101 protein-coding genes and 2 pseudogenes (2 of these 103 running past the window's edge) are annotated in these 114,590 nt (G+C 67.0%); 47 read left to right on the top strand and 56 right to left on the bottom strand.

The annotated features are described in order from the left end of the window. The 4 genes from efeU to AACL56_RS10370 all read right to left on the bottom strand — a co-directional run. A protein-coding gene (gene efeU, locus AACL56_RS10385) for an iron uptake transporter permease EfeU (protein ID WP_339089758.1) crosses the window boundary here: on the bottom strand, window positions 1-221 show its beginning. It extends 616 nt beyond the left edge of the window; 221 of the gene's 837 nt are visible here — the first part of the coding sequence; the start codon lies at window positions 219-221; the stop codon falls past the left edge of the window. Between the two features lie 190 nt (window positions 222-411). After that, the gene (locus tag AACL56_RS10380) at window positions 412-873 is read right to left on the bottom strand and encodes a metallophosphoesterase family protein (protein ID WP_339089757.1); all 462 of its coding nucleotides are present in this window, start codon (window positions 871-873) and stop codon (window positions 412-414) included. A gap of 4 nt (window positions 874-877) precedes the next feature. Further along, window positions 878-3,754 carry an aconitate hydratase gene (locus AACL56_RS10375; protein WP_339089756.1) on the bottom strand — a complete coding sequence of 959 codons (2,877 nt, stop codon included), beginning with the start codon at window positions 3,752-3,754 and terminating at the stop codon, window positions 878-880. 193 nt (window positions 3,755-3,947) lie between these two features. Beyond that, window positions 3,948-4,361, bottom strand: a complete 414-nt coding sequence (locus tag AACL56_RS10370) for a hypothetical protein (protein WP_339089755.1) — start codon at window positions 4,359-4,361, stop codon at window positions 3,948-3,950. A gap of 132 nt (window positions 4,362-4,493) precedes the next feature. On the opposite strand from AACL56_RS10370, the gene AACL56_RS10365 reads away from it, so the two are divergent. Beyond that, the gene (locus AACL56_RS10365; protein WP_339089754.1) at window positions 4,494-5,351 is read left to right on the top strand and encodes a helix-turn-helix domain-containing protein; all 858 of its coding nucleotides are present in this window, start codon (window positions 4,494-4,496) and stop codon (window positions 5,349-5,351) included. Here AACL56_RS10365 and AACL56_RS10360 read toward each other — a convergent pair. From AACL56_RS10360 to AACL56_RS10335, 6 genes and pseudogenes are all read right to left on the bottom strand, one after another. Then, window positions 5,245-7,515, bottom strand: a complete 2,271-nt coding sequence (locus AACL56_RS10360; protein ID WP_339089753.1) for an acyl-CoA dehydrogenase — start codon at window positions 7,513-7,515, stop codon at window positions 5,245-5,247. The two genes, AACL56_RS10365 and AACL56_RS10360, sit on opposite strands and share 107 nt — an antisense overlap. 127 nt (window positions 7,516-7,642) lie before the next feature. Continuing rightward, window positions 7,643-8,269 (bottom strand): hypothetical protein, encoded by a 627-nt coding sequence (locus tag AACL56_RS10355; protein WP_339089752.1) that lies wholly within the window; start codon window positions 8,267-8,269, stop codon window positions 7,643-7,645. Window positions 8,270-8,289: 20 nt separating this feature from the next. Further along, complete coding sequence (locus AACL56_RS10350; RefSeq protein WP_339089751.1) at window positions 8,290-9,420, bottom strand: DUF2827 domain-containing protein; 1,131 nt, start codon at window positions 9,418-9,420, stop codon at window positions 8,290-8,292. Continuing rightward, a complete protein-coding gene (locus AACL56_RS10345; RefSeq protein ID WP_339089750.1) occupies window positions 9,417-10,568 on the bottom strand; it encodes a DUF2827 domain-containing protein in 1,152 nt (383 codons plus the stop codon). The genes AACL56_RS10350 and AACL56_RS10345 overlap by 4 nt, the downstream gene beginning before the upstream one ends. 106 nt (window positions 10,569-10,674) lie before the next feature. After that, on the bottom strand, window positions 10,675-12,021 hold the full coding sequence (locus tag AACL56_RS10340) for a YadA-like family protein (RefSeq protein WP_339092842.1): 1,347 nt from the start codon (window positions 12,019-12,021) through the stop codon (window positions 10,675-10,677). A gap of 1,023 nt (window positions 12,022-13,044) precedes the next feature. Next, a pseudogene (locus AACL56_RS10335) lies at window positions 13,045-16,869 on the bottom strand (beta strand repeat-containing protein); the annotation flags it as partial. Between the two features lie 73 nt (window positions 16,870-16,942). Here AACL56_RS10335 and AACL56_RS10325 point away from each other — a divergent pair. After that, window positions 16,943-17,092 carry a hypothetical protein gene (locus AACL56_RS10325; protein ID WP_339092956.1) on the top strand — a complete coding sequence of 50 codons (150 nt, stop codon included), beginning with the start codon at window positions 16,943-16,945 and terminating at the stop codon, window positions 17,090-17,092. Between the two features lie 152 nt (window positions 17,093-17,244). On the opposite strand, the pseudogene AACL56_RS34320 reads toward AACL56_RS10325, so the two are convergent. Then, window positions 17,245-17,325, bottom strand: a pseudogene (locus AACL56_RS34320) (ESPR domain-containing protein); the annotation flags it as partial. A 488-nt stretch (window positions 17,326-17,813) separates the two neighbouring features. Here AACL56_RS34320 and AACL56_RS10315 point away from each other — a divergent pair. The 3 genes from AACL56_RS10315 to AACL56_RS10305 all read left to right on the top strand — a co-directional run bounded on the left by AACL56_RS10315 (window position 17,814) and on the right by AACL56_RS10305 (window position 21,254). Next, the gene (locus tag AACL56_RS10315; protein ID WP_339089749.1) at window positions 17,814-18,950 is read left to right on the top strand and encodes a DUF2827 domain-containing protein; all 1,137 of its coding nucleotides are present in this window, start codon (window positions 17,814-17,816) and stop codon (window positions 18,948-18,950) included. 53 nt (window positions 18,951-19,003) lie between these two features. Next, window positions 19,004-19,864 (top strand): hypothetical protein, encoded by an 861-nt coding sequence (locus AACL56_RS10310; protein WP_339089748.1) that lies wholly within the window; start codon window positions 19,004-19,006, stop codon window positions 19,862-19,864. A 119-nt stretch (window positions 19,865-19,983) separates the two neighbouring features. Then, a protein-coding gene (locus AACL56_RS10305; RefSeq protein ID WP_339088234.1) for an IS3 family transposase occupies window positions 19,984-21,254 on the top strand; the annotation gives its coding sequence in 2 pieces (ribosomal slippage) (window positions 19,984-20,343 and window positions 20,346-21,254; 1,269 coding nt in all). Between the two features lie 40 nt (window positions 21,255-21,294). Here the strand turns inward: AACL56_RS10305 and AACL56_RS10300 are convergent. From AACL56_RS10300 to AACL56_RS10280, 5 genes are all read right to left on the bottom strand, one after another. Then, window positions 21,295-23,880, bottom strand: coding sequence for a bifunctional aconitate hydratase 2/2-methylisocitrate dehydratase (locus AACL56_RS10300; RefSeq protein ID WP_339089747.1), 2,586 nt, complete (start codon window positions 23,878-23,880; stop codon window positions 21,295-21,297). 79 nt (window positions 23,881-23,959) lie between these two features. Beyond that, entirely contained in the window at window positions 23,960-24,532 is a 573-nt protein-coding gene (locus AACL56_RS10295) for a hypothetical protein (RefSeq protein ID WP_339089746.1), read from the bottom strand. Window positions 24,533-24,566: 34 nt separating this feature from the next. Continuing rightward, entirely contained in the window at window positions 24,567-25,565 is a 999-nt protein-coding gene (locus AACL56_RS10290; protein ID WP_339089745.1) for an HpcH/HpaI aldolase/citrate lyase family protein, read from the bottom strand. Continuing rightward, on the bottom strand, window positions 25,562-26,341 hold the full coding sequence (gene tam, locus AACL56_RS10285) for a trans-aconitate 2-methyltransferase (RefSeq protein WP_339089744.1): 780 nt from the start codon (window positions 26,339-26,341) through the stop codon (window positions 25,562-25,564). The genes AACL56_RS10290 and tam overlap by 4 nt, the downstream gene beginning before the upstream one ends. Before the next feature lie 14 nt (window positions 26,342-26,355). Further along, entirely contained in the window at window positions 26,356-27,342 is a 987-nt protein-coding gene (locus tag AACL56_RS10280) for a malate dehydrogenase (protein WP_042578072.1), read from the bottom strand. A 179-nt stretch (window positions 27,343-27,521) separates the two neighbouring features. On the opposite strand from AACL56_RS10280, the gene AACL56_RS10275 reads away from it, so the two are divergent. The 18 genes from AACL56_RS10275 (at window position 27,522) to accD (ending at window position 46,906) form a co-directional block, all read left to right on the top strand. Continuing rightward, window positions 27,522-28,280 carry a GntR family transcriptional regulator gene (locus tag AACL56_RS10275; RefSeq protein ID WP_339089743.1) on the top strand — a complete coding sequence of 253 codons (759 nt, stop codon included), beginning with the start codon at window positions 27,522-27,524 and terminating at the stop codon, window positions 28,278-28,280. 233 nt (window positions 28,281-28,513) lie between these two features. Next, window positions 28,514-28,957, top strand: a complete 444-nt coding sequence (gene sdhC / locus AACL56_RS10270) for a succinate dehydrogenase, cytochrome b556 subunit (protein WP_339089742.1) — start codon at window positions 28,514-28,516, stop codon at window positions 28,955-28,957. Between the two features lie 14 nt (window positions 28,958-28,971). Next, a complete protein-coding gene (gene sdhD, locus AACL56_RS10265; RefSeq protein ID WP_081270660.1) occupies window positions 28,972-29,337 on the top strand; it encodes a succinate dehydrogenase, hydrophobic membrane anchor protein in 366 nt (121 codons plus the stop codon). A gap of 15 nt (window positions 29,338-29,352) precedes the next feature. Continuing rightward, a complete protein-coding gene (sdhA, locus tag AACL56_RS10260) occupies window positions 29,353-31,161 on the top strand; it encodes a succinate dehydrogenase flavoprotein subunit (RefSeq protein ID WP_339089741.1) in 1,809 nt (602 codons plus the stop codon). A gap of 48 nt (window positions 31,162-31,209) precedes the next feature. Then, window positions 31,210-31,911 carry a succinate dehydrogenase iron-sulfur subunit gene (locus tag AACL56_RS10255; protein WP_237679245.1) on the top strand — a complete coding sequence of 234 codons (702 nt, stop codon included), beginning with the start codon at window positions 31,210-31,212 and terminating at the stop codon, window positions 31,909-31,911. Between the two features lie 28 nt (window positions 31,912-31,939). Then, on the top strand, window positions 31,940-32,254 hold the full coding sequence (locus AACL56_RS10250) for a succinate dehydrogenase assembly factor 2 (RefSeq protein WP_339089740.1): 315 nt from the start codon (window positions 31,940-31,942) through the stop codon (window positions 32,252-32,254). Window positions 32,255-32,278: 24 nt separating this feature from the next. Beyond that, window positions 32,279-33,589, top strand: coding sequence for a citrate synthase (gene gltA, locus AACL56_RS10245; RefSeq protein WP_339089739.1), 1,311 nt, complete (start codon window positions 32,279-32,281; stop codon window positions 33,587-33,589). A 176-nt stretch (window positions 33,590-33,765) separates the two neighbouring features. Then, entirely contained in the window at window positions 33,766-34,710 is a 945-nt protein-coding gene (locus tag AACL56_RS10240; RefSeq protein WP_339089738.1) for a LysR substrate-binding domain-containing protein, read from the top strand. A gap of 58 nt (window positions 34,711-34,768) precedes the next feature. Beyond that, complete coding sequence (gene leuC / locus AACL56_RS10235) at window positions 34,769-36,190, top strand: 3-isopropylmalate dehydratase large subunit (protein ID WP_339089737.1); 1,422 nt, start codon at window positions 34,769-34,771, stop codon at window positions 36,188-36,190. A 17-nt stretch (window positions 36,191-36,207) separates the two neighbouring features. Further along, entirely contained in the window at window positions 36,208-36,864 is a 657-nt protein-coding gene (gene leuD, locus AACL56_RS10230; RefSeq protein ID WP_339089736.1) for a 3-isopropylmalate dehydratase small subunit, read from the top strand. A 35-nt stretch (window positions 36,865-36,899) separates the two neighbouring features. Further along, the gene (gene leuB, locus AACL56_RS10225; protein WP_339089735.1) at window positions 36,900-37,988 is read left to right on the top strand and encodes a 3-isopropylmalate dehydrogenase; all 1,089 of its coding nucleotides are present in this window, start codon (window positions 36,900-36,902) and stop codon (window positions 37,986-37,988) included. An 88-nt stretch (window positions 37,989-38,076) separates the two neighbouring features. Further along, a complete protein-coding gene (asd, locus tag AACL56_RS10220) occupies window positions 38,077-39,246 on the top strand; it encodes an aspartate-semialdehyde dehydrogenase (protein WP_339089734.1) in 1,170 nt (389 codons plus the stop codon). Between the two features lie 168 nt (window positions 39,247-39,414). Further along, window positions 39,415-42,249 carry a FimV/HubP family polar landmark protein gene (locus tag AACL56_RS10215; protein ID WP_339089733.1) on the top strand — a complete coding sequence of 945 codons (2,835 nt, stop codon included), beginning with the start codon at window positions 39,415-39,417 and terminating at the stop codon, window positions 42,247-42,249. A 41-nt stretch (window positions 42,250-42,290) separates the two neighbouring features. Further along, window positions 42,291-43,103, top strand: a complete 813-nt coding sequence (gene truA, locus AACL56_RS10210) for a tRNA pseudouridine(38-40) synthase TruA (protein ID WP_339089732.1) — start codon at window positions 42,291-42,293, stop codon at window positions 43,101-43,103. Continuing rightward, the gene (locus AACL56_RS10205; protein WP_339089731.1) at window positions 43,100-43,801 is read left to right on the top strand and encodes a phosphoribosylanthranilate isomerase; all 702 of its coding nucleotides are present in this window, start codon (window positions 43,100-43,102) and stop codon (window positions 43,799-43,801) included. The genes truA and AACL56_RS10205 overlap by 4 nt, the downstream gene beginning before the upstream one ends. A gap of 47 nt (window positions 43,802-43,848) precedes the next feature. After that, entirely contained in the window at window positions 43,849-45,126 is a 1,278-nt protein-coding gene (gene trpB, locus AACL56_RS10200) for a tryptophan synthase subunit beta (RefSeq protein WP_339089730.1), read from the top strand. Beyond that, window positions 45,126-45,971 (top strand): tryptophan synthase subunit alpha, encoded by an 846-nt coding sequence (trpA, locus tag AACL56_RS10195; RefSeq protein WP_339089729.1) that lies wholly within the window; start codon window positions 45,126-45,128, stop codon window positions 45,969-45,971. The genes trpB and trpA overlap by 1 nt, the downstream gene beginning before the upstream one ends. A 62-nt stretch (window positions 45,972-46,033) precedes the next feature. Next, window positions 46,034-46,906, top strand: a complete 873-nt coding sequence (accD, locus tag AACL56_RS10190; protein WP_339089728.1) for an acetyl-CoA carboxylase, carboxyltransferase subunit beta — start codon at window positions 46,034-46,036, stop codon at window positions 46,904-46,906. Window positions 46,907-46,987: 81 nt separating this feature from the next. On the opposite strand, the gene AACL56_RS10185 is transcribed toward accD, so the two are convergent. Further along, window positions 46,988-47,548, bottom strand: a complete 561-nt coding sequence (locus AACL56_RS10185; RefSeq protein ID WP_339089727.1) for a YggT family protein — start codon at window positions 47,546-47,548, stop codon at window positions 46,988-46,990. Between the two features lie 89 nt (window positions 47,549-47,637). Between AACL56_RS10185 and AACL56_RS10180 the strand changes: the two genes are divergently transcribed. The 5 genes from AACL56_RS10180 to AACL56_RS10160 all read left to right on the top strand — a co-directional run bounded on the left by AACL56_RS10180 (window position 47,638) and on the right by AACL56_RS10160 (window position 51,918). Beyond that, window positions 47,638-47,769, top strand: a complete 132-nt coding sequence (locus AACL56_RS10180) for a hypothetical protein (protein WP_339089726.1) — start codon at window positions 47,638-47,640, stop codon at window positions 47,767-47,769. A 28-nt stretch (window positions 47,770-47,797) separates the two neighbouring features. Further along, on the top strand, window positions 47,798-48,421 hold the full coding sequence (locus AACL56_RS10175) for an LON peptidase substrate-binding domain-containing protein (RefSeq protein ID WP_339089725.1): 624 nt from the start codon (window positions 47,798-47,800) through the stop codon (window positions 48,419-48,421). A gap of 124 nt (window positions 48,422-48,545) precedes the next feature. Then, on the top strand, window positions 48,546-50,111 hold the full coding sequence (lysS, locus tag AACL56_RS10170; protein ID WP_339089724.1) for a lysine--tRNA ligase: 1,566 nt from the start codon (window positions 48,546-48,548) through the stop codon (window positions 50,109-50,111). Beyond that, a complete protein-coding gene (locus tag AACL56_RS10165; RefSeq protein ID WP_425337004.1) occupies window positions 50,108-51,385 on the top strand; it encodes an Hsp70 family protein in 1,278 nt (425 codons plus the stop codon). Before lysS ends, AACL56_RS10165 begins: the two co-directional genes overlap by 4 nt. Beyond that, window positions 51,382-51,918 (top strand): M48 family metallopeptidase, encoded by a 537-nt coding sequence (locus AACL56_RS10160; protein ID WP_339089722.1) that lies wholly within the window; start codon window positions 51,382-51,384, stop codon window positions 51,916-51,918. Before AACL56_RS10165 ends, AACL56_RS10160 begins: the two co-directional genes overlap by 4 nt. Before the next feature lie 147 nt (window positions 51,919-52,065). Here AACL56_RS10160 and nagZ read toward each other — a convergent pair whose 3' ends face one another. The 22 genes from nagZ to AACL56_RS10050 form a co-directional block, all read right to left on the bottom strand. After that, entirely contained in the window at window positions 52,066-53,163 is a 1,098-nt protein-coding gene (gene nagZ, locus AACL56_RS10155) for a beta-N-acetylhexosaminidase (protein WP_339089721.1), read from the bottom strand. Further along, window positions 53,160-53,552 carry a holo-ACP synthase gene (gene acpS, locus AACL56_RS10150; RefSeq protein ID WP_339089720.1) on the bottom strand — a complete coding sequence of 131 codons (393 nt, stop codon included), beginning with the start codon at window positions 53,550-53,552 and terminating at the stop codon, window positions 53,160-53,162. The genes nagZ and acpS overlap by 4 nt, the downstream gene beginning before the upstream one ends. 13 nt (window positions 53,553-53,565) lie before the next feature. After that, window positions 53,566-54,309, bottom strand: a complete 744-nt coding sequence (locus AACL56_RS10145; protein WP_339089719.1) for a pyridoxine 5'-phosphate synthase — start codon at window positions 54,307-54,309, stop codon at window positions 53,566-53,568. Continuing rightward, window positions 54,306-55,076: a DNA repair protein RecO gene (gene recO / locus AACL56_RS10140; RefSeq protein ID WP_339089718.1), complete on the bottom strand. Its 771-nt coding sequence runs from the start codon at window positions 55,074-55,076 to the stop codon at window positions 54,306-54,308. Before recO ends, AACL56_RS10145 begins: the two co-directional genes overlap by 4 nt. Before the next feature lie 132 nt (window positions 55,077-55,208). Continuing rightward, window positions 55,209-56,189, bottom strand: coding sequence for a GTPase Era (gene era, locus AACL56_RS10135; protein ID WP_339089717.1), 981 nt, complete (start codon window positions 56,187-56,189; stop codon window positions 55,209-55,211). Window positions 56,190-56,196: 7 nt separating this feature from the next. Then, the gene (rnc, locus tag AACL56_RS10130; protein WP_339089716.1) at window positions 56,197-56,883 is read right to left on the bottom strand and encodes a ribonuclease III; all 687 of its coding nucleotides are present in this window, start codon (window positions 56,881-56,883) and stop codon (window positions 56,197-56,199) included. A 17-nt stretch (window positions 56,884-56,900) separates the two neighbouring features. After that, complete coding sequence (locus AACL56_RS10125; protein WP_339089715.1) at window positions 56,901-57,269, bottom strand: DUF4845 domain-containing protein; 369 nt, start codon at window positions 57,267-57,269, stop codon at window positions 56,901-56,903. Window positions 57,270-57,303: 34 nt separating this feature from the next. Next, the gene (gene lepB / locus AACL56_RS10120) at window positions 57,304-58,269 is read right to left on the bottom strand and encodes a signal peptidase I (protein WP_339089714.1); all 966 of its coding nucleotides are present in this window, start codon (window positions 58,267-58,269) and stop codon (window positions 57,304-57,306) included. A 7-nt stretch (window positions 58,270-58,276) separates the two neighbouring features. After that, complete coding sequence (lepA, locus tag AACL56_RS10115; protein ID WP_339089713.1) at window positions 58,277-60,088, bottom strand: translation elongation factor 4; 1,812 nt, start codon at window positions 60,086-60,088, stop codon at window positions 58,277-58,279. A 522-nt stretch (window positions 60,089-60,610) separates the two neighbouring features. After that, entirely contained in the window at window positions 60,611-62,092 is a 1,482-nt protein-coding gene (locus tag AACL56_RS10110; protein ID WP_339089712.1) for a DegQ family serine endoprotease, read from the bottom strand. Window positions 62,093-62,192: 100 nt separating this feature from the next. After that, window positions 62,193-63,275 carry a MucB/RseB C-terminal domain-containing protein gene (locus AACL56_RS10105; RefSeq protein ID WP_425337003.1) on the bottom strand — a complete coding sequence of 361 codons (1,083 nt, stop codon included), beginning with the start codon at window positions 63,273-63,275 and terminating at the stop codon, window positions 62,193-62,195. Between the two features lie 24 nt (window positions 63,276-63,299). Next, window positions 63,300-63,977: a sigma-E factor negative regulatory protein gene (locus tag AACL56_RS10100; RefSeq protein ID WP_339089710.1), complete on the bottom strand. Its 678-nt coding sequence runs from the start codon at window positions 63,975-63,977 to the stop codon at window positions 63,300-63,302. A gap of 17 nt (window positions 63,978-63,994) precedes the next feature. Beyond that, window positions 63,995-64,669 (bottom strand): RNA polymerase sigma factor RpoE, encoded by a 675-nt coding sequence (gene rpoE / locus AACL56_RS10095; protein WP_339089709.1) that lies wholly within the window; start codon window positions 64,667-64,669, stop codon window positions 63,995-63,997. Window positions 64,670-64,678: 9 nt separating this feature from the next. After that, a complete protein-coding gene (locus tag AACL56_RS10090; protein ID WP_339089708.1) occupies window positions 64,679-65,161 on the bottom strand; it encodes a hypothetical protein in 483 nt (160 codons plus the stop codon). A 13-nt stretch (window positions 65,162-65,174) separates the two neighbouring features. Next, window positions 65,175-66,419, bottom strand: a complete 1,245-nt coding sequence (fabF, locus tag AACL56_RS10085; protein ID WP_339089707.1) for a beta-ketoacyl-ACP synthase II — start codon at window positions 66,417-66,419, stop codon at window positions 65,175-65,177. Window positions 66,420-66,518: 99 nt separating this feature from the next. Beyond that, complete coding sequence (acpP, locus tag AACL56_RS10080; protein ID WP_007830471.1) at window positions 66,519-66,758, bottom strand: acyl carrier protein; 240 nt, start codon at window positions 66,756-66,758, stop codon at window positions 66,519-66,521. 98 nt (window positions 66,759-66,856) lie between these two features. Continuing rightward, a complete protein-coding gene (fabG, locus tag AACL56_RS10075; RefSeq protein ID WP_339089706.1) occupies window positions 66,857-67,600 on the bottom strand; it encodes a 3-oxoacyl-ACP reductase FabG in 744 nt (247 codons plus the stop codon). A 24-nt stretch (window positions 67,601-67,624) separates the two neighbouring features. After that, entirely contained in the window at window positions 67,625-68,578 is a 954-nt protein-coding gene (gene fabD, locus AACL56_RS10070; protein WP_339089705.1) for an ACP S-malonyltransferase, read from the bottom strand. A 53-nt stretch (window positions 68,579-68,631) separates the two neighbouring features. Next, entirely contained in the window at window positions 68,632-69,609 is a 978-nt protein-coding gene (locus AACL56_RS10065; RefSeq protein ID WP_339089704.1) for a beta-ketoacyl-ACP synthase III, read from the bottom strand. Next, entirely contained in the window at window positions 69,609-70,706 is a 1,098-nt protein-coding gene (gene plsX, locus AACL56_RS10060) for a phosphate acyltransferase PlsX (RefSeq protein WP_339089703.1), read from the bottom strand. The genes AACL56_RS10065 and plsX overlap by 1 nt, the downstream gene beginning before the upstream one ends. Window positions 70,707-70,767: 61 nt before the next feature. Next, a complete protein-coding gene (gene rpmF / locus AACL56_RS10055) occupies window positions 70,768-70,950 on the bottom strand; it encodes a 50S ribosomal protein L32 (RefSeq protein ID WP_007830466.1) in 183 nt (60 codons plus the stop codon). Between the two features lie 146 nt (window positions 70,951-71,096). Further along, window positions 71,097-71,666, bottom strand: coding sequence for a YceD family protein (locus tag AACL56_RS10050; RefSeq protein WP_339089702.1), 570 nt, complete (start codon window positions 71,664-71,666; stop codon window positions 71,097-71,099). Between the two features lie 80 nt (window positions 71,667-71,746). Between AACL56_RS10050 and AACL56_RS10045 the strand changes: the two genes are divergently transcribed. The 3 genes from AACL56_RS10045 to AACL56_RS10035 are packed head-to-tail and all read left to right on the top strand — an operon-like array spanning window position 71,747 to window position 74,249. Then, window positions 71,747-72,328 carry a Maf family protein gene (locus AACL56_RS10045; RefSeq protein ID WP_339089701.1) on the top strand — a complete coding sequence of 194 codons (582 nt, stop codon included), beginning with the start codon at window positions 71,747-71,749 and terminating at the stop codon, window positions 72,326-72,328. Then, window positions 72,325-73,095: an SAM-dependent methyltransferase gene (locus tag AACL56_RS10040; protein ID WP_339089700.1), complete on the top strand. Its 771-nt coding sequence runs from the start codon at window positions 72,325-72,327 to the stop codon at window positions 73,093-73,095. Before AACL56_RS10045 ends, AACL56_RS10040 begins: the two co-directional genes overlap by 4 nt. A 2-nt stretch (window positions 73,096-73,097) precedes the next feature. After that, the gene (locus AACL56_RS10035; protein ID WP_339089699.1) at window positions 73,098-74,249 is read left to right on the top strand and encodes an MFS transporter; all 1,152 of its coding nucleotides are present in this window, start codon (window positions 73,098-73,100) and stop codon (window positions 74,247-74,249) included. A gap of 10 nt (window positions 74,250-74,259) precedes the next feature. On the opposite strand, the gene AACL56_RS10030 is transcribed toward AACL56_RS10035, so the two are convergent. Genes AACL56_RS10030 through AACL56_RS10015 form a run of 4 tightly spaced genes read right to left on the bottom strand, consistent with a single transcriptional unit; the run spans window position 74,260 to window position 77,429 of the window. Continuing rightward, the gene (locus AACL56_RS10030; RefSeq protein ID WP_339089698.1) at window positions 74,260-75,276 is read right to left on the bottom strand and encodes a S49 family peptidase; all 1,017 of its coding nucleotides are present in this window, start codon (window positions 75,274-75,276) and stop codon (window positions 74,260-74,262) included. Window position 75,277: 1 nt separating this feature from the next. Continuing rightward, window positions 75,278-75,646, bottom strand: coding sequence for a Rieske (2Fe-2S) protein (locus tag AACL56_RS10025; RefSeq protein ID WP_339089697.1), 369 nt, complete (start codon window positions 75,644-75,646; stop codon window positions 75,278-75,280). 18 nt (window positions 75,647-75,664) lie between these two features. Continuing rightward, window positions 75,665-76,336 carry an HAD family hydrolase gene (locus AACL56_RS10020; protein WP_339089696.1) on the bottom strand — a complete coding sequence of 224 codons (672 nt, stop codon included), beginning with the start codon at window positions 76,334-76,336 and terminating at the stop codon, window positions 75,665-75,667. Further along, complete coding sequence (locus AACL56_RS10015) at window positions 76,329-77,429, bottom strand: RluA family pseudouridine synthase (protein ID WP_339089695.1); 1,101 nt, start codon at window positions 77,427-77,429, stop codon at window positions 76,329-76,331. Before AACL56_RS10015 ends, AACL56_RS10020 begins: the two co-directional genes overlap by 8 nt. 562 nt (window positions 77,430-77,991) lie before the next feature. On the opposite strand from AACL56_RS10015, the gene AACL56_RS10010 reads away from it, so the two are divergent. Continuing rightward, entirely contained in the window at window positions 77,992-81,213 is a 3,222-nt protein-coding gene (locus tag AACL56_RS10010; RefSeq protein WP_339089694.1) for an Rne/Rng family ribonuclease, read from the top strand. A 397-nt stretch (window positions 81,214-81,610) separates the two neighbouring features. Here AACL56_RS10010 and AACL56_RS10005 read toward each other — a convergent pair whose 3' ends face one another. The 4 genes from AACL56_RS10005 to hemC are packed head-to-tail and all read right to left on the bottom strand — an operon-like array spanning window position 81,611 to window position 85,777. Then, entirely contained in the window at window positions 81,611-82,894 is a 1,284-nt protein-coding gene (locus AACL56_RS10005) for a heme biosynthesis protein HemY (protein WP_339089693.1), read from the bottom strand. Between the two features lie 6 nt (window positions 82,895-82,900). Beyond that, a complete protein-coding gene (locus tag AACL56_RS10000; RefSeq protein ID WP_339089692.1) occupies window positions 82,901-83,995 on the bottom strand; it encodes a uroporphyrinogen-III C-methyltransferase in 1,095 nt (364 codons plus the stop codon). Further along, the gene (locus AACL56_RS09995) at window positions 83,992-84,765 is read right to left on the bottom strand and encodes a uroporphyrinogen-III synthase (RefSeq protein ID WP_339089691.1); all 774 of its coding nucleotides are present in this window, start codon (window positions 84,763-84,765) and stop codon (window positions 83,992-83,994) included. Before AACL56_RS09995 ends, AACL56_RS10000 begins: the two co-directional genes overlap by 4 nt. Before the next feature lie 16 nt (window positions 84,766-84,781). Next, window positions 84,782-85,777, bottom strand: coding sequence for a hydroxymethylbilane synthase (gene hemC / locus AACL56_RS09990; protein ID WP_339089690.1), 996 nt, complete (start codon window positions 85,775-85,777; stop codon window positions 84,782-84,784). An 82-nt stretch (window positions 85,778-85,859) separates the two neighbouring features. On the opposite strand from hemC, the gene ppc reads away from it, so the two are divergent. From ppc to AACL56_RS09970, 4 genes are all read left to right on the top strand, one after another. Then, window positions 85,860-88,703, top strand: a complete 2,844-nt coding sequence (gene ppc / locus AACL56_RS09985; protein ID WP_339089689.1) for a phosphoenolpyruvate carboxylase — start codon at window positions 85,860-85,862, stop codon at window positions 88,701-88,703. A 96-nt stretch (window positions 88,704-88,799) separates the two neighbouring features. Continuing rightward, entirely contained in the window at window positions 88,800-89,201 is a 402-nt protein-coding gene (locus AACL56_RS09980) for a GFA family protein (RefSeq protein ID WP_339089688.1), read from the top strand. Next, entirely contained in the window at window positions 89,198-89,728 is a 531-nt protein-coding gene (locus tag AACL56_RS09975) for a hypothetical protein (RefSeq protein WP_339089687.1), read from the top strand. The genes AACL56_RS09980 and AACL56_RS09975 overlap by 4 nt, the downstream gene beginning before the upstream one ends. A 198-nt stretch (window positions 89,729-89,926) precedes the next feature. Then, window positions 89,927-91,174: an MFS transporter gene (locus AACL56_RS09970; RefSeq protein WP_339089686.1), complete on the top strand. Its 1,248-nt coding sequence runs from the start codon at window positions 89,927-89,929 to the stop codon at window positions 91,172-91,174. A gap of 21 nt (window positions 91,175-91,195) precedes the next feature. Here the strand turns inward: AACL56_RS09970 and AACL56_RS09965 are convergent, their stop codons facing one another. Further along, window positions 91,196-92,128 (bottom strand): LysR family transcriptional regulator, encoded by a 933-nt coding sequence (locus AACL56_RS09965; protein ID WP_339089685.1) that lies wholly within the window; start codon window positions 92,126-92,128, stop codon window positions 91,196-91,198. Window positions 92,129-92,177: 49 nt separating this feature from the next. Between AACL56_RS09965 and AACL56_RS09960 the strand changes: the two genes are divergently transcribed. Next, complete coding sequence (locus AACL56_RS09960) at window positions 92,178-92,711, top strand: GNAT family N-acetyltransferase (RefSeq protein WP_339089684.1); 534 nt, start codon at window positions 92,178-92,180, stop codon at window positions 92,709-92,711. 91 nt (window positions 92,712-92,802) lie between these two features. Here the strand turns inward: AACL56_RS09960 and AACL56_RS09955 are convergent, their stop codons facing one another. Further along, window positions 92,803-93,195 (bottom strand): tautomerase family protein, encoded by a 393-nt coding sequence (locus AACL56_RS09955; RefSeq protein WP_339089683.1) that lies wholly within the window; start codon window positions 93,193-93,195, stop codon window positions 92,803-92,805. Between the two features lie 21 nt (window positions 93,196-93,216). After that, complete coding sequence (locus AACL56_RS09950) at window positions 93,217-94,158, bottom strand: nitrilase family protein (protein WP_339089682.1); 942 nt, start codon at window positions 94,156-94,158, stop codon at window positions 93,217-93,219. A 113-nt stretch (window positions 94,159-94,271) separates the two neighbouring features. On the opposite strand from AACL56_RS09950, the gene AACL56_RS09945 reads away from it, so the two are divergent. Beyond that, a complete protein-coding gene (locus AACL56_RS09945) occupies window positions 94,272-94,736 on the top strand; it encodes a winged helix-turn-helix transcriptional regulator (RefSeq protein WP_339089681.1) in 465 nt (154 codons plus the stop codon). A 45-nt stretch (window positions 94,737-94,781) separates the two neighbouring features. On the opposite strand, the gene AACL56_RS09940 is transcribed toward AACL56_RS09945, so the two are convergent. From AACL56_RS09940 to AACL56_RS09930, 3 genes are read right to left on the bottom strand one after another with little or no spacing between them, the layout of a single operon-like run. Then, window positions 94,782-96,077, bottom strand: coding sequence for an AI-2E family transporter (locus AACL56_RS09940; protein ID WP_339089680.1), 1,296 nt, complete (start codon window positions 96,075-96,077; stop codon window positions 94,782-94,784). Then, window positions 96,074-96,841: a LytR/AlgR family response regulator transcription factor gene (locus AACL56_RS09935; protein ID WP_339089679.1), complete on the bottom strand. Its 768-nt coding sequence runs from the start codon at window positions 96,839-96,841 to the stop codon at window positions 96,074-96,076. The genes AACL56_RS09940 and AACL56_RS09935 overlap by 4 nt, the downstream gene beginning before the upstream one ends. After that, window positions 96,838-97,929, bottom strand: coding sequence for a sensor histidine kinase (locus tag AACL56_RS09930; RefSeq protein WP_425337056.1), 1,092 nt, complete (start codon window positions 97,927-97,929; stop codon window positions 96,838-96,840). Before AACL56_RS09930 ends, AACL56_RS09935 begins: the two co-directional genes overlap by 4 nt. Before the next feature lie 56 nt (window positions 97,930-97,985). Between AACL56_RS09930 and argH the strand changes: the two genes are divergently transcribed. The 5 genes from argH to AACL56_RS09905 all read left to right on the top strand — a co-directional run bounded on the left by argH (window position 97,986) and on the right by AACL56_RS09905 (window position 107,073). Then, a complete protein-coding gene (gene argH / locus AACL56_RS09925; RefSeq protein ID WP_339089678.1) occupies window positions 97,986-99,383 on the top strand; it encodes an argininosuccinate lyase in 1,398 nt (465 codons plus the stop codon). Between the two features lie 134 nt (window positions 99,384-99,517). Beyond that, window positions 99,518-100,987 (top strand): rhomboid family protein, encoded by a 1,470-nt coding sequence (locus AACL56_RS09920; protein WP_339089677.1) that lies wholly within the window; start codon window positions 99,518-99,520, stop codon window positions 100,985-100,987. Window positions 100,988-101,210: 223 nt separating this feature from the next. Beyond that, a complete protein-coding gene (locus tag AACL56_RS09915) occupies window positions 101,211-102,455 on the top strand; it encodes an efflux RND transporter periplasmic adaptor subunit (RefSeq protein WP_339089676.1) in 1,245 nt (414 codons plus the stop codon). 9 nt (window positions 102,456-102,464) lie between these two features. After that, complete coding sequence (locus AACL56_RS09910; protein ID WP_339089675.1) at window positions 102,465-105,638, top strand: efflux RND transporter permease subunit; 3,174 nt, start codon at window positions 102,465-102,467, stop codon at window positions 105,636-105,638. 1 nt (window position 105,639) lies between these two features. Then, a complete protein-coding gene (locus AACL56_RS09905; protein WP_339089674.1) occupies window positions 105,640-107,073 on the top strand; it encodes an efflux transporter outer membrane subunit in 1,434 nt (477 codons plus the stop codon). A 16-nt stretch (window positions 107,074-107,089) separates the two neighbouring features. Here the strand turns inward: AACL56_RS09905 and AACL56_RS09900 are convergent, their stop codons facing one another. Together AACL56_RS09900 and AACL56_RS09895 are read right to left on the bottom strand one after the other, a co-directional pair. Further along, the gene (locus AACL56_RS09900) at window positions 107,090-108,433 is read right to left on the bottom strand and encodes a hypothetical protein (protein ID WP_339089673.1); all 1,344 of its coding nucleotides are present in this window, start codon (window positions 108,431-108,433) and stop codon (window positions 107,090-107,092) included. Between the two features lie 48 nt (window positions 108,434-108,481). Beyond that, window positions 108,482-109,021 carry a hypothetical protein gene (locus AACL56_RS09895; protein WP_339089672.1) on the bottom strand — a complete coding sequence of 180 codons (540 nt, stop codon included), beginning with the start codon at window positions 109,019-109,021 and terminating at the stop codon, window positions 108,482-108,484. Window positions 109,022-109,191: 170 nt separating this feature from the next. Between AACL56_RS09895 and AACL56_RS09890 the strand changes: the two genes are divergently transcribed. The 3 genes from AACL56_RS09890 (at window position 109,192) to AACL56_RS09880 (ending at window position 111,453) form a co-directional block, all read left to right on the top strand. After that, the gene (locus AACL56_RS09890) at window positions 109,192-109,767 is read left to right on the top strand and encodes an RNA polymerase sigma factor (protein WP_339089671.1); all 576 of its coding nucleotides are present in this window, start codon (window positions 109,192-109,194) and stop codon (window positions 109,765-109,767) included. Window positions 109,768-109,801: 34 nt separating this feature from the next. Then, window positions 109,802-110,563, top strand: a complete 762-nt coding sequence (locus AACL56_RS09885) for an anti-sigma factor (RefSeq protein ID WP_339089670.1) — start codon at window positions 109,802-109,804, stop codon at window positions 110,561-110,563. Between the two features lie 113 nt (window positions 110,564-110,676). Then, window positions 110,677-111,453 carry an SGNH/GDSL hydrolase family protein gene (locus tag AACL56_RS09880; RefSeq protein ID WP_339092840.1) on the top strand — a complete coding sequence of 259 codons (777 nt, stop codon included), beginning with the start codon at window positions 110,677-110,679 and terminating at the stop codon, window positions 111,451-111,453. 15 nt (window positions 111,454-111,468) lie between these two features. Here AACL56_RS09880 and opgC read toward each other — a convergent pair whose 3' ends face one another. Further along, window positions 111,469-112,620, bottom strand: coding sequence for an OpgC domain-containing protein (gene opgC, locus AACL56_RS09875; protein ID WP_339089669.1), 1,152 nt, complete (start codon window positions 112,618-112,620; stop codon window positions 111,469-111,471). Window positions 112,621-112,816: 196 nt separating this feature from the next. Here opgC and AACL56_RS09870 point away from each other — a divergent pair, with 196 nt between their 5' ends. Continuing rightward, window positions 112,817-114,590, top strand: partial view of an alpha-2-macroglobulin family protein gene (locus AACL56_RS09870; protein ID WP_425337055.1) — the 5' end (the start) only. 4,208 nt of this gene lie beyond the right edge of the window; only the first 1,774 of its 5,982 coding nucleotides appear in the window; it begins with the start codon at window positions 112,817-112,819; its stop codon lies off the right edge, out of view.

The following is a 114,590-nucleotide window of genomic DNA, read 5'->3' as shown; positions in this document are numbered from 1 at the left end:
ACGCCTTCGAACAGCTCCTGCTGCTTCTGCGGGAACTCGGCCGCCAGCAGTTGGAGGCCCGCGCCGGCGAACAGCGACAGTGCGGTGGCCAGCAGCACGCCGACCCACACCGCAGGCATCAATGCGCCACGGCCGCTTTGCTTGAGGTAACTGGCAACGATGCCGACGATCAGCGCGGCTTCGATGCCTTCGCGCAGCATGATGAGAAAGGGAATGAGCATCGGCTTCGGAATCTGGGCAAGAAAAGCCCCCCGCGAGCCGGTGCGCCGGCGGAACCGGGCGCCCGACGTGGCCTGCGGAGGAGCGGACGAGGATACCCCATCAAATAAGAGACATTCTCATTTGGGGGCTTTGGATTGCCGAATGGTAATGATGGGCTGCCCCGGCCGTTCGCCGGGGGCGCGGCACCGTTCAGACAGGGAGTTCGACGATGCGCGCGCCGACCGCGTCGCCGTCGATCAGCAGTTCGGCCACGGCGATCGGCAGGCTGAAGCGGCGTGGCCCCGCACTGCCGGGGTTGATGTAAAGCACGCCGCCGCGCTCCTCGATCTTCGGCTTGTGCGAATGCCCCGACACCACCACGCGCACGCCCGCGCGCTGCGGGTCGATGTCGAGCTGCGACAGGTCATGGATGGCATAGAGACGCACGCCGCCGAAGGCGACGAGTTCGGTCTCGGCGATGCCGTCGGCCCATGCCTCGCGGTCGTTGTTGCCGCGCACCACGGTCAGCGGCGCCATTTCGCGCAGCGCGTCGAGGATGCCGGCATTGCCGATGTCCCCGCCGTGCACGATGAAGTCGCAGCCCCGAAGGGCCGAGACGGCCTGCGGTCGCAGCAGGCCGTGCGTGTCGGAGATGAGTCCGACCCGTGTCACGGCGTCAGGCCGCGAGGAGCTGCCGCAACACGAAGGGCAGGATGCCGCCGTGCTTGTAGTAGTCGACCTCGATCGGCGTGTCGATGCGAAGGCGGACCGTGACTTCCTGGTGCGTGCCGTCAGGGCGGTGCACGACCAGCTTCACGTCCATCTGCGGCTTCAGCTCGCTGCCGATGACCACGTCGATCTTCTCGTCGCCGGTGAGCCCCAGCGTCTGCCACGAGTCGGCGCCGCGGAACTGCAGCGGCAGCACGCCCATGCCGACCAGGTTCGCGCGGTGGATGCGCTCGAAGCTGCGTGCCACCACGGCCTTGATGCCCAGCAGCTGCGTGCCCTTCGCGGCCCAGTCGCGCGATGAGCCGGTGCCGTACTCCTCGCCGCCGAACACCACGGTCGGGACGCCCTGCGCCATGTATTTCATGGCGGCGTCGTAGATGAACATCTTCTCGTTGCCCGGCTGGAAGCGCGTGACGCCGCCCTCTTCCTGCGTGCCGTTGGCGTCCGGCGGAATCATGAGGTTCTTGATGCGCACGTTGGCGAAGGTGCCGCGCATCATCACGTCATGGTTGCCGCGGCGCGAGCCGTAGCTGTTGAAGTCGGCCTTGGCCACGCCGTGCGCCTTCAGCCAGATGCCCGCGGGCGAGCTTTCCTTGATCGAGCCGGCCGGCGAGATGTGATCGGTGGTGATCGAGTCGCCGAACAGCGCCATGATTCTTGCGCCCTTGAAGCCTGCGTCCGACGCATGCGGCTTCATCTTGAAGCCTTCGAAGAACGGCGGCTCGGCGATATAGGTGGAAGTGGGCCAGTCGTACACCTGGCCGTCAGTGCCCTTGATGCTGCTCCAGAACTTGCCCGGATCGGTCTTGACCTTGTCGTAGTTCGCGCGGAACGACTTGGCGTTCATCGCGTAGCGCAGGTTCTCGTCGATTTCCTTCGGCGTTGGCCAGATGTCGCCCAGGTACACGTCCTTGCCGTTCTTGCCCTTGCCCACCGGCTCGGTCATGAGGTCGGTCATGACGTTGCCTGCAATGGCGAAGGCCACCACCAGCGGCGGCGAGGCCAGGAAGTTGGCCTTCAGGTTCGGGTGGATGCGCGCCTCGAAGTTGCGGTTGCCCGAGAGCACGGCCGCGCCGATCAGGTCGTTCCTGGTGATCGCCTCGTTGATCTCGGGCGTCAGGTCGCCGGCATTGCCGATGCAGGTGGTGCAGCCGTAGCCGGCCAGGTAGAAGCCCAGCTTCTCGAGATAAGGCAGCAGCCCCGCCTTCTCGAGGTATTCGGTGACGATGCGCGAGCCCGGGGCCAGCGAGGTCTTGACGTGCGGCTTGACCGTGAGGCCGGCTTCCACCGCCTTCTTGGCCAGCAGGCCGGCGGCCAGCATCACGCTGGGATTGGAGGTGTTGGTGCACGAGGTGATGGCCGCGATCAGCACGTCGCCGTTGCCGATGGTGACCTCGCCCGTCTTGCCCTTCGGCGCCGTGGGTGCGGTGGCGCTCACGTGCGCAGCGGCCTTGGTCGAGCGGTTGGCCACCATCTCCTCGAGGTCGCGGGGCGACCCGGCCGGCGGCGCCGCGGCTTCTTCGTCGCTGCCCTGGCCGGCCACGGCCAGCGGATAGCGCAGCTTGAGCTTGTCGGCCGGCTGGTTGAAGCCGTTGGCATCGTTGGGCTTGCTGTAGAGCTCCGAGAATTTGGTCGACAGGTGGCCCAGGTCGATGCGGTCCTGCGGGCGCTTCGGGCCGGCGAGGCTGGGCGACACGGTGCCCAGGTCGAGGCGCACGATCTTGGTGTAGTCGATGTCGCCGGGGTTCGGCATGCCGAACAGGCCCTGCGCCTTGTAGTACGCGGCGAAGCGCTCGACCTCTTCCTTGGTGCGGCCGGTGCCTTCGAAGTAGGCCACGGTCATGTCGTCGACCGGGAAGAAGCCCATGGTCGCACCGTACTCGGGCGCCATGTTGCCGATGGTCGCGCGGTCGGGCACGGCGATGGACGCGGCGCCCGGGCCGAAGAACTCGACGAACTTGCCCACCACCTTCTCGGCGCGCAGGATGGCGGTGACGTACAGCACCAGGTCGGTGGCGGTGACGCCCTCGCGCAACTTGCCGGTGAGCTCGAAGCCCACCACGTCGGGCGTCAGCATGTACACGGGCTGGCCCAGCATGGCCGCCTCGGCCTCGATGCCGCCCACGCCCCAGCCGACCACGCCCACGCCGTTGATCATGGTGGTGTGGCTGTCGGTGCCCACCAGCGAGTCGGGGTAGTAGACGGGCACGTCGGCCTTGTCGTTCGGGCTGGTGTAGACGCCGCGCGCGAAGTACTCGAGGTTCACCTGGTGCACGATGCCGAAGCCCGGGGGCACGACGCGGAAGGTGTCGAAGGCCTGCATGCCCCACTTCATGAACTGGTAGCGCTCGTTGTTGCGCTGGAACTCCAGCTTCATGTTCAGGTCGAGCGCCTTGGGCGTGCCGTAGTAGTCGACCATCACCGAGTGGTCGACCACCAGGTCGACGGGCACCAGCGGCTCGATGGTCTTGGGCGACTTGCCCAGCTTCTGGGCCACGCTGCGCATGGCGGCCAGGTCGGCCAGCAGCGGCACGCCGGTGAAGTCCTGCAGCACCACGCGGGTGACGACGAAGGGGATCTCGTCGACGCGCTCGGCATTCGGCGCCCAGTGGGCCAGTTCCTCGACGTGCTTGGCCGTGACCTTCTGGCCATCGCAATTGCGCAGCACCGACTCGAGCACGATGCGGATGGAAACCGGCAGCCGGTCGATGGACGGGTATTGCTTGGCCAGCTCCTTCAGCGACCAGTATTTGCCGGACTTGCCCGATGCGGTCTTGAAGGTCTTGAGGGTGGGCGCAAAGGCGTGAGCCGGTGCTTTGGCCATAGGGAGACTCCTGTATGTTCGTGGAAGCCTCTCAAGGATAGCGGGGAACAATGTCAGCCGTTGTAGTCGGGGAACTGGCTCGCCCCCAGGCTGCGCGCACTCCGTGTCGCTTCTCCCTCCCCCTGCCGGGGGCAACACCGGTGGCCCGGCGGAGCCGGTTCCACGGTGTTTCCCGAATGAGCCGCAGGGTCTTTCAGGCGAGGGCCATCCGGACGGCGGCGCGGGTGCGGCGCAGGCCGGTCCATTGCAGCTCGGCCAGCACGATCACGCACACCGCCTGTGCCAGCACCCAGGCCACGCCGATCGCGGTGACCGGGAACAGGCCGCTCACCAGCAGCGCGATGCAGGCCGCAGCCCAGCCGAAATTTCCGGACACCACCAGGCCGATCAGCGTGCGCGGCGGAGTCCGGCGGCTGGCCATGAGCGCGGCGACGGCCGCATACGCCAGCAGGAACACGCCTGTGCCTGCAAGCAGCGGCGCAGGCAGTCCGGTGAGCGCGGCCAGCGCACCGGTGAAGGCCAACTGCAGCGCGCCGGTCGCGGCGCAGGAGGCGGCGTCGGCCCACATGACGTTGGGCAGGAAGCGGGGGGATGCGAAGACGGACATGCGAATCTCCTTGGGTGGTACGCCGCAAGCCTGTCCTGCCGCGTTGGAGCCCATGATTCCGCCCGACGGGCATGGCGTCGATGACCTCGGAGGTCATGGCGGCACGACGCCGCCGCGCCAGAATGCGGCTCCATGAACACCCCTCGCCCCCACACGTCCAAGGCCGGCCAGCCCGGCGCGCGCGACCCGTTCGGCGCCCACCTGCGGCACTGGCGCACCCATCGACGCCTGAGCCAGCTCGACCTGGCGCAGGAGGCCGAGGTCTCGACCCGGCACCTGAGCTATGTGGAAACCGGACGGGCCGCGCCCAGCCGCGAGATGGTGCTGCGGCTGGCCGAGCGGCTGGAGGTACCGCTGCGAGAGCGCAACGCGCTTCTGGTGGCCGCGGGCTTCGCGCCCATGTACCGCCAGCGATCGCTCGACGATCCGGCGATGGCATCGGCGCGCCGCGCCATCGACCTCGTGCTCAAGGGACACGAACCCTTTCCCGCGCTGGCCGTGGACCGCCACTGGAACCTGGTGGCGCACAACGCGCTGGTGCCGCTGCTGATGGAAGGCGCCGCGCCCGAACTGCTCAAGCCGCCGATCAACGTGCTGCGCCTGAGCCTGCACCCCGACGGCGTGGCCCCGCGCATCGCGAACCTCGCGCAATGGCGCACCCACCTGCTCGAACGGCTGCAGCAGCAGATCGCCGCCACCGGCGACGCAACGCTGCAGTCGCTGCACGACGAACTGGCGGCCTACCCCGCGCCGGCCGTGAGCCACGACGCGCCGCCGCTCGACACCGCGCTGTCGGCGGTGGCCGTGCCGTTCCAGGTGGTGATGCCGGGCGGCGTGCTGAGCTTCATCAGCACCATCACGATCTTCGGCACGCCGGTGGATGTCACATTGCAGGAACTCGCGGTGGAGTCGTTCTTTCCGGCCGATGAGCAGACGGCGGCTGCGCTGACGGCGCTGGCGCAGTCCGTGCAGCCGTCTCGCGCGGATTGAGGTCGGCCCTGCCGTCCGCGCCGCGCGGCGGACCTTCGAAGTCGTCCACCTGGATCACCTTGTCGGCGGCCTTCAGATAAGCCAGCGCCAGCGCGGGGTCGGGCGCCGAGCGCGCGGCCTCCTCGAGGGAATTCGTGCGGCGCAGTACCTTGTTGAGTTCGGCGGTCGTGCCGCCGAGCCGGGCGCCGAGTTCCATCGCATGCATCAGGTCGCGCAGCCCGCCGGCCGCGGGCTCGCTGAGGTCGGGCGCCAGGCGTTCGACGATGCGCGGGTTGCTGCGCAGCAGTTCCGACAGCTCGAGCAACTGCACGTCGCGCAACGGCGCCAGGTGCGAGGTGCGGCGCAGCACCAGCGCGCCGACCAGGCGCCGGCCCGGCGCCGGCAGGTTGGCATAGAGGTCGCGCAGGATCTTGCCGGCCTCGTCGAGCTGCACCCGGATCGCCGCGCGCGCGAACGGCAGCAGTTCGGGCGCCGCATCGACGCCGTAGCGCCAGATGCACGAGCTGGCCAGGTACAGGTGCGCGAGCACGTCGCCCAGCCGCGCCGACAGCAGCTCCATGCGCTTGAGCTTGCCGCCGAGCATGCCCATCGCAAGATCGGCGGTCAGGGCGTACTTGGCGCTCATGCGCGCGAGCAGCCGAGCCTCGTGCTCCAGCTCCTTGGGCGGCTCGCCGAGCACCGGCGCGCCGAACACGCTGTGCCACAGGTTGGCCGCCACGTGCTTGCCGTGCGCGATGAGGGCGCGACCCAGCGCAGTCTCGTCCTTCGCCTGCACGGCGGCCATCTCGTCGAGCACATGCGGATGGCAGCGCACCGCACCCTGGCCGAACACGATCAGCGCGCGCGTCAGGATGTTCGCGCCCTCCACGGTGATGGCGATCGGCGCCTGCCGGTACGACACGCCCAGCAGGTTCGACGGGCCGTAGATGATGCCCTTGCCGCCGAGGATGTCCATGGCGTGGTTGACCGCGCGGCGCCCCGCCTCGGTGAGCTGCACTTTGAGGATGGCGCTGGCCACGCTGGGCCGCTCTCCCTTGTCGAGGGCGGCCGCGGTGAAGCGGCGGGCCGCATCGCTGGCGTAGAGCTCGGCCGACATCTGCGCGACCAGCCCCGCCACCGCATGGAACTTGCCCACCGGCATGCCGAACTGCTCACGGATCTGTCCATAGCCGTTGCTCACGTACAGCGCGGTCTGCTGCATGGCCGAGCCCAGCGCCGGCAGCGAAATCGCGCGGCCCGCGGCCAGGCATTCCATCAGCATGCGCCAGCCTTGGCCCACCTGCTTCTCTCCACCGATGATCCAGTCCATCGGCACGAACACCTGCCGGCCGTGGATCGGGCCGTTCATGAAGGCACTGTCCATCGGCCGGTGGCGGCGGCCGATGTCCATGCCCTCGTGCGGTACGGGGATCAGCGCGCAGGTGATGCCGAGGTCGCGCTGGCCTTCGGGCCGGCTCTCGTCGACGGCATGGAAGGCCAGGCCGACCACCGTGGCCACGGGCGCGAGCGTGATGTAGCGCTTGTCGAAATCGACCAGGAATCCGCGCGTCATGCGGCCATCGAACTCGCGCTCGACCAGCACGCCGCGGTCGGGAATCGACGCCGCATCCGAGCCCGCATACGGCGATGTGAGGCCGAAACAGGGCAGCTCGCGGCCGTCGGCCAGGCGCGGCAGGTAGTGCGCCTTCTGCGCGTCGGTGCCGTAGCGCAGCAGCAGTTCGGCCGGACCGAGGGAGTTGGGCACCATCACGGTGACGGCGGTGGCGGTGTTGACCGTTGCGATGCGCGCCACGACCGTGGCGTGCGCGTGATGGCCGAAGCCCAGCCCGCCGAACTCCTCGGGAATGATCATCCCGAAGAAGCGCTTCTCCCGCAGGTAGCGCCACACCTCGGGCGGCAGGTCGCGCGCCTCGTCGATGGCGTGGTCGTCGAGCATGCGGCACAGTTCGCGCACTTCGCGATCGAGGAAGGCCAGTTCGCGTGCGTCGAGCCGGTTCGGCCCCATGCCGGAGAGAACGTCGAAATCAGGATTGCCCGAGAACAGGCGCCCCTCGAAGCCGACCGTGCCGGCCTCCAGCGCGGCGCGCTCGGTATCGCCGAGCGGCGGCAGCGCCTTCGAAAATGGCTGCATGGCCCATCGGCCGATGAGGGTCGCCAGCGGCATGGTGCGTCTCCTTTCAGGCTTCCGCGACGACGGGGCGCGGATCGACACCATTCTTGGACATTGCGACCCACCAGGCGGGCCGGCCAACGGCGTCCGTGCCTGTCGGAGACGAACCCGCCGACCTGCGTTACCTGGTCGCCCTGCCCTTTGGGACCGGTGGCACCGGCACCTGCGCCGGCAATGCCGCGCCGGCGGCAACCGGATCGCGCCAGCCGTATTCCACGTAGCGGCGGATGACCAGGCAGCCCGGCGGCGAATCGATCAGAGAGACCGACGATGTCGGCTCCCTGGCGTCGGTGTACACGGCATAGTTGGGAAGCAGCCGCGTCATCTGGTAGCCGGCGAGTTCCTGCTGCGCGACGCTCTCGCAGGTGAAAGGCGCGACCGAAATGCGTTCGGCCGACACGGTGCAGTTGCCGCCCTCGTCAGGAATGGCAGTGATCGAGGCGGCGACCCCGGCGTTCGGGTACTGCATGCCGATGAGGGAAAACATCGGGCCGGTGTCGGGGCGCTTGCGGTCCCAGTCGAGAAGCACATCGTGGCTGCGGCTGCCTTGCACCGTCAGCGAAGACAGCCGCGAAATGGCCGGCAGGCATCGCCTGATGCCCACGCTGGTAGCGGCGCGGGTCAGCGTGTCCTGCGGTGCCAGGGGCACTGTCGAGGGCACCAGAACACCTTGCGCCAACGCCGCCCCGCTGGCAGTCCATGCAACGACGGCGGGCAGCCAGCGAAGGAATGCAAGGGCGTGGTTCATGGCGTGTCGGTCCTCGTGTGTCAGGCCTGGGCATACAGCTGCTCGATGGCCGCCGTGTAGGCGCGCACGTTGTCCTCGCCTTCGGGATCGAGCGTGGCGATGAAGCGGCGCGCTCGCTCGCGGTAGGCGGGCAGGTCGGCGTCGTGCCCGGCGAAGGCGCGCCGAAGCGCGAGGCCGCCCTCCTCGCAGTCGAAGCCGTGATAGCGGTAGCCGCAATCGCCGATGAGGTGCGAGTTGTGGATCAGCGGATAGCCGCCGTACAACGCCTCGTAGTACACGTAGTTCTGCGCGTTCTCCCAGTGGTGCGCGAACACGGCGTCGATCTTGCCGGGCATCACCTGGTAGACGGGAAAGCGCCCTTCGAAGGTGGCCAGGCCGTGCTGCACGATGTCCAGGCTCTGCGCGAAGCCGACGAACAACGGCTTGTCCTTCAGGTGGAAGCTGTTGAAGACCCACATCTTCTCGATGAGTCTCGGCTGCGCGCGGTGCGCCGCCTCGCAGCCCAGCATGGGGATGAAGCATGTCTTCACCATGCAGATGTTGGGCTCGAAGATGGCCACGCGCCACTGCTTGCGGCCGGGCTCGTAGGCAAAACGCGGGCTGTCGGGAGCACGTGCCATGGCGCGCTCCAGCACCATCGGACTCCACAGATGCGGCATGAGCCGCACCGGCGCGCGGAAGGTGCTCTCGAAATAGGGTTTGCACGACACCTCGTACTCGGGAATCGTCCATACCTCGTCGTAGGGCGCGCCCGATATCAGCAGACCGTGCGGCTTGTCGAAGATCATGCGCTCGATGTCGATCACGTAGTCGTTGCCCACGCGCATCGAGACGATCCGGCCGCCGCGTTCGCGAAAGGCCACCGACCAAGGCATGGCGAGCTGGGCACTCATCTCGATCATGAGGTCTAGCTGCTGCCCTGCGGTGACCATGTCGATGATCGGCACCGGCGAATCTGCAAGGAAGCTGGCGGCGTCCGCCGGGCCGCCGTCGCCGCCGCCGGCCACGAGCACCGCGCTTTCCACGCGCGGCGAGCGCAGCAACAGCATCACGAGGAACAGGCAGTTCTGGTAGACACCGTTCTCCCAAAGGCTCTGCTCGCCCTTGCGGATGAATATGGAGACGCCGACCTTGAGCTTCGCCGGCATCATGCGGCGGACCTCGCTGCATCGGCGCGGAACGCGGGGTCGCCGCCCACCAGGTGCAGCAGGCGCTGCGCATAGTCCTCGACGTTCGCCGGGTTGAATGGATCGAGCGACTCGAAGACGCGCATGGAGCACGCGCGGTAGTCATCGAGCTGCCGGTCGTGGTCGCGCACAGCCTGCAGCAGTTGCGCCGCGCCGGCGGGGATGTCGAAGTCGGGGTAGTAGTAGCCCGCGTCGCGCAGCCAGGGAGAGTTGTGCACCAGCGGGTAGTTGCCGTGAAGCGCGTCGAGGTAGCTGTAGTTCTGGTCGTTCTGCCACTGGTGCGAGACCACGGCGTCGGCAAACTGCGCCATGAAGCCTGCGAAGTCGTGCCGGCCGAGGAAGATCGCCTTGTGCTGGCGCACGATGTCGAGCGAGTTCGCCAGGTAGAGCATGGTCGGGTGGTCCTTCAGGTGCAGCGTGTTGAGCACCTGCATCGAAGTCACGGCCGAAGGGTCCGCGCGATACGCCCCGTCGCAGATCAGCATGGGCACGCTGCTGGACTTCACCACCGAGATGTTGGGCTCGAAGATCGCGACGCGAAACCCCGGTTGCTCGGCCGTGCGCGGCACATAGCCGAAGCGGTGGCCCGCGGCCTCGACCTCGGCGACGCGCTGGGCCAGGAACTGCGGCGACCACAGGTAAGGCACCTCGAACACCGGGCAGCGGTGCATGGTGTGCATCATCGGCGCGAAGGTCGCATCCTTCGGCAGCAGCCAAACCTCGTCGCAGCGGTCGGGCCTGCTGAAGTGCCCCTTGTCGGTGAAGACGATCGGCTCGGCCAGGGCCGCGAAAGGCTGACCTGCACAATGAAACACCACGCGGCCTCCGCATGCGCGGAAGTGCAAGAGCCATTGCATGTCGAGCGCACCGGCCATCTCGATGACCACGTCCAGCGAGTCGGTGAGCTCGCGCGCGCGTCCAAAGGCCAGGCCCATGGCCGTGGTGTCGACCTGCGGCGGCATCGCTTCCTGGTCGCCCGCGTCGATCAGCGCGACGGATTCGACGAACCCGATGCGTTGCAGCAAGCGGGCAAGGAACAGGACGTTCTGCCCCATCCCGTTCTCCCAGATGTTCTGACCGGCGTGGGTGAGGACTGAAATACCGATGCGCATGAGGCGGAGTGTGTACCAAAAGAAACGGCCCCCGCGCCATCGCCACGGGGGCCGCCTGTTCGAGGGCCGGGTGAGCGGCCTTTCAGTGATTGACGTCCTTGTTTCTTTACTTCCACTTCCAGCCGATACCGGCGTTGATGCCCCATTCCTTGCCCGTGGTCGTCACCCCCGCGCCCCACGACATCTTGCCGTCGTCGGACAGCGTCTTGAAGTTCAGCGCCAGCGCGGTGTAGCCCTTGTAGCTGCCCAGCCCCACGCCCACGGTCTTCTCTCCGGGGTACAGCGTGGGCAGGTAGGTGCCCGACATCGCGAAGGCCATGGCCGTGCCCGAGTACGCGATGCGCGCCACGTCGCCCACCTGCCCCTGCACCTGGTTGAGCTGCTGCACGTTGACCGCGTCGCCGGGCAGGATGCCCGGCGCCACGTTGCTCACGCGCGTGCCGAGGGGCGCCTGCCCGTTGCCCAGCGCGAGCAGGCCGTAGTTGACCGAGCCGTCGGGGTTGGTCGCGTACTGCGCGCTGCTGGCCTTCGCCGCCGCGGATGCGGCCTTCAGCTGCGCCACGTTGGTCGCGTCGCTGTCGGCCGTACCCGCCGCCACGCCGGTGATCTGGCGGAACTGGCCGCTGGCAGCGTCGCCCACCGACACCGCCGCCTGCGTGCTGGTGGTCGCCCTGATGGCCGCCTGGTCCTTCGCCGTCGCGCTGCCCGGCACGTAGCCGGCCACGCCGGCCACGGTGGAAGCCACCGAGCCGGAGCCCAGCGCCACGCCGCCGCTTTGCTGCACCACCGCGCCGAAGCCGATGGCCGTGCCCTCGGAGACGTTCTGCGCCTGGCTCAGCGGCGTGCCGCCGGCATCCGCGTTGTCGCCCAGGGCCACGCCGCCGCCGCCCGCGCGGGCATTGGCGCCAATGGCCTGCGAGCCCGTGGCCAATGCTCCCGTGCCGATGGCGATGGCGTCGGTGCCCGTCGCCTGCGCGCCGAACCCCATCGCCATAGCACCCTCGGCCGTGGCCTTCGCACCGTTGCCGGCGGCAAAGGAGTTGGCGCTGCTGGCCACCGACTGCGGACCGATCGCCACGGCTTCCTGCCCGCTGGCCACCGAGTCGCCCGACGTCGAGTTGGCGTGGAAGTATTTGGTGCCGGTGTTGTAGATGTTGTTGACCGAGGTGCTGAGGCTGTTGAGGTTGACGTTGGTCGTGCTCAGGCCGGTCGACGCGGAGGTCGACAGGCTCGCGACATTGCCGTTGGTCGTGCTGAGGCCGGTCGACAGGCTGTCGATGCTGCTCGTGGCTGTACTGAGACCCGTCGAGGTCGAGGTCGACAGGCTACCGATACCAGTCGACGTGGAAGTCGACAGGCTCGCAACGCTGCTGTTTGTGGTGCTGACACTCGTCGACAGGCTGTTGATACCGCTGGTCGCAGTGCTCAGGCCCGTCGAGGTCGACGTGGACAAGCTCCCGATGCTGCTTTCGGCAGTGCTCAGACCCGTGGAGGTCGAAGTCGACAGGCTGGCCACGCTGCTGTTTGTGGTGCTGAGACCCGTCGACAGGCTGTTGATGCCACTGGTCGCAGTGCTCAGGCCCGTCGAGGTCGACGTGGACAAGCTGTCGATGCTGCTTGCGGCAGTGCTCAGACCCGTGGAGGTCGAGGTCGACAGGCTCGCAACGCTGCTATCGGTAGTGCTGAGACCCGTGGACAGGCTGTTGATGCCGCTGGTCGCAGTGCTCAGGCCCGTCGAGGTCGACGTGGACAAGCTATCGATGCTGCTTGCGGCAGTGCTCAGACCGGTGGAGGTCGAGGTCGACAGACTGGTGACGCTGCTGTTGGTGGTGCTGAGACCCGTCGACAGGCTGTTGATGCCGCTGGTCGCAGTGCTCAAGCCCGTCGAGGTCGACGTGGACAGGCTGTCGATGCTGCTCGCGGCCGTGCTCAGCCCTGTGGAGGTCGAGGTGGACAGGCTGTCGACGTTGCGCGTTGCCGTACTGAGACCCGTCGACAGACTGCTGATGCCGGTCGAGGTGGAGGTCGACAAGCTGTTGATGCCGCTGGTCGCAGTGCTCAGGCCCGTCGAGGTCGAGGTAGAGAGGCTATCGATACTGCTAGTGGCCGTGCTCAAGCCTGTGGAGGTCGAGGTCGACAGGCTACTGATCCCGGTCGACGCGGAAGTCGACAGGCTGGCCACTGAGCTGTTCGTCGTGCTCAGGCCCGACGAGGTCGACGTGGACAGGCTGTCGATGCTGCTCGAAGCCGTACTCAGACCCGTGGAGGTCGAAGCCGACAAGCTGCTGATGCCGGTCGACGTGGAAGTCGACAGACTCGCAACGCCGCTGTTGGTTGTGCTCAGACCCGTGGACAGGCTGTTGATGGCACTCGTCGAGGAACTGATGTTCGTCGACAGGCTGGCGACCGTGCTGCTGGTCGTGCTCAAGCCGGTCGACAGGCTGCCGATGCTGCTCGCCGTGGTGCTCATGCCGGTGCTCAGCTGGGCCACAGTCACGACGTCCTGCGGGGCAGAACCATCGGCCACGTTCGTGATCCGTCGCAGGGCCGAAGCCGAGCCCACAGAAACCTCGGATGCGGGTGCCGCAGTGCCGGTGAGGAAGCCGGCGCCGGTCGGAGAGGCCGCGCTGGTCACGCTGCCTGCGCCGAGTGCGATGCTGTTCTCGCCGTTGGCGATGGCGTCCTGGCCGATGGCCACGCTGTTGGCGCCGATGGCCTGGCTGTCCGCGCCGGTGCTGTTGGCGTGGAAGTACTTCGTGCCCGTGTTGTAGATCGAGCTGACCGACGAGCTCAGGGTGCCCAGGTTGCTGTTGGTCGTGTTCAGTCCGGTCGAAAGGCTGCCGATGCCGCTGGTTGCCGTGCTCAGGCCGGTAGACAGGCTGCTGATGCCGGTCGAAGTTGAAGTCGACAGGCTGGCCACTGAGCTGTTCGTCGTGCTCAGGCCGGAGGAAGTCGACGTGGACAGGCTGTCGATGCTGCTCGAAGCCGTGCTCAGCCCTGTGGAAGTCGAAGCCGACAAGCTGCTGATACCGGTCGACGTGGAAGTCGACAGGCTCGCGACGCTGCTGTTAGTGGTGCTGAGACCCGTCGACAGACTGCTGATGCCGGTCGAGGTGGAGGTCGACAAGCTAGCAACGCTGCTGTCGGTGGTGCTGAGACCCGTGGACAGGCTGCCGATGCCGCTGGTCGCAGTGCTCAGCCCCGTGGAGGTCGAGGTGGACAGGCTGTCGACGCTGCTCGTTGCCGTGCTTAGACCCGTCGACAGGCTGTTGATGCCGGTCGAGGCAGAGGTCGACAAGCTATTAATGCCGCTGGTCGCAGTGCTCAAGCCCGACGAAGTCGAGGTCGACACACTCGCGACGCTGCTGTTGGTTGTGCTCAGGCCCGTAGACAGGCTAATGATGCCCGTCGATGTGGAAGTCGACAGGCTGTCGATGCCGCTGGTCGCAGTGCTTAGACCCGTGGAGGTCGAGGTCGACAGACTGGCGATGCCCGTAGAGGTCGAGGTGGACAGGCTCGCGACGCTGCTGTTGGTGGTGCTGAGACCCGTGGACAGGCTGTTGATGCCGCTGGTCGCCGTACTCAAGCCCGTTGAGGTCGAGGTCGACAGGCTCGCAAAGCTGCTGTTCGTCGTACTGAGACCCGTCGACAGGCTGCCGATGCCGCTGTTCGCGGTGCTCAAGCCCGTCGAGGTCGACATGGACAGGCTTTCGATGCTGTTCGTGGCCGTGCTCAAGCCTGTGGAGGTCGAGGTCGAAAGGCTGCTGATGCCACTGGTCGCGGTGCTCAAGCCCGACGAAGTCGAGGTCGAGAGACTCGCGACGCTGCTGCTGGTCGTGCTCAAGCCCGTGGACAGGCTATTGATGCCAGTCGATGTGGAAGTCGACAGGCTGCTGATGCCACTGGTCGCAGTGCTCAGGCCCGATGAAGTCGACGTGGACAGGCTGTCGAGGCTGCTCGTGGCCGTGCTCAGCCCCGTGGAGGTCGACGTCGACAGGCTCGCTACGCCGCTGTTGGTTGTGCTCAGGCCCGTGGACAAACTGTTGATGGCAATCGTCGAGGAGCTGAGGTTCGTCGAAAGGCTGGCAACTGCGCTGTTGGTCGTGCTCAGGCCTGTGGACAGGCTGCCGATGCTGCTGGTGGCCGTGCTCAGGCCGGTCGAACTCGACGTGGACAGGCTGGAAATACTGCTGACCGTGGTGCTCATGCCGGTGCTCAACTGGGCCACGGTCGCGGCGTCCTGGGGAGCGGCGCCGTCGGCCACATTCGTGACTCGCCGCAGGGCGGAAGCCGAGCCCACCGAAACCTCGGATGCGGGTGCGGCGGTGCCGGTGAGGAAGCCGGCGCCAGTCGGAGAGGCCGCGCCGGTCACGCTGCCCGCACCAATCGCGATGCTGTTGGCATACGTTGCAGTGGCCAGCGTGCCGATGGCCACCGTGTTCGACGCGGTGCCAGTTGCATTGGCGCCCAATGCGATCGCGGCATCGACCACTGTCGCCCCCGGCGGCTTGACCGTCGCGCCATTGCCGATCGCGATGCTTCGGGTCGTCCGGTCGTCGGTGGCAGCATTCCCGCCGATCGCGATAGAAGCGTCCTGCGCCGCAGTGCCGATCTGGTCGGCGGATGCGCCGGTGCCCAGCGCGATGCTTCCGCCCCAACTGTTCGCATTGGGCCCGATAGCGATGGTATTGACATCGGTTTTCGAACCGATGGTGGCGTTCTTGCCGATGGCGATGGCGCCATCCGCGATCGAGCGTGCGCCGGAACCCAGCGCGATGCCGGCGTTGCCCGAGGCCAGGGCGCTTTGTCCGATGGCGACGGCTGTCGCGGCAGCGGCATTCGCGCCGGCGCCGAAACCGATGGCGTTGGTGGCCGATGCGCTGGCCGTGTCGCCGAAGGCGAGCGTGCCGGCCGCGGTGGCGCTGGAATTGTTGCCCATCGCAACCGCGCCCTGCCCGGTCGCATTGTTGGAATTGCCGATGGCCACCGCGCCGGTGCCCTCCGAGACGTTGGGATCGCCAATGGCGACCGCGCCATCGCCAATGGCCTTCTGGCCACGGCCGATGGCCACCGCCCCACCCGCGGCGGTGCTGGAGTTCGCGCTCGTGCCCGACGAACCGATGGCGACGTTCTGTCCCGTGGCGCCACTGACGACGCCGTCGCCCTGGGAAATGCCGAAGGCGCCGTTGACGATCGCACCGCGACCGAGCGCGATGCCGGAGGTTGCCGCGGCCACGACGCTGGACTGGCCGCCGATGGCGATCGAATCGGCCGCGGCGGCGGATGCGCCGCCCACGGAATTCGTTCCGAGTGCCAGCGCGCCGACAGCGGCAGCGTTCGCCGTGCGGCCCAGGGCCGAGGAGAAATCGCCTGTGGCCGAGGCTCCGGCACCGACGGCGGTGCTGCGATTGCCGAAGGCCTTCGCCAACGTGCCGACTGCCAGGGCATTCTCGGCAGCGGCGTTCGAGGAATAGCCGAATGCCGTGGACGTCCTGCCCAAGGCTTGTGCGAACACGCCGAAGGCCGTGGAACTGCTGCCCCAGGCGTTGGCGTTGTTCCCGAAGGCCGTTGAAGGCGCGGTCGAACTCGCGTCGCCGCGGGCCATCGCGTTCGTTCCGAAGGCCACGTCGTTGCCAAAGGCGGCATTGGCGCCGGCGCCGATGGCGGTCGCGCCGCCGCCATTCGCCTTTGCGCCGACACCGATCGCCAAGTTGTTCGTCTTGTTGGTCGCAATCGCATTCGTGCCGATGGCGATGCCCGAATCCGCGCCGCTTCCGACACTGGCACCGCTTCCCAGGGCGATGGTGGCGAGCGACTGCGCATTGGCATTGAGGCCGATGGCGATACCCGAATCGGCCGCGCTGCCGACGACGGCCTGGCCACCGATCGCGACCGAGTTGGCGCCCAGGGCACGGGCCGCCGCGGTGCCGCTGGCACCGATGGCCGTCGCGCCGGTGCCGCTCGCGGTCGCGCCGGCGCCCACCGCCGTCGCATAGTTGGCGGTTGCGTTGGCGCCCACGCCGATGGCCGACGCATTGGTGCCGGTGGCGCCACCTTCGTTTCCGCCGATGGCCAGGGCGTTGGTGCCGCTCGCGTTGGCCTGGCCGCCGATCGCCACCGCGTCCTGCGCCGTGGCCTTGGCACCGGTGCCGAAAGCCAGCGAATCGCCGCTCGTGGTGTTGGACGAGGCGATGGAGTTCGCACCGATCGCGATGGCGGTGCCCGCGCTGACCGCCGCCGCGTTCGCGCCCGCGCCGATGGCGATGTTGTTGTTGCTCGCAGCGAGGGCGTTCTGGCCCATCGCGATGCTGGCGATGCCGAAGGCATTGGCCTGGAGGCCGTAGGCCGAGGCGTACTGCCCGGCGGTCGACCCCATGCCGAACATGCTTGAGCCCTTGCCGCGCGCCGTCGTGAACGACCCGAACAGCGTCGCGCCCAGCATGTTGGCGGCGTTGGCAGAGCAACCGCCGATCACCGTCGAGTACGAGCCCGATCCTTCGACCGGATCGGCCGTCGCCGGGTAGGCCTTGCCATCAGGACCGGTGTTGGCGCCGGTGCTGCAGGCGCCGTTCGGCGGTCCGACGATGAAGGCGTTCGCGCTCTCCATCAAGCCGATGGACGCCAGTGCGACGCTCAGCACGGCACCAGAGACGACCGCCGCCGAACTACTCTTCTTGCCACGGGCGGAAGTGATTTCTGAAGCGGCCACCCAGGCGCCAAGGGCTTCATTCCAGATGCTTCTGTAGGACTTGTTCATTTGCTGTTCGGCGGCTCGCGGGAGTGGGCGAGCGCGGTTCGTATTGACTGAAATGCGATGCTCACCGTGTTCGGCTTCATCGCTAGAGCGCCAGTCTTGGCATCGCTCATTTGCAGGAATGCTGGAATGTACGGAGTTGCTTCTCTCTTTGGCGCACCGCAACAATATTCAAAATTACCTTTGATGATTTAGTTCACAAAATATCTAAAAGCGTGTGTTCTTGAATTTTTAAAAGAGGCCATCAATGCTGCGCAACAGGCATTCAATCGGAACCATCAAGGCACCAAATGCAATCAACTGTTGTCAATTTTTATCTTCAAGACAATTTTTGGAAGCTTTCTGGTAGATCGCACACAACTTTGGAACCACGTCAAAATTGCGCGAGCCTATATGGAGCGGCGAAATTAATCACGCCCCAGCGATGCCGGCTTTATGCTCCTTTCACTCCGCTCACCTCCACCGGCAATTAACATTTGCGAAACAATTCAATGCCTGACACGTCCATGCTCCGTATTGGAATTACGCTCGGACTCCATCACGAGGCCGAAACGCTTTGGAACAATGGCATCAAGCAAAACGCCATATTTCTGGCAGAAGCACTGAAGCACTGCCCGTTGGTGGCTTCGGTGGTACTTGTCAACACCACGGCCGTCCCGATCACGCCGACCCTGCCCTGGGACCAGGCGCGCTGGCCCACCGTGACCTTCGACACAGCCAAGGACAACGTCGACGTGCTGATTGAACTCGGGGGTCAGATCGACGCGGCGCAGACCGACTACCTGAAGCGGCGCGGCGCGCGGCTGGTGTCGTACTGCTGCGGCTTCGAGTACGTGCACGCCATGGAGTCGATGCTGTTCAGCAAGCCGCTGTGGGGCCAGAACCTTTTCGTGAACCAGCGCTACGACGACATCTGGATGGTTCCGCAGGTGGTCAACATCAGCCAGCCGTACTTCGAAGTGCTGCGCCGGGCCGATGCGCGCCCCGTGCCTTTCGTCTGGAGCCCGGTGTTCCTGGACGAGCGCACGCGCGGCTTGCCTGCTGCCGGCGTCTATCAGCCGAAGGTTGGTCCGAGGCGGCTCAGCGTGATGGAGCCGAACATCAACGTGGTGAAGTTCTGCCTCTATCCTGTGCTGATCGCCGAGCTGGCCTACCGCTCACGGCCCGAAGCCATCGCGTTGCTGCAGGTCAACAATGCCGAGCGGCTGGCGAAGGAGAGCATGGAGTTCATCACGTTGATGAACCAGCTCGACCTGATCCGCCAGCACAAGGCGGTCTTCCTGGGCCGGCACGAAACGCCGGTTTTCCTCGCGCAGAACACCGACATCGTGATCTCGCACCAGTGGGAGAACCCGCTCAACTACTTCTACCTGGAAACTTGCTGGCAGGGCTATCCGCTGGTGCACAACGCTCACCTGTGCGCAGACCTCGGCTACTACTACCAGGGCAACGACGTGGCCGGGGCCAGCACCCGCGTGATCGAAGCCATCGACACCCACGACGCGCAGGCCACCGCGTACCGCGAACGCCAGCGCAGCCTGATCGACCGCTACCTCCCCGGCCACGCCGCGGCCACGGAGGTCTACGACAACCTGCTGCTGGGGCTGATGCGGCGCCCCGCCCGATAGGCTCGACGGTCACAGACAGCGACAACGACAACGACAAGCAAACGGAACCTGACATGCTCGACCCATCCGAACTCCGGCAGATCTTTCCCGTGATCGTCACACCGAGCCACGACGGCAAGGTCTTCCTGAACTACCTCACCTCGATGCTGAACTTCACCGTCCAGGCCGAGCGCGCCGGCATGCGGCTGCAGGTACTCACGCACCAGGGCGAGAGCCTGGTGACGCGCGCACGGAACAACTGCGTGGCCCAGTTCCTCGCCAATCCGCAGTGGACGCACCTGTTCTGGATTGACGCCGACATCGGCTTCTCTGCCCAGGCGGCCTTCCGGCTGTTGCTGTCGGATTACGACGTGGCGGCAGGCGTGTACCCACTCAAGCGCGAGAACTGGCCCGACGGCGGCGTGGCCGAAGGCACGACGCAGCAGCAGTTCGAGTCCACCTTCACCCGCTACACCGTGAACGCCAAGGCTTCCGAGACCACCTCGCGGGTCGAGCTCGAGGTGCAGTCCGACGGATTCATGAAGATGAACGAAGCGCCGACCGGCTTCATGGCGATCAAGCGCGCCGTGTTCGAACGGCTCATGGCAAGCTACCCCGATCTCAGGTACATGCCCGACAGCATCGGCGAGGCCGACCTCGGCCTGCACTACCGCTTCTTCGACGTCATGGTAGATCCGCAGACGCGCCGCTACCTCTCCGAGGACTACGGCTTCTGCCGACTCTGGTCGGGGCTGGGCGAGTCGATCTACGTCGATGCCAATTCGAACCTGACGCACCAGGGCTCCAAGCTCTACCGAGGCGACTTCGCGACCTCGCTGCAGACATCCCTGCCGCATGCAGTCGGCGGTCCGGCCGGCGCGGCGATGGTTCTGGCAGGCCGGGAGTACTTGCAGGCCAACCAGCCGCCGCTCTGAGCGCGGCGCGCACTCCGCTGCTCCGCCCAAGAAAAAGCCCCGCCGAGCGGGGCTTTTTCATTGGAGCTGACCCGTCCTGACCTGGGTTGACACCTTTTCCTCTCAGAAAAGGCAAGTCAATGGAATCAGGCATCAAACGCACGCAGAGCGACTACACGCTGGCTTTTAAGCTGTCGGTGGTCGATCAGGTAGAAAAAGGCGAGCTCACGTACAAGCAGGCCCAGGAGCGCTACGGCATCCAGGGTCGCTCGACGGTGTTGGTGTGGCTGCGCAAGCATGGCCGCCAGAGCTGGGGTTCGGCATCATGTCGGCTTCCCATGCCAGTACCGATCAAGAATTCCGCATCGCCATCCGCTGCGCCGCTGACTCCTGAGCAGAGGATCAAGGCTCTCGAAGTCCAGCTTCGCGAGGCCAATGAGAAGGCTCAGTTGTTCGAGGCCGTGCTCGATGTCCTGAAGAAGGACTATGGGGTGCGTGTCGTAAAAAAGCCTTCGGGCAAGTCCTCTCGCAAAAGCTCGTCCCGGGGCTGAGCGTGTTGAGGGCTTGCCGCCATTGGGGCGTCAGCCGCCAGGCTTACTACCAACAACTGCAGCACCAGCAGCAATGCCGTGCCCGTTCTGACACAGTGATCGAGCTTGTGCGTTCCGTGCGCCTGCGCCAGCCGCGGCTGGGCGCGCGCAAGCTGCACCATCTTCTCAAGCAGCCGCTGCACCAGGCCAACGCGAGCCTGGGGCGCGATGCGTTGCTGGACGTGCTGCGCGAGGCCCACATGCTGGTTCAGCCCAGGCGGGCGTATCACAAGACCACCGACAGCCATCACCGGTTGCGCCGTCATCCCAACCTGCTCAAGCAGGGGCCGGATCAGGTGCGCCCCACCGGCAGCGAGCAGGTCTGGGTGGCTGACATCACCTACCTGCCGACCGATCAAGGATTCGTCTATCTCAGCCTGGTGACGGATGCGTGGTCGCGCAAGATCGTGGGCCATCACGTGCACGACAGCCTGCACACCGAGCAGGTCAGCCGGGCGCTGAAGGTGGCGCTCAAGGGCCGCAAGACTGGGCAAATGCTGGTGCATCACTCGGACAGGGGCATCCAGTACTGCTCGAACGACTATCAGGAAATCCACCGCCGCCACGGCATCGCCTGCTCGATGACGGACGGCTACGACTGCTATCAGAACGCGCTGGCCGAGCGCGTCAACGGGATCTTGAAGATGGAGTTCCTGCTGCACCGGCCTGCCGATCTGACCCAGGCCAGCCGGATGGTCCAGCAGGCCGTGCAGATCTACAACCAAGAGAGACCGCACCTGTCCCTAAAATTGAAAACGCCCGATGAGGTTCATCGGGCGTCTGTTGCCGGCTGGATCAAGCCGGCTGTGTGTCCTTCATAGGTGTCAACCTATGGCAGGACGGGTCAAGCAGCGAAAGCGATCAGGCGCCGACCGTATCCGCCACGCCCTTGTAATCCTCGATCTTGTCGAAGTTCAGGTACTGATAGATCTGCGAGCTGGACGCCTCGAGCACACCGGTGGAGGCCATGTACTCTTCCTTGGTCGGGATGCGGCCGAGGCGCGAGCAGATCGCGGCCAGCTCTGCCGAGCCGAGGTACACGTTGGTGTTCTTACCCAGGCGGTTCGGGAAGTTCCGCGTGCTGGTCGACATCACCGTGGCGCCTTCGCGCACCTGGGCCTGGTTGCCCATGCACAGCGAGCAGCCCGGCATTTCGGTGCGGGCACCCGCGTTGCCGAACACGCCGTAGTGGCCTTCCTCGGTGAGCTGCTGCGCGTCCATCTTGGTCGGCGGTGCGATCCACAGCTTGACCGGGATGTCGCGCTTGCCTTCGAGCAGCTTGGAAGCCGCGCGGAAGTGGCCGATATTGGTCATGCACGAACCGATGAACACTTCGTCGATGGCGGCACCGGCCACGTCGCTCAGCGTCTTCACGTCGTCGGGGTCATTCGGGCAGGCCACGATGGGTTCGTGGATCTCGGCCAGGTCGATCTCGATGACGGCCGCGTATTCCGCGTCGTCGTCGCCCTTGAGCAGTTGCTGGTCGGCCAGCCAGGCTTCCTGCGCGGCGATGCGGCGTTGCAGCGTGCGAGCGTCGGCGTAGCCTTCGGCAATCATCCACTTCATCAGCGTGATGTTGCTGTTGATGTACTCGGCGATCGGCTCCTTGTTCAGGTGCACGGTGCAGCCGGCCGCCGAGCGCTCGGCCGAGGCGTCGCTCAGCTCGAAAGCCTGTTCCACCTTCAGGTCGGGCAAGCCTTCGATCTCGAGGATGCGACCCGAGAAGATGTTCTTCTTGCCTTGCTTGGCCACGGTCAGCAGGCCGGCCTTGATGGCGTACAGCGGAATGGCGTTGACCAGGTCGCGCAGCGTGACGCCGGGCTGCATCTTGCCCTTGAAGCGCACGAGCACCGATTCGGGCATGTCCAGCGGCATCACGCCGGTGGCGGCCGCGAAGGCCACGAGACCGGAGCCCGCGGGGAAGCTGATGCCGATGGGGAAACGGGTGTGGCTGTCGCCGCCCGTGCCCACGGTGTCGGGCGTCAGCAGGCGGTTGAGCCAGCTGTGGATCACGCCGTCACCCGGACGCAGCGAGACGCCGCCGCGGTTGGCCATGAACTCGGGGAGTTCGTGGTGCATCTTGACGTCGACCTTCTTGGGGTACGCCGCCGTGTGGCAGAACGACTGCATGACGAGGTCGGCCGAGAAACCCAGGCAGGCCAGGTCCTTCAGCTCGTCGCGGGTCATCGGACCGGTGGTGTCCTGCGAGCCGACCGAGGTCATCTTGGGTTCGCAGTACGTGCCGGGGCGAACGCCCTGGCCTTCCGGCAGGCCGCAGGCGCGGCCGACCATCTTCTGTGCCAGCGAGAAACCCTTCTTGGTGTCGACCGGGCTTTGCGGCAGGCGGAAAAGCGTCGACACGGGCAGGCCCAGCGCTTCGCGCGCCTTGGCCGTGAGGCCGCGGCCGATGATCAGCGGAATGCGGCCGCCGGCGCGCACTTCGTCGAACAGCACTTCGCTCTTGACCTGGAACTCGGCAATGACCTTGCCATCCTTTAGTGCCTTGCCTTCATAGGGACGCAGCTCGACCACGTCGCCCATTTCCATCTGCGTGACATCGAGTTCGATGGGCAACGCGCCCGAGTCTTCCATCGTGTTGTAGAAGATGGGAGCGATCTTGCCGCCGAGGCACACGCCGCCGAAGCGCTTGTTCGGCACGAAGGGAATGTCTTCGCCGGTGAACCACAGGACCGAGTTGGTGGCGCTCTTGCGCGACGAGCCCGTGCCGACCACGTCGCCCGCGTAGGCCACGAGGTGGCCGCGCGCGCGCAGGTCTTCGATGAACTTCACCGGGCCGCGCTTGCCGTCTTCTTCCGGCACGATGCCGGGACGTGCGTTCTTGTGCATCGCCAGGGCGTGCATCGGGATGTCGGGACGGGTCGTCGCATCGGGTGCGGGCGACAGGTCGTCGGTGTTGATTTCGCCAGCCACCTTGAAGATGCTGACGGTGATGCTCTGCGGCACTTCGGGACGGCTGGTGAACCACTCGGCATCGGCCCAGCTCTGCAGAACGCCCTTGGCGTTGGCGTTGCCCTTGTCGGCCTTTTCCTTGACGTCGTGGAACTGGTCGAACATCAGCAGGGTTTTCTTGAGGCCCTCGGCCGCCACGGCGCCGACTTCGGCGTCATCGAGCAAATCGATCAGGGGGCTGATGTTGTAGCCGCCGAGCATGGTGCCGAGCAGCTCGGTGGCGCGGGCGCGCGACAGAAACTCGCTCTTCTCGGTGCCGTGGGCCACGGCCGCGAGGTAGCTCGCCTTGACCTTGGCGGCGTCGTCGACGCCGGCGGGCACGCGATGGGTGAGCAGGTCGAGCAGGAAGGCGCCATCCTTGGCGTTCGCGCTCTTGAGGAGCTCGATCGCTTCAGAGGTCTGCTTCGCGCTCAATGGCAGCGGCGGAATACCGAGCGCGGCGCGTTCGGCAACATGGTCAACGTAGGCTTGCAACATCTTTTTTTCTCCGGAAACTGGGCTCGCGGGCGTACGGCGCGGTCAAGCAAGAGCCGCGCCGCACCCGCGCTCGATACGCTTACTTCTTTTCGCCGTCGGCACCCTCGAACAGGGCCTTGGGCGGGTTCTTCTTCATTTCTGCGGCAAACGCGATCTGCGCGTCGGTCTGGCATTCGTCTGCAATGCGCAGGCCGGCCTTCTGGTTCATCAGCATCGATTTGTTGCCGAGCTGGAGCCACATGGCGCCGGCACGCGGGTCTTCGAGGCGGATCGCACCGGTACGGCTTTCGACCGGGTGCATGCGGTACTTCTGGCCCTTGGTGCTGACGGTGAAGAAGCCGGGCTTCTTCTCGTCGGGCGTGACGGTCACGTCGGCGCCGAGTTCGCACTGGGCCTTGCCGATGGAAACGCGCTGTGCCACGGCCAGGTCGGCGTCGGTCAGCGTCACGTCGGTGTCGGTGTTGATGGGCGTGACCTCCTCGACGGCCTTCGCGGCCTTGCGCGTGACCTGGCGCTTGGGCGGAGCCTTCTTGGCCTCGGCCTTTGCTGCAGCGGGCTTGGCCGCCGGCTTGGCGGGTGCCGCGGCGGTTTGCGCCACTGCGGCGAACGGCAGTGCCAGGGCAACGGCAGCGATCAGGGCAATTTTCTTCATGTGTGGGTTTCCTTGAGACTGGATTCGGGTGGTTTCAGGAGGCCGCGAATGCAAACCAGGCTTTCGCCTCGGGTGGCAACGTGCGCCCTGTTGCGTGGGCGCGCGTCAGAACCTGCCAGAAATGGCGGTAGCTCGCGCGGTCGTGCAATGTGCCATCAATTTGTGTCGGAGCCCAATCCGCGGCTGCCGCCTTTACAAGGATTTTTGTGGCAATTTGAATCTGGGCCTCGTCGGGCGCGAAGGCTTCGAGGATGGGGCGGATCTGGTTCGGGTGGATGCTCCACATGCGCGTGTAGCCGAACTCGGAGGCCGCCTTGCGGGCGGCCATGCGCATCGCATCGGCGTCATTGAACTCGGTGACCACGCAATGCGACGGCACCTTGCCGTAGGCATGCGCGGCCGAGGCGATGGCCAGCTTGGCGCGTACCACCAGCGGGTGGCTGAACTGCCCTTCCGCACCCATGCCGTCGGCCGGAATGGCGCCGGCGTGGGCCGAGACGAAGTCCATGAGGCCGAAACTCAGCGACTGCACGCGCGGATGCGCGGCGATGTCGAAGGCGTTGTGGACAGCCAGCGGCGATTCGATCAGCACATGCAGCGGCAGCGCAGCGGCGTCGGCCGCATCGAGAGCAGCCACGGCCTGCTGGACGTCGGCCACCGACTCGACCTTGGGCACCATCAAATGGCTGAGGCGTGCGGCAGCACGGCCGGCGATGGTGATCACGTCGCCCGCGAAGGCCGGATGGTCGACCGGGTGCACGCGCACGCCCACACGCATGCCGGGCCGCGCAGCCAACGCCAGCTCGGTGACGAGCGCCGCGTGCTCGGCTTCGCCGCCCACGGGGGCGCCGTCTTCGCAGTCGAGGGTGACGTCGAACACGCAGGCGCCGAACTCCTCGGCCATCTCGGCCTGGAGCGCGAGGCTCTTTTTCATGCGCGCCTCGACGCCGCTGTAGTGATCGCACACCGGCAGCGTCACGCCGCCGGCCTGCGCGCCGAGCAGCACTTCACCCGGATGAACAGCTCGGGTCATGCCTTCTTCTGCGCCACGATGAACATGCGCGGGAACGCGAGCAGCCGCTTGCCATCGGTGCGCGCCGGATAGGCCTCGTTCACACGGCGTTCGTATTCGGCGAGGTAGCTCGCCTGCAGGTCGGGCGACAGCCGGTCGACAAAAGGCTTCAGGCCCGTGCCGCGCACCCATTCGACGATGGACGCAGCGTCGGCCATGCGGTGCTGGTAGATCGTGTGCCAGACATCGACGTTGGCCGCATGCGGTGCCAAGAGGTCGTAGTAGCCGCCGAGCGGCAGCAGCTTGGTGCGCAGCCGGTCGGCATCGCCGATGGGCTCGGCCCAGGGCGCTTCGGCGGCGAGCGCGCGCATCAGGCGGTGCGTGGGCTCCTGGCGGTTGTCCGGCATCTGGATGGCAAGCACGCCACCCGGGGCCAGCGCGTCGAACAGGCGCGGGATCAGCGTCTCGTGATCAGGCACCCATTGCAGGGACGCATTGGCGTAGATGAGGTCGGGCGCTTGGTCTTGCGGCGCCCAGGTCGCGATGTCGCTCAACTCGAAGCGCGCGCCGGGCAGGCGCTCGCGCGCGCTGACCAGCATGGCTTCGGAGTTGTCGGTCCCGAGGGCCTGCGCCTTCTGGAACCGGTTGACCAGCAGCTCGGTGGAGTTGCCCGGCCCACAACCGAGGTCGACCACGCGGTCGGCTTCGGCCAATGGCACCCGCGCCAGGAGTTCCTGCGCGGGTCGTGTGCGCTCGTCCTCGTAGCGACGATAGAGCGCGGGGTTCCAGTCGAGCATGCTGCGGGCCAGCCTTACAGCAGGTGAGCGACGCCGGCGCGTTCGCCTTCGAGCTCTTCGAGCGTCTTGTTGATGCGCTCCTGGCTGAATGCGTCGATCTCGAGGCCTTCGACCAGCTTGTATTCACCGTTTTCGCAGGTGACCGGGAAGCCGAACATCACGTCCTTCGGAATGCCGTACTGGCCGTCCGACGGGATGCCCATGGTGACCCACTTGCCGTTGGTGCCCAGGGCCCAGTCGCGCATGTGGTCGATGGCGGCGTTGGCGGCCGAGGCAGCCGACGACAGGCCGCGTGCTTCGATGATGGCCGCGCCGCGCTTGCCGACGGTGGGCAGGAACGTGTTGGCGTTCCATTCCTGGTCGTTGATCATCTTGGCGACGCTTTCGCCATTGATGGTGGCGAAACGGTAGTCGGCGTACATCGTGGGCGAGTGGTTGCCCCACACGGTGAGCTTCTCGATGTCGGCCACAGCCTTGCCAGTCTTGGCGGCGATCTGGCTGGCGGCGCGGTTGTGGTCCAGGCGCAGCATGGCGGTGAAGTTCTTGCGCGGCAGGTCGGGCGCGCTCTTCATGGCGATGTAGGCATTGGTGTTGGCGGGGTTGCCGACCACCAGCACCTTGACGTTGCGGCTGGCAACGGCGTTGAGGGCCTTGCCTTGCGCCGTGAAGATGGCGCCGTTGACGGCCAGCAGTTCGGCACGTTCCATGCCCGGGCCGCGGGGGCGCGAGCCGACCAGGAGGGCGTAGTCGGCATCCTTGAAGGCGGTCATCGGGTCGCCGTGGGCTTCCATGCCGGCCAGCAGCGGGAACGCGCAGTCGTCGAGTTCCATCATCACGCCCTTCAGCGCCTTCTGGGCCTTCTCGTCGGGGATTTCGAGCAGCTGGAGGATGACCGGCTGGTCTTTGCCGAGCATTTCACCGGATGCGATACGGAACAACAGGGCGTAACCGATTTGACCGGCGGCACCGGTAACGGCAACGCGGACGGGCTTTTTGCTCATGGGAAGACTCCAGAAGGTGATGAAACGGTGCGGCGCTCTCGTGGGGCGCCAGGGGTTTCGCGGGGCAGATGCCGCCCCGCTGCGAGACCGCGGCATTTTAAGCCGATTCGATGAGGCCCGTCTTATGTCTTATATAAGATATCCTCTCGGGGTCCGCCACGGCGCACCCCACCGCTGCCATGAACACGCCCCACAACCTCGACGAGCCCCCGACGCCGTCCTTCAGTCCGCTCTACCAGCAGATCAAGACCCTGATCCTGCAGAGCCTGCAGGCCGGCGAATGGAAGCCTGGCGAGCCCATCCCGAGCGAGATGGACCTGGCCGTGCGCTACCGCGTGAGCCAGGGTACGGTGCGCAAGGCCATCGACGAGCTCTCGGCCGAGAACCTCGTGGTGCGGCGCCAGGGCAAGGGCACGTTCGTTGCCACGCACGCAGAACAGCACGTGCAGTACCGCTTCCTGAAGCTCGTGCCCGACGCCGGCGACCTGAGCACCGAAGGGCCCGCGGTGCGGACCATCGTCGACTGCAAGCGCCTGCGCGCCTCGGCCGACGTGGCGCGCGCGCTCGGCCTGCGCACCGGCGACGCGGTGCTTCAGGTGCGGCGCGTGCTCGCCTATGCCGGCGTGCCGACGATCCTCGAAGACCTCTGGCTTCCGGGCACACCATTCAAAGGCCTCACCGCGGAGCGGCTGCGTGCCTGGCCCGGCCCGATGTACGCCCTGTTCGAAACCGAATTCGGCGTCCGCATGGTGCGCGCAGAGGAAAAGATCCGCGCCGTGCTGCCCGACGCCGAACAGGCGCTGCTGCTCGACGTGCCGAGCCAGATGCCCCTGCTGAGTGTGGAACGCGTCGCGCACACCTACCATGACACGCCGATGGAGTTGCGACGCGGCCTGTATCGCACCGACACGCACCACTACAGGAACCAGCTGGGCTGATCGCGATGCATCCGAAAAACAAATTGCAGTGCCCCGATGTGCACGTCTGCCGCGCGCTTCGCGCTACGAAGTCAATAGCATCCGACTGCAAAGGTGCGTCGACTTATCCGCATCCGCTGCGCGATGGTGCATTGCAATAGAATTTTGCGTTGTTTGCACTTCCGCATAAGAAACAAAAGCGTTCGCTCTCAGAACAAGCCAACAAGTCACAAAGCCACGAAAGCAATCCCCCAATGACAGAGCTTGCAACTCCTCCCCGGCCACGTCGCGAATTCCGCAACATCAATGCCTTCACCGACCTCACGACCTACCGGCTTCCGCCGGCAGGCCTGGTGTCGATCCTGCATCGCGTCAGCGGCGTGCTGATGTTCCTGCTGCTGCCGTTCATCATCTGGATGTTCGACACGTCGCTGTCGTCCGACTATTCGTTCGCTCGATTCAAGGGCGCATTCAACGTCGGTATCGGCTTCGTTCCGGGCTGGTTCTTCAAGCTGGTCGCGCTCGCACTCATCTGGGCTTACCTGCACCACTTCATCGCCGGCCTGCGCCATCTGTGGATGGACGTGAGCCACGCCGCCGTCACCAAGGAGTTCGGTCACAGCTCCGCCGTGGTGACGCTGGTCCTGAGCATCGCGCTCACCCTGGTGCTCGGCGCCAAGTTGTTCGGCCTGTACTGAGAAGGAGCCAACCCATGTCTGTGAACTACGGCTCCAAGCGCATCGTCGTCGGCGCTCACTACGGTCTTCGCGACTGGCTCAGCCAGCGCATCACCGGCGGCCTGATGGCCCTCTTCACGATCGTCCTGCTCGCGCAGCTGATCTTCACCCGCGGCCCCATCGGCTACGACCTGTGGGCCGGCATCTTCGCGGCGCAGTGGATGAAGGTGCTGACGTTCTCCGTGATCGTCGCCCTGCTCTATCACGTGTGGGTCGGCATGCGCGACGTCTGGATGGACTACGTCCAGCCCGTCGCCATCCGTCTCGTGCTGCAAATTTTCACCATCGTCTGGCTTGTCGGTTGTGCGGGTTGGGCCATTCAAGTGCTTTGGAAGATCTGACCTGAAGTCCCCACCATGACCTACACAAAAGAAAAAATCACCAAGCGCAAGTTCGACGTCGTGATCGTCGGTGCCGGCGGCTCCGGCATGCGCGCCTCGCTGCAACTCGCACGTGCCGGCCTCAATGTGGCCGTGCTCTCCAAGGTGTTCCCGACCCGTTCGCACACTGTCGCCGCACAGGGCGGCGTGGGCGCATCGCTCGGCAACATGAGCGAGGACAACTGGCACTACCACTTCTACGACACGATCAAGGGCTCCGACTGGCTCGGCGACCAGGACGCGATCGAGTTCATGTGCCGCGAAGCCCCGAAGGTCGTGTACGAGCTCGAGCACTTCGGCATGCCCTTCGACCGCAACCCCGACGGCACCATCTACCAGCGCCCGTTCGGCGGCCACACGGCCAACTACGGCGAGAAGCCGGTGCAGCGCGCCTGCGCCGCGGCCGACCGTACCGGCCACGCGATGCTGCACACGCTCTACCAGAAGAACGTCGAGGCCCGCACCCAGTTCTTCGTCGAATGGATGGCGCTCGACCTCATCCGTGACGACGAAGGCGACGTGGTCGGCGTGACCGCACTCGAAATGGAAACCGGCGACCTGCACATCCTGCAGGCCAAGACCGTCCTGCTGGCCACCGGTGGCGCCGGCCGCATCTTCCAGGCCTCCACCAACGCATTCATCAACACCGGCGACGGCCTCGGCATGGCGGCGCGTTCGGGCATCCCGCTGCAGGACATGGAGTTCTGGCAGTTCCACCCGACCGGCGTGGCCGGTGCCGGCGTGCTGCTGACCGAAGGCTGCCGCGGCGAAGGCGCGATCCTGCTGAACAGCAACGGCGAACGCTTCATGGAGCGCTATGCGCCCACGCTGAAAGACCTGGCGCCGCGCGACTTCGTCTCGCGCTCGATGGACCAGGAAATCAAGGAAGGCCGCGGCTGTGGTCCTAACAAGGACTACGTGCTGCTCAAGCTCGACCACCTGGGCGCAGACACCATCCACAAGCGCCTGCCGTCGGTGTACGAGATCGGCGTCAACTTCGCCAACGTCGACATCACCAAGGAACCGATCCCCGTGGTGCCGACGATCCACTACCAGATGGGCGGCATCCCGACCAACATCCACGGTCAGGTCGTGGTGCAGAAGGGCGAAGAGAACAGCGCCGTGGTCAACGGTCTCTACGCCGTGGGCGAGTGCTCCTGCGTGAGCGTGCACGGCGCCAACCGCCTGGGCACGAACTCGCTGCTCGACCTGCTGGTGTTCGGTCGTGCAGCCGGCAACCACATCGTCGAGTTCAACGACAAGCTCAAGGAACACAAGCCCCTTCCCAATGACGCGGCCGACCGCACGCTGGAGCGGCTGAACCGCCTCGAAGCCACCACCGGCGGCGAGTACGCGCAGGACGTGGCCGGCGAGATCCGCGCCGTCATGCAGCAGCATGCCGCCGTGTTCCGCAAGCAGGCCTCGATGGACGAAGGCGTGGTCAAGATCGCCGCCGTGCGCGAGCGCGTCAAGGCCATCGGCCTGAAGGACAAGTCGAAGGTGTTCAACACCGCGCGCATCGAGGCGCTGGAAGTCGACAACCTGATCGAAGTGGCGCAGGCCACCATGGTTTCCGCAGCGGCCCGCAAGGAATGCCGCGGCGCCCACACGGTGGAAGACTACGAACGCCCGGCGGACGACCCCGTCGCACCGCTCGGCCGCGACGACGCCAACTGGATGAAGCACACGCTCTGGTATAGCGCGGACAACCGCCTCTCGTACAAGCCCGTCAAGCTGCAGCCGCTCACCGTCGCTTCGGTTCCGCCGAAGGTCCGCACGTTCTAAGTCACGGCTCACAGTCAGCCAAGTAAAAGCATTCACAAGGTCACTACGATGAAGCGCACATTCCAGATCTACCGCTACGACCCGGACAAGGACGCCAAGCCCTACATGCAGACGGTCGAGATCGAACTCGACGGCCACGAACGCATGCTGCTCGACGCTCTCATGAAGCTCAAGGCGCAGGATCCCACGCTGTCGTTCCGCCGCTCGTGCCGCGAAGGCGTCTGCGGCTCCGACGCGATGAACATCAACGGCAAGAACGGTCTGGCCTGCCTGACCAACATGAACACGCTCAAGGGCACCGTCGTGCTCAAGCCGCTGCCGGGCCTGCCCGTCATCCGCGACCTGATCGTGGACATGACGCAGTTCTTCAAGCAGTACAACTCGATCAAGCCGTACCTGCAGAACGACAATGTGCCGCCCGAGAAGGAGCGCCTCCAGTCGCCCGAGGAACGCGAAGAGCTCAACGGCCTGTACGAGTGCATTCTTTGCGCGAGTTGCTCCACGAGCTGCCCGAGCTTCTGGTGGAATCCCGACAAGTTCGTCGGTCCGGCCGGCCTGCTGCAGGCCTACCGCTTCATCGCCGACAGCCGCGACGAAGCCACCGCCGAGCGCCTGGACAACCTGGAAGACCCGTACCGCCTGTTCCGCTGCCACACGATCATGAACTGCGTGGACGTTTGCCCGAAGAGCCTCAATCCGACCAAGGCCATCGGCAAGATCAAGGAATTGATGGTGCGCCGCGCCATCTAATCCCCTGGTTCATCTCCGAGACTCCACCATGCAACCCGCCGCCGACTCCGACCAGCTGCTCAGCGAACGTGCGCTGAGCAAGCTCAAGTGGCGTTGCCGGCGCGGCCTGCTCGAGAACGACCTCTTCATTGCCCGCTTCTTCGAGCGGCACGAAGCCCGCATGACCGTGGGTCAAGCGGGAGCGATGGAGACATTGATGGACCTGTCGGACAACGACCTCCTCGACCTCCTTCTGCGCAGAAAGGAGCCCGAGCCCGAATGGGCCGGCGCCGAGGTGGTCGCTTTGCTGCAGCTGATGCGCACCGACGGCGCCCAGCGCCCCTCGATCTCTCCTTCGTCCTGAATCCACCTCTGAAAGTAAACCGAAATGAAAGCATCCGATACCAAGGCCACGCTGTCGTTCAGCAACGGCGGCGACAGCGTCGATCTGCCGATCTACAAGGGCACCGTGGGCCCCGACGTGATCGACATCCGCAAGCTGTATGCGCAGACCGGCATGTTCACCTATGACCCGGGCTTCATGTCGACCGCCGCCTGCCAGTCGGCCATCACGTACATCGACGGCGACAAGGGCGAGCTGCTGTACCGCGGCTACCCCATCGAGCAGCTCGCCACCAACTGCGACTTCCTCGAGACCTGCCACCTGCTGCTGTACGGTGAACTGCCGGACCAGGCCAAGAAGGAAAACTTCACCAAGGTCGTGACGAACCACACCATGGTGAACGAGCAGATGCAGTTCTTCCTGCGCGGCTTCCGTCGCGATGCTCACCCGATGGCCATCATGACCGGCCTCGTGGGCGCCCTGTCGGCCTTCTATCACGACAGCACGGACATCAACAATCCCGAGCACCGCGAGATCGCCGCGATCCGCCTGATCGCGAAGATGCCCACGCTCGTGGCCATGGCCTACAAGTACACGATCGGCCAGCCGTACATGTACCCGAAGAACGAACTCAGCTATGCAGGCAACTTCCTGCACATGATGTTCGCCACGCCGTGCGAAGAGTACAAGGTGAACCCGGTGCTCGAACGCGCGCTCGACCGCATCTTCATCCTGCACGCAGACCACGAGCAGAACGCCTCGACCTCGACCGTGCGCCTGTGCGGTTCGTCGGGCACGAACCCGTTCGCAGCCATCGCGGCCGGCGTGGCCTGCCTCTGGGGCCCCGCCCATGGCGGCGCCAACGAAGCGGCGCTCAACATGCTCTACGACATCCAGAAGGAAGGTGGCGTGGAGAAGATCGGCGAGTTCATCAAGAAGGTCAAGGACAAGAACTCGAACGTCAAGCTGATGGGCTTCGGCCACCGCGTGTACAAGAACTACGACCCGCGCGCCAAGCTGATGCAGGAAACCTGCAACGAAGTGCTGACCGAGCTGGGCCTGGAAAACGACCCGCTGTTCAAGCTCGCCAAGGAACTCGAGAAGATCGCCCTGGAAGACGAATACTTCGTGTCGCGCAAGCTGTACCCGAACGTGGACTTCTACTCCGGCATCGTGCAGCGCGCCATCGGCATCCCGGTGCCGCTGTTCACCGCGATCTTCGCGCTGGCCCGCACGGTCGGCTGGATCGCCCAGCTGAACGAAATGATCGGCGACCCCGAGTACAAGATCGGCCGCCCGCGCCAGCTGTTCGAAGGTTCGCCGAAGCGCGACGTGAAGCCGATCTCGGCTCGCTGATCGATTCGACAATCGACGCCTCCTCAAAAAGCTGCCTCCGGGCAGCTTTTTTATTGCCCGTTCGGCATGCCCCTCTTCTCGGCCCGGCAGCGTTGCCATCGCATATCGCGATGGCAACACTTGAAGAACGAGAGGAAAATAGCCATCTCATCGCCAAACGCGATGCCCCACGCCCAATGAGCACGTCTGAACGCAACTTTGCCCGCCGCATCGACCTCACGTCGCTGCAGTTGTTCGTGGCCGTCTGCGAACTCGGCAGCATCGGGCGCGCGGCGGAGCGTGAATTCATTGCGGCGTCGGCCATCAGCAAGCGGCTGTCGGACCTCGAGGCGACCCTCGGCACCACCCTGCTCTACCGCCATGCGCGCGGTGTCGACCTCACGCCCGCCGGCGAAAGCCTGCTTCACCATGCACGCTCGGTGCTCTACAGCCTCGAGAAGATGCAGGGCGAACTCAGCGAATACGCAGACGGCGTACGCGGCCACGTGCGGGTGCACGCCAACATCTCGGCCATCGTGCAGTTCCTGCCGGAAGACCTGGGCGTCTTCACGCGCGCCCACGAGGCCATCAAGATCGACCTCGAAGAGCATCTGAGCAGCGAGGTGATCCGCGCGGTGCAGGAAGGCGCAGCCGATCTCGGCGTGTGCCATGTGGCCGGTGGCGCGGGCGAACTGCAGAGCCTGTCGTACCGCCACGACCGCCTCGCACTGATCGTGCCCACGGGGCATGCGCTGGCGGCCAAGGGCAGCATCGACTTTGCCGACTCCCTCGATTTCGACCACGTCGGCCTGCACACCAACAGCTCGATCTACGTCGCGATGCACGAAGCGGCGCTGACTGCCGGGCGCAGCGTCAAGCTGCGCATCCACGTGACGGGGCTGGACGCGATGTGCCGGATGATCGAGAACGGCCTGGGCATCGGCGTGATGCCGCAGCGCGCGTTCGAACTGATGCAGAACGGCATCGGCCGCCGCCTCGCGAGCGTGGCGCTCGACAACGCCTGGGCCGCCCGTGAGATCCGCCTGGTCGCGCGCGACTTCTCCACGCTGCCGGTGGCGGCGCGCACGCTGGTGAACCACCTGCACGCGGCCGCAGATCCCGCCGAGCAACTGGCGGCCTGAACCGCGCCACGCCCGCACCCACAAGACAATCCATTTCCCCACGAAAGAAGAGACCGACATGGCACGCACGCTCTACGACAAGATCTGGGACGAACACGTCGTCCATACCGAGGAAGACGGCACCGCGATCCTCTACATCGACCGCCACCTGGTGCACGAAGTGACCAGCCCGCAGGCCTTCGAAGGCCTGCGCGAAGCCGGCCGCAAGCTGTGGCGCATCAGCTCGGTGGTGGCCACCGCGGACCACAACACGCCCACCACCGGCTGGGAGCGCGGCTACGAGGGCATCGCCGACCCGACCAGCAAGGAGCAGGTCACCACGCTGGACCACAACATCGCCGAGTTCGGCGCCGCCGCTTTCTTCCCGTTCCTGAGCAAGCGCCAGGGCATCGTGCACGTGATCGGGCCGGAGTCGGGCGCGACGCTGCCGGGCATGACCGTGGTGTGCGGCGACTCGCACACCTCCACGCACGGCGCGTTCGGCGCGCTGGCGCACGGCATCGGCACCAGCGAGGTCGAGCACGTGATGGCCACCCAGACGCTGCTGGGCAAGAAGGCGAAGAACATGCTGGTGAAGGTCGAGGGCAAGCTGCCGCTGGGCTGCACGGCCAAGGACATCGTGCTGGCCATCATCGGCAAGATCGGCACGGCCGGCGGCACGGGCTACACCATCGAGTTCGCGGGCTCGGCCATTCGCGACCTGAGCATGGAAGGCCGCATGACGGTCTGCAACATGGCCATCGAGGCCGGCGCGCGCGCCGGGCTGGTGGCGGTCGACGAAAAGACCATCGCCTACGTCAAGGGCCGGCCGCTGGCGCCCACCGGCGTGGAATGGGACCAGGCCGTGGGCTACTGGCGCACGCTGCAGTCCGACGCTGGCGCCACGTTCGACGCGGTGGTCGAACTCGATGCCACGCAGATCCAGCCGCAGGTGACCTGGGGCACGTCGCCCGAGATGGTGGTCGAGATCAACGGCCGCGTGCCCGATCCCGACAAGGAAAAGGACGCCAGCAAGCGCGGCGCCATCGAGCGCGCGCTGGTCTACATGGGCCTGGAGCCCAACAAGGCCATGAACGACATCTTCATCGACAAGGTGTTCATCGGCTCGTGCACCAACAGCCGCATCGAAGACATGCGCGAAGCCGCGGCCGTGGTGAAGAAGCTCGGCCAGAAGGTCGCGAAGAACGTGAAGCTCGCAATGGTCGTGCCCGGCTCGGGTGTGGTGAAGGAACAGGCCGAGCGCGAAGGGCTCGACCTGATCTTCAAGGCCGCTGGTTTTGAATGGCGCGAGCCGGGTTGCTCGATGTGCCTGGCGATGAACGCCGACCGGCTCGAGCCCGGTGAGCGCTGCGCATCGACCAGCAACCGCAACTTCGAAGGCCGCCAGGGCGCCGGTGGCCGCACCCACCTCGTGAGCCCGGCCATGGCCGCTGCCGCCGCCGTGCACGGACACTTCGTCGACGTGCGCACCTTCGCCTGAACCCCAGAGAGACCGATATGCAGAAATTCACCGTGCACAAGGGCCTCGTGGCTCCGATGGACCGCGAGAACGTCGACACCGACGCGATCATCCCGAAGCAGTTCCTCAAGTCGATCAAGCGCACCGGCTTCGGCGTGAACCTGTTCGACGAATGGCGCTACCTCGACGCCGGCTTTCCGGGCCAGGACCCGGCCAGCCGCAAGCCCAACCCCGACTTCGTGCTGAACCAGCCGCGCTATGCGGGCGCCTCGATCCTGCTGTCGCGCAAGAACTTCGGCTGCGGCTCGTCGCGCGAGCACGCGCCGTGGGCGCTCGACCAGTACGGCTTCCGCGCCATCATCGCGCCGAGCTACGCCGACATCTTCTTCAACAACAGCTTCAAGAACGGCCTGCTGCCGATTGTGCTTCCCGAGTCGCAGGTGGCACAGCTGTTCGACGAGACCTTCGCGTTTCCCGGCTACACGCTCACCATCGACCTGGAGCGCCAGGTGGTGGTGAAACCCGATGGCGGCGAACTCGCGTTCGACGTGCAGGCGTTCCGCAAGTACTGCCTGCTCAACGGCCTGGACGACATCGGCCTCACGCTGCGCCACAAGGACAAGATCAAGGCCTTCGAGGCCGAACGCCTGGCACAGAAGCCGTGGCTCGCGCATACGATGCTGGCCAACGCCTGAGCGTCGCTCCTTTCATCTCCTCAACAGACGAAAAAATGAAAATCGCAGTTCTCCCGGGTGACGGCATCGGCACCGAAATCGTGGCGGAAGCCGTCAAGGTGCTCGACGTGCTCGACCTGAAGTTCGAGATGGAATCGGCACTCGTCGGTGGCGCCGCCTACGAGGCCCACGGCCACCCGCTGCCCGAATCGACCCTCAAGCTCGCCAAGGAGTCGGACGCCGTGCTGTTCGGTGCGGTCGGCGACTGGAAATACGACAAGCTCGACCGTCCGCTGCGGCCCGAGCAGGCCATCCTGGGGCTGCGCAAGAACCTGGGCCTGTTCGCCAACTTCCGCCCGGCCATCTGCTACGAGCAGCTGGTGGACGCATCGAGCCTGAAGCCCGAGCTGATCGCGGGCCTGGACATCCTCATCATCCGCGAACTGACCGGCGACATCTACTTCGGCCAGCCGCGCGGACGGCGCACCGCGGCCGACGGGCACTTCCCGGGCGCCGAGGAGGCCTACGACACGATGCGTTACTCGCGCCCCGAGATCGAACGCATCGCCCGCGTGGCCTTCGAGGCTGCACGCAAGCGCAGCAAGCGCGTGACCAGCGTGGACAAGGCCAACGTGCTCGAGACCTTCCAGTTCTGGAAGGACGTCGTGACCGAGGTGCACAAGGACTATCCGGACGTCGAGCTCGACCACATGTACGTCGACAACGCGGCCATGCAGCTCGTCAAGGCACCGAAGAAGTTCGACGTGGTGGTCACCGGCAACATGTTCGGCGACATCCTCTCCGACGAGGCCGCGATGCTCACCGGCTCCATCGGCATGCTGCCCTCGGCGTCGCTCAATTCGAGCAACCAGGGCCTGTACGAGCCCAGCCACGGCAGTGCACCCGACATTGCTGGCAAAGGGGTTGCCAATCCTTTGGCTACAATCCTGTCCGCTGCCATGATGCTCCGCTTCTCACTCAACCAACCCGAGGCTGCCGACCGTATCGAGTCGGCGGTGAAGCACGTGCTGGCCTCCGGCCTGCGCACGGGCGACATCTGGTCGGAAGGCACGAAGCGCGTCGGCACCCGCGAAATGGGCGACGCGGTCGTTGCAGCAATCACCAAAAAGACGATTACCGGCTAACCGCAGCCCGCTTCGTCACGCCCCTCCCCGGCTCGACGAGTCGGGGGCAAAAAAAGACAACTTTCTTTTTTCATAAGGGCAAACTGAAATGGCGAACGCATCTCAACCTCTGGTCGGCCTCGTAGGCTGGCGTGGCATGGTCGGCTCGGTCCTGATGGACCGCATGCAGGCTGAAGGCGACTTCGGTCTCATCGAACCGATCTTCTTCTCGACTTCCAACGCCGGCGGCAAGGCCCCGGCAATGGCCAAGAACGAGACCACGCTGAAGGATGCGAACGACATCGAGGCACTGAAGAAGTGCGACATCGTCATCACCTGCCAGGGCGGCGACTACACCAGCGAGGTATTTCCCAAGCTGCGCGCCGCAGGCTGGAACGGCCACTGGATCGATGCCGCCTCCACCCTGCGCATGAAGGACGACGCGATCATCGTGCTCGACCCGGTCAACCTGCCGGTGATCGAGAACGCGCTCGCCAAGGGCGGCAAGAACTGGATCGGCGGCAACTGCACCGTGAGCTGCATGCTCATGGGCGTGGGTGCCCTCTACAAGGCCGGCCTGGTCGAGTGGATGACCAGCATGACCTACCAGGCGGCCTCGGGCGGCGGTGCCCAGCACATGCGCGAATTGCTGACCCAGTTCGGCACCCTCAACGCCGAAGTGCGCGCCCTGCTCGACGACCCGAAGTCGGCCATCCTCGAGATCGACCGCAAGGTGCTGCACAAGCAGCAGAACCTCAGCCCGGCCGAGACCGCCAACTTCGGCGCACCGCTCGGCGGCTCGCTGATTCCCTGGATCGACAAGGACCTCGGCCTGGGCAAGAGCCAGGACGATGCCGAATGGGGCATGTCGAAGGAAGAGTGGAAGGGCGGCGCCGAAACGAACAAGATCCTCGGCCAGGGCGCGGGCTTCGGCACCGCTGCAACGCCCGTCGACGGCTTCTGCGTGCGCATCGGCGCCATGCGCTGCCATAGCCAGGCCCTGACGTTCAAGCTCAAGAAGAACGTGCCGCTGGCCGACATCGAGGCATTGATCGCTGCGGACAACCCCTGGGCGAAGGTCGTGCCGAACACGCGCGAAGCCACAGTGAAGGATCTGACGCCGGTGGCCGTGACGGGCACCATGAACATCCCGGTCGGCCGCATCCGCAAGCTCGCGATGGGCCCGGAGTACGTGGGCGCCTTTACGATCGGCGACCAACTGCTGTGGGGTGCTGCCGAACCGCTGCGCCGCATGCTGCGTATCCTGCTCGAGGCCTGATGCGGGCAGCTCAGGGCCTTTTGAAACAAGAATTGTTGCCGTATGGCAACAGTAGATGTGTTCGTAAGTATGCGCGCACTGGGTAGAACAAGCGCATTGCCTTGTCAGTGCCCAGTGATGATGCTAACGTCCTCTTACAAATTCTGGGCCTGAGCCGCCCCTATCAGCATGACAAGACATCTGTTGCCTGCGGCCAGCCCATCGGCCGCTCGCCCGCTTCTGCCGACCAACGGCTGGCGCCTCTCCATTCTTGGCGCGGCGGCAGCCGTGGCCATGGGCATCGCCAGCACAGACGCCAGTGCTTTCGCGCTGGGTCAGCTGAAGGTGCAGTCGGCGCTGGGCGAGCCCCTGCGCGCCGAGATCGACGTGACCGAAATGGCCGCCAACGAAGCGGAAGGTCTGAAGATCAACATCGCGACCGCCGAGGCGTTCAAGAACGCCGGCGTTCCTTACAACTCCGCGCTCAGCGACGTCAAGGCAACGCTGCAGCGTCGCGCCGGTGGCCAGTACGTCGTGCGCCTGAGTGGCAACCGCCCGCTGAACGACCCGTTCATCGACCTGTTGCTCGAAGCCAACGGATCGTCGGGCCGCATCGTGCGCGACTACACCGTGCTGCTCGATCCGCCGACCACGCGCCAGGCCGCTGCAAGTGCGGCCGCCGCACAGGTCGCGCCCCAGATCGCAACACCGACCGAGCGCGCCGCCCCGGCCGCACGCGCGCGCCGTGAACGTGCTGTGCCTCCTCCTGTCGTCGCGGAAGCACCCGCAGCAAGGGCTGCGGCGCCTTCGCCGTCTCCAGCAACGCCCGTTGCACCGGCAGCACCGGCCCGCGCCAGCGGCGGTGGTGGCGAGCAAGTGACGGTGCAGCGCGGCGACACCGCCAGCAAGATTGCCGGCGCCCACAAACCAGCCGACGTCTCGCTCGATCAGATGCTGGTTGCGCTGCTCCTTGCCAACCCCGACGCATTCGTTGGCGGCAACGTCAACCGCATGCGCGCCGGCGCCGTCCTCGACCTCCCGAGCGCTGCCGAAGCATCCGCAGTGCCGCCCGCTGAAGCGCGCCGCACCGTCACGGCGCAGAGCCGCGATTTCGGCAGCTATCGCCAGCGCCTGGCCGAGAACGCGCCAACCTCGAACGTGGCCGCCGCCAGCCGCAACGCGTCGGGCAAGCTGCAGGCCAATGTCGAGGACCGCAACGCAGCGGCCAGCGCACCCGACAAGCTCACCATCTCGCAAGGCAACGCGTCCGCCCGTGCCGCCGACGAAAAGGTCGCGCAGGCGCGCCAGGCGCAGGACAGCAGCAACCGGGTCGCGGAGCTGTCGAAGAACATCAGCGAGCTGAACAAGCTCAAGGCCGGTACCGGTTCGGCGGCGCCTGCCGCCGCCGCACCGACGCCATCGGCCCCATCCGCGCCGGGCATCCCCGTCCCGGTGCCGGGCAGCAGCGCAACCACGACGCCCGCTGCCGCGAGCCCCGCGGCCGCAGCACCCACGCCAGCTCCGGCGGCTCCCGCACCGGTCGCTGCAGCAACGCCGGCTGCGCCCGAACCTGTCGCAGCTCCTGCACCTGCACCAGCACCTGCGGCCGTCGAGGCACCTGCTGCCGCCGCGTCGGCACCGGTTGCCGGCACAACCGAAGCCAGCGCTGCCGCAACGCCCGCAGCCGCCGCAAGCGCCGCGGTGGCCGCGCCTGCAGCAGCACCGAAGCCCGCCCCGAAGAAGGTCGTGGCACCGCCGCCCCCGCCGGAACCCACCTTCCTCGAGGAACTGCTCGACAACCCCCTGATGCTCGCCGGCGGCGCGCTGATCGCCCTGCTGATCGGCTTCCTGCTGTACCGCGTGCTGGGCCGCCGTCGCGAGGAAATGAGCGAGAGCGTGTTCCTCGAGAGCCGCATCCCCAAGGACTCGTTCTTCGGCGCCAGCGGCGGCGAATCGGTCGACACCAAGAACCGCGGCGACTCCACCGTTTCGTCGCTGTCTTACTCGCCGAGCCAGCTCGATGCGGGCGATGTCGACCCCGTGGCCGAAGCCGACGTTTATCTGGCCTACGGCCGCGACCTGCAGGCCGAGGAAATCCTGCGCGAAGCGCTGCGCCTGAACCCGGACCGCACCGCCATCCACCTGAAGCTGCTCGAAATCCACGCCAAGCGTCGCGACGTGCGCGCTTACGAAAGCCTGGCCACCGAAGTGCACAAGCTGACGGGCGGCCTGGGTTCGGACTGGAACCGCGTGGTCGACATGGGCAAGGACCTCGATCCCGGCAACCCGCTGTACGAATCGGGCACGTCGCGCAGCGGCAACGCGAGCGCCGCCGAGACGGCTGCCTTCGCCGGCGCACTGGCCTCCGCCGCCAAGCCTGCGGCTGCTCCGGCCGCAGCAGCGCCGGTCGTTGCCGCCCCCCCACCGGCCTTCGTACCGTCGGTCGCGCCGCTGGACTTCGATCTCGACCTGAGCACGCCGCCGGCGCCCGCTCCGGCACCTGCACCCGCACCGGTCCAGAACCACGCACCGGTCGGCGCCAGCCTGCCGAAGTCGGCCTATGCCCCGGCGCCCACCACAGCGCGCCCTGCAGCACCGCTGTCGAACGGCCACGCTGCGACGCCCGTCGATCTCGAGAACGATTTCGACACCGCACCCGGCGCGCTGACGCCCAACACCCTGCCCGGCACGCTGGCGGACGTCGACAACACCCGCCCCGCCATGCTGCGCAACGCGCTGCCGGCCGATTCGGGCTTCATCGAGTTCGACATGAGCGCGCTGGCCGGCCTGCCGGCAACGCCGCCGCCTTCTGCACGCTCGGGTGAAACCACCCGCCCCTCGCCGATCTCCAACTCGGACGACAACGGTGACGACAGCCCGCACGCCGTCAAGCTCTCGCTCGCGCGTGAACTGCAGGCCATTGGCGATGTCGAGGGCGCCCGGTCGCTGGTCGAGGAAGTCGAAGCCGAAAGCGCCGGCGACCTCAAGTCGCAGGCTCGCCAACTGCTCGCCGAGCTGCGTTGAGCCGTTGACCCTTTTGTTCCTGACTCCGTGAGGCGGGCGTCTTGAGGCTGGCGCTTGGCATCCGCTACAACGGCCAGGCGTACGAGGGCTGGCAGAGCCAGCGCTCGGGCCGCACGGTTCAGGACAAGCTCGAAGCGGCACTTTCGAAGTTCGCAGCGCAGCCCATCGGCACGCTGTGCGCCGGCCGAACCGATGCGGGCGTCCACGCGCTGATGCAGGTGGTGCATTTCGACACTTCCGTCGAGCGCGAGCCCTTCTCCTGGATGCGCGGCACCAACCGCTTCCTGCCCGACGACATCGCCGTGCAGTGGGCTCACCCGGTGCCCGACGAGTTCCATTGCCGCGCCAGCGCACTGGCCCGCCGCTACGTCTACGTGCTGTCCCAGTCTCCGGTCCGGCCCAGCCTCGATTCGGGCCGGGTCGGCTGGTCGATGCATGCGCTCGATGGCGATGCAATGCGCGCCGCGGCGGCATTGCTCATCGGCCGGCACGATTTCAGCTCCTTCCGCGCCTCCGCCTGCCAGGCGCGCTCGCCAGTCAAGAACCTGCGCCGCATTGAGATCACGCGCGTCGGAGACGGCGAACGCTGCCGCTGGCATTTCGAGTTCGAGGCCGACGCCTTCCTGCACCACATGATCCGCAACCTCATGGGTTGCCTGGTGCGCATCGGCCGAGGCGACGAGCGCGTCGAATGGATTTCCGAAGTGCTCGAGGCGCGCAGCCGCAAGGTGGCGGCGCCCACCTTCTCTGCGGACGGGCTTTACTTCATGGGGCCCTTGTACGATGCCCAGTGGGGTCTGCCGGCCGAGGCCACGCTGCAGGCTGGCGGGGCGCCGTATGATGGCCCGCCATGACCGCGCCGCTCGTTCCCCGCACCCGCATCAAGATCTGCGGCCTGACGCGTGAGGCCGATGTCGATGCGGCCGTCGAAGCCGGTGCCGATGCCATCGGCTTCGTGCTCTACGCGAAGAGCCCCCGCTCGGTGACACCGCAGCGCGCTGCCGAACTGGCCGCCCGCCTGCCGCCATTCGTCACGCCCGTGCTTCTGTTCGTGAACGAGGAAGCTCCCAAAGTCATGGCAAGCCTCACACGCGTGGCAGGCGCCATTGCCCAATTCCATGGCGACGAGTCTCCGGCGCAGTGCCAGGAATCGGCCGGGGCCGGCCGCTTCCGCTACATGCGCGCGGCCCGGATTCCGCTGGGGGATGCCGCGACCGGCTTCGACCTCGTAAAATACGCGTCCGATTACTCCCACGCCCAGGCCATCCTGCTCGACGCCCATGTCGAAGGTTATGGCGGTGGCGGCAAGGCATTCGATTGGTCACTTCTTCCACCCGCCGTCGACGCTCACCTCGTCTTGAGTGGTGGGCTCACACCTGCAAACGTGAGCGATGGCATTCGCATCCTGCGGACGCGCTGCAAGACGCTGTCCGTTGATGTGAGCTCGGGCGTCGAAGTCGACGGTCCCGGGAACAAGGGCCTCAAGGACGCCGGAAAGATCCGGCAATTCGTCGCCGCCGTCCGGGCAGCCGACGCGTCCTTCTCCAGTTAGCCGCCGCAGCCGATCGTTTTCGGGCTGCGGCCCATCGATCGGAAACCATGCAAAGCAATTACCAGCAACCCGACGCCACTGGCCACTTCGGCAACTACGGCGGCACCTTCGCGAGCGAGACGCTCACCCACGCGATCAACGAACTGCGCGACGCGTATGCGAAGTTCAAGGACGATCCGGCCTTCCTCACCGAGTTCCACTACGAGCTGAAGCACTTCGTCGGCCGGCCCTCGCCGATCTACCACGCCGCGCGCACCAGCCGCGAGATGGGCGGCGCGCAGATCTACCTCAAGCGCGAGGACCTGAACCACACCGGCGCCCACAAGATCAACAACGTGATCGGTCAGGCGATGCTCGCGCGGCGCATGGGCAAGCCCCGCGTCATCGCCGAGACCGGCGCGGGCCAGCACGGCGTGGCCACCGCGACGATTTGCGCGCGCTACGGCCTCGAGTGCGTGGTCTACATGGGCAGCCAGGACGTGAAGCGCCAGAGCCCGAACGTCTACCGCATGAACCTGCTCGGCGCCACCGTAGTGCCGGTCGAGTCGGGCAGCAAGACGCTGAAGGACGCGCTCAACGAGGCGATGCGCGACTGGGTCACGAACGTGGAAAACACCTTCTACATCATCGGTACCGTGGCCGGCCCGCACCCTTACCCGACCATGGTGCGCGACTTCCAGAGCGTGATCGGCACCGAATGCATCGAGCAGATGCCGGCCATGCTCGCGGCCGACGGCATCACCGGCGAAGCCGAAGGCAGGCAGCCCGACGTGGTGATCGCCTGCGTGGGCGGCGGCAGCAATGCCATGGGCATCTTCCACCCCTACATCCCGTTCGCGGGCACGCGCCTCATCGGCGTGGAAGCCGCGGGCGAGGGCCTCGACAGCGGCAAGCATTCGGCTTCCATCCTGCGCGGCAGCCCCGGCGTGCTGCACGGCAACCGCACCTACCTGCTGCAGAACGAGGACGGCCAGATCACCGAGACGCACAGCGTCAGTGCCGGCCTCGACTACCCCGGCGTGGGCCCTGAGCATGCGTACCTGGCCGACATCGGCCGCGCCGAATACGTCGGCATCACCGACACCGAGGCGCTCGAAGCCTTCCACTACCTGTGCCGCACCGAGGGCATCATCCCGGCGCTCGAATCCAGCCACGCCGTGGCCCATGCCATGAAGCTCGCCAAGACCATGCGCCCCGACCAGTCCATCCTGGTGAATCTCTCGGGCCGTGGCGACAAGGACATCGGCACCGTGGCCGACCTGTCGGGCGTCGATTTCTACGACAGGCCCTCGATGCGCGGCCTGAGCGTGAAGGGAGGCAAGTGATGAGCCGCATTGCAAATACCTTCGCCGCGCTGCAAGAAGACGGCCGCCGCGCCCTCATTCCGTACGTCACCGCGGGCTTTCCCTTCGCCGACATCACGCCCGAGCTGATGCACGGCATGGTCGAGGCCGGGGCCGACGTGATCGAGCTCGGCGTGCCCTTCTCCGACCCGATGGCCGACGGCCCGGTGATCCAGAAGGCCGGAGAGGCCGCGCTGGCGCTCGGCATCGGCATGAAGCAGGTGCTGGCCATCGTGGCGGCCTTCCGCCAGAAGGACACGACCACGCCCGTCGTGCTGATGGGCTACGCCAACCCGGTCGAGCGCTATGACCTGGTCCATGGCAGCAAAGCCTTCATCCGCGACGCATCGGCGGCCGGCGTCGACGGCCTGCTGGTGGTCGACTACCCGCCCGAGGAATGCGAGGCCTTCGCCGCGGAGCTGAAGGCCGCGAACATCGACCTGATCTTCCTGCTGGCGCCCACGAGCACCGACGAGCGCATGGCGCAGGTTGCGCGCATCGCCAGCGGCTATGTGTACTACGTGTCGCTGAAGGGCGTGACCGGCGCCGGGCATCTCGACACCGAGGCGGTCGGCCAGATGATCCCGCGCATCCGCCAGCACGTGAGCATCCCGGTCGGCGTGGGCTTCGGCATTCGCGACGCACGCACCGCACAGGCGGTCGGCTCGGCGGCCGATGCGGTCGTGATCGGCACGAAGATCATCCAGCTCATCGAAGACCAGCCGCGCGAAAAGGTGGTGCCCGCGGTGCACGAATTCCTCGCCGGCATTCGGGAGGCGCTCGACGCCCTGCCGGCCGCTACCCCCAAGAACGCGGCTGGCCGATAATCGCGGCTGCCCTCACCCAACCCCCTGCGGCAATGCGGCAGGGGGAGCTAATCCGGAGTCCTATGAGCTGGCTTGAAAAACTGCTACCCGCCAAGATCGCACAAACCGACCCGTCGGAGCGCCGCCAGGTGCCCGAGGGCCTGTGGATCAAGTGCCCCGCCTGCGAGACCGTGCTCTACAAGACCGATCTCGAACACAACCAGAATGTCTGCCCGAGCTGCAGCCATCACCACCGCATCGGCGCCCGCGCGCGGCTCGATGCGTTCCTCGACGCCGAAGGCCGCTACGAAGTCGGCCAGGAAGTGCTGCCGGTCGACGCCCTGAAGTTCAAGGACAGCCGCAAGTACCCCGAGCGCCTGAAGGAAGCCCTGGAAAACACCGGCGAGACGGACGCCCTGGTCGTCATGGGCGGCTCGGTCCACAGCATCAGCGTAGTCGTGGCCTGCTTCGAGTTCGAATTCATGGGCGGCAGCATGGGCAGCGTGGTCGGCGAGCGCTTCGTGCGCGGCGTCGAAACCGCCATCGAGCAGAAGGTGCCGTTCATCTGCTTCACCGCCACCGGCGGCGCGCGCATGCAGGAAGGCCTGCTTTCGCTGATGCAGATGGCCAAGACGAATTCCGCACTCACGCTGCTGGCGAAGAAGGGCCTGCCCTACATCAGCGTGCTGACCGACCCGACCATGGGCGGCGTGTCGGCCGGTTTCGCCTTCGTGGGCGACGTCGTGATCGCGGAACCCAAGGCGCTGATCGGCTTCGCCGGCCCGCGCGTGATCGAATCGACCGTGCGCGTGACGCTGCCCGAAGGCTTCCAGCGTGCCGAGTTCCTGCAGACCAAGGGCGCGATCGACTTCATCAGCGACCGCCGCGAACTGCGCAAGACGATCGCCAGCACCCTGGCCATGCTGCTGCGCCAGCCAGCCGACGCGGTCAGCTGACCGGAGCGCTCAGGCGCAATCCATGCAAAAGGGCCCGGATGCATGCATCCGGGCCCTTTTTTCGCAGGTGTCCCGGTTCGCTCAGAACGTCAGTTGATAGGCGAACACCAGCAGGTTGCCCAGCACGATCGCGATCACCTGCAGCACGACGATGGCGGCCAGCGGCGACAGGTCGACCCCGCCGATCAGCGGGATGAAGCGGCGAAACGGGCGCACCAGCGGATCGGCGAGGCGCGAGATCAGGTCGAGCAGCATCGGCGATGCGCCCGGAATCCATGACAGCACCGCGTAGACCACCAGCAGCGCGGTCAGCCCCGAGACGGCCAACTGCATCAGACCGACCAGCGACACCAGCGGCAGGGTCACGATGTGGCCGAGGTTGCCGACCAGCAGCCACAGCAGCAGGAACTTCAGCATCACGAGCAGCCAGGCGGCGATCAGGCTTGCGAGGTCCCAGCGCTTCACCGACGGCACGATGCGGCGCAGCGGCAGCACGATCCAGTCGGTGATGGCAAACACGAAGCGACCGAGCGGATTGCCGAACGGCACGCGGTGGTACTGCATGTAGAGGCGCAGCAGGCAGGCGCCGCCGAGCAGACCGACGATCACGTCGAGAAGGAACGAAGGTATCTGGTACAACATGTCGGTGGAAGGAAAGGTGCGGCTGCACGACTGCTCCGATTCTGGCCCACAAGCGCCCAGGCCCGATCCCCTCTGCCCTACGAAACACCATGCCTTTGCCGAGCGTCGCACTGCCCGCCTGCAACCACGGCGTCCCCTTCCACGACGACACGACCAACGGGCGCGGCGTGCGGCGCGCCCGGCATGCGACCTCGCTGGCCCCGATCTTCAACTCCCACTGACGCCGGCCTACCGGCCGAGTCCCTTCACGTGTCCATTCCACTCTTCCCGCTCGGAACGGTTCTGTATCCCGCCGGCCTGCTTCCGCTTCGCATCTTCGAGGTGCGCTACCTGGACATGATCGGCAAGTGCCGCAAGGCCGACCTGCCCTTCGGCGTCGTGAGCCTCACCAGCGGCAGCGAAGTGCGCAAAGCCGGCGCCGACGCCGAGAGCTTTGCGGCCGTCGGCACGCTGGCTTCCATCCGCGAGTTCGAATCGCCGCAGAGCGGCCTGCTGCAGATCGAGTGCGTGGGCACGCAGCGCTTTCGCATCCGCAGTGCCGAACTGCAGAAGCATGGACTGTGGATCGCCGAGGTGGACCCCGTGGCCGACGACGTCGCTCTCGAGATCCCCGACGACCTGAAACACACCGCCACCGCGCTGCAGCGCCTGATCGACACGCTCGAAGAGCGCCGCCGTGCCCAGGGCGAGACCGTGCGCCTGCCCATCGCCGAGCCCTATCGACTCGACGACTGCGGCTGGGTGGCCAACCGATGGTGCGAACTGGTGCCGATGCAACTGGAGCTGCGCCAGCGCCTGATGGAGCTCGACAGCCCGCTGATGCGCCTCGAACTGGTCAGCGATCTGCTCGCACGCACGGGCATCACTGAATAAGTTGCTACTTTATTCATAGCGCATCGCGCAGGATTGACGGGCGCTGGGGCCTGCTTTTCTCCCGACCCGATGGGCTAAAATGCCAGCCCCGCGCACGCTCCCGGATGCGCAACACCCGCCTCCCATGTCCGATCACCTGACTCCTCCCATCCCCACGCCCGCTGCGGCACCGGCTGCCACCACGACCGCTGCCGACGACAACAAGCTCATCGCCGAACGCCGCGAGAAGCTCAAGCTGCTGCGCAACGCGCAAGCCGAGGGCAAAGGCGTTGCATTCCCCAACGACTTCAAGCCCGGCCACCGTGCAGCGGCACTGACCGAGGCACACGGCGCCACCGAGGCCGAGGCGCTCGAGGCGCAAGCCGTCGCCGTGAGCGTGGCCGGGCGGATGATGCTCAAGCGGGTGATGGGCAAAGCCAGCTTCGCGACCTTGCAGGACGCCACCAGCCGCATCCAGCTCTACGTGACGCGCGACGCGGTCGGCGAAGACGCGTACGCCGAATTCAAGCGCTGGGACCTTGGCGACATCCTTGGTGCGGAAGGCACGCTGATGAAGACCAAGACCGGCGAGCTGTCGATCAAGGTGACGAAGCTGCGCCTGCTCACGAAGAGCCTGCGCCCGTTGCCCGGCGACTTCTACGGCATGGCCGACCAGGAACAGAAGTACCGCCAGCGCTATGTCGACCTGATCACCGACGAATCGGCGCGCGTGCGCTTCACCGCGCGCAGCAAGGCCGTGAGCGCGCTGCGCGAATTCATGGTGGCCAACGGCTTCCTCGAGGTCGAGACGCCGATGCTGCACCCCATTCCGGGCGGCGCCAACGCCAAGCCGTTCAAGACGCATCACAACGCGCTCGACCAGGAGATGTTCCTGCGCATCGCGCCCGAGCTGTACCTCAAGCGCCTGATCGTCGGCGGCTTCGAGCGCGTGTTCGAGATCAACCGGAGCTACCGCAACGAAGGCATCTCGGTGCGGCACAACCCCGAGTTCACGATGATGGAGTTCTACGCGGCCTACTGGAACTACCGCGACCTGATGGACTTCACCGAGACGCTGATCCGCACCATCGCCGACAAGGCCGTGGGTTCGCAGCAACTCACCTACGGCGGCAAGCCCGTCGACCTGACGCAGCCCTTCGAGCGCCTGACGATCCGCGAAGCGATCCTCAAGCACACCGACGCGGGCGACGGTGTCGACGACACCGCCTGGCTCATCGCCGCCCTGCGCAAGCTCGGCCTGAGCGAAGAGAAGGACAAGCTCTCGCAGCGCAGCCTCGCGAGCCTGCAGGTGATGTACTTCGAGGAAACCGTCGAAGAGAAGCTCTGGCAGCCGACTTTCATCATGGAACACCCGACCGAGATCTCGCCGCTGGCGCGTGCCAACGACGAGCGTCCCGAGGTCACCGAGCGCTTCGAGCTCTACATCACCGGGCGCGAATTCGGCAACGGCTTCAGCGAGCTGAACGACGCAGAGGACCAGGCCGCGCGCTTCAACGCGCAGGTCGCCGCCAAGGACAGCGGCGACGACGAAGCCATGTTCTACGACCACGACTTCGTGCGCGCGCTCGAATACGGCATGCCGCCCACCGGCGGCTGCGGCATCGGCATCGACCGTCTGATGATGCTGCTGACGGACTCGCCGAGCATCCGCGACGTGATCCTGTTCCCGGCACTGCGCAGGGAATCTTGAGCGTGTCGTCACCGTCGTCGCTGCCGACGATCGGCATCGACTTCGGCACCTCCAACTCCGCCGTGGCCTGCCGGGTCGACGGCGAGGCCCGCCTTCTGCCCATCGAAGGCGCGGCCACCACCCTGCCTACGGCGATCTTCTTCAACGCCGAAGACCGCACGACCCATTTCGGACGCGATGCCATCGGCCAGTACCTCTCGGGCACCGAAGGGCGCCTGATGCGTTCGCTGAAGAGCCTGCTCGGCAGCGCGCTGATGCAGGAAAAGACCGCCATCTACGACGGCCTCGTGAGCTTCGAGGACATCATCGCGCGCTTCCTGCGCGAACTGGCCGTGCGTGCCAGCCGTGAGCTCGGCCGGTTGCCCGAGCGCGTGGTGATCGGGCGACCCGTGCATTTCGTCGACGACGACACCAAGCGCGACGAGCGTGCCGAGGAAAGCCTGCGCGTCGCGGCGCGTGCGGCGGGCTTTCGCGAGGTCGCATTCCAGCTCGAGCCGATTGCCGCGGCCTTCGACTACGAGCAGCGCATCACCAGGGAATCGGTCGTGCTCATCGTCGACATCGGTGGCGGCACCTCCGACTTCACCGTGGTGCGCGTCGGCCCCGAGCGCGCGAAGCGCGAGGACCGCAACGACGACGTGCTGGCCACCAGCGGCGTGCACATCGGCGGCACCGACTTCGACCAGCGCCTGAACCTCGAGCGCGTGATGCCGCAGTTCGGCTTCCGCCACCACGGCCCGCAGGGGCGCGAAGTGCCGAGCAAGGTGTTCTTCGAGCTGTCGTCCTGGCACCTGATCAATTGGCTCTACGCCGCCAAGGCGGTGCGCCAGGCGAAGGACCTGCGCACCAGCTACAGCGACACGCGACTGCACGACCGGCTGATGACGGTGCTCGAGGAGCGTCACGGCCACCGCATCGCAAGCGCCGTCGAAGCGGCCAAGATCCAGGCGTCGGTCAGCGATGCAGAGACTGCCATCGACCTCGGCTGCGCCGAACGCGGCCTGGCGGCCTCGCTCACGCCGGCCGACATGGCGCAGCAGCTGGCAAGCCCGCTCGAGAACGTCATCGCCTGCGCGCATGCCTGCGTCAAGCGTGCCGGCCTGCGAAGCGGCGACCTCGATGCGATCTACCTCACGGGCGGCTCGTCCGCGCTGCGGCCGTTCCAGCACGCACTGCGCAAGAGCTTCGCGGGCGTGAATTTGGTCGAAGGCGACCTGTTCGGCGGCGTGGCCACCGGGCTGGCCTGCGCGGCACGCACGGACCGCCGCACATGAAGTACCTGGCGGGCTACCCGGCAACCCTGCTGGATCAGGTCCGCCAGCTGATGGCCGAGGACAAGCTGGCCGCCCTGCTCGGCCAGCGCTATCCCGATGGCGTGCACGGCGTGCAGACCGACCGGGCGCTCTACGAGTACGTGAGCGAACTCAAGAGCGAGTTCATGCGCAAGGCCGAGCCGCTGTCCAAGGTGATGTTCGACAACAAGCTGCACGTGATCCGCAACGCGCTGGGAACGCACACCACGGTGTCGCGCGTGCAGGGCGGCAAGCTCAAGGCCAAGCGCGAAATCCGGGTGGCGAGCCTGTTCAAGGACGTGCCTCTGGACCTGCTGCGGATGATCGTCGTGCACGAACTGGCGCACATGAAGGAGCGCGAGCACGACAAGGCGTTCTACGCCCTGTGCATGCACATGGAGCCGGACTATCACCGCCTCGAGTTCGACCTCCGCCTGTACCTGGAGCACCTGAATGCGGGCGGACAGCGCCTCTGGACCGGCATGGCGAAGGCCTCTGCACCAGCCGGCGGCTGACCCTCGGACTTGCAGGCTCCTCCGTTCCAAGAGCCTGCTTCGCAACCCCGGATGCGGGATGTGCGTAGACTCGACCTGCAGCGGACTCGGTGCCCAGGCGTGGAGCAAGCCCAGCGACGCCGAGGAGCCGAAGCACAGGGGCAGAACTCAGTCCGAGAGACCCGCCCTGGCCAACACGCGACGCGCGCTGCGATACGCCGCGGCGTCGACCAGCGCAGCCCAGGAAGCGGGCGCGGCGGTGTCCGGCAGCAGGTTCCGGCGCCGCGCTTCGCTGCGTGGCGCGGGTTGCCACCGTTGCGTGCGGGCCGCGTGCGCGAAGCCGTCGAGCAGCTCGTCGAGCGGAGCGCCGTCGCCGATGCTCTGGTTGCACAGCAGCGCCAGGTCGCAACCGGCATCGAGCGCGGCCAATGCCGCGTCGGTGAAGCTCAGCAGCTGCCCGTCGATGTGGCGGCCGGCCTCCATGCTGAGGTCGTCGCTGAAGATCACGCCGTCAAAGCCGAGCTGCCGGCGCAACACCTCCTGCAGCCACTTCGAGGAAAAACCCGCCGGCCGTTTGTCGACCTTCGGATAGATCACGTGCGCCGGCATCACCGCGGTGAGCGCGCCCTCGAGCCAGTCGTACGGCCGGGCGTCGTCGCCCAGGATGGTCTTGAGGCTGCGTTTGTCGACCGGGATCTCGACGTGCGAATCGGCGTGCACGAAGCCGTGTCCGGGAAAGTGCTTGCCGCAGTTGCGCATGCCCATCTGGAGCATGCCGTGCATGACGCTCTTGGCCAGCAGCGCCACCACGCGCGGGTCGCGGTGGAAGCTGCGGCTGCCGATGACGCTGCTGCCGCCGAAATCGAGGTCGAGCACCGGTGCAAAGCTGAAATCGACGCCGCAAGCGCGCAGCTCACCCGCCAGCACCTGGCCGGCAGCCGTGGCCGCCTGGGTGGCGCGCAAGGCGTCGGTCATCCAAAGTTCGCCGAGCGAGCGCATCGACGGGAGATGGGTGAAACCATCGGTGCGGAAGCGCTGTACCCTGCCGCCCTCGTGGTCGACGCAGATCAGCAGGTCGGGCCGGATGGCCTTGATCTCGGCGTTGAGCGCGCTCATCTGCGCGCGGTCGCGCCAGTTGCGGGCGAAATGGATCACGCCGCCGACCAGCGGGTCGGCGAGGCGTCGGCGGTCTGCATCGTTCAGTTCGGTGGCCGCGACATCGATGATCAGCGGCGCATGGGGGCGAGCGGCAGGCCCGGCGGTCATGGTTTCTCCACCACCACGAAGCTCGCGGCGTATTCGGTTTCGTCGGTCACGGTCACATGGGCCGTGAGGCCCTGCGCCTCGAACCACTCCTTGAGCTCGCCGTGCAGCACGATGACGGGCTTGCCGCTGCGCAGGTTGGCGATCTCGCACAGGCGCCAGCTCATCGGCATGCGCATGCCCATGCCGATGGCCTTGCTGAAAGCCTCCTTGGCAGAGAAGCGGGTGGCGAGGTAGCTCAGCCCGCGCTTGGGCCAGCGCGCACTGCGGGCCTGCCAGACCTTGAACTCGGCGTCGCTCAGCACCTTGCGCGCAAAGCGTTCGCCCTGTCGCTCGAAGGTTGCCGCGATCCGGCGCAGGTCGCAGATGTCGGTGCCAATGCCGTAGATCATGCGGCGCCGGCGTTCATTGCGCGTCGCCGATGCAGCGCAGGTAGTCGCGCGTGGCGGCAGCGTAGCCGAGCTCCAGCGCGTCGGCCACGAAGGCGTGGCCGATCGAGACCTCCTGCACGCCCGGCACGGCGCGCAGGAAGGCGCTCAGGTTGTCGCGGCTCAGGTCGTGGCCTGCGTTGACGCCCAGGCCGGCATCCAGCGCGGCGCGCGCCGTCTCGGCGTAGCGCGCCAGCACGGCCTGTTCGTCCGGCGTGCCGCGGGAGGCGGCGTAGCCCTCGGTGTAGAGCTCGACACGGTCGGCACCGGCCGCCTTGACGGCGGCCATCATTTCGGGGATCGGGTCCATGAACAGGCTCACGCGCACGCCCAGCGCCTTGGCTTCGGCAATCAGCGGGCGCAGGCGCTCGGCGTCATCGGGGAAGGTCCAACCGTGGTCGCTGGTCGACTGGGTTTCGCTGTCGGGCACGAACGTGGCCTGGTGCGGCTTCAGCGCACGCACGAAGTCCATCAGGTTCTGGAACGGATTGCCCTCGATGTTGAATTCGACGCCCGGCCAGTCCTTGGCGAGCAGCGCCGACAGGTCGTTCACGTCGTGCGCGCGGATGTGGCGGGCGTCGGGACGCGGATGCACGGTGATGCCCTGCGCGCCGGCGGCCAGGCAGGCCTGCGCGGCCTTCACCACGCTCGGGATGCCCAGGTGGCGCGTGTTGCGCACCAGGGCGACCTTGTTGAGATTGACGGACAGGGCGGTGCTCATAGTGCTTGCAGATCTCTCATCATTTGCCGCGTACGCAGCGTGGACACGCCGCAATGGTAGTTGAGCAGTGCGCGCAGCTGGTTGCGCAGGGCACTGTTGCTGCCGGCGCTCATGGTGGCGATCTCGCGCAGCGTGGCGGTGAAAGGCGCGCGGTCGTCGAGCACGTCCTGCAGCGCCTGCCAGGCGGCGCCGGGCAGCGCGGCCTCATCGTCGGCGGCATGACGGAGGCCGGCCTCCGGCACCAGGATGTAGCGCGCGTCGGCATCGAGCGGCTCCAGCGTGAGCGTCTGGAGGTCGAGGGCCGGCAGCAGGCCCACCGCACGCAGCAGGAGCAGCTCGAAGGCCCGCAACGCGGCGGCGTGGGTGGCCGCCTGCGCGCCCGCGTGCTCGCCCGCCAGCACCTGCACCACCCCGGCGTAGGCGTCGAACAGGGCCTCGTGCGCGTCGTCGCGCGCCAGCAGGCGCAGCAGCAGTTCGTTGACGTAGTAGCCCGACAGCAGCGCCTCGCCGGTCGGCATCACATGGCCGCCCATCCATTCGGCGCCCTTGAGGGTGCGGATCTCCGCGTCGCCGCCGTAGTTGAGCTGCAGCGGCTGCAGCGGCAGCAGCACCGGGCGGAAATTGGAACTCGGCCGCTTCGCGCCCTTGGCCACGAGCGCGATGCGCCCGTGGTGCCGGGTGAAGACTTCGAGGATCAGGCTCGACTCGCTCCAGTCGTAGCGGTGGAGGACGTAAGCAGGCTCGTGCGAAACGCGGTGGGTGGCCATGTCAGTGAGCGATCGAGCATCGAGGCTTGAAACCGGCAGAGGCTGCCGGACCGGCTTTGCAGGGCCGCTGGTGTTGCCCGCTGCAAGGAGGTTGGCGGCTGCGCGAAGCGGGCAAGCCTCGAGGTTTGCCTGTTATTCGTAGCCGAAGGAGCGTACGCGTGCCTCGTCGTCGGCCCAGCCCGAGCGAACCTTCACCCACAATTCGAGGAACACCTTGGCGTCGGCCAGCTTCTCGAGTTCGACGCGGGTCTCCATGCCGATGCGCTTGATGCGCTCGCCCTTGTCGCCGATCACCATGGCCTTGTGGCCGTCGCGCTCGACCACGATGGTGGCGGCGATGCGCAGCAGGCGCTTCTGGCCCTTCTTCTGCGGCGGCTCCTCCTCGAACTTGTCGATGACGACGGTCGAGGTGTAGGGCAGCTCGTCACCGGTGAGGCGGAAGAGCTTCTCGCGCACCAGCTCGCCGGCAAGGAACTTCTCGCTGCGGTCGGTGAGCTCGTCCTCGTCGTAGAACCAGGGTTGCTCGGGCAGGTACTTTTCGCAGATGCCGAAGAGGCGCTCGACATCCTTCGGGTTCTTGGCCGACATCGGCACGAACTCGGCGAACTCGTGCTTCTTCTGCATGTCCTGCAGCCAGGGCGCGATGTCGCCGCGGCGGTGCACGTTGTCCAGCTTGTTGGCCAGCAGCACCGTCGGGATGCCCTTGCCGAGCAGCTTGAGCACGCGCTCGTCGGCTTGCGTGAAGCTGCCGGCCTCGACCACGAACAGGATCAGGTCGACGTCGCCGACCGCGCCCTGCACTGTCTTGTTGAGCGACTTGTTCAGCGCGTTGGCATGCAGGGTCTGGAAACCCGGCGTATCGACAAACACGAACTGCGTTCCGCCGCCCTCCGGCGTGCCCAGCGTGCGCATGCCGGTAATGCGGTGCCGCGTGGTCTGCGCCTTGCGCGAGGTGATGCTGATCTTCTGCCCGACCAGGGCATTGAGCAGCGTCGACTTGCCGACATTCGGCTTGCCGACGATGGCGATGAGGCCGCAGTGTCGGGGGCCGGTGGCGGCCGGACCGCCTGCGGCGTCTTCGGGTCCCGCTACGGGATTGATAGCATCGTTCATTGTGATTTCACGCGGCGCCGCGTGCCTTGAGCCGGATCAACATGGCGGCGGCCGCCGCCTGCTCGCCGGCGCGGCGCGAGCCGCCGATGCCGCGTTCGCGAAACCCCAGTTCGGGCACCTCGCACTCGACATCGAAAGTCTGCTTGTGCGCAGCACCCAGTGTGGCGGCCACGCGGTACACCGGCAGCTTCATTTTGTGACCCTGCAACCATTCCTGCAATTCGGTCTTCGGGTCCTTGGCCGCGGCTTCCATGCGCGGGTTGATCTCGACCGACTCGTAGAGCCTGTGCACCAGCGCCTGTGCAGCGGCGAAGCCGGCGTCCAGGTACACCGCGCCGATCAGCGCCTCGAGCGCGTCGGCCAGGATCGACGGCCGGTTCGGCCCGCCCGAGCGCGCCTCGCCCTCGCCGAGCTTCAGCAGCGGCGACAAGGCCAGTCCCACCGCCAGGCGGTGCAGCGTGTCCTGCTTGACGAGGTTGGCCCGCACGCGCGAGAGGTCGCCTTCGGGCAAAGCCGACAGCCGCAGGTACAGCAGGTGCGAGACCGCCAGGTTCAGCACCGAGTCGCCCAGGAATTCGAGGCGTTCGTTGTGGTCGGCTGAGAAGCTGCGGTGAGTGAGCGCGAGCTGGAGCAGCCGCGGGTCGGAGAAGGTGTGCTGGAGACGCGCCTGCAGCGCGACGAGGCTGCCGTCCACCTTTTTAAGCGCCGCGTTCAGCGGGATTCGCCCTTGTATTTGAGGGTCAGGTACGCCGGGCCGAACAACGGGATCTCACGCTCGTACGAATACGACACGACCACCTTGTCGCCGACCTTCTTGATGTCGAGGTCCTTGCCGCTGACAGACTTGAAGTCGTCGATCGACTGCGCGCGATCGAAGATGGCGCGAACTTCGGGCACGGTGGTGCCTTCCTTGGCCTTGTTGACGGCCTTGTCGATCGCCTGCCATTCGATCAACGTCGGAACGACCTGCGCGATGACCACGCCCAGGCAGCCGAGCACGGCCGCCACGAACACCAAGCCGACGAACGAAATGCCCCGTTGCCGCGCAGCGCTGCTGCGCACGGACCGATGTGTTCTCATGCCCTCTTACCCCTCGAACGATGCTGATGAATGCTTATTGGAACGGACCGATGCGACCCAGATCGCCGAAGTTCATCCAGACAAAGAAGGCCCTGCCCACGATGTTGCTGTCCGGAACAAAACCCCAGAAACGCGAGTCGGCCGAATTATCGCGGTTGTCGCCCATCATGAAATAGCTGCCGGCGGGCACCTTGCACACCACGCCTTCGACCGAGTAGCGGCAGTTTTCGCGGCCGGGGAAGTCGCTGGCGCCCGGCACGAACGAGGGCGCTGCATCGTCGTTCAGGATCTTGTGCTTCTTGCCGGCGAGGTCTTCGTCGTACTGCTTGAGCAGGCGCATCGATTCGCTGTCGAGATAGTCGGCCGCAGGTTGCTTCGACACCGGCTGGCCGTTGATCGTGAGCTTCTTGTTCAGGTAGGCCACCTCGTCGCCTGGAATGCCGACGACGCGCTTGATGTAGTCCATGCTCGGCTTGGGCGGGTAGCGGAACACCACCACGTCCCCACGGGCCAGCGGCGTGCCTGTGGTGATCTTGGTGTTGATGACCGGCAGGCGCAGGCCATAGGTGAACTTGTTGACCAGGATCAGGTCGCCGGTCAGCAGCGTGGGCATCATCGAACCCGACGGAATCTTGAAGGGCTCGTACAGGAACGAGCGCAGCAGGAACACCACCAGGATCACCGGGAACAGGCCTGCGGTCCAGTCGAGCCACCAGGGCTGCATCAGCAAGCGCTCGCTGGCCTTCGCATCCGCTGTGTCGACCTGGTTGATGCCCTGCCCTGCCAGGCGCGCGTTGCGCTCGGCCAGCGACGTCTCCAGCGCCGCTGCGGCGCGTTCACGCCGGGGCAGGAAGATGAAGCGCTCGGCCACCCAGTAGAGGCCGGTGATCACCGTGGCCACGAACAGCAGGAGAGCGAAGTTGCCTTCGATCGCGCCGAAATACCAGGCGCCGACATAGCCGGCGAAAGCCGCAAGGACCAGGGAGGTGATGAATGCCATTTTTTGATCAGTCTTCGACTTGCAGAATCGCGAGGAAGGCCTCTTGCGGGACCTCGACGGAACCGATCTGCTTCATTCTTTTCTTGCCCGCCTTCTGCTTCTCGAGCAGCTTCTTCTTGCGGGTGATGTCGCCGCCGTAGCACTTCGCCAGGACGTTCTTGCGAAGGGCCTTGATTGTCTCACGCGCGATGATGTTGACCCCGATGGCGGCCTGGATCGCCACGTCGAACATCTGCCGCGAAATGATCTCGCGCATCTTCGAGACCACGGCCCGCCCACGGTACTGCGACTGGGTGCGGTGGACGATGATCGAGAGTGCATCGACCTTCTCGCCGTTCAGCAGGATGTCGACCTTCACCACGTCGGAGGCGCGGTATTCCTTGAACTCGTAGTCCATCGAGGCGTATCCGCGGCTCACCGACTTCAGCTTGTCGAAGAAGTCGAGCACGATCTCGCCGAGGGGCATCTCGTAGGTCAGCATGACCTGGCGGCCATGGTAGGCCATGTTCATCTGCACGCCACGCTTCTGGTTGGCCAGCGTCATGACGGCGCCGACGTATTCCTGCGGCATGTACAGGTGCACGGTGACGATCGGCTCGCGGATCTCCGCCATCTTGCCCACATCGGGCATCTTGGAGGGGTTCTCCACCATGATGACTTCGCCGTCGTTCTTGACCACCTGGTAGACCACGCTGGGCGCGGTCGTGATCAGATCCTGGTCGAACTCGCGCTCCAGCCGCTCCTGCACGATCTCCATGTGCAGCAGGCCGAGGAAGCCGCAACGGAAGCCGAAGCCGAGCGCCTGGCTCACTTCGGGCTCGTAGCGCAGCGACGAATCGTTGAGCTTGAGTTTCTCGAGCGCGTCGCGCAGCGAGTCGTACTCGCTCGCTTCGGTCGGGTACAGGCCTGCGAACACCTGCGGCTGGATTTCCTTGAAGCCGGGCAGCGCCTCGGTCGCCGTGGCTGCGGCACCGCCGGTGCCGGCCTTGATCAGCGTGACCGTGTCGCCGACCTTCGCGGCCTGCAGTTCCTTGATGCCCGCGATGATGTAGCCCACCTCGCCCGCTTCGAGCGAAGCGCGCGGCTCGTTGGCGGGCGTGAAGACGCCGACGTTGTCGGCGTTGTACATCGCGCCCGAAGCCATCATCTTGATGCGATCGCCCTTCATGAGCCGGCCGTCGACCACGCGCACCAGCATGACGACACCGACGTACGGGTCGAACCAGCTGTCGACGATCATCGCGCGCAGCGGGCCGTCCGGATTGCCGCGCGGCGCGGGCATGCGAGCGACGATGGCCTCGAGGATGTCATCGATGCCGACACCCGTCTTCGCAGAACAGGGAATCGCGTCGGTCGCGTCGATGCCGATCACGTCTTCGATCTCGGTGCGTGCGTTGTCGAGATCCGCGTTGGGCAAGTCGATCTTGTTGAGCACCGGGACCACCTCGACTCCGAGGTCGAGCGCGGTGTAGCAGTTGGCCACCGTCTGCGCTTCGACACCTTGCGATGCGTCGACGACGAGCAGCGCGCCTTCGCAGGCAGACAGCGAACGACTCACTTCATACGAGAAGTCGACGTGGCCCGGCGTGTCGATCAGATTGAGGTTGTAGACCTGCCCGTCGCGTGCCTTGTAGTGCAGCGCGGCGGTCTGCGCCTTGATGGTTATCCCACGCTCTTTTTCGATGTCCATCGAGTCGAGCACCTGCGCTTCCATCTCGCGTTCCGCGAGGCCCCCGCAACGTTGGATCAAACGGTCTGCGAGCGTCGACTTGCCATGATCAATGTGCGCAATGATCGAGAAATTTCTGATGTGATTCATCAACGGGAACGCTTAAGTACTTGAATTGGCTCGCGCGCAGAGGGCGACAGGCAAGAAAAAAGGGCGCGTCTTCTGGAGACGCGCCCTGAACCAACAAGCAATGGCAACTGCAGTAGTTGGAACTTCATTGTAGGCAAAAAGGGAGGCACGTACATCCGGGAACAGGGTCCAAAGGGGTCGTTGCAGGTCCACAACATCAAAGATGTGAACAGGTTATCAACAGGATCGGTGGAGCAGTCAATGAACAACTTGTGGGCGATCTGTGGAGCACCGGTGGACTGCTGGCTGACATCTCGCATCGTGAAGGCCAGTGCGCTCTTTATGCGCTGCTCGGCCGCCGCAAGGCCGCTATTCTACCGAAATCCGTCCTTAGCCCGCCTTTAAGTCAGTCATCACTAACTAAAATCGACTGCGCTTGCATGTAAGATTTTTTTGATGAGCAAGAACGGAACGTCGTAAACACCTCGAAAAAATGGCCCCAAACCCGACTGCCGGGTGGGGCCACTTGACGCCAACGCCGGATCAGCGTGCAGGCCGAATCAGGGCGTATTGAGCCCAGTCACCGCGCCGGAACAGCACGCTGAGCGACTTGCTCTTGTCGGCCTTGCCGACGGCGGACTCGAATTCACGGGTGTTCGCCACCTCGGCATTGCCCACGGCAAGGATGATGTCGCCCTCGCGCAGACCGGCGCGCGCTGCTGCTTCATTGGCTGAATCGACCTTCACGCCACCCTTGAGCTTGAGTTCCTTCTTCTGAGCGTCGGTGAGATCGCTCACGGCCAGGCCCAGCGACTTGGCGGCCGCGGAAGCAGACGGCTTGGGCGCCGGCTCGTCGCGATCGCTCGCGCGCTTGGCGGGCTTGTCGGGTTCGATCTCGGCGATGGTCACGTTCAGGTCGCGCGATGCGCCGCGCCGAAACACCGTCAACGTGCTCTTGGTGCCCGGCTTGGTGTTACCCACCAGGCGCGGCAGGTCGCTCGGTTTCTCGATCGCCTTGCCATCGAACTTCGTGATGACATCACCCGGCTCCACGCCGGCCTTCTCGCCTGGCGAGCCCGCCTCCACGCCGCGCACCAGCGCGCCCTGCGCCTTGCCGAGGCCGATGGCCTCGGCCACGTCCTTGGTGACCTGGTCGATCTGCACACCGATGCGACCGCGTGAGACGCGGCCCGAGGTGCGCAGTTGATCGCTCACACGAATCGCCTCGTCGATCGGAATCGAGAACGAGATGCCCATGAAGCCGCCCGAGCGCGAGTAGATCTGACTGTTGATGCCCACCACTTCGCCGCGCATGTTGATCAGCGGGCCACCCGAGTTGCCTGGATTGATGGCCACGTCCGTCTGGATGAACGGCAGGTACTCGCCAGTGTCGCGCTGCTTGGCGCTCACGATGCCGGCCGTGACGGTGTTCTCGAGGCCGAACGGCGAACCGATGGCCATCACCCATTCACCGACGCGCAGCTTGGAAATGTCGCCGACCTTCACCGCGGGCAGGCCGGTGGCATCGATCTTCACGACAGCCACGTCGGTGCGCTTGTCGGCGCCGACGATCTTGGCCTTGAACTCGCGCTTGTCGGGCAGCGTGACCAGCACCTCGGAGGCGTCCTCGACCACGTGCGCATTGGTCATGACGTAGCCGTCGGGTGTAAGGATGAAGCCGGAACCCACACCGCGCGGGCGCTCCTCCTCCTGCGGCTGCTGGGGCCGCCTGGGGCTCGGCCCCTGGCGCGGCTGACCCGGCGCCGGCTGGCCGAAGAAGCGGCGGAAGAACTCCTGCATTTCTTCATCCATCTCGCCGTTGTTGCCGCGCTGCGCGACTTTCTCGACGGTGCGGATGTTGACGACGGACGGGCCGACCTGGTCGACCAGGTCAGTGAAATCGGGCAGCGTGCGCGTCTGCGCATGCACCGGCTCCACAGGCATGAAGGTGGCGCCCGCTGTCAGGGCCAGCGCAAATGCCAGCAGGCCGGAACGGAGCTTGTGTCCCTCGACTTTGAAGATCATCGGTTTTCTTTCAAAAGAACAGAGCAGCGGAAAACAGTTCTATGAGTCTGCACCAGACGCTTGGTTCAGCGCAATTTGGAGCCAATGCGCTCCGTTGACGTCAGCGCGTGCGTGCGAGGCTCTGCGCGAAGGCGTTGAGTGTCTGTTGCGGCACCTCGCCCACGGCCGTCAGCCACCAGTCGCCCATTGGCGCGGGCAATTGGCGGCGGATGGCGTTGGTCGCGCCGATGGTAAGCACGCCGTCGCGCGGTGCGCGCGCTGCGTCATAGCGTTCGATGAACAGCGACACAGAAGCCAGGCCGTCGGAGAAGGTCCACTGGACGGTGGCCGCGTCAGGCTTCGGCTTGCCGCTGGCATCGCTGGCCGTGGTCGGACGGCGGAAGAAGCTGCGCGGCTTGAAGCCCGCAACGGGCGTATTGAGCGTCCAGCCCTCATCCTGCGCGTTGCTGCGCTCCAGTTCGAGCTTCTCGATGCGATAGCCGGCAGTGTTGGCCATCATCTGCGAGAGAGCTTGGGCCTTGACCGGCGCGTCGAGCTGCAGCTCGGAGAAGGCCGACTGCTCCACCACACGTGAATCGCTGTCGATGGTCTGCAGCTTCACCACGAGGCCGGAACGCCGCTCGCTCCAGATACGGTAGCCGAACCGCAGGCTGTCGTGCGGAACCAGTTGAACCACGTCCGCGTCGAAGCCCGCGACACGGTCCTTGCCCACGGCGCGGACATCGTAGAAGTCGCCGATCGACGAGTCGGGCTTGTCCGGCAGATTCGGAAACAGATCGAGGTTCTCGCGCTTCTCGACCTTGACGACCTTCGCCTCGGGCAGGAAGGTCATGACGTTGCTGTTGCGACGGAACGTCGAGCGCTGCGGCCCCGACAAAGCCTCGATGCGCTCGATCTGGTGCTCACCGTCGCGCACGTGCCAGATGCGCGCACTCGACAGATCGCCGCCCGGCGCCGACACGACGAAGGTGCCGACGTAGTTGCGCTGTCGAGCGCCAGCGTGCATGCGCTGCAGCCACTCGGTCACGCTCATTGCCGGCGGCTCGTCCGTCTGGGCCGTCGCGGCCGCGCTCTTCGCGTTCGTGGCCCCCGTACGGTTCTGTGCGATGGCAGCCTGCGCAAGGCAAAAAGCAGCAAACACGAGCACGCAGGCGCGTGCGGAGATCGGCATCTTGACGGTCATTACAGAGGAATGCGGGGCGCGCATTCAGCGCGTGGGCCCCTCGAAGGTGGCATTGCGCAGGAAACCGGAAGGCATTTGCGATGCACCGCCGGCTTGCTGGTGCGCTTCGAGCAACTGGTCGAGCCGCGGATCACGCAGCATCACTTGCGGATTGCCATTGCCGACAATCACCCGCGTCGGCGTGAGCGTGTTGGCCGCGGGCTGTTCACCATTGACGGCTACCGAAGCCAACACCGAATTTACGGCTGGCTGGACCTGCTGCAAGGGAGCTGCGGCCAACTGGCCACCGGCTTGCGGCACTGCCGAGCCGTTGCCGACCAGTGTCCAGCTGATGGCGGCCACCGCCATCAGAGACGCGGCCCCAGCCACCAACTTCCAGCGAAACACCGGTTCGTTGGCGGCCTCCACCCTTCGCTGCACCGGCACCGTGACAGGCGCGGCCATCGGTACCGGCGCAGGAGTCAGTGGTGCGGGCTCAGAGGCAAGCCGCTGCTGGAAACGCGCAAGGAACGCCGAGGTGTCACTGCACGGCGAATGCGAGCCCGAGCGCAACACATCGCCCGCCACATGGAACGCCTGCCAAGCCGCGCGCGCTTCGCCGTCGGCGCAGACCGCCTCGATGGCCTGAGCGAATGTCTCGCCCTGCAAATGACCATCCGCAAGTGCGGACACCTGTTCCCGAACCGTCATCGTCTGATTCATTTCATTCACCTGCTTACTTACCAACGCTTGCCGGACTGGTTGTCCAGCAGCGGCTTGACCCTGGCCGAAATGGCCTCGCGCGCCCGGAAAATGCGCGAACGCACGGTGCCGATGGGGCAATCCATGACCTCGGCAATCTCTTCGTAACTCATGCCCTCGATTTCGCGCAGCGTGACCGCCTGCCGCAATTCAGCCGGCAGCGCTTCCATGGCAGCCTCGACGGCGCTGGCGATTTCGTTCGCCGCCATGACCGATTCGGGGGTTTCGTCGGTGGTTGGTTCGTTTCCGGGACGGTAAGTTTCATCCTCGTCTTCAGAAGACGGCCTCAGAGCAGCTTCGGAGACGGTCGGATCGCGCTTCATGTCGACCAGCGCCTTCTTGGCGGTGTTGACGGCGATCCGATAGAGCCAGGTATAGAACTGCGCCTCGCCGCGGAACTGATGCAGCGCGCGGTAGGCGCGAATGAAGGTTTCCTGCGCGATGTCCTCGATCAGGTCGACATCGCGCACCATCCGCCCGATCAGGCGTTCAATACGGCGCTGGTACTTGATCACCAGCAGCTCGAACGCCTTCTGGTCGCCTGCGACGGTGCGCTGGACCAGTTGGAAGTCGACCTCGCCCGGACGCGGCGCTCCAGCAGGCGCGTCGGTCAGGCCGGAATCCGGCGGTACGGGCGGCGGAGAAGTGGTCATCGGGAAAATTCAGGACGCATCGGCAGGTGCCGTCGCGCGCCAGGTGTCACCCCCGTGCGTTGCGGCAGGGGGGCGCGAATATACCGCACGACGAACGTCGCGCCAGCGTTCTGGCATTGCCCGCCGCTCGACCCAGACCCAGCGACGCGCGCGGCCCGGCTCGCTCAGGCGCAGCAGCATCAATGACTGAAAATCAAGGGCCACCAGTACTCGCGCGGCATTCACCGGGCGCGTCGGCGCAGCCCCGTCGAGCGACCAACAGAGACCGTCGAAGCGCAAGGTTCCCGCACCATCGCGGCGCAGGCCGAAGCCCGCTGCCGCACCGGCGAAGGCAACACTTAGAACCAGCAACAGCTGGCGCCATCCATTGCTATCGAACAAATAGCAGGACGCACCGGCGCTGCAGGCGCCCAAGGCCCAAAGGGTAATGAGAAGGCGGGTCGCGCCGCGCGAGCGCCCCACCGGATAAGTCACCGACGGCGCGCTGTGCATGAAGGAGCAATGCTCAAGCGCGCTTGAACACCAGCGTACCGTTGGTGCCGCCGAAACCGAAGTTGTTCTTGACCGCGACGTCGATCTTCAGATCGCGCGCCTCGTTGGCGCAGTAGTCGAGATCGCACTCCGGATCCTGATTGAAGATGTTGATGGTAGGCGGGCTCTTCTGCTCGTGCAGCGCCATCACCGTGAACACCGATTCGATACCACCCGCGCCGCCCAGCAAGTGGCCGGTCATCGACTTCGTCGAATTGACCACCAGTTTCTTCGCATGGTCGCCGAACGCCAGCTTGACCGCATTCGTCTCGTTGACGTCGCCGATCTGCGTCGAAGTGCCATGTGCGTTGAGGTACTGGACCTGATCGGCGTTGACACCGGCGTTGGACAGTGCCATGGCCATCGAGCGGCGGGGGCCGTCGACGTCAGGTGCAGTCATGTGATACGCATCGCCCGTCAGGCCGAAGCCCGCAACTTCAGCATAGATCTTCGCGCCGCGCGCCTTGGCATGCTCGTATTCCTCGAGCACCAGCACGCCGGCGCCCTCGCCCAGCACGAATCCGTCACGATCCTTGTCCCAGGGACGCGAGGCCGTGGCGGGATCGTCATTTCGCGTGCTCAGCGCGCGAGGCGCGGTGAAACCGCCGATGCCGAGCGGGGAAATGGTCGATTCGGCACCGCCCGCAATCATCACGTCGGCATCGCCGTACTCGATCATGCGTGCCGACGTGCCGATGGCGTGAAGGCCGGTGGTGCAGGCAGTGACCACGGCGATATTTGGGCCCTTGAAGCCGTACTTGATCGACACGTGGCCGGAGATCATGTTGATGATCGATGCCGGCACGAAGAACGGCGACACGCGGCGCGGGCCGCGTGCAGTCAGTTCGCCGTGCGTCTGTTCGATCATCGGCAGACCGCCGATGCCCGAGCCGATGTTGCATCCGATGCGCACGGCTTCTTCATAAGACAGCGCTTCGCCGGTCGGCAATCCGCTGTCCTGCACAGCCTGGATGGCGGCGGCTAGGCCCAGATGAATGAAGCGGTCCATGTGACGCGCTTCTTTCTCCGAAATGTATTGGGTGATGTCGAAACCTTTGACCTCACCGGCGAACTTGCAGGCGAAGGCGCTTGCATCGAACGCGGTGATGTTCGCAATGCCCGACTTCCCGGCCAACAGGTTGGCCCAGGATTCGGATGCGGTGTTTCCGACAGGAGCGATGCAACCGAGTCCGGTCACGACGACGCGGCGTTTGGTCATGCCGGCAAACCTTTCTGGAAGCGCTGAACAGTTGCCTGCCGGCGCGTGCGGTTCAAAGAAAAGCCGCCGGCCGCAGTTGCAATGTTGTCAGCTGGCCTGTCAGGCCTTTTGATTCTTGGTGGCGTAGTCGACGGCGTTTTGCACCGTGGTGATCTTCTCGGCATCTTCGTCGGGAATTTCGATGCCGAATTCGTCTTCGAGTGCCATCACGAGTTCGACCGTGTCGAGCGAGTCAGCGCCGAGGTCGGCCACGAAAGCCTTTTCGTTCGTCACTTGGGACTCTTCCACGCCGAGTTGCTCGGCGATGATTTTCTTGACACGTGCTTCGATATCGCTCATTTGGTTCCCTCTGAGGGTTGTAGGTAATCGGTGGATTTTAGCCGGGCGCATTGTGGCATTTGCCGTGCACCCGGTGCGGGAAAGATTGCGCCTTTCGGCTACATGTGCATGCCGCCGTTGACGTGCAGCTCCTGCCCCGTGACGTATGACGCCTGGGGCGATGCGAGATAAGCCACTGCATGCGCGATGTCGGCTGGCTTGCCCAGATGCCCCAGAGGAATCTGCTGGAGCAGCGCCTGCTGCTGGGCTTCCGGGAGGCTGGCCGTCATGTCGGTTTCGATGAAACCGGGTGCGACGCAATTGACGGTGATGTTGCGGCTGCCGAGTTCACGGGCCAACGCGCGGGTCATGCCTGCGACGCCTGCCTTGGCAGCTGCGTAGTTGGCCTGGCCGGCATTGCCGGAGGCGCCCACCACGCTGGTGATGCTGATGATGCGACCATAGCGCTGCTTCATCATCGGGCGGATGACTGCGCGCGAAAGCGAGAAGACCGCTTTGAGATTGGTGTCGAGTACTGCATCCCAATCGCTGTCCTTCATGCGCATGGCGAGCGTGTCGCGCGTGATGCCGGCATTGTTGACCAGCACGTGGATCGCGCCATAGGCCTGCACGATCTCGTCGATCAGGGCTTCGACGGCGGCGCCGTCATTGACGTCGAGCGCCCGGCCGCGGCCGCCGAATGCGCTGAGCGCCGAAGTGATCTTGGCCGCACCTTCGTCGGTAGTGCCGGTGCCCACGACCTTCAGTCCGCGCTGGGCAAGCTCCAGTGCGATCGCTGCGCCGATACCGCGCGTCGCGCCGGTCACCAGGGCAACTTGCCCTTCGAATTTGGGAATGCTCATAAAAAAAGTGTCTGGCCTTGCCGGTCAGCCGGCGAGCGATTGTCGGATGTCCGCGAGCGTGGCCGGGTCGTACACCGACGCGGCTTCCAGATCGGGAGCGATGCGCTTCACCATGCCGGCCAGCACCTTGCCGGGACCGCACTCGATGATGGAGGCGACACCGCGCAGTTTCAAGGCCTGGACACTCTCGACCCAACGCACCGGGCCTGCGGCCTGGCGCACCAGCGCATCGCGGATGCGGTCGGCATCGGTTTCCACAGCCACATCGATGTTGTTCAACACTGGAATCTGCGGCGGCGCCAGCGTGGTGGAGGCCAGCTTCTCGCGCAGAGCCTCGGCGGCAGGCTTCATCAGGCTCGAATGAAACGGTGCCGACACAGGCAGGAGCAACGCACGCTTGGCGCCGTTGGCCTTGAGCAGTTCGCAGGCCTTGTCGACGGCGGCCTTGCTACCGGCAATCACGGTCTGCATCGGATCGTTGAAGTTCACTGCCTCCACGATTTCGCTGCTGTCTGAACCGAAGCTCGCAGTGGCCTCCGCACAGCCTGCAACCACCTTGCCCGACTCCATGCCAAGCACCGCAGCCATCGCCCCGACGCCGACAGGCACAGCCTGTTGCATCGCTTGCGCACGGAAACGCACCAACGGCGCGGCCTGCGCCAACGACAGCACGCCCGAGGCGACCAATGCCGAGTACTCGCCCAGCGAATGACCCGCCACGACCGCAGGCTTCGAGCCGCCTTCAGCCAACCATGCCCGCCACGCCGCCACCCCGGCCACCAGCATCACCGGCTGGGTATTGGTAGTCAGCGCCAGTTCTTCCTTGGGACCATTCTTGATCAGCGCGCCCACGTCTTCACCGAGCGCGTCCGAAGCTTCGCGCAAGGTCTCGACAACGGCAGGGTGGCCGACCCAGGCGTCGAGCATGCCGACTGCCTGCGAGCCCTGACCCGGAAAGACAAAAGCAAAGGATTTCATTGTTTATGCGTCATCTCGCATTGCGGGCGTCCTCTGCCGGACGCCGCAACACACTACAGGTTCAATAGGACTGCGCCCCAGGTGAAGCCACCGCCTACGCCTTCGAGCATGAGCGTTTCGCCTTTCTTCACCTTGCCGGAGCGGACGGCCTCATCGAGCGCCAGCGGAATCGAGGCGGCCGATGTGTTGCCGTGCTCGTTCACAGTGACGATCAATTTCTCGCGAGGAAGCTTCAGCTTCTTCGCCGTGCCTTCCATGATTCGGATGTTGGCCTGATGCGGAATGAGCCAATCGATGTCCGCATCGGTCTTGCCCGCCTTGGCGAGCGTGGCGCGCGCAGCCTCTTCGAGCACGCGAACGGCGAGCTTGAAGACGGCCTGGCCGTCCATGTGCAGCAGCGGCGTGCCCAGGACATTGCCACCGGAAACATGCCCCGGCACGCAAAGAATGCCGACGTGCTTGCCATCGGCATGCAGGTCGCTCGCCAGAATGCCGGGCTCGTCGCTCGCCTCGAGCACCACCGCCCCGGCACCATCGCCGAACAGCACGCAAGTGGTGCGATCGTTGAAGTCCAGGATGCGGGAGAACACCTCGGCGCCCACCACGAGGGCACAGCGCGCGGTGCCCGTCCGGATCATCGCGTCGGCGACGGTGAGCGCATAGACGAAGCCGCTGCAGACCGCCTGGACGTCGAATGCCGGACAGCCGGCAATGCCGAGCTTGTTCTGGAGAATGGCCGCCGAGGACGGGAACACCATATCGGGCGTCGAAGTCGCCACGATGATCAGGTCGACATCGCTGGCCTTCCGGCCTGCGGATTCGAGCGCGTGGCGGGCTGCCTCGAGACCAAGATCGCTGCTCGTGACGTCCGGAGCGGCAAAGTGCCGCGCATGGATGCCGGTGCGCTCGACGATCCATTGGTCGGAAGTTTCGATGCCGCGCTCCGCCAACTCCTTGGCGAGATCGTCATTGGTCACGCGGCGTGGAGGCAGATAGCTGCCGGTGCCGGTAATGCGTGAATAAGGGGTCATCAAACGTGAAGGGCTGACGCGTCGACCGGCGCCGCCGGTTCTTGCCGCGCGAGCAAAGGCGCGGCGTGGGCGATGCGGGCCCGCACGCGATCGAGCAGGTTGTTGCGAGCGGCATCATAAGCGCGATCCAGCGCATGGCCGAAAGCCACTTCGTCAGCCGAGCCATGACTCTTAAACACCAGGCCACGCAGCCCCAAAAGCGCAGCGCCGTTGTATCGGCGGTGATCAAGACGGCTTTTAAAAGCTTTTAGAACCGGATACGCAACAATCGCAGCCAGTTTGGTGAAAGCATTTCTGGAAAATTCAACGCGAATGAATTCTCCGATCATCGAAGCAACGCCCTCGCTGGCCTTCAGCGCGACATTTCCGACGAAACCGTCACATACGACGATGTCCGTCGTGCCCTTAAAAATATCGTTGCCTTCCACGTTTCCGTAGAAGTTCAGATCTTTCGAATTGGCAGCCGTACGCAGCAGTTGACTGGCTTTCTTGATCGTTTCGCTGCCCTTGATCGCTTCTTCACCGATGTTGAGCAACCCGACCGATGGCGCCTCGTTGCCGGTCAATGCAGACACCAGGGCCGAGCCGAGCACGGCGAACTGAAGCAAATCCTCGGCATCGCAGTCGACGTTTGCACCCAGGTCGAGCACGGTTGTCGCCCCACCCTTGGCATTGGGCAGCTGCGGCGCGATGGCGGGCCGATCGATCCCTTCAAGCGTCTTGAGCAGATAGCGCGCAATGGCCATCAGCGCCCCAGTATTGCCAGCAGAGACGGCCGCTTGTGCGACACCGTCCTTGACCTGCTGGATAGCCACACGCATCGAAGAATCTTTCTTCTTGCGAAGAGCAATTTCCACTGGATCGTCCATGCCCACGACCTCGCTGGCAGCGACGATCCGGGCGCGGGGATGCGTGGCAAAGCCAGAAAGCGCCGCCGGCACGCCGACAAGCAACAACGAGGCCTCGCTGTGCCGCTCGAGAAAGGCGCGGCAGGCCGCGAGCGTGACTCGCGGCCCATGATCACCCCCCATGCAATCGACGGCCAGCGTGATTGCGGAAGGAGCAGCAGTGATTTCGGGGGAAGAAGGCGTAGCCATCAAAACAAAGGCCCGACGCTACAGGGAAAGTAGCTTCGGGCCTTGGCCTTGGGATGCGAGATCAGGCTTCGGACTTGTTCTTGAGCACCTGGCGGCCACGGTAGAAACCGTTGGGGCTGATGTGGTGACGCAGGTGCGTTTCACCGGTGGTCGGCTCGACGGCGATGCCGGGAACGACCAGCGCATTGTGGGAACGGTGCATGCCGCGCTTGGAAGGCGACTTCTTGTTTTGCTGGACGGCCATGGTGGCTCCTGGACTGTAAGGTGAGTGAAAAGGTGCGGGCTCAAACAGTGGCAATGCAGTGACATGGCTGGCATGTGCTGATCTGCGATGCATCTCACGGCGGCGCGCGCGAAGCCCATGATTATAGCCCAGCCACCGCGAAAGAGCTACTTGCCCTCTTCCAAGCCGTCTTTCGGCGTGCGCGAACGCAACGCTTCGAGGGCAGCAAAGGGATTCGGCTTGGCCTCTCCGGCAGCCTTGAAGTCTTCGTCGCTGGAGGAAAGGCGCACGGGCGCAGGACAAATGTCGTGGACCGGCATGACGGGGATTTCCATCAGAAGCTCGTCCTCGATCAGCGTGCGCAGGTCGAAATCACGGCTGACGACGAGCAGGTCTTCGTCCGCCTCCTCATCTTCCGCCTCGGCGGTCGCCTCGTCGGCCACGAAACGGAACCAGCGGTCCACCGAAAGCAGCGTTTCCACGGGCGCCAGGCAACGCTGGCAAACCAGCGGCACGGTGGCTTCGGCTTCAAGATGCATCCAGGGCGTGGGCTTGCCGTCTGCGCCTGGGCGCTCTTCCCCGCTGGCCTCCCACCGGACCACCGCCTCGGGGGCCGGGGCAGCCAGTTCGGCGACCAGGCGCTCATAGTCAGGGACCGGGTCTGCGGCATCCAGGGTGGCAGCGGCGGCCGTGAAGGCCGGCACATTGAGCCGTTCGGGGGCAAATTCTCTCTTCATCCGCACCAGTCTATCGCGCCTGCTCACTCGCGTGCGTCGGGCGTGCCTCAGGGTCTTGGAGGCTCACGCACAATCTCCTCATGCAACGCACAGTGATCCTTGCCTCGACCTCGCGCTACCGCCAAGAACTGCTCAACCGCCTCAGACTGCCCTTCGACGTGCACTCGCCCGAAGTGGACGAAACACCGCTTCCCGGAGAAACACCGCGCGACCTGGCTCTGAGGCTGGCGCTCGAAAAGGCCAACGCCGTGGCCACGCGCTTTCCGCAAGCCGTGGTCATCGGCTCGGACCAGGTGGCAGACCTGGCCGGCGAAGCGCTCGGCAAGCCCGGCGACCATGTCCGCGCCACCGCCCAGTTGCGCCGCATGAGCGGCCAGACGCTGATCTTCCAGACGGCCGTGGCCGTCGTCTGCCACGCTTCCGGCTTCGTCCAGCGCGACATCGCGCCTGTGCGCGTGGTTTTTCGCGACCTCAGCGACACGGCGATCGAGCAATACCTGCAGGCCGAACAGCCCTACGACTGCGCCGGCAGTGCCAAGAGCGAAGGCCTCGGCATCGCATTGCTGGACGCAATCGACAGCGATGACCCGACAGCGCTCGTCGGCCTGCCGTTGATCCGCACCTGCCAGATGCTGCGCGCTGCAGGAGTCGAACTGCTGTGACAACACCCAAAGGCAAGCTCTATCTCGTTCCGGCGCCGCTCGACTTCGGTTGCGAAGTGCAGGCTCCGCTGCAGGACGCCCTGCCGCTCGGCACGCTGCAGCTCGCGGCAGGCATCACGCACTGGATCTGCGAGAACGCGAAGTCAGCGCGCGCCTATCTCAAGCGCATCGACGCCATTGCGCCTCTCGCAGCACCCCTGCAGGCGCAAGACATCCAGGAACTGCCGCGCGAAGTGCACAAGAAGGGCGACCATGCCGGCCAGTTCGACGCCCGCCCGCTGCTGGCTGCCGCGCTGGAGGGTCACGACATCGGCCTGCTGAGCGAGGCAGGCATGCCGGCCGTGGCCGACCCAGGTTCTTCGGTCGCACGCGCCGCACACGATCTGGGCCTCACCGTGGTGCCCCTCACCGGCCCGGTGTCGTTGCTGCTGGCGCTGGCTGCGAGTGGCCTGAATGGCCAGAACTTCGCCTTCGTAGGCTACCTGCCGCAGGATGCCGGCGAGCGCCAGGTGCGCATCCGCGAGCTCGAAGCACTGGCGCTCAAGTCGGGCCAGACACAGCTGTTCATCGAAACGCCCTATCGCAACGCCTCGCTGCTGCAGGCGCTCCTGCAGACTTTGCAGCACAACACCCGGCTTGCCGTGGCGCGCGGATTGACGCTGGCCACGGCGCAGGTGCGCAGCGAAACGGTCAAGTCCTGGCGCGCCGCGAAGCCGCAAGCCACCACGGACGAACGCCTGCCCGCCGTGTTCGCGATCGGCCGTTGACCATGGTGGCCGTCACCCCGGGCGCACGCTGGGCGTCGCGTGCGCAGTTCTTTTCCGCCGGCTTCATCTTCGCGACCTGGGGCGTGCACGTGCCCACGGTCAAGGCGCACTACGGCATCGATGAAGCGCAACTCGGGCTGGCCATGCTCGCGGCCGGTGCGGGCGCGATGATCGGCTTGACCAGCGCGGGCCGCTGGATCGGCCGCCACGGTCCGCGCCGCACGGCCGGCATCTGCGGCTGCATCTACGCGCTGCTGCTGGCCGGACTGATCGCCATGCCGGGTTACTTTGCGCTGCTGCTCCTGCTGGCCGCCTTCGGCCTGGTAACCAGCGTGTTCGACGTGTCCATCAACACAGAAGCCGCGCAGCTCGAATTGCACGGCGGCACGCCACTCATGAGCGGAATGCACGGCATGTTCAGCCTGGGCGGCATGGCAGGCGCCGCCAGCGGCAGTGCCGCACTGGCGGCCGGCCTGGGCGCGCAGGCGCACCTGCTGATCGTTGCCGCAGCCATGATGGCGTTGGTGGCGGCGGCCACGCGGCACATGCTGCCCCGACCGGCCACCAGCGGCGCAGCCGAAGCCGACCACGGTTTCCTGCTGCCGCGCGGCACGCTCGCCGTGCTGGGCGTGCTCGCCGCGCTGGGCCTGATCGCCGAAGGCGCAATCTACGACTGGAGCGTGCTCTACATGCAGCAGGAGATCGGCAGTCCGCAGCAGCAGGCCGCGCTGGCCTATGCAAGCTTCTCGGCTGCCATGGCAGCAGCGCGGTTCGGCGGCGATGCGATGCGCGCCCGTTTCTCGCCTGCCACGCTGCTGCTCGGAAGCGGATTGCTGGCCGCGGCGGCCATGGCCCTGGTGCTGATCACCAACCTGTCCTGGCTGGCGCTGGTCGGTTTTGCGGGCGTGGGCGTGGGTTTCGCGAACGTGGTGCCGATCCTGTTCTCGGCTTCGGCGAAAGTGCCGGGGGTCGAGCCTGCGCGCGGCATCGCCTCGGTGTCGGCCGTGGCCTATCTGGGATTCATGGCAGGCCCGGCGGCCATTGGCTTGCTCGCGCGGGCAACGTCGCTGACGGCCGCGCTCTATGTGGTCGTGGTTTTCGCTGCAGCGCTGGCGGCATCGGCGCGCTACACCGCCCGCAGCGAAACCAGGTAGGCGAATCGGGTCAGCGCAGCGCCGGCGCGGTGTGCATCAGGCGCACGGTGGTCTCGGCCATTGCAGCGCCGAACTTCTTTGCCAGCTTCTCGGCCACGTTGTCACGACGGGTGTAGTCGATGACTTCCTCGGCCTTGATGACCTCGCGGGCCACGTAGTCGACATTGCCCAGCTGATCCGCCAGGCCGTATTCAACGGCCTGCTCGCCGCTCCAGAACAGGCCGCTGAACAGGCCAGGCGTGTCGAGCTTCAGGCGATCGCCGCGTCCAGTCTTCACCACGTTGATGAACTGGGCGTGGATCTGGTTCAGCATGGTCTGTGCATGGGCGCGCTGAGCGTCGCTCATCGGACTGAACGGATCGAGGAAGCCCTTGTTCTCGCCGGCAGTGAGCAAGCGGCGCTCGACGCCGACCTTCTCCATCACGCCGGTGAAGCCGAAGCCATCCATCAGAACGCCGATGCTGCCGACGATGCTGGCCTTGTCGACGTAGATCTTGTCCGCCGCTGCAGCGATGTAGTAAGCCGCCGACGCGCAGGTCTCCTCGACCACGGCATAGACCGGCTTCTTGTACTTGGCCTTCAGGCGCTTGATCTCGTCGTTGATGATGCCGGCCTGCACCGGGCTGCCGCCAGGCGAGTTGATCAGCAGCACCACGCCCTTGGCGCCCTCGTCCTCGAACGCGGTCTTCATGGCGGCCACGACGAATTCGGCGCTGGCGTCGCCGCCATTGGCGATCTCGCCCTTGATCTCGACGACGGCCGTGTGGGCCGTGGTCTTGGCGGTGCTCGGCGTGCTGCGCGAAAGCGCGAGCCAGGCCAGGAAGATGAAGAACGCCAGCCAGGACAGGCGCACGAAGGTCTTCCAGCGGCGCGTGGCCTTCTGTTCGTTCAGCGAGGCGAAAGCAAGCTTCTCGAGGGTGGCGCGTTCCCAACCGGGACGCTGCGTGGGATCTTTGGCCATGTTATTGGGAGGAGCCGGCTCAAATGGTTCGAACCCCGCGGGTTCCGTTCGGTTCGGGTCGGTCATGTCAGAAGGTCAGGGGATGAAGGTTCCAGTCAGTATGCCAGTGCACTACGCCGTCATGCTCGCTCAAGGCGATCTTCACGAGGCCGCCGCGGCACGGGCCGCCCGCGCATTCGCCGGTGTCGGGCCTGTAGACCGCGCCATGCGTCGCGCACAGCAGCCACTGGCCGGTGTCGTCGAAGAACCGGTCGGGCTGGAAGTCCATCTCCATCGCCACATGGCTGCAGCGATTGAGAAATGCATGCGGCAGGCCTTCGAAGCGAATCGCGAAGGCGCGGCAGGTCTCGCCGCCATGGACCACGTCGAATGGAACGGCCAAGCCGCCTTCGACCAGATCCGACGCGTTGCACAAGGGGATGCGTTCTTCACTCATGGCAACACAAGTCCGGCTTCAGGCGTTGCCGAGGAGCCACGCCTTGAGATCGGCCACCGAATGCGCGATGTGCAGCGGTTTGAACTCGTCGAAGCTGGCGGGCTCGTGGGCGCCGTAGCTCACCCCCACACAGGCGGCGCCGGCATTCTGCGCGAGCTGCAGGTCGTGCGTGGTGTCGCCGATCATCAGCGTGCGTTCGGGTGTCACGTCGAGTTCTTCCATCAGCTCGAGCAGCATGCGCGGATGCGGCTTGCCGAAGGTTTCGTCGGCCGTGCGCGAGGCGTCGAAGCGGTCGCGCAGCGCCACCGACCTGAGCGCCTCATTCAGGCCGCGGCGCGACTTGCCGGTGGCAACCGCCAGCCTGTGGCCTCGCGCACGCAGGGCATCGAGCATCGGCAACACGCCGTCGAACAGCACCAGGTCATCCTGGTGCTGCAGGTAGTGGTAGCGGTAGCGCGCGCCGAGCTCGGGATACTTTTCCTTCGGCACGTCGGGCGCGGCACGCGCCAACGCCTCGGCCAGTCCGAGGCCGATCACCCAGGCAGCGTCGTTCTCGCTCGGCTTGGCGCCGCCGACGTCGACCACCGCAGCCTGGATGCAGCGCACGATCAGGCGCGTGGAGTCGTAGAGGGTGCCGTCCCAGTCGAAGGCGATCAGGTCGAAGTTGAGGGGTCTGGATGATTCAGTCATGGGACGTGGGAGTGGGGTGTTGGGCCATGGCCTCGAGGGCAGCGGGCGACATCAGCACGCGCAGCTCGGGCGGCAGGTCGGCCTGCAGCGCCACGCGGTCGCCGCTGGCCGGATGGTTGAACTGCAGCCGCCAGGCATGCAGGAACATGCGCTTGAGGCCAAGCTTCTGCAGTGTGCGCTGGCGCTCGGATTCGCCGTACTTGTCGTCGCCCGCGATCGGGTGCCCGGCCGAGGCGAGGTGCACGCGGATCTGGTGCGTGCGACCGGTCTTGATGGTCACGGCCAGCAATGACAGCGGCGTGGCGTCGCCCGGCATCGCGAGCCGTGCCAGCACGCGAACCAGCGTGACGGCACGCATGGCGTCCGGGTGGTCCTTGGCGACCACGCGCACGCGGCGCTCGCCGGCACCCGCTCCGGAGCCGTCGGGCAACAGGTATTTGGCCAGCGGCGCATCGAGCACCTTCCTGTTGGCGGGCCAGTCGCCCTCGACGAGTGCCAGATAGGTCTTGCCGGTTTCGCGCTCCCGGAACTGGTCCTGCAACGCGACCAGCGCACTGCGCTTCTTGGCCACCAGCAGGATGCCGGAGGTCTCCCGGTCGAGCCGATGCACCAGTTCCAGGAACCTGGCGCCGGGCCGCGCGGTGCGCAATTGCTCGATCACGCCGAAGCTCACGCCGCTGCCGCCGTGGACAGCCACGCCGGCGGGCTTGTCGATGGCCAGCACGGCGTCGTCTTCCAGCAATACCGGGAATTCGCGTGCCGGCGCGGGCGGGGCGGCGCCCTCTTCCGCCCGCGGCGACAGCCGGATCGGCGGCAGCCGCAGCACGTCGCCTGCCTCGATGCGGGTTTCAGCCTGCACGCGGCCCTTGTTGATGCGGACCTCGCCCGAACGAATGATCCGGTAGACGTGCGTCTTCGGCACGCCTTTCAGATGGCGGAAAAGGAAGTTGTCGAGCCGCTGCCCTACGGATTCGGCGTCGACCGTGAGAAATCGGATGGCCGAATGCGGCGCGGCGTCATCGGCCGGGGCTTTTCGGTCTGCGGGATTTCGAGCAGCCGCGGGGCCTTGCTTCGCACCTATAATGTTTTTCACCAGCGCGGTCATGTAAGTGCTTGATTAGACAGAAGTTTAGTCCACTGCCATCAAATACCCAGGGCGGCGCTGCGAGGTCGATGCCGCTTTGGCGCTCAGCTGCAAACCCCGCGCAATTGCGCAAAGTGGCAGAGCAGGCGCCCAAGTCAAGCCGACACCCACGAAACACCGATACGGAATACCCAGCCTGCAGCTGACCAAGCTGCAGGCGGATCGAAGCGAGTCCCTTGTTGTGTTGATGCTGCTGATTCAACTTTGCCTGCGCTGGCCCACCTGGTTTCGACCAGTGGCCGCAGGCATCGAACGATCGGTAGCGCGCGCCACCCTTGCGCAACCGGCTATCAAAAAGATAGCTACCCAACACCGAATCTGGCTCGCGCCCATCCACGCGCCCCCACCCCGGCTGTCTGCTTGAGCTAACGCTCGAGAGGCCTGCACGCGCTCGGCGCGGCAGCGACAGCATCCGGGGCCCAAGCGGCAATTCCCTGGTTTCGCGGGCGTCGTCCGTGCATCGTTGGCCCATCAAGGGCCGGTAGAACGATACATATAAGGACAACGCATCATGAAGCGGATGCTGATCAATGCCACGCAGGCCGAAGAACGCCGCCTGGCCATCGTCGACGGGCAGAAACTGCTCGACTACGAAATCGAAATCGAAGGGCGCGAACAGCGCAAGGGCAACATCTACAAAGCGGTCGTGACGCGCGTCGAGCCTTCGCTCGAAGCCTGTTTCGTCGACTACGGCGAAGACCGCCACGGCTTCCTGCCGTTCAAGGAAATCTCCAAGCAGTACTTCGCCGAGGGCGTGTCTGCCAGCCAGGCCCGCATCCAGGACGCGATCCGCGAAGGCCAGGAACTGACCGTCCAGGTCGAGAAAGAAGAACGCGGCAACAAGGGCGCCGCCCTCACCACCTTCATCTCTCTCGCGGGCCGCTACGTCGTGCTGATGCCGAACAACCCCCGTGGCGGTGGCGTGTCACGCCGCATCGAGGGCGACGACCGCGCCGAACTCAAGGAGGCGATGGACCAGCTCGAGTACCCGAAGGGCATGAGCATCATCGCGCGCACCGCCGGCATCGGCCGCTCGGCGCCCGAACTCCAGTGGGACCTGAACTACCTGCTCAAGCTCTGGAGCGCCATCGACGGTGCGGCCAAGGGCGGCAAGGGCGCGTTCCTGATCTACCAGGAATCCTCGCTCGTCATCCGCGCGATCCGTGACTATTTCAATCACGACATCGGCGACATCCTGATCGACACCGACGACATCTACGACCAGGCGCAGCAGTTCATGGCGCACGTCATGCCCGAGCATGCCGCCCGCGTGAAGCGTTACCGCGATGACGCGGCCCTGTTCAGCCGTTTCCAGATCGAGCACCAGATCGAGTCGGCCTACGCCCGCACCGTGCAGCTGCCTTCGGGCGGCGCCATCGTGATCGACCACACCGAAGCGCTGGTCTCGGTCGACGTCAACTCCGCCCGCGCCATCAAGGGCGGCGACATCGAAGAAACCGCCACCCGCACCAACCTCGAAGCCGCCGACGAAGTGGCCCGCCAGATGCGCCTGCGCGACCTGGGCGGCCTGATCGTCATCGACTTCATCGACATGGACGAGTCGAAGAACCGCCGCGAAGTCGAAAGCCGCTTGCGCGACGCGCTGCGCCAGGACCGCGCCCGCGTGCAGTTCGGCTCGATCAGCAAGTTCGGCCTGATGGAAATGAGCCGCCAGCGCCTGAAGCCGGCGCTGAGCGAAGGTTCGTCGATCCCCTGCCCCCGTTGCGGCGGCTCGGGCCACATCCGCGACACCGAATCGAGCGCGCTGCAGATCCTGCGCATCATTCAGGAAGAGTCCATGAAGGACAACACGGCCGCCGTGCATGTGCAGGTGCCTGTGGAAGTCGCTTCGTTCCTGCTGAACGAAAAGCGCCCCGAGATCGCCAAGATCGAGCTCAAGCAGCGCGTCACCGTGCTCATGGTGCCGAACAAGACGCTCGAAACGCCGAACTACAAGCTCGAGCGCCTGAAGCACGACGACCCGCGCCTCGACCACATCGAAGCCAGCTACAAGATGGCCGACGAGATCGAGGATCCGACCTCGGTCACGCGCCGTTCGCAGGAGCCCACCAACAAGCAGACCCCGGTCATCAAGGGCGTGTTGCCCGACGCGCCCGCGCCTGTGGTGCCGCCCAAGCCCGAAGCGGTGCGCCCTCCGGTGGCGGCACCTGCACCGGTCGCACCGCCTGTGGTGGCCGCGCCCGTGCCGGCACAGACTGGCTTCGTCGGCTGGATCAAGAAGCTGTTCGGCGCTGCGCCGGAACCCGTGGCAGCGCCCGCACCGGCGCCTTCCGCGATTCCGGTCGAGGCACCGAAGCCTCGACGCGACGGCCGCCCTGGCCGTGACGGCGAGGCACGCGGCGGACGCGACGGCGAACAGCGCCGCGGCGGCCGCAACGGTGAAGGTCGCGGAGAAGGCCGCGGCGAGAACGGCGGCCGCTCGGGCGGACGCGACGGCGAACAACGCCGCGGCGGCCGTGGCGGTGAACGCCGCGAAGGTCGCGAGGGCCGTGAAGGGCGCGAAGGCCGCAACGGCGAACTGCGCGCCGACGGCACCAGCCAACCTCGCGATCAGCGCGAACCTCGTGAGCCGCGTGAAGCCCGCGCACCGCGCGACGGCGAACAACGCCGCAACGGTCGCGGCGAGCGTCGCGAAGGCGAAGGCCGCGAGGCCCGCAACCTGCCGACGGAGGCCCTCGATGGCAACGCCAACCTCGAAGCCCAGCAACTGGTGCCCGGCGCCGCGCAGGGCGAAGAAGGCAGCACCGGCGAACGCGCACCGCGTCCCCGCCGTGAACGTGGCGAGCGCGGCGACCGTGCGGAACGTGGTGAACGTGCCGAGCGCGGGGAACGCAACGACCGCGTCGAACGCAGCGCCGAAGGTGGCGAAGGCGCCGCCCAGGGCGAGCGCCAACCCCGCAACGGTCGTGAAGGACGCGAGCCGCGCGAAGGTCGCGGCGACGAGCAGCGTGCACCGCGTGGCGACCGCAACGACGGCCGCCGCGAGCGTCGCAACGACGCGCCGCAGCTGAACGGCGACGCTGAAGTGGCAGCCGCCGCCGATGCCGAGCAGCAAGGCAGCGAAGCCCTCGACGGCAGCAACGAGCAGGCACCGCGCCGCGAAGGCGACGAACGCCGCGGTCGTTCGCGTGACCGCTATGGCCGCGACCGCCGCGAACGCGGCCCGCGCGACGGCAGCGATGCCGCCACCGCCGAAGCGCCTGTCGCCACGGAGGCAATCGCCGAAAGCCAGCAGGCCCTGCCGCTCGCATCGGAGCGCGTCGAAACGTTCCAGGCTGTCGAAGCCATCGCCGCGGAAGTTCGCGAGCCGGCGCCGCAGCAGCAACCGCGTGCCGAGCGCCCTGCGCCGGTCGCGGCTGCCACCGCGCCGATCGTGGTCGAAAGCGCCAAGGCCCCTGCCGCCGCGCCCGCCGCCAATGGCCGCGCGTTGCCCAAGGTGCAGCCCTTCGAGCTGCCGCTGGCCGAACTCGCGCAGATCGCCGAAGGTTCGGGCCTGCAGTGGGTCAATTCCGACGCAGAACGCATCGAGCAGGCACGCGCCGCAATTGCCGCCGAACCGAAGCCGGTGCATGTGCCCCGCGAGCGCCCGCCGGTGGTGGTACTCGACGAAGGCCCGCTGGTGCTGGTCGAAACGCGCCGCGACCTCGGTTCGATGTCGCTGCCGTTCGAGCAGGCTGCTCCTGACGCTACAGCGCAGCAACGCACGCTCTGAGCGACACCCGCTCGCAAATGAAAGACGGCGCCGATGGCGCCGTTTTTTTATGCTTGCCCCGGATCAGGCCTCAGTCACGGGCTCGTCGCCGGCAGACCTGGCTTCTTCGGCCGTGGCACGTTGGGCGAACACCGCGGCGCGCTGGGCCCTGATGGTGTTGCAAGCCAGCACGGCTGGCGCTTCGCAGGATTTGAGCCGGCTTGCCGCATCGATGCCAAGGGCACCCTGATCAGAGCTCGGCGCGACTGCGTGTCCAGGGTGTGTCGGCCTCCGGACGCCAGCCGGCATCAGCCGATCGATCTACGGCGGCGACAACCCGCCAGCGTCGAGGACGTCATGCAAGAAGGTCCGTATAGCCTATAGGCCGGCCGACCGGCCCCATTGCCAGCGAAGAAGCTCAGCCGTGCTCGACCTGCGCAGCGCGCTTCCAGGCTTCGGCGGCCTGGGTGGCATCGTTGCGGTCTTCGGCGAGCTGGGCCAATGCCAGCCAGGCGCGGCGGTACAGCTCGGTGTCCTGCAGCCCCAGCCCGGCCTGCATCAGCAGTTGCTGGGCCTTGCCCCAGAGCTGGCGCTTCATGCAGGCCATGCCCGCGAGGTACTGCAGGTTGGGGTCGCGAGGGTTGTTGCGCTGCGCGCTTTCGATGCGGGCGAGCCAATCGGCATCGACCGAGTCGAGCCCCGCCTCGAGAGCCCGTGCGAGCTTCACACGCAGCCCGTCACCGAGGCCGCGCGGGTTGGCCACCATGCGCTCCCAGGCCGGCAGCAGCCAGCCGCGTGCGAGTGCCAGGTCGCCACGCAGCGCGACCATGCGTTGCGCAGCATGGATAGCCACCTCGGGCATCTCGCGCTCGCTCGCGTCAAGTTCGGTCCAGGCGCGCAGCAGCTGTGCCGGGTCGTGCGCGCCGGACAGCAGCTCCGTTGCGAGGCCGCGCACGATGCTTTGTGCCGCAGCCTCGGAGAAGGCACGGTGCTTGGCCAGCAGCCGTGCGGTTTCGAGCGCTTCGAGCGTGCGGCGGTCCTGGCGGGCAGCCTTCAGGCGCAAGCGCAGGGCCAGCGTGCGGCGCTGCGCGCCCTGCGGCAGTTCTTCGAGCCTCGCCAGCGCGGCGGCGGCATCGCGGTCCTCGAGGGCCCAGCGCGCGGCACGCAACTGCACGCCTTCGCGGGTCTCGGGGCTGGCGAGCACGGCCCGGTCGACGCTTTCGTTGAGAGCCTGCTGCAGATGGGCGTCGCGTGCAGGCTTGTCCTGCAAGGCCTGCGCGCTTTCGGCGGCCAGCAGGTGCGACAGCACGCGCACCTGCTGCGCCTGCGGCAGGCTGGCACCCAGCGCGGCCAGGGTCTTTTCCTGTGTGAGCGCTGCCAAGGCGGCCTTGCGGGCACGAGAAAAGCGGCCGGAGATGAGCTGCACCATCGCGTCGAGCACCGACGCGTGCAGCGTGCGCTCCTTCTGCTGCAGCCGCCATTGGCGCGCCTGCTTCGGCAGCGAGAACAGCGCCGCCAACGCGCGCAGAGCGGCATGCAGCAGCACGAAGGCCACCAGCAGGATCACCAGCACGAGGTTGAGCGACAGGTCTACGCGCCAAGGCGGCCAGAACACGGTGATCGTGCCCTGGTTGTTGCCTGCAAAAAGTGCAACGGCCGCGGCGACGGCGAACAGTGCGAGGAGCCAGATTGCTGCGCGCATTCCCGGTCAGCGTCCTGCAGCCGCGGTAGCGAGCGCGGTAAGGGTGTCATCGATGCGCACCGGCTCGGTCGTCTTCAGCTGCGACTGCAGCTGCTGCAGCAGCGTCGCGGCCGCCTGCGTGCGGCGGGAAGCGGGGTCGAAGTAGCGATTGAGCGAGGCGGTCACCTGGGAAAGTTCGATGCGCGTGGCTTCCATCTGCCGCGACAGCAGGGACAGGCGTGCGTTGAGCAGCTTGAGCTTGAGGTTCTCGCGCAGGAAGTACGACTGCTCCGGCGCCAGCAGGATGGCCTCAGGACTCTGGATGCGGCCCACGCGCAGCAGCGAACGCAGTTCGCCGCGCACTGTCAGCAACACGCGCTGCCACCACGGCGCGTCGGCAGGAATCGGTTCGGCCTGCCAGCCGTTGGTGCCGGTGCCGCGCACCGTGACGGCATTGAGCGTGGGAAGGTCGTCCACGCCGCGCATCAGTTCGTCGAGCTTCTGCAATGCGTCGGCGTTGTCGGTGCTGGCGCTGCTGCGCAGGCGATCGGCGTCGCGCTGCATGGCGCGCTGCAAGGGCGCAAGCCGCGGCTGCGCCGCCCGTGCGATGCGCTGGTCGCCGGCCTTGAGTGCGGCCAGCAGCGGCTCCACACTGCCGGTGACCTGGGCCTGCTGCAGCGCCAGGCGCACGGCCGAGTCGATGTCGACCACGAGGTTCTCGTCGCGCGAACGCGAGAGGCTTTGAATGAGTTCCTCGAGCTGCGAGCGTTGCAGCGCGACCTCGGCCACGCGCGTTTCGACCAGCGCGACCCGCGCCGAAGCATCGCGCACCGTGTCGCTGGCCTGGCGAGCCAGCGTACGGGCTTCCATCGACTGGGCAATGGCATCGGCGCTCTGGCGCGCCAACTGCTCCTTCATGCCGCTGACCTTCTGCCACAGCGCAATCGCCATCAGCAATGCAGCGAGTGCGACGAGGGCCACGAGGCCGTACGCGAGGCGCGACAGGATCAGCGCGCCGGCGGCCTGTGCCGCCGGTGTCTGGTGCGGCGCCAGGGTGGCGGGCACCGGCGGCGTGGCGGCAGGGGGAGAAGAAAAATCGTCTGACGGGGACGCGGCGCTCATGCCAGCGATTCTATCGACGCGACCAGTGCGTCCCGCAGCGGTGTGCATACACACAACGCCCCGAAACCCGCGGCCCGCGCGGCTTCGCCGATGCGTGCGTGGGTGGCGACGGCGCTCGCGGCATGCCAGTTGGTGCCGGGCATCGCACGCTGCAGGTTGCCGATGGCCTCCGAACTGCTGAAGAGCCAGATCGCACGGCCCGCGGCGCCTTCGGCGGCGAGACGCCGCTGCGCCTCGTCCAGCGAGGGCGCCAGGCGCCGGTACGCGACCACGGTATCGCGCAAGCCGCCCGCGGCATCGATCTCCCGGGCAAGCCAGTCGCGGCCCGCGGGGTGACCGGCTTCGTCGCCGCCTCGCGCGATCAGCACGCGCGTGCCGGCCGACACCTGCGGCTGCACGCGTTCCCACAGCGCCTCGGAATCGAAGCGGGTGGCTTCGGGCGGCGGCGCATCGATCAACCCGTCGGGGATGCCCGCGCGATGCAGGGCACGCCCGGTGCCAGGGCCCGTCGCCCAGAAACGGCAGCCCGCCAATGAAACGCCGTCGTCCTTATGGGCGAAGAAATGTTCGACCGCCGTGGCACTCACGAACATCAGGGCGGCGTAGCCGGAGAGCTGCATCCACGCTTTCTTCAAGGGCGCGGCGTCGATCACGGGTTCGATCACGATCAGCGGCAGTGCCACCGCATCGAGCCCGGCGGCGCGCAGGTCGGCAACCCAGTGCGCGGCCTCGCGCGCCGGCCGCGTGACGATGACGGGGCGGGTGGTCATGCGATGACCACGGGCGTCAGCGCGCTCCGGCGTCGCGCAGCAGCGCCGCGGCGCGCCGGCCGAGCGCGTCGGCCTCGGCGAAGCCGGCGCCGGGCGCCAGCGCATGCACCTTCACCAGGGGCTCGTTGCCTTCGGGGTCGCCCTCGGCGAAGCCGGCGCCGGGCGCCAGCGCATGCACCTTCACCAGGGGCTCGTTGCCTTCGGGGTCGCCCCAGGCTGCATCGATGCGCAATGCGCCGTCGGCCTGCCAGCGTGCATGGGCCGCCAGCGGCATCGAGCAGCTGCCGCCCATCGCCCGGCTCACGGCACGCTCGGCGCTGGTCGAGAGCCAGTCGCCTTCGTGGGCGAGCGACTTCAGCAGCTCGAGGAGTTCGGTGCGGTCCGCGCGCACTTCGATGCCCAATGCGCCCTGGCCTGCGGCCGGCAGCATCGTGTCGGGGTCGAAGGCCACGCGGATGCGGCTTTCGAGCCCCAGCCGCTTGAGCCCCGCCGCGGCCAGCACGATGGCGTCGTACTGGCCTTCGTCGAGCTTGCGCAGCCGGGTGTCGAGGTTGCCGCGCAGCGGTTCGATGCGCAGGTCCGGCCGCAGCGCGCGCAGCAGCACCACGCGGCGAAGGCTGGAGGTGCCGACCACCGCGCCCTGCGGCAGTTCGTCGATGGAGGCATGGCGGTTGGAGACCAGCGCGTCGCGCGGATCTTCGCGCTCGAGCACGCAGGCCAGCGCGAAGCCTTCGGGCAGGTCCATCGGCACGTCCTTGAGCGAATGGACCGCGATGTCGGCGCGCCCTTCTTCGAGCGCGAGTTCGAGCTCCTTCACGAAGAGCCCCTTGCCGCCGACCTTGCTGAGCGACCGGTCGAGGATCTGGTCGCCGGTGGTCGTGAGGCCCAGCAGGCTGACCGTGTGGCCCCGTTCTTGCAGAAGCGCCTGCACGTGTTCGGCCTGCCAGAGGGCCAGCCGGCTTTCGCGCGTGGCGATCACGATGTTGCTCAAGACCGTTCCCGAAAAGTACATGTTGCGAAACCGCCGGAATGCTAGCATGTTGCGCCGCAGCAACGACGGCGCCTCCATTCAAGAAGTCCAGGACAAACATCGAATGAAAGCCAGCAAGACCCCTGCCCCACCCAAGCGCCGTCAGGCCGAAGACCAGCCACTGATCGACGACATCCGGCTGCTGGGCCGGATCCTTGGCGATGTGATCCGGGAGCAGGAAGGCGACGAGACCTACGCGCTGGTCGAGAAGATCCGCACGCTGTCGGTGGCGTTCCGCCGCGATGCCGACCAGGCCGCCGATCGCGCGCTGAAGAACCTGCTCAAGGGCCTGAGTGCGGCGGAAACGGTGCGCGTCATCCGCGCCTTCACCTACTTCAGCCACCTGGCCAACCTGGCCGAAGACCGTCATCAGATCCGCCGCCGCACGGAAACCGAGCGCGCCGGCGAGAGCGTCGACGGCGACCTGCAGACCGCGCTGGCGCGCATCCGCAAGGCCGGCGTGAAGCCCGACGAGATCGTTGCCTCGCTGGCCCACAGCTATGTGTCGCCCGTGCTCACCGCGCACCCGACCGAAGTGCAGCGCAAGAGCATCCTCGACGCGGAGCGTGCCATCGCGCAGCTGCTTACCGCGCGCGACGAGATCAAGCTGCGCCAGAGCGCCTATGCGGGAGCCAAGGACGCGCTCACGCCGCTCGAGTTCGCCGACAACGAAACGCAGATGCGCATCCGCGTCACGCAGATCTGGCAGACGCGCCTGCTGCGCTTCTCCAAGCTCACCGTGGCCGACGAGATCGAGAACGCGCTGAGCTACTACGAGGCCACCTTCCTGCGCGAGATCCCGCGCGTGTACGCCGACCTCGAGAAGGCGCTGGCGCAAGGCGGCCACGCACCGTCTGTCGCGCCCTTCCTGCGCATGGGCCAGTGGATCGGCGGCGACCGCGACGGCAACCCCAACGTCACCGCCGAGACGCTCGAGTACGCACTGCGCCGGCAGTGCGAGCTGGCGCTGCGCTACTACCTCACCGAGGTGCACTACCTCGGCGGCGAGCTGTCGCTCTCTGCCACGCTGGTCGACGTGTCCGTGGAAATGCAGGCGCTGGCCGAGCGTTCGCCCGACATGAGCGAGCACCGCAAGGACGAGCCCTACCGCCGCGCCCTCACCGGCGTGTATTCGCGCCTGGCCGCCACGCTGCACGAACTCACCGGCGGCGAGGCCGCGCGCCATGCGGTGGCGCCGCAGAACCCGTACAGGTCGGCCGAGGAGTTCCTTGCCGACCTTCGCACCGTCGAGGAATCGCTCGAGGAAAAGCACGGCAGCGTGCTCGCTGCGCCGCGACTGAAGCCGCTGATCCGCGCAGTCGAGGTGTTCGGCTTCCACCTGGCGACGGTCGACCTGCGGCAGAGCTCAGACAAGCACGAGGCGGTGATTGCCGAGCTGCTGGCCACCGCGCGCATCGAGCCTTCGTACGCCTCGCTCGCCGAAGAGGCCAAGCAGACGCTGCTGCTGCGCCTGCTCGACGACGCCCGCCCGCTGCGCGTGCCCGACGCCGACTACTCGCCGCTCGCGCGCAGCGAGCTGGCCATCTTCACCGCCGCGCGTGCCGCGCGTGCGCGCTACGGCGCGGCGGCCATCCGCCACTACATCATCAGCCACACCGAAACGGTGAGCGACCTGCTCGAGGCGCTGCTGCTGCAGAAGGAAGTGGGCCTGCTGCGCGGCGCAATGGCCACCAACGCGGTGTGCGACCTGATCGTGGTGCCGCTGTTCGAGACCATCGAGGACCTGCGCAACGCCGCGCCCATCGTGCGCGCCTTCTACGCGCTGCCGAACATCCAGGCGCTCATCGAGCGCTCGGGCGCCGAGCAGGACGTGATGCTGGGCTACAGCGACAGCAACAAGGACGGCGGCATCTTCACCAGCAACTGGGAGCTGTACCGCGCGGGCATCGCGCTGGTGTCGCTGTTCGACGAGCTGAACAAGAAGAAGGCCAACCCCATTCGCCTGCGCATGTTCCACGGCCGCGGCGGCACGGTGGGGCGCGGCGGCGGCCCGAGCTACCAGGCCATCCTGGCGCAGCCGCCGGGCACGGTGCGCGGCCAGATCCGCCTGACCGAGCAGGGCGAAGTCATCGGCTCCAAGTACGCCAACCGCGAGATCGGCCGGCGCAACCTCGAGACGCTGGTGGCCGCCACGCTCGAAGCCACGCTGCTGCCGCAGGGCAAGCTGGCGCCGGCCACCTTCCTTTCCGCCGCGGGAGAACTGTCGGCCGCCAGCATGGCCGCGTACCGCAAGCTGGTGTACGAGACCCCGGGCTTCGGCGACTACTTCTTCGGCTCCACGCCGATCCGCGAGATCGCCGAGCTCAACATCGGCTCGCGCCCCGCGTCGCGCAACCCGAGCCACAAGATCGACGACCTGCGTGCGGTTCCGTGGAGCTTCAGCTGGGGCCAATGCCGCCTCACCATCCCGGGCTGGTTCGGCTTCGGTTCGGGCGTGGAGCAGTTCCTGGCCGCGGCCGGCACCGCGGCAGGCAAGAAGGAACGCGTCGCGCTGCTGCAGCGCATGTACGAGCAGTGGCCGTTCTTCCGCACGCTGCTGTCGAACATGGACATGGTGCTGGCCAAGAGCGATCTCGCGCTGGCCTCGCGCTATGCCGAACTGGTCACCGACCGCAAGCTGCGCCAGAAGGTGTTCTCGATGATCGATGCCGAATGGCACCGCACGTCCGACGCGCTCACGCTCATCACGGGCGCGAAGCAGCGGCTCGAGGGCAACGCCGAGATGCAGCGCTCGGTGCGCCACCGCTTTCCTTACATCGATCCGCTGCACCACCTGCAGGTCGAGCTGATGCGCCGCTACCGCGCAGGCGACGGCGGCGAGCGGCTGCAGCGCGGCATCCACATCTCGATCAACGGCGTGGCGGCCGGGCTGCGCAACACGGGCTGACGCCACCGCGCCCGGAAACCGCAACGGGCCCTTCGGGGCCCGTCGTCGTTCGCGGCGCGCATAGACTCGCAGCCCCACCCACCGAAAGAGAACGCCATGAAAGGCTCCTGCCTCTGCGGCACCGTCCGGTACGAAGCCGCCCGCCTCGCGGGCCCGATCGTCCACTGCCATTGCACGACCTGCCGCAAGGCGCACAGCGCGGCCTTCACCACCACCGCGCGCGCCGACCGCGCCGACTTCCGCTGGACGGCCGGCGAGGAAGCCCTCGGCTCCTTCGAGTCGACGCCCGGCAAGCTGCGCCACTTCTGCACGCGCTGCGGCACCCACCTGGTGGCGGAGTGGGTCGCGCAGCCGCAGGTGATCCTGCGCGTGGCCTCGCTCGACGACGACCCGGGCAGCCGACCGAGCGCGCACATCTGGACGTCGCTCGAGGCGCCGTGGCTGGCCCACGCCGGCCCCATCCCGTCGTTCGCCGAAGCGATGCCGCCCAAGGCATGAGCAGCAAGATCCAGTTCCGCCGCAAGGTGATCGTCGCCGTGCTGCTGTGCGTGGCCGTCGGCGGCGCCATCGTGCGGCACTACGCGACGCCCGGTACCACCACGCGCGACATCGCGACGCTGCTGATGGTGCTGTGGGTGCCGATCATCGGCAACGTGATCGCGTGGCTCATCGGCAAGCGGCCGCGCCGCGCGCCGCGTTCGCCGGCCGCGGCACCGCCGGGCTTCGACACGGCCGGTGCGTTCGCGCCGCATGCGCGTGTCGAACTCGTCTTCCGCAAGCCGGCGCTGCCCTCGCAGGACGTACCGATCGCACCGGGCGAGTACCGCTGCGCGCTGGTGCTCGACAAGGAAGGCTTTTCGGCGCGCTGGATCGTTCCGCCGGGCGAGTCGCTGGAGCGCGGCAAGCCGGCTGTGCTCGACATCGAATACCTCTCGCCGGCGCTGGCGCAGCCGCGCCTCCCGCAAGGCACCGCCTTCCGCGTGCTGGTCGGCGATTCCTTCGTCGCCGACGGCCGCGTGCTCTGAGGGCCATCGCCGCCCGGCGGATCGCGATCGCCGGCAAACCGGCGGTCCAGGCGGCAAAAAGGGGCGATTGTTCACCCCAGGGAAACTGACAACTGCCGCGCAGGCCCTTGGTCGCGAAGGCTGCGGCTCGCACACTCCAATGCCCTTTCACCGGCATCGGCGTGCGTGCACCGCCGATGCGCTTCAGGACCGCTTCCCATGATGAATTCACCCAGCAGCAATCCGTGCATCGACGAGGTCGGCGGCATCGCGCCGGCAGCGCACGTGCCTGCCTCACGCTCCGCCTGGCTCGCCGTGAGCTCGATCGCCGTCGGCACCTTCGCGATGGTATCGACCGAGTTCATGCCCATCGGGCTGCTCACCGATATCGCGCGCGGCCTCAACGTGTCCGACGGCACCGCCGGCCTGATGGTCACGATGCCCGGCGTGCTGGCCGCCTTCGCCGGCCCGGCACTGATCGTGGCCTCGGGCAAGCTCGACCGCCGCACCGTGCTGATCGCGCTCACCACGCTGCTCATCGCGTCGAACCTGCTCGCCGCCTTCGCGCCCAACTTCGCCACCATGCTGGTGGCGCGCCTGCTGCTCGGCCTTTGCGTCGGCGGCTTCTGGACCTTCGCGCCCGCCGCAGCCACGCAACTGGTGCCGCATGCCTCGCAGGCGCGTGCCATGTCGATCGTGCTGGCCGGCGTGTCGGCCGCCACCGTGCTCGGCGTGCCGGCCGGCTCGTTCCTCGGCACGCTGTTCGGCTGGCGCGCATCGTTCGCCGTCACCGGTGCGCTCGCGGCCATCGTGCTGCTCGTGCAGCTCTGGCTGCTGCCGGCGATGCCGCCGGCACGGGCCATCGGCGCGCGCGACCTGCTGACGCCGCTCACGCGCCGCATGGCGCAGGTCGGCCTGCTCGCGGTGCTGTTCTTCATAGCCGGCCACTTCGCGGCCTACACCTACCTGAAGCCGCTGCTGCAGCAGGTCTTCGGCCTGGCGCCGAACGCGGTCTCGACCTTGCTGCTGGTCTATGGCGCCGTGGGCTTCGTCGGCACTTTCCTCGGTGGCAGCCTGGTGGCGCGCAGTGTGCGCGGCACCACCCTGCTGGCGGCGCTGATGCTGGCCACGGCACTGCTGCTGTCCACGCTGATCGGCACCGGCTTCGTGCCGGGCGCGCTGGTGGTCGTGATCTGGGGCGTGGCCTTCGGCCTGATCCCGGTGGCGCTCACCGGCTGGATGATGGAAGCCGTGCCCGATGCGCCCGAAGCCGGGCAGGCGCTGCTGGTCAGCGGCTTCCAGGTGGCCATCGCCTCGGGTGCGCTGATCGGCGGCGTGACGGTCGACAGCTTCGGCATCTCCAGTGCGATGGTGCTCAGCGGTGTGCTGGTGCTGATCGCCGCGCTGATCGTCGGCACGCTGGGCCGCTCGCGGGGCACCGCACCGATGGCGGCGATCCCGGAGTGACGGCACAGCAAGACCGTTTTTCTATCGGCGGCCGCGCCTGCCGGCCGCCACGATCGCATCGAGCACCACGCGCAGGGCCTTGCTGACGGGCTTGTCGCGCCGCACCACGACGGCCAGCGTGCGATGCATGCGCGGGCTCAGCCGGTGCACCCTCAGCCCGGGGTGGGCGCCGCGGCCCGTCATCGACATGCCGGGCACGATGCCGTAGCCCAGCCCCGCGGCCACCATCTCCTTCATTGCCTCGACGCTGCCCAGTTCCATCACCGCCTGGGGCTGCAGGCCCGCCGCGGCAAACCACCGGTCGACCAGCTTGCGCGTGTTGGCCGCGGGCTCGAACAGCACCAGCGGAAGCGCACCCAGGTCGGCCGGCGTGAGCTTCGCCCTCAACGGTGCGAGTCCTTTCGCGTCCACGGGCGCGATGGCGACGAACTCGTCCTCGAGCACCGGCGTCGCGGCGAGCGAACGGCCCGCGGCCGGCAGCGTGACCAGCGCGAGGTCGAGGCTGTTTTCCTCCACCTTGCGTGCCTGGTCTTCGGTGTTGCCGGTGCTCACGATCACGCCGAGTCCCGGGAACTGCTCGCGCAGCGTTCGCAATACGCCCGGCAGGAAATGAAGGCATGCGGTGGCACCGGTGCCGAGCCGCACGCGGCCTGCGACGCCGCTCGCGTGGTCGGCCAGCGCATCGATCGCGTTCTCGACCGCGGTGTCGATGTGCGGCACGTGGCGCAGCAGCTCCATGCCCGCGGGCGTGGCCCGGGCCCGCTTTCCCACGCGCTCGATGAGCCGCACCGCGAGCCGGCGTTCGAGCTGGCGGATCTGCAGGCTCACCGCCGGCTGCGACACGCCCAGGCGCTCGGCCGCTGCCGAGAAGCTGCCGGTTTCGATCACCAGGCCGAAGGACCTGAGCTGGTCGAGGTTGAGTGTCTTTTCCAAAGTATTCCTTATGCACCGCATAGGTCGGCGAAGCTTCACTTATCGATGAGAGCTCGTCAACATCGATGCCATGTCGCCGTCATCGTCCGCTTCCCCCGCCGTTGCCGCCGTCGAGATCCTCGACGCCGAGCCCCTCCACATGGCCGCCGTGCAGGCCATCTACAGCCACTACGTGCTGCACGACCTCTGCTCGTTCGAGGAGCAGGTGCCCACCGTCGAGCAGATGCAGGCGCGCCGCGCGGACGTTCTCGCGCGCGCCCTTCCCTATCTGGTCGCATTGAAGGACGGCGAGGTGGCCGGCTACGCCTACGCCACGGCCTACCGTGCGCGCTCGGCCTACCGGCACACGGTGGAAGACTCGATCTACGTCGCGCAAGGCATGCACGGCCACGGCATCGGCAAGGCGCTGCTGCGCGAAGTGATCCGCCGCTGCACCGAAGGCGGCTTCACGCAGATGGTGGCCGTGGTCGGCAACAGCGCCAACACCGGTTCGCAGCGGCTGCACGAAAGCCTGGGCTTCGAGCGCGTCGGCGTGCTGCGCGACGTGGGCTTCAAGTTCGGCCGCTGGGTCGATACCGTGCTCATGCAGCGCGCGTTGCGCTGAGCCTGGCGATGCCGGGTGCCCGGGCCGCGCCCGCGCGCGCCGCTGCCTCGGGTGCGGCGCCGGGTGGAACCCGGCGCTGCCGCTCATCGAATCACTGGTCCTCGCCTTCCGACCACTCGGGGCTGTAGCCGCCCAGCGTCGGGTGGTACATCTCGTCGCCCGAGTGCTGCGTGAACTCGACGTTGAGCCGGTCTTCGCGCAGCCCCAGGATGTCGATGCAGTCACGGCACAGCGCCTTCGCCACCTCGAGCCGCAGTTCGGCCGAGCGTCCGCGCCGGATGTCGCACATCAGCACCGACACCTCGACCGGTTCGCCGTCGACCATGCGCCACACGCCGCCCTCCCCCACCTCGCGGATGGCGATGCTGATGCGGCGCATGTCGACGCTCATCAGGCGGGCGTAGGTCTCACTGAGCTGCTTCGCAAGGCGCTTCTTGTCGGCCGCTGCGTGGCGGCCGTTCACGTCGAGTTGGAGGTAGGGCATGCGGAAATTCTGCGCCTTGCGTCAGCGAGGCAACGCCTGCGCACCGCGATACCCCAGCAGCGGGTCGTACAGGTCGGTGCGGCGGTCGCGGTGCAGGTCGTTGAACCGGTTCCAGATGGGCGCGCTGCGCGCGGCGCCCAGGTCGACGTCGGCGTAGAGGATGGTGTCTTCCTCGGGCCCGGCGATGCGCCCGACGGGCCAACCGTTGGTGCCCGCGATGAGCGAGTTGCCCATGAAGCCCGCGCCGCGCTCCTGGCCGACGCGGTCGGCCGCGGCGATGAAGAGGTTGTTCGAATGCGCGGCCGTGATCGTCAGGTACGCGGCCATGCAGGTGCCGCTGGCGTCGTACAGCGGCGGCGGGGTCCAGACCCACGCGGTGGGCAGGCAGACGATGTCGGCGCCGAGCTGCGCGAGGATGCGCGTCGTCTCCGGGAACCAGATGTCCCAACACACCAGCAGGCCGATGCGGCCGATCTTCGTCTCGAACACCGGGTAGCCCTCGTCGCCCGGCGTGAACCAGAGCTTCTCGTTGTTCCACAGGTGCGTCTTGCGATAGCGGCCGATGTAGCCGTCGGGGCCGACGAGCACCGCCGTGTCGAACAGCTTCATGCCGTCCTGCTCGACGAGGCAGCCGACGATGTAGACGTCGTGTTGCGCGGCGAATGAGATCCAGCCTTGCACCGTCGCTCCGCCCGGCACGGGTTGCGAATGCGCATAGGCCTCCTCGCGGCCGCTGAAGCAGTAGCCGGTGGTGGCGAGCTCGGGCAGCACGATGAGCCGGGCCTGGTTCCCGACGGCGGCCATCAGGCGTTCGTGCACGGCCTGCGCATTGCGCTCGAGGTTCTCGATGCCGACCTGCGGATCGAACTGCACGACGGCGACGCGCACTGGGCTGGCGCGCAGGCCCGGCGTGGCGTCCGCGCTGGTGGCAACAGCGACGGCGGAGGGAACGGATGAATTCATAAATATGGATCTTTTGGTTTCAGAATAAAACCATTCCGATCCTAGTCCTCATGGTTTTACTTTGCAACCGATAGGGCTGCGGCGGACTACACTCGCCCACCGAAGGAAAAGCCATGGCCCAGAGAAAAAGCCTCAGGAACGACGCATGCCCGATGGCGCGCTCGCTCGAAATCGTCGGTGACCAGTGGTCGCTGCTCATCGTGCGCGACGCGTTCGACGGCATGAAGCGCTTCGGCGAGTTCCAACAGAGCCTGGGCGTGGCAAAGAACATCCTGTCGGACCGGCTGAAGTACCTGGTGCAGGAAGGCGTGCTCGACCTGGCGCCGGCGTCCGACGGATCGCTCTACCAGGAATACGTGCTCACGCCCAAGGGCAAGGGCCTGTTCCCGGTGGTGGTCGGGCTGCGCCAATGGGGCGAAGCGCACCTGTTCGCCAAGGGCGAGCCGCACTCGACGCTGCTCGAGCGCGACAGCGGCAAGCCGGTGCCGAAGATCGCGCTGCTCGCCCGCGACGGGCAGCCGCTCGAGCCGGAGAACACTTTCGTCAAGAAGCTGCCGGTGACGGCCGGCGCCGGCTGAACCGGCTGGCCGATGCGTCGAGGGCGCGGCCCGCGCGCGGCAGGGCTACTCGCCCAGCAGCTCGCCGATCGGTTGCAGGTCTTCCACCCGGTCGCAGATCGACTTGATCACCATCGTGATCGGAATGCCGAGCAACAGCCCCCAGATGCCCCACAGCCAGCCCCAGAAGATCACGCCCACGAAGACCGCCACCGGGTTCATGCGGCTGGTGCGGCTGGTGAGCCAGGGCATCAGCAGGTTGCCGATGACCGTGTGGATGGCCAGCGACACGCCGCCCACCACGATGCCCATCTGCAGGCTGTTGAACTGCAGGAACGCCACCAGCCCCGCGGCCGCCAGCACGATCACCGAGCCGATGTACGGGATGAGGTTGGTCACGGCCGCGATGATCCCCCATACGGCCGCGTTCTCGACGCCGAGGGCCCAGAAGGCGACGCCCGTCGCCACGCCGACGATCGCGCTCACCAGTATCTGCACCAGCAGGTAGCGCTCAATGTTGCGCGTGATGTCGTCGAGCACGTGCACGGTGACCTTCTTCTTCTGCAGGCTCGAGCCGGTGATCTTGATGAGCTTGCGGCGGAAGGTGTCCCCCGAGCACAGCGCGAAGTACGTGAGGAAGGCCACGAGCGTGAGCTGCCCCATGGCGCTCAGCAGTCCGACGGTGCCGCTCAGGAGATAGTCGCGCACGTTGAAGCCGGGCCGTTCGATGATGACGCGCGCCACCCCGCGGCGCGAGGCCACGCGGGCGGAGTTTTCTTCCGCGGCCTTCTCGAGCTGCGCGGCAGCGGCCTGGACGCTTTCGAGCGGCGTGGCGCTGGCACCCTTGTCGCGGCGCATCGCCTGCCCGAGCTTCTGCGCGGCGACGGGCAGCGAATCGAGCAGCTGCGAGGCATTGCCCGAGAGCGAGTAGCCGGTCCAGCCGATGCCGCCGAAAAGGCCCATGAGGATCAGCCCGGCGCCGATCCAGCGCGGCATGCGCCAGCGATGCAGCAACTCGACAAGCGGCGACAGCGCGTAGGTCAGCAGCAGGCTCAGCATGAGCGGAATGAACACCGCCTGCCCCCACTGCAGCGCGAACACGCTGGCCAGCACGGCGAGCACGACCAGCGAGGCGCTGCGCACATCGACCGGCATGTGCAGCAGCAGGCGCTTGCGTTCGCGTTCGCGCGCGGGTTCGGACACGGCCGGGTCGGCAGTCGGCCCGGACACGGGCCCGGGGTCCGCGGCCTGCGCAGCCACGGCGGCCGGAGGCTCGGGCGCAGGCTGCGGGGGCGCGTCCGGGTTGTCCACGGCACCGGAAGCGGAGGGCTTGCCGGGCGATGCGGGGCGGTCGTTGTTCATCGCGTCTCCTTCAGCACTTCGCGCACGGCGGCAAGCTGCCGGCGCGACACGGCCACGGGCTCGGGAACGGCGTCGAGCCGCAGCGCCCAGCCCTCGGCGTCCTCGCCATCGTCGTATTTCTCGAGCGCGCGGATGGCGGCGCGCGCCACCAGCGCATTGCGGTGCACCCGCAGGAAACGGTTCGGATAGCGCTCCTCGAACTCGTTGAGAGAACCGTCCAGGATGTGGCTGCGCGTGGCGGTGCGCACGGTGAGGTACTTGTACTCGGACTTGAGGTAGAGCACTTCGGACAGCGGCACGCGTTCGGCGCGGCCGCGGTCCTGGATCAGCACGCTTTCCGGCGGTGTCGGCAGGGCCGGTGCCGCGGCGGGGGCCTGCAGTGCGCGGCGCTCCTTCAGGAAGCGCTCGGCCTTCAGCAGCGCCTGCTGCAGGCGTTCGGCACGCACCGGCTTCGTGAGGTAGTCGACCGCATCGAGCTCGAAGGCAGTCACCGCGTGCGTGGCATGCGCCGTCACGAACACCACCGCCGGCGCGTCGGCGCGGCTGCGCAATTCGCGCGCGACCTCGATGCCGTCGACGCCGGGCATGTGCACGTCGAGAAGCACCAGGTCGAGCGCCATCGTGGCCAGCTGCTGCAGCGCCTCGGCGCCCTGCGAGGCCTCGGCCACCACCTCGGCGGCGGGCGAGGCGCAGTCGCGCAGCAGGGTCCGCAGGCGCGAGCGGGCGAGCGATTCGTCGTCGACGATGAGGGTCTTGAGGGTCATGGTTCGGCGGAGTCTGCGGGAATGGCGATGCGCACGCGGTAGTTCTTCTGGTCCATGCCGGCGCTGAACTGCATCTGCATGTCGTGCAGCAGCCGCAGCCGGTCGCGCACGTTCGCCAGCGCGATGCCGTGGCCGCGCGGCAGCGGCTCGTCGGCCCAGCGCAGCGGCGGCAGGCTGTTGACCACCTCGATCACCACCATGCTGCCGCGCCGCTCGGTCCGGATGCGCAGCTTGGCGCCCTCGGGGCTGGGCTCGACGCCGTGCTTGATCGCGTTCTCCACCAGCGGCTGCAGCAGAAGCGGCGGCAGCCGCGCCTTGCTGGCGGCGACGTCCAGGTCCCAGCGGATGCGCAGCCGATCGCCGAAGCGCACCTGCTCGATGGCAAGGTAACGCTCGGCGAGCGCGATCTCGTCGGCCAGCGTGCCCGATTCGCCGGGGTCGGCCAGCGCCTGGCGGAACAGCTCGGCCAGGTCTTCCAGCATGGTCTCGGCCTTGGCGGGCTCCTCGCGCACCAGCGCAATGGCGCTGTTGAGCGTGTTGAAGAGGAAGTGCGGGCGGATGCGCGACTGCAGTTCCTCCAGCCGCGCGGTGGTCGCGGCCGGCGTCTGGCCGCGGGCACGCAACACCATTGCGGCCATCACCAGCCCCGCGAACAGGGCGCCGGCCAGTGCACTGGCCAGCCATGGCGCATTGGTGAGCACGCCCGTCATGCGCAGCAGGCCGCAGCCGTAGAGCGCAGACAGGGCACCCAGCACCGCACCGGCCGCGTACTGCCAGTGTTTCGGCAGACGCCGCAGCGGTTTCTTGAGCCCGCAGGCGGCCACCAGCCACAGCAGCGTGGCGGGCAGCGCGGCACCGGTGACCGTCGCCGCCTGCACCAGCCATTCGCCGGGCGTGGAGACCACGAAGAGCGTGGCGATCGCCACCACCACTTCCACGAAGACCACGGTGCGCAGCACCACGCCGATCTGGCAGGCATCGAAGATCGAGGGACTGCCGCGCAGGGGCACGCGCGCCCGTTCCGGCCTTTCCGGAGAAGACGGGGACGTGGGGGTGGAGCTGGCCGATAAAATCGCCGGGTTGCGCATCGCAGACATCTGATCCATCGGGTGACCAACCCATTATTGCCTCCTGGACGGCTCCCATGACCCAAAACCAACTCGACAAGAAATCCGAAGCCTGGTCGGCCCTGTTCTCCGAACCGATGAGCGACCTCGTGAAGCGCTACACCTCCAGCGTCTTCTTCGACAAGCGCCTGTGGCAGGCCGACATCCAGGGCTCCCTGGCGCATGCCGGCATGCTCGCCGCGCAGGGCATCATCGGCGTGCAGGACCACGCCGCGATCGAACGCGGGATGGCACAGATCCGCGCCGAGATCGAATCCGGCGCCTTCGAGTGGAAGCTCGACCTGGAAGACGTGCACCTCAACATCGAGGCCCGCCTGACCCAGCTGGTCGGCGACGCCGGCAAGCGCCTGCACACCGGCCGCAGCCGCAACGACCAGGTCGCCACCGACGTGCGCCTGTGGCTGCGCGGCGAGATCGACCTCATCGGCGACCTGCTGGTCGAGCTGCAGAAGGCGCTGGTGGACATCGCCGAGAAGAACGTCGACGTGATCCTGCCGGGCTTCACTCACCTGCAGGTGGCGCAGCCGGTGAGCTTCGGCCACCACATGCTGGCCTACGTGGAAATGTTCAGCCGCGACGCCGAGCGCATGGGCGAGGTGCGCCGCCGCGTCAACCGCCTGCCGCTGGGCGCCGCCGCACTCGCCGGCACCAGCTACCCGCTCGACCGCGAGCTGGTCGCGAAGACGCTGCAGATGGACGGCGTGTGCCAGAACAGCCTGGACGCGGTGAGCGACCGCGACTTCGCGATCGAATTCACCGCCGCGGCCAGCCTGTGCATGGTGCACGTGAGCCGCATGAGCGAGGAACTCATCCTGTGGATGAGCCAGAACTTCGGCTTCATCAACATCGCCGACCGGTTCACCACCGGCTCGTCGATCATGCCGCAGAAGAAGAACCCCGACGTGCCCGAGCTGGCCCGCGGCAAGACCGGCCGCGTGGTCGGCCACCTGATGGCGCTCATCACCCTCATGAAGGGCCAGCCGCTGGCCTACAACAAGGACAACCAGGAAGACAAGGAGCCGCTGTTCGACACCGTCGACACGCTCAAGGACACCCTGCGCATCTTTGCCGAGATGATCGGCGGCATCACGGTGAAGCCCGAGGCCATGGAAGCCGCCGCGCTGCGCGGCTACGCCACCGCCACCGACCTGGCCGACTACCTGGTGAAGAAGGGCCTGCCCTTCCGCGACGCGCACGAGACCGTGGCCCATGCCGTGAAGGCCGCCACCTCGCACAAGGTCGACCTGGCGGAACTGCCGCTGGCCGTTCTGCAGCAGTTCAACCCGAGCATCGAGAAGGACGTGTACGACGTGCTGAGCCTGCGCGGCTCGCTGAATGCGCGCAACATCCTGGGCGGCACGGCCCCGGCGCAGGTGAAGGCGCAGGTCGCGCGCCACCGCGCGCGCCTGGGCTAGGAATGCCGGGCCCCCGGCTTTTTGCCCGCTGCGCTCCTGCGACGCCATCCCCCACCGGGCAGGCGGGGCTCGGCCTGCGGCGGCCCGGCGTCGGCCGCCCGTAAGCGGCGAAGCCGACAACCCGGAAACGCACCGTGTTCTACGCCATCCCGCTCGAGAAAAGACCGAGCTGGCGCAATCCGCCGTGGATGACGGTGCTGCTGATCCTCCTGAACATGATCGTGTTCTGGGGGCCGCAGCGCAGCGAGGAAAAAGGCCAGGAGCGCGCCGCCGGCTACTACGTGGACAGCGCGCTGCCCGAGCTGGAGCTGCCGCCGTTCGTCGACTGGCTCGACAAGACCGACCCGAAGCGCGGCAAGGTCGCGCGGCGCATGCTGCGGCACGAAGAGGCCTACCCGCAGTTGCTCGAAGGCCTGCAGCGCGACAGGAAGTTCCTTGCGAAGCTGCAGGCGGACGAGATCATCACGCCCTCGAACCCGAGGTACGGCGAATGGAAGCATGAGCGCCAGCAATACGAGGCCATGCTGCCCGCGCCCTTCACCGAGCGCTGGGCGCAGGACTACGGCACGGATGCCGAGTCCAGGCCATGGACCTGGCTCACCGCCGCCTTTCTGCATGGCAGCACCGGCCACCTGCTGGGCAACATGCTGTTCCTGTTCCTGTTCGGCTTCTCCGTCGAACTCGCGCTGGGGCGCGGCACCTACCTGACCTTCTACCTGCTGGGCGCCATCGGGGCTTCGGCGCTGGCCGGCTGGGCCTATGCGGGCAAGGGCACCTACGGCCTGGGCGCCTCGGGCGCCATCTCGGCGCTGATGGGCATGTACGCGGTGATGTGCCGGCTCAAACGCATCCGCTTCTTCTATCAGCTGTTCTTCTATTTCAACTACGTGACAGCGCCCGCGCTGCTGCTGCTGCCGGCGTGGATCGTCAACGAGCTCATGCAGCACTGGCTCGGCGGCCAGGGCATCGCCTACATGGCCCACCTCGGCGGTCTGCTGACCGGTGCGGCGCTGATGGCCGGCGCCCTCATGCTGCGCCGCGTGCACGCACCCGAAGCGGCGGCTGCACCCGAGCCGGACCGCTTCGAGGAGCACGTGGCCGCGGCGCGGAAGTACGGCGCCGCGATGAAGTTCGAGCGCGCCTGCGCCGAGTGGCGCGCCGCCGCCGCGCTGCGCCCCGGCGATACCGACACGCTGCGCGCCTGGTTCAACACCGCGCGGCTGCAGCCCGCGAGCGAAGACTTCCATCAGGCCGCGCGCCGCATCTTCCGCCTGCCCGCCACCGAGCCGGACACGCTCGCCCTGCAGCACGCCAGCTACAAGGCCTACCTCGACCAGGCCAGGCCCGGCGCGCGGCTGAAACCCGACGACATGGCACGGCTGGCCCGCCGCTTCTCGCGCATCCGCCAGTTTGAGGACGCCGACCGGCTGTGCGCGATCCTGCTGAAGACCGCGCCTGAACACCCGGAACTGGCCGACACGCTGTCGGTGTGCGCCAACGGCCTGCTGCATGCCGGGCAGCGCGACAAGGCCATCGGCCTGCTGCCCCACCTGCTGCGGCTCGCGCCCAACGACATGGTCACGCGTGCCCTGCAGCGTGCCTGAGAGCGGCACGGCGACGGCTGCGGCCGTCATGTCACGGCGCCTTCGCGCCACCGCCCTGCCTTTGACTCACCCTTGCCCCGCCATCTCTGCATCATCTCTGCGTCATGGCACCGCAATTGCAGTAAACCGCGTGTAAAGCCGACCCCGCCCCTCGCGCCCCGTTGAACTTGGAGCCGCGCGCCAGCTCCATCCGGGGCCTTTTCCTACTTCCGCAACCTGTCCGATGCCTGACCAAATCCCCTCCCGCTTCGCCCTGCTGTTCACGGCCATGGCCATCGCCGCGCTCGCAGGCTGCTCGCGCACCAGCGTGGAGACGCCGGGCGCGCCGAACGGCGCGTCCGCACCAGAAAAGGAAGTCGGCACGGTCACCCTGGCGCACGAGACGCTGGCCATGAGCACCGAGCTGGCCGGCCGTACCATGGCCCCGGTCATCGCCGAGATCCGTCCGCAGGTCGGCGGCATCCTCAAGGAACGGCTCTTCACCGAAGGCGCGCAGGTCAAGGCCGGACAGGTGCTCTACCAGCTCGATCCGGCGCCGCTGCAGGCTGCCTACGCCAGCGCGCAGGCCAGCGTGCGCAAGGCCGAATCGGCCCTGGCCACCTCGCGCACCGTGGCCCGCCGCAACGCCGAGCTGGTGAAGATCGACGCCATCAGCCGGCAGGTGTTCGACGAATCCCAGGCCGCCGAGCAGCAGGCCGAGGCCGATCTCGGCGTGGCGCGCGCCGCGGAGCAGACCGCGCGCATCCAGCTCGGCTACACCCGCATCACCTCGCCGATCACCGGCTGGGCCGAGCTGTCGACGGTCACGCCCGGCGCGCTGGTCACGGCCAACCAGGCCGCTGCACTCACCACCGTGCAGCAGCTCGACCCCATCCACGTGCATGTCACCCAGTCGAGCAGCGAACTGCTGCGGCTGAAGCGCGAACTCGCCAGCGGCCGCCTGCAGCGCGCGAGCGACGCCGAGGCCCGCATCCAGCTGGTGCTGGAAGACGGCAGCAAGTACCCGCACGCCGGCCGGCTGACCTTCAGCGGCGTCACCGTCGACGCCGGCACGGGCAGCGTCACGCTGCGCGCGGTGGTGCCCAACCCCGACAGGCTGCTGATGCCCGGCATGTACGTGCGCGCCGTGCTGCAGGAAGGCACGAACGCCGCCGCGCTGCTGGTGCCGCAGCAGGCCGTGACACGCGCGCCCGACGGCAGCGCCTCGGCACTGGTGGTCGACGCCGAGAACAAGGTCGCGAAGCGCGCCATCCACGTCGGCCGTGCGGTCGGCACGCGCTGGCAGGTGCTCGAGGGCCTGGCCGCAGGCGACCGCGTGATGACCGAAGGCTCGCAGCGGGTGAAGGTCGGCGACAAGGTGAAGGTGGTCGATGTCGGCGCCAGGCCGGCGGCGGGTGCCGCACCCGGCCCGGTCGCCAGCGCCCGGCCCGACGCCGCCACCGCCGCTTCCAACCCCGTCGCGCGCTGAGGTCCGGCCATGGCGCAGTTCTTCATCGACCGGCCCATTTTCGCGTGGGTGCTCTCCATCGTCGTCATGCTCGCGGGGCTGATGGCGATCCGCACGCTGCCGCTGGAGCAGTACCCCGACATCGCGCCGCCGCGCGTGTCCATCAACGCCACCTACACCGGCGCCTCCGCCAAGACGGTGGAAGACTCGGTCACCCAGGTCATCGAGCAGCAGCTCAAGGGGCTGGACAACCTGCTCTACATGCAGTCGACCAGCAACTCGTCGGGCGTGGCGCGGCTGTCGCTCACCTTCAACGCGGGCACCAGCATCGACGTGGCGCAGATGCAGGTGCAGAACAAGCTGCAGCAGGCCATGTCGCGCCTGCCGCAGCAGGTGCAGAGCCGCGGCGTCACCGTCACCAAGGGCGGCAACGACTTCCTGATGATCGTGTCGATGTACTCCGGCGACGGCAGCGCATCGGCGGTGGACGTGGGCGACTACATCTCCAGCAACCTGGTGGACGTGATCAGCCGCATCGACGGCGTGGGCGAAGTGCAGACGCTGGGCACCGGCTACGCCATGCGGCTGTGGCTCGACCCCGACAAGCTGCGCAAGTACGCGCTGATGCCCTCGGACGTGAACGCCGCCATCACCGCGCAGAACGCGCAGGTGTCGGCCGGCCAGCTCGGCGCGCTGCCGGCCCGTGCGCAGCAGCAGCTCACCGCCACCATCACCGCGCGCAGCAAGCTGACGACGGCGGAGCAGTTCGAGAACGTGGTGCTGCGCGTGGCGCCCGACGGCGCCGTGGTGCGGCTGAAGGACGTGGCGCGCGTGGAACTCGGCGCGGAAAACCTCACGGTGCGCTCGCAGCTCAGCGGCCGCCCCGGCGCGGGCCTCGGCGTGGTGCTGGCCGATGGCGCCAATGCGGTGCAGGTGGCCGAGGCGGTGAAGGCCAAGATCGAGGAGCTCAAGCCCCTGTTCCCCAACCAGCTGCAGACCTTCGTCAGCTACGACACCACGCCGTTCGTGAGCGCCTCCATCGACGAGGTGGTCAAGGCGCTGCTCGAAGCCATGGTGCTCGTGGTGCTGGTGATGTACGTGTTCCTGCAGAACTTCCGCGCCACGCTCATTCCGGCCATCGCGGTGCCGGTGGTGCTGCTGGGCACCTTCGGCGTGCTGTCGCTCGCAGGCTATTCGATCAACACGCTCACCATGTTCGGCATGGTGCTGGCCATCGGCCTGCTGGTGGACGACGCCATCGTGGTGGTGGAGAACGTCGAGCGCGTGATGCATGAAGAAGGCCTCTCGCCCAAGGAGGCCACGCGCAAGTCGATGGCCGAGATCACGCCCGCGCTGGTCGGCATCGCGCTGGTGCTGTCGGCGGTGTTCATCCCGATGGCCTTCTTCGGCGGTTCCACCGGCGTCATCTACCGCCAGTTCTCGATCACCATCGTCTCGGCCATGGCGCTGTCGGTGTTCGTGGCGCTCACGCTCACGCCGGCGCTGTGCGCGACCCTCCTGAAGCCGGTGCGCAAGGGCGGGCATGCCGCGCCGCGCCGCGGCCTGCCGGGGCGCGTCGACCGCTTCTTCGCGGGCTTCAATCGCGGCTTCGACAAGGGCGCAAGCCGCTACGAAGGCATCGTCGGCGGCATCGTGCGGCGCGGCAAGCGCAGCATCGTGGTCTACCTGCTGATCGCGGGCGTGATGGCGCTGCTGTTCATGCGCCTGCCCACATCCTTCCTGCCCGACGAGGACCAGGCCTTCCTGCAGGTGCAGGTGACCTTGCCGCCGGGCGCGTCGAACGCGCGGCTGCAGCCGGTGGTCGAGCAGGTGCAACAGTACTTCGGCAAGCAGCCCGAGGTGCTGAGCGTGAACGTGATCACCGGGCAGAACGGCGACCAGAGCTCGGCGCGCGCCTTCGTCAAGCTCAAGGACTGGGCCGAGCGCACCGGCACGGGCCAGTCGGCCGCGGAGCTTTCGCGCCGCGCCAACAAGGACCTGTCGTCGATCCGCGATGCGCGCGTGTTCGTGCTGCTGCCGCCGGCGGTGCGCGGGCTCGGTGCCAACGCGGGCTTCAACTTCCACCTGAAGGACCTCAACGGCCTGGGCCACGACGCGCTGGTGAATGCGCGCGACCAGGCCATCGACCTGCTGGGCCGGCGGCCCGAGGTGCGCAACGTGCGCAGCAACAACCTGGACGACACGCCCGAGTTCGCGGTGGACATCGACGACGCGCGCGCCGGCGCGCTGAGCCTGGCCACGTCGGACATCGACAGCACGCTGTCCAGCGCGATGGGAGGCACCTACATCAACGACTTTCTCGACAAGGGCCGCGTGAAGCGCGTGTACATGCAGGGCGACACCGACTTCCGCATGCTGCCCGCCGACATCGACCGCTGGAGCGTGCGCAACGGCCTGGGCCAGATGGTGCCCTTCCCCGCGTTCTCGAGCTCGCGCTGGAGCTACGGCTCGCCGCAGCTGCAGCGCTACAACGGCAGCCCGAGCTACGAGTTCGTCGGCGATGCCGCACCGGGCGTGAGCTCGGGCGATGCGATGGCCGCCGTCGACGAAGTGATGAAGCAGATGCCGCCGGGCATCGGCTACGAATGGACCGGCGCCTCCTACCAGGAGCGCCTGTCGGGCGCGCAGGCGCCGATGCTCTACGCCATCTCGATCCTGTTCGTGTTCCTGTGCCTGGCCGCGCTGTACGAAAGCTGGTCCGTGCCGTTCTCGGTGATCCTGGTGGTGCCGCTGGGCATCGTGGGGGCGCTGCTGTTCACCAGCTTCAGGGGCCTGAGCAACGACGTGTACTTCCAGGTCGGCCTGCTCACCACGGTGGGGCTGTCGTCGAAGAACGCGATCCTGATCGTGGAGTTCGCCAAGCAGCTGCAGGAACAGGGCAAGAGCGTGCTCGACGCCACGCTGCAGGCGGTGCGCCTGCGGCTGCGCCCGATCCTGATGACCTCGTTGGCCTTCGGCTTCGGCGTGCTGCCGCTGGCCATCGGCACCGGCGCGGGCGCGGGTGGCCGCCAGTCGATCGGCACTGCGGTGCTCGGCGGCATGGTGGTGGGCACCGCACTGGGCATCTTCTTCGTGCCGCTCTTCTTCGCGCTGATCCGCGGGTGGCTGGCCGGGCGGCAGCGCAAGGCGCAGGAGCGCGCGCAAGCCATTCCCGGCGAGACCGCCGAACAGGGAGGCCACTGAGATGAAGCGCGCTCTCCCTTTCCTCCCGTTCCGCTCGCTGGCGTTGACGGCCATCGCATCGGCCGTGCTCGCCGGCTGCGTCAACCTTGCACCCGACTTCGCCGCGCCGGCCTCGCCGGTGCCGCCGGCCCTGCCCGCCGCGGGCGTCGAAGCACCGACGCCGCTCGATGTCGGCTGGCGCAGCTTCTTCGTCGAGCCCCGGCTGCGGGGCACGATCGAGCTCGCGCTGGCCAACAACCGCGACCTGCGCGTGGCCGCGCTCAACATCGAGCGGGCACGCGCCCAGTACGGCATTGCGCGCGCGGGCCTGTTCCCCACGGTGGAAGCCGGGGCAGGCGGCAGCCGCTCGCGCACGCCGGGCAGCCTGTCGACCAGCGGCGAGCCGCGCATCTCCTCGCAGTACAGCGCCGACCTCGGCCTCACGAGCTACGAGATCGACCTGTTCGGCCGCGTGCGCAACCTGAGCGAAGCCGCGCTGCAGAGCTACTTCCAGACCGAGGCGACGCAGCGCGGCACGCAGATCAGCCTGGTCGCGTCGGTTGCCACCGCATGGCTGCAGCTGGCCGCCGACGAGCAGCGCCTGCAGCTCGCGCGCAACACGCTGGAGAGCCAGCGAAAGTCCTTCGACCTGGTGCAGCGCAGTCACCGGCTCGGAGCGCAATCGGGCCTGGCGCTCGCGCAGTCGCAGAGCACGGTCGATGCCGCGCGCGCCGACGTGGCCGCGTTCGACAGCCAGGTCGAGCAGGACCGCAATGCGCTGGCGCTGCTGGTCGGTGCGGTGCCGCCGGCCGAGCTGCTGCCCGCCGCCGCGCCCGACGCGACCTCTGCCGCGGTCACGCAACTGCTGGTGCCGCCAGCGGACCTGCCGTCGAGCGTGCTGCAGCAGCGCCCCGACGTGCTGGCCGCCGAGCACGCGCTGCGGGCGAGCAACGCCGACATCGGCGCGGCGCGCGCCGCGTTCTTTCCGCGCATCGCGCTCACCGCTTCCGCCGGCACGGCCAGCAGCACGCTCTCGGGCTTGTTCACGGGCGGCAGCAAGGCCTGGAGCTTCGCGCCGTCGATCAGCATCCCGATCTTCGACGGCGGCGCCAACCGGGTGAGCCTGGGCGTGGCCGAGGCGCAGCAGAAGATCCAGGTCGCCACCTACGAGAAGACCGTGCAGACCGCCTTCCGCGAAGTGGCCGACGCGCTGGCCGAGCGGCGCACGCTGGCCGAGCGGCTCGATGCACAGCGCTCGCTGCTCGGCGCGACCTCGCGCAGCTTCGAGCTGTCGCAGTCGCTGTTCCGCAGCGGCGCGAGCAGCTACCTCGACGTGCTCGATGCGCAGCGCGCCTACTACGCGGCGCAGCAGACGCTGATCGGCCTGCAGCTCACCGAGCAGGCCAACCGGCTCACGATCTACAAGGCGCTGGGCGGGGGCTGGAAGGAAGGCTGAAGTCCGACCGGGCCGCTCAGGCCTGGACGGCCGGGGCCGGGTCCTGCGGCGCCGCCGCGGGCGCCGGGCGCAGCAGCCAGCGCACTTCCTGCGTCTGCTCGGTGTCCGGGTAGCGCGCTTCCATGGTCGCGAGGATGGGCTGCGCCATGTCGGCACGGCCCAGCCCCTGCACCAGCGCACGTGCGGCCAGCTCGTAGGCCTGCGGAATCGCCTCGTGGCCGCGGAAGCGCTTGTCGAAGCCCGAGAGCAGCGCCAGCGTGGCGTGGGCGTCGCCGCCGCGCCACTCGGCCCGTGCCATGGCAATGACCATCTGCGCGTCGTCGAGCGCGAAGGCCTTGTCCTTTTCCTTGCAGGTCTTGAACACCTTCAGCGCCTCGGAAGACAGGTCGCGGCGCATCAGCAGCGGAATGAAGCGCTTCGCCTGGTCGAGCATGGTGGCGGTCTTGTCGGGCATGAGCGCCAGCACGCGGTGGTAGCGGCGCTGCGCGGCCAGGTCGTCGGACGCCGCGGTGCGCTGCGCTTCGTAGGCCACGCCCAGCGCGGCCGGGAGGTCGCCCTCGGTGACCAGTTGCGCCACCTCGGCGTCGGTGCGCTGCGCGGCGATCTGCTCGGGCGTGCGGCGGTCCACCGGACGGCCATCGTCGATCTCGCTGCCCGGCACGGCGTCGAAGCCGAAGGCGTCATGGTGCTGGAACATCACATAGCCGAGCAGGCTGGCCATCACCCAGCCGAAGTAGATGACGGCGAAGTTGGCGATCGGCAGCAGGATGCGCCCGTCGAACATCGGCATCACCAGCGCCATCGCCACCTGCGCACCGGTGCTCAGCAGGAACAGGAAGAAGCACAGCAGTGCGTAGGGCCAGCCGATGATGCGCATCGTGTCCATCACGTGGCCGGGGTTCATCGCCTGGAAGAAGCTGCCCGACTGCACCAGCACGATCACCGCCGCCGGGTAGGTGAACGACATCACGAACAACCCCACCGTGCCGAGGATCGGTGCGTAGTAGGCGAGCCAGCCGATCAGGAACGCCTGCACCAGCGTGATGGCGAACAGCTTCCACGGCAGGTAGGTCCACTCGTCGCTCGACTCGCGGCCGAAGTCCGAGGAGTCGCGGATGCCGCGCGCGCCCAGCGCGATGATCTTGAAGCCGTAGCGGCTGGCCGCCAGCATGATGCCGATCTCTATGAGGATGAGCGCCACCGCGTCGGGCAGGAAGAACACGCCCTCGAACAGCAGGCTGCAGAACGACAGCAGCAGCCCGTAGGCCAGCGGCCGCATCTGCAGCGGAAAAGCGAAGAAGCTGTTCAGCCGGTGCCAGAACGGCGGCGGAGGGGGCAGCGAATCCCTGGTGGCGAGCATGGCGACGGCGCCTCTGTGTAGGTGATGGATGAAGGTGCCGGCTGCAGGCTACTTGCGGAAGAAGTCGCTCTGGCTCATGACGCCGCGCCCGCCCAGGCGCACCACGGTGCTGTCCTCGGAGTGCACCAGGCGCATCTGGCCCAGTTCGCGTTCCAGGCGCTGGCTGAAGCTGGTCTTCAGCTGCATCGCGGCGTCGCCCATCTTCAGCACGCTGGTGCCCTTGACGATGGCGCTCCTGCGGTCGGAGGCCACCTCGACGGTGTCGATGTGGTAGTCGTACTCGATGGAAAGGATGGCGCCGCCCTGGTCGCCGACGCGGCGCAGCGTCTCCATGGTCTTGCGGGTGGCGGCGCAGGCCTCGTCGCGATTGAGCGAGGCCTCTTCGGTGCGGCCCATGATGGTCGTCCGGGTCTCGATGACGGCCTTGCTGCTGAGCTGCTTGCACAGCCTGTCGGCGTCGTTGGCCGACACGGCGCGCGCCTCCTGCTGGTAGTAGTCGCGCACCATCGACTCGTCGAGCTTGCGACCGCCGATGAAAAAGTACCAGGCGCCCACGCAGAGCGCGATCACGATCGCAATTTGCTTCATTCTTCCCCACCCGCGCTGGCGCGCCCCTCTCGTTTTGCGGCGCAGTATACGTTGACAATAGTTTTCAATTTCGTCCCGAAGGCGGGCTTTTCGAGACGGCTGTGGCTTGAATCCGACCGCCGGCCGACCCCGTATATCTGGCATGCGCACCGATGCTCCACAATCCGCGGATGACAGCACCCAGCCCCGACGCCGAACTGATGGCGCTGATCGACCGGATCGGCCATCGCGACGAAGCCGCCCTGCGCCAGCTCTACGACCGGACCTCGCCCAAGCTCATGGGCCTGGCAATGAAGGTCGTGCGCCAGCGAGAGTGGGCCGAGGACGTACTCCAGGAGTCGTTCCTGACGATCTGGCGCGCCGCGGGCGACTACCGCGCCTCGCTCAGCCCGCCGCTGGCCTGGCTCGGGCTGATCGTGCGCAGCCGTGCGCTCGACCTGCTGCGCCGCCGCACCGCGGACCGCGCCCAGCTGACCCAGGAGTTCGACGACCTGATGGCCGAACAGCTCGAATCGGATGCGCCCAACCCGGCGGACACGGCCGATGCCAGCGAGCAGGCCTGGGCGCTGCACCAGTGCCTGAGCCAGCTCGAGGGCCGGCAGCGCGAGGTGGTCAGCCTGGCCTACCTGCGCGAGATGAGCCACGGCGAGCTGTCCGAGCAGCTGAAGCTGCCACTGGGAACGGTCAAGACCTGGATCCGGCGCGGGCTGGAGAAGCTGCGGCTCTGCATGGGGCGCTTTGCATGAACGCGATGACGACGACGACGAAGGCGGCCCTCCCATGAATCTCATCGCCAATCCCGAACTGCTCGAGCTGATGGCCGCGAGCCATGCCCTGGGCACGCTGCGCGGCGGCGCTCGCCGCCGCTTCGAAACGCTGGCGCGCGAACAGGCACCGGTGCGCGCCGCGGCGCTGATCTGGCAGGCCCGCCTTTCCAGCATGACCGAGCTGCAGCCCTCCGTGGTGCCCGACCCGGCCGTGTGGACCCGCATCCGCAACATGATCGACGCCGAGAAGGCGCGTGCCGCCATCGAGCGCCAGCGCGACGCGGCCAACGCCCGCGACGCCGCCCGGCCTCCATCCGGCGGCTGGCTGCGCAGCCTCGCGCTGTGGCGCGGCGCCACCGCCGCCGGTGCGCTGGCCACGGTGCTGGCGGTGGTGGTCGGGTTCAACCTGCGCGACCAGCTGCTGAACGCTCCGGCGGTCCAGTACGTCGCCGTGCTGTCCGACGACCAGGCTGCGGCCTCGATGCTGGTCACGTTCGACCCGAAGAAGAAGCAGCTGGTGCTGCAGCGCGTGGGCAGCTACAGCGAAGGCGCCGACAAGTCGCTGCAGCTGTGGGCCTTGCCGCCGGGCGGCGCGCCGCGCTCGCTGGGCGTGCTCGACAACGCGCCCGCTCTGCGCCTGGCTGCATCGGAATCCGATGTCCATGCCGTGCCGACCCTGGCCATCACCCTCGAAGCCAAGGGCGGCGTGCCGGCGGGCAGCGGTCCGAAGGGGCCGGTCGTGTTCAAGGGCGCGCTCATCGAGAAGACCATCTAGCGCCTTCAGGCTTGCATCCGGTCACCGGCCTTCCCGCGGGCCCGTGGTAGAAACCCGCTTTGCCTTTCGTCATGCCGGTCCTTCCGGCCATTTCGGCCTTTTCCATGTCTTCGATGAAAACCGCGTTCGCCGCGGTCGCCTCGGTCGCGCTTTTCACGGCGGCGCTCGCCACCCACGCGCAGCCCGCTTCGTCTTCCTTTTTTGCCCAGGAGTCCGAGACCGCCGCAGCCGAGGCTGCCGCTGCGCGCGACTACCTCGCCGCCAAGGACCGCTGGCACAACGAGCTCGCGGCCTTCGCGCGTGCCGACCAGGAGCGCTTTCCTGCGCCTGGCGGCGTGGTGTTCGTCGGCAGCTCCACCGTGCGCATGTGGACCCGGCTGGCGCAGGACTTCCCTCGCGTGCCGGCCGGCGTGGTGAACCGCGGCTTCGGCGGCTCGACGCTGAACGACTGCAGCCTGTTCGCGCGCGACCTCGTGGTGCGCTACAAGCCGCGCCAGGTGGTGGTGTATGCCGGCGACAACGACCTGGCCGAGGGCCGCACGCCGCTGCAGGTGCTCGACAGCTTCGCGCGCTTCGCCAACGCGGTGCGCGCCGAGCTGCCCGACACGCGCATCAGCTTCGTCTCGGTCAAGCCCAGCCCGTCGCGCGAGCAGCTGCTGCCGCAGATCCGCGAGACCAACCACGTGATCTCGGCATACCTCAATTTGCTGCCGAACAGCGAGTTCATCGACATCTACACGCCGATGCTCGGCGCCGACGGCCGGCCGCGCATGGAACTGTTCCGCGGCGACAGGCTGCACATGACGGACGAGGGCTACAGGCTATGGCAGTCGGTGATCGGCCCGCACCTGCCGGCCATGGCGCCGGCGCCCACCGCCTCGCTGCCCTGAGCGGGCCGGGCCGCTTCAGGCGGTTTCGGGCCGTGCCGGCTGCGTCGGCACGTCGTCGGCCGGCGGCGGCACATCGGCGCCGCGCGTGAAGCGCGCCACGAAGTACATCCCCGCGAACACCACCGCCAGCAGGAGCCCGTCGCCCCACCAGGGGCGCGCGGTCTGGCTGTCGCCGTAGAAGGCCAGCACCAGCAGCACCGCCACGAGGTGCGCGCAGAACACCGGCAGGGAGGCCGAACCCATCGCCTCCAGCCAGCGCAGCCGCGGAATGCGGCGCATCAGCCACGGGCCGAACCGCACCGCCAGGATGCCCAGCGCCAGCAGGTTCACCAGGCGCAGCGGGCCGAGCTGCCACTTGTCGAACAGCAGGTTCAGCTCGACGTCGCCGCCGAACGGCGCCTGGCCGTTGATGCCGTGGTGGCGCCAGTACAGCCCGTACAGCGCCACGCCCGCCGCCAGCACCAGCAGCCACGCCGGAAAGCGCAGCGGCTTCACGCCGGGCGCATTGCGGGTCGCGCCGATGCACAGCCCCGCGAACCACAGGAACTGCCAGGCGTAGGTGTTGAAGGCGCCCATCTCGTGGAACGGCACCGGCACGCCCAGGTAGTGCACGGCCAGCCCGTAGATCCATTCGCTGATGCCGAACTGCGCCGCCGCCCACACGGTGGCGCTCACCGCCATCACCCAGTTCCAGCCGTGGCGCATGGCAAAGGCCAGCACCCACGGGCTCATGAGCATGAAGAAGATGTACATCGGCAGGATGTCGAGCAGCGCGGGCTCGTAGATGAGCAGCAGCCCGTACAGGAAGCCGTCGCGCGGTTCCGCCAGGTAGTAGGACACCAGGTTCTTCACCGCCGGCTGGTCGATGTGCAGCCCCACCGCCGCGATCACCGTGAACAGGAACAGCAGGATCGCGGCCTGGCACAGGTACACCTTCAGCACGCGCCGCCAGAAGGCCCGGCGCATCGGGTCGACCCCGCGCGCATAGCCGATGCGGCTGTACACCAGGCCGGCCACGAACGCCGACAGCAGCACGAAGCCCTCGGCGGCCGACACGAACCCGAAAGGCTGCCCGAGCGGATCGGTCAGCCGGGTGGGCAGGTGGGTGACGGTCATCAGCACGAGCATCAGCCCGCGCAAGGCGTCTATTTCCCAGTAGCGTTTCATCGGTCGGCGGCGAGGTCTCGGTGGCGGTCTGCGCGGCGCACGCACGACAGCCGCCGATTGTAAGAAGTCCGGCGGACATGACGCTTGGCACTGACGAACCGTCGTGCAAATCGGCTACGCTGCGCGCTGCCTTAGGTGGAGATACAAAAAAGTGAACCGTTTCCTTCCAACATTGCTCCTGGCCGGCGGCGTCCTCATGGCCGGCCCGGGCTTTGCCCTGCAGATCACCAGCCTCACGCCCCAGGGCGAGGTGTCGCGCGTGCGCCAGGTCGTCGCCAAGTTCGACCAGCCTGCCGTCAACTTCGGCGATCCGAAGGCACCTGCGCCGTTGTCGGTGAGCTGCAACGACGCGCAGGCCGGCAAGGGCACGGGCCGCTGGACCGATGCCAAGGCCTGGGTCTACGACTTCGAGAACGACCTGCCGCCGGGCGTGCGCTGCACGGTCACCCGCATTCCCACCTTCAAGCCTGCCAGCGGCGAGCTGACCGGCCCCGAGCGCTACCAGTTCAACAGCGGCGGCCCGTTCGTGCGCAGCTACATGCCCGGGAGCTACACCCGCATCGACGAGCAGCAGATGTTCATGCTCGAGCTCAACGGCGCGGCCACGCTGGAGAGCGTGCGCCAGAACGTCTGGTGCTCGGCCGACGGCGTGGGCGAGCGCATTCCGGTGAAGCTGCTCGACGGCGACCAGCGCGCCGGCCTGCTCAAGGCCTTCGGCCGCGACAAGGCGGCCGAGAAGGACCCGCTGCGCTTCATCACGATGCAGTGCAACCGCACCCTGACGCCCGGCGCCAAGGTGCAGGTGGTGTACGGCAAGGGCGTGACCACGCCATCGGGCGTGCCCAACAACGTGGAGCGCCGCCTCGAGTTCCAGGTGCGCGAGCCGTTCGCCGTCTCCTTCACCTGCGAGCGCGAGAACGCGCAGGCCGCCTGCCTGCCGCTGCGTCCGATGCAGCTGGAATTCAATGCCCCCGTCACGCGCAAGCTGGCTTCGCAGATCGAGCTCAAGGGCAAGGGCGAGACGGTCAAGGCCCAGCTGTCCGACAACGGCGGCTCGCAGAGCGACGACGACGTGGTCAACAGCGTGTACTTCGGCCCGCCGCTGGCCGAGAGCGCGCAATTCAGCATCGAGCTGCCCTCGAAGTTCGAGGACGCCTCGGGCCGTCCGCTGGCCTCGCCCGGCAGCTTCCCGATGAAGGTGGCCACCGGCATGATGCCGCCGCTGGCCAAGTTCGCCGCCTCGCCCTTCGGCGTGGTCGAGCGCCTGGCCGAACCCGACACCCCGGCCATGATGCCGGTCACCGTGCGCCGCGTGGAACCGCAGCTGATGGTGAATGCGCTCACGCCCGGCAAGGTGAGCGACATGAACCCGAAGACCGACGCGGAAATCATCGCGTGGTTCCGCAAGGTGCGCCGCTACGACAGCTTCAGCATCTCGCGCGAGCAGGCGCGCAAGGACATCAAGGGCCCCCTGCCCCCGGTCATCGACAAGGACGACCGCACCTCGCTGCAGACGCGCATGCTGTCGCTGCTGGCAGGCCAGCCCGGCGTGAAGGCACTGGACATGCCCAAGTCGGACGCGGGCGACCCGCGCCCCTTCGAAGTCATCGGCATCCCGCTGACGCCCGGCTTCCACGTGCTGGAGATCGCCTCGCAGAAGCTGGGTGAAGCGCTGCTCGACGAGCGCTACAACGCCGGGCGCACGATGTACGTGCGCACCACCGCGCTGGCCACCAACCTGGCGGTGCACTTCAAGCTGGGCCGCGAGAACTCGATGGCCTGGGTCACCACGCTCGACAAGGGCAAGGTCATGGCCGGCGCCGAAGTGCGCGTGTCCGGCTGCGACGGCAAGGCCGTGGCCACCGGCACCACCGACGCCAACGGCATCGTCATGCTCAACGGCATCTCGCCGCAGGCGCCGTCGTGCAACGGCCCGAACGAATACGACACGGGCGCCTGGTTCGTCAGCG

It is taken from the genome of Variovorax paradoxus (assembly GCF_902712855.1).
Classification (GTDB): domain Bacteria; phylum Pseudomonadota; class Gammaproteobacteria; order Burkholderiales; family Burkholderiaceae_C; genus Variovorax; species Variovorax paradoxus_Q.
This window is presented reverse-complemented; position numbering and strand designations above follow the sequence as displayed.

Coding starts and splice junctions, on each gene's coding strand:
- AACL56_RS10375 (WP_339089756.1), bottom strand. CDS start 3,754: ATGGCCAAAGCACCGGCTCACGCCTTTGCGCCCACCCTCAAGACCTTC.
- AACL56_RS10370 (WP_339089755.1), bottom strand. CDS start 4,361: ATGTCCGTCTTCGCATCCCCCCGCTTCCTGCCCAACGTCATGTGGGCC.
- AACL56_RS10365 (WP_339089754.1), top strand. CDS start 4,494: ATGAACACCCCTCGCCCCCACACGTCCAAGGCCGGCCAGCCCGGCGCG.
- AACL56_RS10360 (WP_339089753.1), bottom strand. CDS start 7,515: ATGCCGCTGGCGACCCTCATCGGCCGATGGGCCATGCAGCCATTTTCG.
- AACL56_RS10355 (WP_339089752.1), bottom strand. CDS start 8,269: ATGAACCACGCCCTTGCATTCCTTCGCTGGCTGCCCGCCGTCGTTGCA.
- AACL56_RS10350 (WP_339089751.1), bottom strand. CDS start 9,420: ATGATGCCGGCGAAGCTCAAGGTCGGCGTCTCCATATTCATCCGCAAG.
- AACL56_RS10345 (WP_339089750.1), bottom strand. CDS start 10,568: ATGCGCATCGGTATTTCAGTCCTCACCCACGCCGGTCAGAACATCTGG.
- AACL56_RS10325 (WP_339092956.1), top strand. CDS start 16,943: ATGCCGAACATGCTTGAGCCCTTGCCGCGCGCCGTCGTGAACGACCCG.
- AACL56_RS10315 (WP_339089749.1), top strand. CDS start 17,814: ATGCCTGACACGTCCATGCTCCGTATTGGAATTACGCTCGGACTCCAT.
- AACL56_RS10310 (WP_339089748.1), top strand. CDS start 19,004: ATGCTCGACCCATCCGAACTCCGGCAGATCTTTCCCGTGATCGTCACA.
- AACL56_RS10300 (WP_339089747.1), bottom strand. CDS start 23,880: ATGTTGCAAGCCTACGTTGACCATGTTGCCGAACGCGCCGCGCTCGGT.
- AACL56_RS10295 (WP_339089746.1), bottom strand. CDS start 24,532: ATGAAGAAAATTGCCCTGATCGCTGCCGTTGCCCTGGCACTGCCGTTC.
- AACL56_RS10290 (WP_339089745.1), bottom strand. CDS start 25,565: ATGACCCGAGCTGTTCATCCGGGTGAAGTGCTGCTCGGCGCGCAGGCC.
- tam (WP_339089744.1), bottom strand. CDS start 26,341: ATGCTCGACTGGAACCCCGCGCTCTATCGTCGCTACGAGGACGAGCGC.
- AACL56_RS10280 (WP_042578072.1), bottom strand. CDS start 27,342: ATGAGCAAAAAGCCCGTCCGCGTTGCCGTTACCGGTGCCGCCGGTCAA.
- AACL56_RS10275 (WP_339089743.1), top strand. CDS start 27,522: ATGAACACGCCCCACAACCTCGACGAGCCCCCGACGCCGTCCTTCAGT.
- sdhC (WP_339089742.1), top strand. CDS start 28,514: ATGACAGAGCTTGCAACTCCTCCCCGGCCACGTCGCGAATTCCGCAAC.
- sdhD (WP_081270660.1), top strand. CDS start 28,972: ATGTCTGTGAACTACGGCTCCAAGCGCATCGTCGTCGGCGCTCACTAC.
- sdhA (WP_339089741.1), top strand. CDS start 29,353: ATGACCTACACAAAAGAAAAAATCACCAAGCGCAAGTTCGACGTCGTG.
- AACL56_RS10255 (WP_237679245.1), top strand. CDS start 31,210: ATGAAGCGCACATTCCAGATCTACCGCTACGACCCGGACAAGGACGCC.
- AACL56_RS10250 (WP_339089740.1), top strand. CDS start 31,940: ATGCAACCCGCCGCCGACTCCGACCAGCTGCTCAGCGAACGTGCGCTG.
- gltA (WP_339089739.1), top strand. CDS start 32,279: ATGAAAGCATCCGATACCAAGGCCACGCTGTCGTTCAGCAACGGCGGC.
- AACL56_RS10240 (WP_339089738.1), top strand. CDS start 33,766: ATGAGCACGTCTGAACGCAACTTTGCCCGCCGCATCGACCTCACGTCG.
- leuC (WP_339089737.1), top strand. CDS start 34,769: ATGGCACGCACGCTCTACGACAAGATCTGGGACGAACACGTCGTCCAT.
- leuD (WP_339089736.1), top strand. CDS start 36,208: ATGCAGAAATTCACCGTGCACAAGGGCCTCGTGGCTCCGATGGACCGC.
- leuB (WP_339089735.1), top strand. CDS start 36,900: ATGAAAATCGCAGTTCTCCCGGGTGACGGCATCGGCACCGAAATCGTG.
- asd (WP_339089734.1), top strand. CDS start 38,077: ATGGCGAACGCATCTCAACCTCTGGTCGGCCTCGTAGGCTGGCGTGGC.
- AACL56_RS10215 (WP_339089733.1), top strand. CDS start 39,415: ATGACAAGACATCTGTTGCCTGCGGCCAGCCCATCGGCCGCTCGCCCG.
- AACL56_RS10205 (WP_339089731.1), top strand. CDS start 43,100: ATGACCGCGCCGCTCGTTCCCCGCACCCGCATCAAGATCTGCGGCCTG.
- trpB (WP_339089730.1), top strand. CDS start 43,849: ATGCAAAGCAATTACCAGCAACCCGACGCCACTGGCCACTTCGGCAAC.
- trpA (WP_339089729.1), top strand. CDS start 45,126: ATGAGCCGCATTGCAAATACCTTCGCCGCGCTGCAAGAAGACGGCCGC.
- accD (WP_339089728.1), top strand. CDS start 46,034: ATGAGCTGGCTTGAAAAACTGCTACCCGCCAAGATCGCACAAACCGAC.
- AACL56_RS10185 (WP_339089727.1), bottom strand. CDS start 47,548: ATGTTGTACCAGATACCTTCGTTCCTTCTCGACGTGATCGTCGGTCTG.
- AACL56_RS10180 (WP_339089726.1), top strand. CDS start 47,638: ATGCCTTTGCCGAGCGTCGCACTGCCCGCCTGCAACCACGGCGTCCCC.
- lysS (WP_339089724.1), top strand. CDS start 48,546: ATGTCCGATCACCTGACTCCTCCCATCCCCACGCCCGCTGCGGCACCG.
- AACL56_RS10160 (WP_339089722.1), top strand. CDS start 51,382: ATGAAGTACCTGGCGGGCTACCCGGCAACCCTGCTGGATCAGGTCCGC.
- nagZ (WP_339089721.1), bottom strand. CDS start 53,163: ATGACCGCCGGGCCTGCCGCTCGCCCCCATGCGCCGCTGATCATCGAT.
- acpS (WP_339089720.1), bottom strand. CDS start 53,552: ATGATCTACGGCATTGGCACCGACATCTGCGACCTGCGCCGGATCGCG.
- AACL56_RS10145 (WP_339089719.1), bottom strand. CDS start 54,309: ATGAGCACCGCCCTGTCCGTCAATCTCAACAAGGTCGCCCTGGTGCGC.
- recO (WP_339089718.1), bottom strand. CDS start 55,076: ATGGCCACCCACCGCGTTTCGCACGAGCCTGCTTACGTCCTCCACCGC.
- era (WP_339089717.1), bottom strand. CDS start 56,189: ATGAACGATGCTATCAATCCCGTAGCGGGACCCGAAGACGCCGCAGGC.
- AACL56_RS10125 (WP_339089715.1), bottom strand. CDS start 57,269: ATGAGAACACATCGGTCCGTGCGCAGCAGCGCTGCGCGGCAACGGGGC.
- lepB (WP_339089714.1), bottom strand. CDS start 58,269: ATGGCATTCATCACCTCCCTGGTCCTTGCGGCTTTCGCCGGCTATGTC.
- lepA (WP_339089713.1), bottom strand. CDS start 60,088: ATGAATCACATCAGAAATTTCTCGATCATTGCGCACATTGATCATGGC.
- AACL56_RS10110 (WP_339089712.1), bottom strand. CDS start 62,092: ATGATCTTCAAAGTCGAGGGACACAAGCTCCGTTCCGGCCTGCTGGCA.
- AACL56_RS10105 (WP_425337003.1), bottom strand. CDS start 63,275: ATGACCGTCAAGATGCCGATCTCCGCACGCGCCTGCGTGCTCGTGTTT.
- AACL56_RS10100 (WP_339089710.1), bottom strand. CDS start 63,977: ATGAATCAGACGATGACGGTTCGGGAACAGGTGTCCGCACTTGCGGAT.
- rpoE (WP_339089709.1), bottom strand. CDS start 64,669: ATGACCACTTCTCCGCCGCCCGTACCGCCGGATTCCGGCCTGACCGAC.
- AACL56_RS10090 (WP_339089708.1), bottom strand. CDS start 65,161: ATGCACAGCGCGCCGTCGGTGACTTATCCGGTGGGGCGCTCGCGCGGC.
- fabF (WP_339089707.1), bottom strand. CDS start 66,419: ATGACCAAACGCCGCGTCGTCGTGACCGGACTCGGTTGCATCGCTCCT.
- acpP (WP_007830471.1), bottom strand. CDS start 66,758: ATGAGCGATATCGAAGCACGTGTCAAGAAAATCATCGCCGAGCAACTC.
- fabG (WP_339089706.1), bottom strand. CDS start 67,600: ATGAGCATTCCCAAATTCGAAGGGCAAGTTGCCCTGGTGACCGGCGCG.
- fabD (WP_339089705.1), bottom strand. CDS start 68,578: ATGAAATCCTTTGCTTTTGTCTTTCCGGGTCAGGGCTCGCAGGCAGTC.
- AACL56_RS10065 (WP_339089704.1), bottom strand. CDS start 69,609: ATGACCCCTTATTCACGCATTACCGGCACCGGCAGCTATCTGCCTCCA.
- plsX (WP_339089703.1), bottom strand. CDS start 70,706: ATGGCTACGCCTTCTTCCCCCGAAATCACTGCTGCTCCTTCCGCAATC.
- rpmF (WP_007830466.1), bottom strand. CDS start 70,950: ATGGCCGTCCAGCAAAACAAGAAGTCGCCTTCCAAGCGCGGCATGCAC.
- AACL56_RS10050 (WP_339089702.1), bottom strand. CDS start 71,666: ATGAAGAGAGAATTTGCCCCCGAACGGCTCAATGTGCCGGCCTTCACG.
- AACL56_RS10045 (WP_339089701.1), top strand. CDS start 71,747: ATGCAACGCACAGTGATCCTTGCCTCGACCTCGCGCTACCGCCAAGAA.
- AACL56_RS10035 (WP_339089699.1), top strand. CDS start 73,098: ATGGTGGCCGTCACCCCGGGCGCACGCTGGGCGTCGCGTGCGCAGTTC.
- AACL56_RS10030 (WP_339089698.1), bottom strand. CDS start 75,276: ATGACCGACCCGAACCGAACGGAACCCGCGGGGTTCGAACCATTTGAG.
- AACL56_RS10025 (WP_339089697.1), bottom strand. CDS start 75,646: ATGAGTGAAGAACGCATCCCCTTGTGCAACGCGTCGGATCTGGTCGAA.
- AACL56_RS10020 (WP_339089696.1), bottom strand. CDS start 76,336: ATGACTGAATCATCCAGACCCCTCAACTTCGACCTGATCGCCTTCGAC.
- AACL56_RS10010 (WP_339089694.1), top strand. CDS start 77,992: ATGAAGCGGATGCTGATCAATGCCACGCAGGCCGAAGAACGCCGCCTG.
- AACL56_RS10005 (WP_339089693.1), bottom strand. CDS start 82,894: ATGCGCGCAGCAATCTGGCTCCTCGCACTGTTCGCCGTCGCCGCGGCC.
- AACL56_RS10000 (WP_339089692.1), bottom strand. CDS start 83,995: ATGAGCGCCGCGTCCCCGTCAGACGATTTTTCTTCTCCCCCTGCCGCC.
- AACL56_RS09995 (WP_339089691.1), bottom strand. CDS start 84,765: ATGACCACCCGCCCCGTCATCGTCACGCGGCCGGCGCGCGAGGCCGCG.
- hemC (WP_339089690.1), bottom strand. CDS start 85,777: ATGTACTTTTCGGGAACGGTCTTGAGCAACATCGTGATCGCCACGCGC.
- ppc (WP_339089689.1), top strand. CDS start 85,860: ATGAAAGCCAGCAAGACCCCTGCCCCACCCAAGCGCCGTCAGGCCGAA.
- AACL56_RS09980 (WP_339089688.1), top strand. CDS start 88,800: ATGAAAGGCTCCTGCCTCTGCGGCACCGTCCGGTACGAAGCCGCCCGC.
- AACL56_RS09975 (WP_339089687.1), top strand. CDS start 89,198: ATGAGCAGCAAGATCCAGTTCCGCCGCAAGGTGATCGTCGCCGTGCTG.
- AACL56_RS09970 (WP_339089686.1), top strand. CDS start 89,927: ATGATGAATTCACCCAGCAGCAATCCGTGCATCGACGAGGTCGGCGGC.
- AACL56_RS09965 (WP_339089685.1), bottom strand. CDS start 92,128: ATGCGGTGCATAAGGAATACTTTGGAAAAGACACTCAACCTCGACCAG.
- AACL56_RS09960 (WP_339089684.1), top strand. CDS start 92,178: ATGTCGCCGTCATCGTCCGCTTCCCCCGCCGTTGCCGCCGTCGAGATC.
- AACL56_RS09955 (WP_339089683.1), bottom strand. CDS start 93,195: ATGCCCTACCTCCAACTCGACGTGAACGGCCGCCACGCAGCGGCCGAC.
- AACL56_RS09950 (WP_339089682.1), bottom strand. CDS start 94,158: ATGAATTCATCCGTTCCCTCCGCCGTCGCTGTTGCCACCAGCGCGGAC.
- AACL56_RS09945 (WP_339089681.1), top strand. CDS start 94,272: ATGGCCCAGAGAAAAAGCCTCAGGAACGACGCATGCCCGATGGCGCGC.
- AACL56_RS09940 (WP_339089680.1), bottom strand. CDS start 96,077: ATGAACAACGACCGCCCCGCATCGCCCGGCAAGCCCTCCGCTTCCGGT.
- AACL56_RS09935 (WP_339089679.1), bottom strand. CDS start 96,841: ATGACCCTCAAGACCCTCATCGTCGACGACGAATCGCTCGCCCGCTCG.
- AACL56_RS09930 (WP_425337056.1), bottom strand. CDS start 97,929: ATGCGCAACCCGGCGATTTTATCGGCCAGCTCCACCCCCACGTCCCCG.
- argH (WP_339089678.1), top strand. CDS start 97,986: ATGACCCAAAACCAACTCGACAAGAAATCCGAAGCCTGGTCGGCCCTG.
- AACL56_RS09915 (WP_339089676.1), top strand. CDS start 101,211: ATGCCTGACCAAATCCCCTCCCGCTTCGCCCTGCTGTTCACGGCCATG.
- AACL56_RS09910 (WP_339089675.1), top strand. CDS start 102,465: ATGGCGCAGTTCTTCATCGACCGGCCCATTTTCGCGTGGGTGCTCTCC.
- AACL56_RS09905 (WP_339089674.1), top strand. CDS start 105,640: ATGAAGCGCGCTCTCCCTTTCCTCCCGTTCCGCTCGCTGGCGTTGACG.
- AACL56_RS09900 (WP_339089673.1), bottom strand. CDS start 108,433: ATGCTCGCCACCAGGGATTCGCTGCCCCCTCCGCCGCCGTTCTGGCAC.
- AACL56_RS09895 (WP_339089672.1), bottom strand. CDS start 109,021: ATGAAGCAAATTGCGATCGTGATCGCGCTCTGCGTGGGCGCCTGGTAC.
- AACL56_RS09890 (WP_339089671.1), top strand. CDS start 109,192: ATGACAGCACCCAGCCCCGACGCCGAACTGATGGCGCTGATCGACCGG.
- AACL56_RS09885 (WP_339089670.1), top strand. CDS start 109,802: ATGAATCTCATCGCCAATCCCGAACTGCTCGAGCTGATGGCCGCGAGC.
- AACL56_RS09880 (WP_339092840.1), top strand. CDS start 110,677: ATGAAAACCGCGTTCGCCGCGGTCGCCTCGGTCGCGCTTTTCACGGCG.
- opgC (WP_339089669.1), bottom strand. CDS start 112,620: ATGAAACGCTACTGGGAAATAGACGCCTTGCGCGGGCTGATGCTCGTG.